Here is a 113,926-nt window from a genome sequence, read left to right on the forward strand (position 1 = left end):
GAATGGCCTCCTGGGCCTCGTGGAGCAGCCGCTCCCGCTCCAACTGGGCGCGGCGCTCCTCCGTGACCTCGACGACCACGGCACCCACGCCCACGAGCCTCCCGCTCGTCGTGCGGACGGGGTAGTAGCTGACGCGCCAGTGACGCAACTGGCCCGGGGTGGCCGGGACCTCGAGTGCCATGTCGAGCCCGATGATGGGCTTGCCGGTGGCCAGGACCTGGCGCATGAGGGGCTCGACGTTGGCCGCGATGTGGGGAGCCAGCTCGCGCAGTGTCCGGCCCAGCTCCTCCTCGCGGGTGTTGCCGTGCAACGTGGCCAGGGCGTCGTTGACGTGGAGGAAGCGCAGGCCGCGGTCGAGGAAGCCCAGTCCGATGGGCGCGTTGTTCAGGAAGGTGTCGAGCACGGCGAGTGACTCCTCCAGCTGCGCGCGCGCGTGCCTTTCGGCCACGAACAGCCGTTCCTGCTCCGCCTTGGCGAGGCGCTCCTCCGTGACATCCCGGTAGCTCCAGACGCGGCCGATGATGGTGTCACCCATCCGTTGGGGCATCGTGGTGCGCTCGAGGATGCGCCCGTCGCGGAGCTCGATGGTGTCCACGACCTCCCTGTCGGAGAGCACGAACATCTCCTGGAGCTGCGAGACGAACCGCTCCGGATCCTTGACCAGGGGGGCCGCGGCGGTGACCGCCTGCAGGGCATCCAGGTTCTCCAGCCGCACGGTATCGGAGAATCGCCAGATCCGTTGGAAGCGCTGGTTGAAGGTGGTGATCTTCCGGTCGCGGCCCACGACGATGACGCCATCGGCGATGGAGTCGAACGTGGCGCGCAGCAGCGACACCGTCTGCTCCAGCTTCTCCTGGGCCTGGCGCTCCTCCGTCACGTCGCGGTAGCTCCAGATGCGGCCGATGATGGTGTTGCCCATCCATTGGGGCCGCGTGGTGCGCTCGAGGGTTCTCCCGTTGGCGAGCTCGACGGTGTCGACGTCCTCCAGGCCGGGGATCGCGTACACCTCGCGGATCCGCGCGGCGAAGCGCTCCGGGTCCTTGACCAGGTGGAGCGCGGCCGCGAGGGGTTTTTCGGTGGCTGTTCCCACCTCCAGAACCTCATCGGGGAGCTGCCAGAGCTGCTGGAAGCGCTTGTTGAAGGCGGTGACGCGCATGTTCCTGTCCACCACGACGACGCCATCGGCGATGGAATCGAACGTGGCGCGCAGTACCGAGGCCGTCTGCTCCAGCTTCTCCCGGGCCAGGCGCTGCTCGGTGACGTCCACCATGATGCCGCGCAGCTTCAGGGGCCGCTCTTCCTCGGGGAGCACGGTGACGATGGTCCGCAGCCACACGACACGTCCATCCGCGGCCAGCATGCGGTACTCGAACTCGTAGGGCCTGTTCTCCCGGCTCGCCTTCATGCAGTAGGCCTGGGCCCACTCGCGGTCCTCGGGATGGACGTGGGTCTTCCAGAAGTCCGGGTCCTGGATCCATTGGCGGGAGGGATGGCCGAGCAGCCGTTCCGATTGCTTGTTGACGAAGGTGAAGCGGAAGTTCACATCCGCTTCCCAGACGATGCCGTCGATGGTGTTGAGCAGATCCTCGTACTGCCGCTGGGTCCGGGTGAGCTTCTGCTCCAGGACCGCCTGGTGCGCCGGCTCGGGCTTCGCGGGTGCTCGTTCGCTCAAGCGGGCGCATGCTCCCAGGCACTGACCCTCGTGTCCGAAGACGGGGAGCACCAGGGCGCGCATCCACCGGTCCCGCTCGCCGCCCTCGCTGACGGTCTCCGTTCCGGTGAGGGCCGTGTGCAGGGCCTCCACGAGCCACGGGAAGGGCTGGAGTACCTCCTCCAGGGGCCGTCCTTCGGGCGGCACGCCATCTCCCCACCCGGCGGCAACGGCCAGGGTGCTGTGGATCCGGCCGATCCGGCCCTGGTCATCGACGACCAACGTGGCGTGGAGGCTCTCGCCTACCTGGAGGAGCAACTCGGGGAAGGAGCGCACGGATGCCTCCAGCCTCGCGTCGCATCCATGCCCGTCGACCGTCGCCATGGGCTCCTCCGCTCCCCGTGCGATGAAGCGCCTCTTCCGCCACATCAAATCTGCAACACCCTGAGTACTTTACAAAGTCGGCTCCTCCCCTGCCTGTACGGCCCGGCGGCCACGGCTCGTGTCAGGTGTGCGCGGCCCGTGGCGTCGCTGGGGACAGTGGACGCTCCGGCGTGCACGGCCGCGGCTGCTGACCCGAGGTCTCGAATCCATTCGCACAGGTCCCCCGTGCCCTTCCGGGCGCGGGCCAGATTCCGAGAAGGTCATGCAGCCGAAATTGAACCGGCTCCTGCGGGCACTCGCCCGTGAGGGGCTCGATGTGACGTACGACGGTCGTGTCTACTCCGTGCGCCTCCAGGGCGATTCCAACGCGCCGCCCGCCGAGGTGCTCCTCCCACCCGAACTGCCCGTGGAGGGCAAGGCCTTCCAGCAACTGGCCGCGCTCGCGGCGCTGAAGCACCCGGGCGGTGGCCGGGTGAAGCGCGTGCGCGCCACGCCGGACTTCCACCCGGGTGACTCCGGCGTGGCCATCGGCTCGGTGGTGCACACGGAGGGACTGGTGGTGCCCGCCGCGGTGGGCACCGACATCAACTGCGGCATGCGCCTGCATGTCGCGGATCTGCCCGTGGAGACCTTCCTCGCCCGCCGGGACGCCTTCGTCGAGCGGATGAAGGGCCACTACTTCTTCGGCACGCGGGACGTGGCGCTGGGCTCGCGCGCGGTGGAGGCGCTGCTGCGCGATGGCCTGCCGGGCTGGCTGCTGGAGACGATGGAGGCGCCGCTGGGCGTGGTGGCCCGGGCGGACCTGGGGCAGCTCGACCGGGAGTCGGCGCGGGTGTACCTGGGCGGGGCGCTGGAGGGAGACCCGGCGTGGGCGCCCACGGGGCTGCGCCGGGAGGGCGTGGTGAGAGACCCGGGCCTGGCCACCATTGGCGGGGGCAACCACTTCGTGGAGGTGCAGCGGGTGGAGGCGGTGATGGACCGGGCGCGGGCGTGGGAGTGGGGTGTGCGCGAGGGACAGCTCGCGTTCATGATCCACTCGGGCTCGCGGGACATGGGCAAGCACGTGGGGAACACGTGGCGGGAGCGGACGCGGGCGGCGTGGCCGGTGGGGGCACCCCTGCCGGAGAGCGGGATTCTTCCGTTGGTGGAGCCGGAGCAGGTGCGCGAGTACCTGCGGGCCGAGGCCACGGCGGCCAACTACGCCTTCCTCAACCGGCTGCTGCTGGCGGAGCTGCTGAGGCAGACGCTGCGGGAGCTGTTCGGGGACGTGGAGGCGCCGCTCGTCTACGACGTGCCGCACAACATCACCCTGCCGTGGGAGGGCGGGTGGCTGGCGCGCAAGGGGGCATGCCCGGCGGAGGCGGAGCAGCCGGTCATCATCCCCGGCTCCATGGGGGCGGCGTCCTACCTGATGGTGGGGCAGGGCAACGCGGAGGCGCTGGCGTCGGCGTCGCATGGAGCGGGGCGGGCGCGCTCGCGCTTCTCCATGGCGCGGGGTGGGGCGGACCGGCGGGAGGAGGCGCTGGGCCTCACGGGGGTGGACTGCATCACCCTCCGGGCCGAGCGCCGCATCGAGGAGGCGCCGGCGGCCTACAAGCCCATTGGCCCGGTGGTGGCCTCGCAGGTGGAGGCGGGCATCGTCCGGGAGGTGGCGCGGATGGCCCCGCTGATGACTTTCAAGGCCTGAGAATCACCCGGGATTCTCGTGGGGGGAGCGTCAATTCCCTGGCGCTCCCCCCCGCCACCGGGTGGAATCGGCGGGCGCGTGGGCCGCCTGGCCCACGGAAGTATGACCCCCGAGATGGGGAGGGGAAACACACACATGGACCACATTCCGGACAACCCGGCGGGAATGCCGGGGCCTGGGCCCGACAAGGCGCTGCGGGACGCCGTGACCCTTCCGGCCTACCTGCTGATGGGGACGGGGGCCCTGACCGTCCTCTTCTGGGTGTTCAACCTGCTGTCGTCGGTCATCGGAGCCGGGGCGGCGGGCCAGGAGGGGCTGCCACCCGAGTTCTACAACGACCCGAACCTGCAGCAGTACCGGGAGCTCGCCGAGCAGGTGCTGGCCCTCCAGTCCGAGGGCCCGAGCGTCATCGGCATCCTCTACAGCGTGGTGGGGGTGGGGCTGGGGGCGCTCATCGCCTTTGGCGGCCTGCAGATGACGAAGTTCAGGATGTACGGCGTGGCGATCGCCGCCTCCATCATCGCGATGGTGCCGTGCTTCTCCTGCTGCTGCTGCGTCATCGGCCTGCCGGTGGGCATCTGGGCCCTGGTGGTGCTGACCCGGCAGGAGGTGAAGGCCGCCTTCCGCTGAGGCGGCCTTCCAGGGGGCCGGGCGGAGGCTCAGGCCACCTTCATGCCCTTGGGGATGACCACCACGCCACCGGAGGTGACGTGGAAGCGGCGGCGGTCCTCGTCCAGGTCGTAGCCGATGGTCATCCCCGGGGGGATTTCCACGTTCTTGTCGATGATGGCGCGGCGGATGCGGCAGCGCCGGCCGATGGTGACGTTCTCGAAGAGGATGGAGTCCTGGACCTCGGAGAACGAGTTGACGCGCACCTTGGGCGAGAGCACCGAGCGGTTCACGTGGCCGCCGGAGATGATGCACCCCTCGCTCACGAGTGAGTCGGTGGAGTGACCCACGCGGTGGTTCTCCCGGTCGGCGAAGACGAACTTGGCCGGGGGGAAGTTGTTGGGCTGGGTGTAGATGGGCCAGCGGTCGTTGTAGAGGTTGAAGACGGGGTTCACCTCCACCAGGTCCATGTTGGACTGGTAGTAGGTGTCGATGTTCCCCACATCCCGCCAGTAGCCGCGCTCCTTCTCCTCCTGGCCGGCGATGACGTTCTGGGCGAAGTCGTACACGTAGACCGGCTCGCGCTTGTACAGCTCGCTGATGATGGACTTGCCGAAGTCATGGGCGCTGCCCTCGTTGGCGGCGTCGCGCACCACCTCCTTCACCAGCTGGTCGGTGGAGAAGAGGTAGTTGCCCATGGAGGCCAGGCAGTACTTGGGGTTGCCGGGCATGGGCGGTGGGTTCTTGGGCTTCTCCACGAAGTCCTTCATCCGCCCGTCCGTGTCCACGTCGATGATGCCGAACTCCTTGCCCTCCTCGATGGGGACGGGGATGGCGGCCACCGTGCAGGCGGCCTTCCGGGAGGTGTGGAAGTCCAGCATCTGCTGGCAGTCCATCCGGTAGACGTGGTCGGCACCGAAGACGAAGATGTAGTCCGGCTCCTCGTCGGTGATGATGTTGAGGTTCTGGTAGATGGCGTCGACGCTGCCCTTGTACCAGTCCATGCCGGTCCGCATCTGGGCGGGTACGGTTTCCACGTAGTGTCCGAGGAAGGCCGACATCCTCCAGGCCCGGGACAGGTGCTTGTTGAGCGAGTCGCTCTTGTACTGGGTGAGCACCTTCATCCGGTAGATGCCGGAGTTGGCGAAGTTGGACAGCACGAAGTCGATGATGCGGTAGCGCCCGCCGAAGGGAACCGCGGGCTTGGCGCGTTCACGGGTGAGGGGTTCCAGCCGGGTTCCGGCGCCCCCTGCGAGGATCATTGCCAGCAGTTTGGCCATATGACCGGGCACGTTACCCAGGGTTTGGGGCCCTTCAAGGCCGCCGGAGGGGCACCGTTGAGTATCCAAACCGGGGGGACAGGCATGGCCCTCGTGGCTTCCACCCGGCCAGCCGTGCTATGTCTTCTAATCGATGGCTGGCGACGAAACCCGAGTAACCAAGATCTCCTCGATCAAGGAACTGGCGACCCCCGTCGAGGCTGAATGCTGCATCGTTCAGATCCACGGGCCGGAGCTGGGGAAGAAGTACGCGCTCCAGGAAACCGAGTTCACCATCGGGCGGGAAGAGGGCAACCACATCGTGGTGGACCTCGACAACGTGTCGCGCAGGCACGCCATGATCATCCGCAAGCAGGGGCGGATGCTCGTGAAGGACCTGGGCTCCACCAACGGCACCTACCTGAACGATCAGGAGGTGACGCAGGAGACGGCGCTGCGCAGCGGCGATCTCATCAAGGTGGGAGGGTCCATCTTCAAGTTCCTCACCGGTGACAACGTGGAGCTGCAGTACCACGAGACCATCTACACGCTGACGATCGTGGATGGGCTCACCGGGGTGAACAACAAGCGTTACTTCCTCGAGTACCTGGAGAGGGAGATGGGGAGGTGCCACCGGTACGGGCGCCCCCTGACGCTGATGATGTTCGACATCGACTTCTTCAAGAAGATCAACGACGTGCACGGGCACCTGGCGGGTGACTACGTGCTGCGCGAGCTGGCGCAGACCATCAAGCGGATGGTGCGCAAGGAGCAGTGCTTCGCGCGCTACGGCGGCGAGGAGTTCTCGCTGGTGGTGCCGGAGGACGGCCTGGAGAAGGCGCGCATCTTCGCGGAGAAGATCCGTCAGACGATCGAGAAGAAGCAGTTCGTCTTCGAGAACCAGGAGATTCCGGTCACCCTGTCGTTGGGGGTGGCGGACATGACGCCGGACATGGTGGAGCCGCTGCAGTTCATCAAGGTGGCGGACGCCAACCTGTACAAGGCGAAGAAGACGGGCCGGAACCGGGTGGTCTGGTAACAACGGAAGGCCGCCGTCAGCAGAAGGCCGTCGTCAGCAGAAGGCCGTCGTCAGCAGAAGGCCGTCGTCAGCACTCCTTGCCCAACATCCCCTCTCCCCTCGGGAGAGGGTCGGGGTGAGGGTGCCTGTGCCTGTTCTTCAACCCGTGAACCGGAGTGGGGACACGGGTTCCAACCCGAGTGCACCCAATACCCTCACCCCGTCCCTCTCCCGGTGGGAGAGGGGAAATTGAGGGCCAGGGGTCCACTGGGGCGCCTCCCGCTCAGGTCCCCTCGCGCAGCTCCTCGAGCCGGCCCTTGCTGCCGGGCAGGTGGCCCGGAGCCATCCGCGTGTACAGGTACTGCACCGTGTCGTGCAGCGTCTCGTGGACGTCCCGGGCCTTGAAGCCCAGCTCGCGCTCGGCCTTCGAGGCGTCCAGCCAGAACCAGTGCTCGCCGATGTCCACTTCCTGCGGGTCCAACGTGGGCTTCGTCCCACGCCACTGCGCCACCCGCTCCAGCACCTTGGCCCCGAGCACGTTCACCTTCGCGGGCAGCCGCAGCCGGGGCGCCGTCACCCCCGACAGGCGCTCCAGGCGCTCGAAGAAGTCCGGCATGGACATGTTCACGCCCATCAGGTGGCGCCCGAACACCTCGCCCCGCGTCAGCGCGTTCGCGAAGGCCTCGGCCGCGTCGCGCACGTCCACGAAGGACATGCCACCGCCCGGCATGGCCGGAATCTCGCCCTGCAGGAACTTCATCACCGTCCACGTGGAGGACAGCCGGTCGTCCCCCGGGCCCATCAAGAGGCTCGGGTTGAGCACCACCAGGGGAATGGCGTGCTGGCGGCAGTACTCCAGCGCGAGCTTCTCCTCGTAGATCTTCGACAGGTAGTACGGCCAGCGCCCCACCACCTCGATGGGGTAGCCGTCGTCCTCCGTGCCGACCCGCTCCTCCTTGGACACGGCGATGGTGCCCGAGGTGGAAGCGAGGATGACGCGCTGGACGCCGGACTCGCGCACGTCACGCAGCAGCTCGCGCGTGGCGTCCACGTGCAGCTCGTACATCCGCCGCGAGTCCTTGTCCTGGAACGAAACGAGCCCCGCCAGGTGGTAGACGGCCTGCACGCCCTCGAGCGCGCGCCGCACCGCCTCGCGGTTCTTCAGGTCTCCCGGGACGTACTCCGCCTTGTCGAAGCCCGGGCCCGCCGGCTTGGAGCGGCCGATGATGCGCACCTCATGGCCCGCGGCGACCAACCGCGGCACCAGGTGCGCGCCCAGGAAACCGGTACCTCCGGTGACGAGCAGCTTCACGACTCACTCCCTCCCGAGGACAGCGCGCGGCGCTGATCCTCGACCGTCGCGGATTCATCGAAGCTCAGCGCGCGGCCGGCGGCCAGCGCCTGGATGGAGTCCTCCGCCAGCCTGGTGGCATAGCGGTAGCTCTCCGAGCGCGCCATGCCCTGCGTCTTGGCGCGCAGCATCTCGTACGTGAGCGCGGGGCCGATGTGGGCCTCCAGCTCGCGGGACTTGGGCACCATGCGGCCCTTGGGCAGCGCCTCGAAGGCGCCCTTCAGGTAGATGGGCAGCACGTCCACCCCGTAGGTGAGCGCCAGGTAGCCCAGGGTGGGCTTGAACTCGAGCAGCTCGCCCGTCACCGAGCGCGTGCCCTCGGGGAAGATGAGCAGGTTGAAGCCCTGGCGGAGCGCACTGCCGGCGAGCCGCAGCGACTCGCGCAGCGAGCCGTGGCGGTCCATGGGGATGAGGTCCGTGAAGTTCTCGAAGTACGCGCGCTTGAGGGGCGTATCGAAGAAGTAGTCCCGGGCCGCGAGCGTGGTGAGCCGCTGTCCCTGGTCGCCGAGCACCACCTTCACGAGTCCCATGTCCAGGTGGCTCGTGTGGTTGGCGATGACGAGGAAGTTGCGGTTCATCGGGATGAAGGGCTTGCCCGTCACCTTCACGTCGAAGAGGCCGCCGAAGATGGCCTGCTGGCCCAGCCGCACCAACTGCCGGCCCACCGTGACGATGGGCTCGGGCACGGGGATCTCCACCTCCTCGGCCTTCTCGGTCTCGCGGGAGATGTCCTTGGCGCGCGTCTCCACGGCGGGGCGGCGGCCGCTGGCCACCACCAGCTTGCGCAGGTCATCCACCGTCTGCACGTGCGTCAGGTCATTCACCGCGGGCAGCGGGACGCCGGCCTGCTCCAGGGCCACGGACAGCTCGGTGAGCATCAGCGAGTCCAGGCCCAGGTCCACGGACAGGCGCGACTCGGGGCGGATGTCGGAGAGGGGCTTGTTCACCACCTCGGCGATGAGCGGGTAGAGCCAGTCGGCGACGCCGCCGGTGCTCTGCACCTTCTCGCGGGCCTTCTCGCCCGAGGAGGCCAGCTTCTCCAGGCGCTTGAGCTCCTCCACCACCACCTTGCGCTTCACCTTGCGCGACGAGGTGCGCGGCAGCTCGCCATCCCAGAAGCGCAGCACCTTCACGCGGCGGTAGAAGGGCATCTCCTGACCCGTCTTGCGGAAGTGCTCCTCCAGCTCGCGGCGCACCTCCTCGCGCGGCCGCTCCTTGTAGTCCGGCACGCACAGGCAGGCGACCTTCTCCCCGCCGGCCTCGTCCGGCAGGCCGACGATGGACAGCTCCTTGATGTGCGAGTGGGGGCCGTAGACCTCCTCGAGCTCGTCCGGGTACACGTTCTTCCCGTTGGCGTCGATGATGACGTCCTTCTTGCGGCCCACCAGGTACAGGCGGCCCTCGGCGTCCAGGCGGCCCAGGTCTCCCGTGTACAGCCAGCCCTCCTTGAGGACGGCGTCGGTGGACTCCTTGTCGCCGAAGTAGCCGGCCATGACGTTGGGGCCGCGGGCGAGCACCTCGCCGATGCCCTCGTTGTCCGGATCGAGAATCTTCAGCTCGACGCCCGGCAGCGCCTTGCCCACCGTGCCCGGCTGGCGCTTGTTGACGTTCGTCTCGGACACCGTGAGCACCGGGGAGGCCTCGGTGAGGCCATAGCCCTCGATGATGTTGAAGCCGAGCTGGTGGAAGGCCTTGTGCACGTCATCCGGCAGCGCCGAGCCGCCGGACACCAGGAACTTGATCTTCCCGCCGAACTTACGGTGCACCGGCCAGAAGAGCAGCTTGCCCAGGTTGAGGCTGCTGCGGTTGCGCAGCTCGCCGTGCGCGGACATGAGCGACTTGATGGTCTGCTCCACCAGGGACGGCTGGCTGGCCATCTCCTGCGTCACCTTGCGGTGCAGCAGCTGCCAGAGCGCGGGCACGCCGATCATCGCCGTCACGCGGCCCGTCTCGAACACCTCGCCCAGCCGGTCCGAGGTGAGCTCGTCGATGTAGGTGATCTCCGTGCCACGGGAGAAGGGCGTGAGGAAGCCGGCGGAGAACTCGAAGGTGTGGTGCAGCGGGAGCACGGAGAGGACGGAGTCGCCCACGCCCACGTTGAAGGCGCCCGCCAGCTTCGCGATGAGGGAGGCGAAGTTGCGGTGGGTGAGCATCACGCCCTTGGGGGTGCCCGTGGTGCCCGAGGTGAAGATGAGGCTGGCTACGTCGTCCGCGGCGGCCGTGCGGCGCACCGGCCCGATGTTGTCGGGGTACGCGGGGTCTCCACTCATGGCCTCGGCCATGCTGGCCACGCGCGTGGTCAGGCCCGCGCCGGTGAGCGCCGCCTCCAGGTCCGGGAGGTCCTTCGCCGTCTCCTCGGTGAGCAGCAGCACCTTCGCCTCGGCGCGGCGGGCGATGTTGACGATCTCCGTCTCGGTGAGGCTCGGATCCACGGGGACGGCGGCGCCGCCCGCGCGCAGGATGCCGAAGTAGGAGACGGGCCACTCGGGCCGGTTCTCGCCCAGCAGCATCACCCGATCGCCGCGCTTGACGCCTTCCTTCATCAGGAAGCTGCCCACGCGGTTGGCGTAGCGGTTCACCTCGCCATAGGTGAGGCGCTCCTCCTTCTCGTCCACCGCGTAGCGGAAGGCCACCCGGTGGCGCCAGGCGTTGACGCTGGCCTCGAGCATCTCCAGCAGGTCGCGGCTGGCGGGGATGACGGTACGCTTCTTCGTCTCCTCCTCGAGGCCGGGGAACACCCACTTCTCCAGGCCGGGCAGGTGGGTGTCGAGGAAGTAGACGCGCCAGTCGATGGCCTCCGGAGCCCAGGGGATGCGGACCCGGTCATGGTGGGCCATGCGCGCGTACACCGAACGGGTGTTGTCGCAGCGGAAGACGTAGCGGTTGTCGTAGAGGAAGGGGAGGAAGAGCTCGATGAGGCCCGCCAGGCTCAGGGCTTGGTTCTCCACCTCGTCCAACGTCTCCTTGGCCCTCTCCAGCGCGGCCTGCACACGGGGCGCGCCCCAGCCCGGCTTCACCTCGTCGATGACCTGCCGCAGGAAGCGCGCGCCCTTGACGAACATGGGGGCGCTGAGGTTCTCGAACACCGCGCGGCTCACCGGCACGGGCTCGATGCGCGAGCGCACCTCGTTCATCAACGAGTTGCCCGTGTCGCGGTTGCGGTAGTAGCGGCGGCGGTACAGGCCCACCAGCTCGATGGAGCGGCTGGCGTAGAACGGGTTGATGTCACCCGAGGCCAGGTTGTAGACGCGCCGCTCCTCCACCTGCATGCAGTGGGCGGTGATGCCGATGGTGGCGCCGGCCACGTGGTCCACCGGGATGATGTCCAGGATGGCCTTGTCCCCGGCGGGGATGTTGCGGTGGCCCTTGATGCCGGCGAAGGCCAGCGGCGCCGAGGTGGTGAAGCCCTCGTTCCACCCGGGGAAGGGGAAGTGCTGGGCGGACTCGACGATGGAAGGCCGGACGATGGCGTAACGCAGGCCCGGCGTGCTCGCCATGACCTGCTCGCCCAGGCTCTTGGTGTACGTGTACGTGTTGGGCCAGCCCCAGTGCTTCGCGCGCTCCATGCCGGCGCGCACCAGCTCGCCGGTGAGCCACAGCTTGCGCTCGCGGCCCATGGCCAGCCGCAGCGTCTTCTCGTCCGTGGCGTCGCGGCCCTCCTGCTCCAGCCGGTCCAACGCCTTCTTGCGGAAGATGGACGCCAGCGCCTTGTCATCCGCCTGCTCGCGCAGCCGGGCGACGATCTTCTCCGCGTCCGCCAGCTCCTGCTCCAGGCTGAAGTCGCGCCCGTCCATGTCCTCGCGGCGCGGGAAGTAGCCCACCACCTCCTCGTCCTCGAAGACGAGCCCGCTGCGGTTGCCCGCCACGAAGGCCGTGGACATGTGGATGAGGGGCACGTTCCACTTGAGCGCCAGCTCCACGGTGTACTTCACGCCGTGGGTGTTGACGTTGAGGCCCACCTCCAGCGACGGATTGAAGGACACCAGGCCCGCGCAGTTGACGATGGCGTGCACCTTGCCGGTGAGCGCCTCCGCCTGCTCCGGGGTGAGGCCCATGAGCGGGTCCGTGATGTCGCCATCGAGCACCTCCACCTTGCGGCGGATGAACTCGATCGCGCCCTCTTCGCCATAGGTGTCGCGCAGCGGCTGGAAGGGCTCGCTGGTGGCCACCTTGTCGTAGAAGCGCCGCTCGGCGGACGGGGCACTGCCCTTGCGCACCAGCACATAGAGCTTGTCCAGCGTCTCGCCGTAGCGCGACAGGAGCATGGACAGGGTGACCTTGCCCACGAAGCCGGTGGAGCCCGCGAACAGCAGGCGCTTGCCGGTGAAGACCTCGGTGACGTTCAGCTCGGAAACACTCATCGTGGGGAGCCCAGGGGGTTACTTCACGTCGACCATGACGGTGGGAGCGATGCGCAGCAGGCTGATGCTGGCCGAGCGGCCCATGAAGCCGCGCGCCTCTTCGATGGCCTCGGTGAGGGTGTCGGTGCGATCCCAGCCGAGCAGCGCCGGGACGTGGTTGTTCTCCCCGCCCGCGACGATGACCTTGCCCGCGTGCTGGCGGCCGTTCTCGCCCCAGTACCACATGTAGAGCGGGTGCACGCCGTGGTAGGCGTTGCCCTTGCGGTACAGGTGCACGTAGCTGGGGTTCTCCGCGAACTCGCGCTCGTACTTCTGCTCGATCTGCACGGCATCCCGTGTCTCGGGCAGCACGCGGTTGAAGAACTCGATGTAGCTGGGGTGCTGGACGGGATCGAACTCGTCGAAGGCCGGGTGGGTGAGGATGATGACGCCGCCCTTCTTCACCAGCGGCACTCCGCGGTTGAGGTTGAAGAAGTAGCCCAGCCCCATCACCTGCACCAGCAGCGGGTTGAGGATGGAGTTGACGCTGTAGGGCGAGATGAACGGGATGGGGAAGATGACGATGTCGCTCTGCCCCTGCACCGGCACCACGTACTGCTGCCAGCTCTTCTCCAGCGTCTTGGCGTGGGTGGGCTCGGTGGCGCCGGCGAACACGCCCGTCACGTCATAGGGCGCGGGGATGGAGTTGAGCACCGTGCGCGCCGCGGCGCGCGGCAGCTTGGAGAGCGCGTAGCGCATGGCCTGGAACTTCAGCCGGTCTCCCTCGGTGTAGTCCTCCTCCTTCTTGTGGAGGAAGTCCACGCCGGGGCCGAACATGCGGTTGTTCAGCGACGTCTCGATGTGGAACACCTTGAGGTGCTTGTCGATGGCCCGGCCGATGCGCTCGTTGCGGCGGTACAGCTCGCTGTGACCCGGCTCCATGTAGCTCTTGGACTCGCGGATCGTCTTCGGGTTGTGGTGCGCCCGGAGGCTGGCGTAGTTGGCCACGCCGGTGCCCATGGACTTGTGCCCGCCGTTCATGGGCACGAAGTTCACGTTCACGTAGACGATGAGATCGCTCTCGGCCACGCGCCGGTTGACGGCCACCACGTGCGAGCCGCACGGCGTGCGCTCCAGCTCCACGATGCCGTCGGGGTCCTCGGCGTCATGGTTGTAGTAGCGGTCCGGGTAGAAGGCGTCGTGGATCTTCTGTCCCACCATGCGCCGCATCTCGCCCTCCGTCATGCGGCGGTGCAGGGCGTTGGCGATGATGAGGTGCACGTCATCCACGCCCGAGTCGGCGCACAACTCCAGCACCACCTCGAGGATGGACTGGCGCACGTCCGGCGTCGCCATGGGAGGCAGCGGCACGGAGATGTCGTCAATGACGCAGGTGAGCTTCATCCCCGGGCGGAGCAGGGCGTGCAGCGGATCCATGCCCTCGGGGTGGTTGATGGCCCAGCGGATGGCGGCCTTCACGTTGGGCACGCCAGCCAGGGGCGGCCGGGGGAAGATGACCCGGGTGCCCACGGGCAGGTCCTCGAGGAGGAAGTTCTCCCCGTAGAAGAGCGCCCGCGGGGGGCTGCCCTTCTCGGTGATGACCACCTGGCTTTCCTCGTCGTAGAGCTTCTGGAGCGTCTTGAGCGGGCGCATGTGTGACGGACTTTCGTTACTTGAGGTCGAGGATGGGCCAGTTGTAGGCCCGGGCGATGGAACGCAGACGCATGTCCGGATTGACGGCCGTGGGGCGGCCCACCACGGACAGCATGGCGTAGTCGGAAGCACTGTCGGAGTAGCCGTGGCACTGGTCCAGCGCCAGGCCCTCCCGGACACAGTAGGAGCGGATGGCGTTGGCCTTGTTCGCTCCCTCGATGATGGGCGGGATGACCTTGCCGGTGGCCTTGCCGCCCACGAACTGCATCTTGTTGGCGATCATGTCGTCGGCGCCGAGGTAGCGGGCCAGCGGGCGCATGCTGAAGTCCAGCGCTCCGGTGACGAGCACGATGCGGCAGCCGACGCGGCGCGCCTGGTCGATGAGGTCGCGCGTCTGCTCGTAGATGGCCGGCTTGAGGACGTCCTCGAACATGTCCTCGGCCACGGAGATGAGGCGGTCCTCGGACAGGCCGGCGTAGTAGCGGTAGAAGAACTCGTTGAACGTCTTCCGGTCCAACGCATCCATGGCCGCGAAGAGGGGCACGCTGGCGGCAGTGGCCAGGGTCCTCCCAGCGATGCCCAGGAGGGAGCCCCGGTTCATGGCGTAGTAGGCGTAGACGTGGACGACGTTGGTCTTAATCAGCGTCCCGTCGACATCGTAGAAGGCGGCTTTCGCTGGCATGGGCAAGGCGGGCTTCCTGACACCGGAGTCAGGCGTGTGTCAACCGCGCGATAACGCTCGGAATTCGCTGAAGGAGCGAGGGGCTGGTGCGAAGGCCGCTATGCGGTGCGGGCGCGTAATCTCCGTGACATGCGGGGCTTCTGAGAGGCATGAGTCCGCAGCGCGCCCGCACGTGCGGACGAGGGGCGAGCAGGCGCGTGTGGGTGAAATGGAGCCCGTGCGCGCGGAAGGGCCTGAGCGCCATGGCGCCGACATCAGGACAGGTGCTCGCGCGGAGGAGATCCGTGCGCGAGGCCTGGGTGAGTGGGTTGCTCGTAGCCGACTACGAGTGAAGTGTGTCTAATATGTGGGATTGATATTGTTTCACTCGTGGTCAACTACGAGTGAGGGGGGAGGCGTCCAACCCATCAGCAGCCCGCCAGGCGGGGTTCCGCGATGGAGGTTCAGACCTCCTCGTCGGGCAGGAGCGTCCGGAGGAACTCGTCGTCGGGACCGAGCGGGCGCCAGCTTGGCGATGGCGGCGAGGCGCGGAGCGCTGCCCTGGCTTGCCTGACACGCTCCTTGTGAGTTTCTGGGGTGAAGCTGGTCCACATGGCGAGTACCTGGGCAACCGTGAAACGGGAGGAGTCGTCCAGCACGGCGGGCCAGCCATCAGGGAGATGCTGAGACAAGAGGCGCACGAGCACATCGCGCACGAAACGTGTGACCTGCTTGCGCCGCTCCGCTTCGGTCAGCAGCCCTCGCAATATCTGCACCCCGGCGACATCGTCCTCTCCCAGTTCGTCGGCGAGCGCGTGCAAAGAGACGGCAGGGCGAGCCTCTGCGAAGGCGGTGAGCGAGTCGAAACCACGCTCGCGGACCCGCTCATACAGCCGGGTCATCCAGTTGCCCTGCCAGGCACGTTCGTCGCTCATCACCTTCTCCAGCGGGTGGAGTTCAGACTTCTTCGTCTGGCAGGAGGATGCGGAGCAACTCGTCGTCGGGGCTGAGCGGGCGCCATCCGGGTGGAGGCGGCGAGGCGAGGAGTGCAGCCATGACCTGCCTGGCGCGATCCTGATGGGCCTCTGGCGTGTAGCCAATCCAGCGGGCCAGTGCCTTGGCGACCTTGAAACGATTGGCGTCGTCCAGCACGGCCGGCCAACCCTCGGGGAGACTCTGGGACAACTGCCGCACGAGCACATCGCGTTCGAAACGTGTGACCTGATGGCTTCGCTCCGCCTCTGCGAGCAATCCGCTCAACACCTGCACCCCGGCGACGTCGTCCTTGCCAAGCTCCTCGGCCAGCAGGTGTAGCGGGACGGCGGGGCGAGCCTCAGCGAAGGCGGTGAGCGAAGCGAAACCGCGTTCACGGACCCGTTCGTACAGCCGGACCTTCCACTGGCCCTGCCAGGCATTCCCATCGCTCATCGCCCTCTCCTGCGTATGAAGTTCATCGGAATGCCGTAGTCCGTCATGAGTTCCGCGACGATGTTCAGGACTTCGTTCCGCGTCAACATCCGGCCAGCGGCCATCTCGGCGTCGCGCAACTCGCTCATGACCAGCCGATTCCACTCGCCCGCCCAATTGCGACCCAGGCGCCAGTCGCCACCACCGTGGATCGCCTGGTGGCTTGCCTGTTCCATCCTGACGCAGAAGTGGTCGATGCTCATCTCGTCGGTGAAGCCGCGTTTCTCGAACCACTCGCGGAACTCTTGCGGCATTACGTGGTGCTCCGGGGGCTCGGCCATGCCGGCTCCCGCCCTGTCCGTCACCCGCATGCCTCGCACTTCGGGCCCATCGCCCAACGCATCGCGCACACCCCTGGGCAGGTCGCCGTACGCCTCGGCCATCATCACCTGGCCAGCGTGAATCCTTACCGCGGCGCTGACGGCGGGCAGCGAGATGACGCCCGCCCGCACCAGTTGGCGCATCATCTCCACCCACTCGGCGGAGACGACCAGCCGCGTGCCCATCATCACGCCGTTGGAGCCCATCACGAGCCCCACGCCCAGCGTGGCTGAAGTGGCGGGTCGCAACATCCGGGGCAGGGCCATCTTCATCGCCGAGACCATGGCCACCGATTCGAGAAGATCCTTCACCAGCAACATCTTCTGGAGGTTTTTCCCCGACTCGAGCACGCGCTCACGGGTCGCGGCGAACTCGCCGGTGAGGTGGCCGATGAGCGCGGGAAGATCGGCTGCCGCGGCCTCGGCCTGTCCTGGTTCCCCGGAGGCGAGGGCCGTCATGGCGGGGCCGAGCATCATGCGCGAGCGCTCCATCTGCACGAACAGATGCTCCACGCTGTAGGACGGGTGCTGCGCGAGCACCACGTCGGCGAGGGTGAGGAAGTCGAGCCAGATGGCGAGCAGTATGGCTCCCATCAGGGTGGACTGGAGCCGGGGGCCGCCGAGGCGCAAGAGCGCCAGCTGCATGTCCGGGTCCTCCATCTCCGAGGCCAGGGTGGACAGCCGGGCGGCGGCGGCGAGCTCGGCGTCCATCCATCGCAGTTGCTGGGCGCCATCGTCCACGAAGGGAACGAACAGCTCGGGGTAGGGGCCAGCGATGCCCCGCTTGCTGGCCGCGAGTCTGGAAAGCTCACCGGAGATGCGGCGGTTGGAGGTGGTCACGTCGCCCAAGGCCCGGACGAACGCCAGGTGGGCCGCCAGGGCACTCCGCCGAGCGGACTCCACGGCCGTCACCGTTTCACGGGCGCCTTGGCGGCGGTACGTCAGGGAAGGTGTCTCCGCCTCGCGAGGTGCGTAGCGCAGGTTCGTCCCCCGGCCAGGGGGTGGCGTCCAGGACGCGCAACTGGTGGACAGCAGGGTCAGGGAGAGCAAAAGGACCACCCACCAGGGACGTGGCCGCATCGGGGTCATCGTGCCTCCGAGAGAGGACTCCGACTCTAGGCCATCGGAACAAAGTCCTTTCAGAGGTGAGTGAGTCCGCCTTCCGGGCGCGCTCTTCACGAACTTGTCCAACTGTTGGACAAGTCTGGCGAGACCGTGCCCGGCGGAGGGGTCCTTCCTGCTTTCGAGCTGAGGACAGACCCCTGAACGGACTTACTTCGGCTGGCTTGGCGGGCGCTCCCGACCCTCCTGGTGGCCTGGACGGCACGGAGCCGGCGCCACTCCGCGTCACGAGGCCACCCGCTCAGCCGAGCGGCACCTGCTCCAGCCGCTCGAAGAGGGCTCGGGCCCGGGCGACTCCCTCCTCGGGATTGAGCGTGAGGTACCAGTAGCGCTCTAGCTCGATGGCACCCTGGCGCAGTTGCATGATGCCCTGCGTCTTGTGCTCGGCGATGGCCCAGTCCACCACGATGTTGTAGTCGAGCCGGTCGCGGAAGCCGAACTTGCGTGTGCGATCGAACTCGAACACCACACCCGGGCGCACGTCCGCGAGCGGATGGCCTGGCACGCCGGTGTACGCGAAGCCCTCGGCCTCGGGGATGGGGAAGCCCTGGCGGTTCTGCTCGGCCACCTCGCGGTCGCGCGTGTGCCCGGTGGCGCCGAGCACCAATGGCCGCTCGTGTGGCGCCAGTCCGGCCACCACCTCCAGCGCGAGCAGCGCCGCGTCGCGGTGGTGGGCATGCGTGTGGGGCAGGGGCAGCATCACGAAGGCGAAGTCGTAGCGGTCCTGGACGAACCGCTCGCGCAGCCGGCGGCGGATGTGGTCCGTGTCCCAGCCCTCGCCCACGGGCGCGTCCGCGGCCAGCGTGTAGCCAGGGTCCGGCTGGTCCAGGAAGACGCACTCGCGCAGCCCGAGGATGCGGGCCGCGGCACGGAGCTCCTGCTCGCGGATGCGGGGCAGGTGGACGCGCGCGACGGCCGGGTCCGTGAGCTTCAATCCATACAGGGGCTCGGCCAGCGTGGAGGTCCGGTAACCCCCCTCGCCGCGCGTGAACACCACCAGGTCCACCTGCGCTCCGAGCGAGCGGGAGAGCTTGTACACGGCGCCGCCGAAGAGCGTCTCGTCGTCCGGATGGGCCGTCACCAGCAGCAGCCGCGGAGGGCGTTCCTCCTGCGCCGGGTCTGAAGGGGGAGGGGCGTGCACGGCGCGAGCAGACCGGAGCCCCCGGGCCCGGTCAAGCCACACGCGCGTGTCACCTCACAGCCAGCCGTGTTCCTTGTACCAATGCGCGCTGCGGCGGAGGGAGTCGGCCACGTCCCGCGTGGCGCGGAAGCCCAGCAGCCGCTCGGCCTTGGCGCTCGAGCACGTCCAGGCGGGGACGAGCAGTTGTCGCGCGAACTTCCGGTTGAGGGGCAGGCGGCGGCCCGTCACCCGCGATACCCCGTCCGCCACCGTGGACAGCGCCGTCAGCACGGCCGGGGAGACCCGAAGTGTTCGCGGTTGGACGCCCAGCGCCTCGGCCACCAGCCCCTGCAATTCTTCCAGGGTGAGGGGCTGGGGGTGACCTATGAAGAAGGCTTCCCCGAGGGCCTCGTCCCGCTCGGCCAGCAGCAGCAGCAGGTCCGCCACGTCCCGCACGTCCACCAGCGTCAGCGGCCGGGGGCCCCCGCCCAGCCGCAGCCTCAGTCCCCGCGCCACCAGCTTGAAGAGGACGAGGTTCTCATGGTCCCCCGGCCCCACGATGCGCGGCGGGCGCAGCACCGTCACCGGCAGCCGGTCCGCGTACGACCAGGCGATGCGCTCGGACTCGGCCTTGCTCTCGCCGTACCACTCGGCGGGTTGGAGCGGATCCTCTTCGATTCTGGGCCTTTGCGGCGTCGAGGGCCCCGAGGCGCCCAGCGAGCTGACCAGCACCAGCCGGGGCCGGGTACCGGTGGCCACCATGGCCTCGCAGACGTTGCGCGTTCCCTCGGCGTTGACGCGCATGAAGTCCTCCCGCGTGGCGGCCCGGCGGATGCCCGCCAGGTGGAAGACCACGTCCCGGCCCTTCACCGCCCGGGCGAGGCTGGCGGCGTCCGTCACGTCTCCGTCCAGCCTCTCGTAGCCCAACCCGATCAGACCCGAGACGTCACTTCCGGGACGCACGAGACATGTTGCTACATGTCCCCGCTCGAGCAGCGCTCGCACCAACGAGGAGCCCAGGAAACCATTCGCGCCAGTGACGAGTGTGTTCAACATGGTGTGCTTTCCCCGAGAAAACACTCTTCCCTTCCGAGGGAGAAACACTATTTTCCCATGGGCCCTCAGAGGGAAAAATGCAGCGGAGGGCTGATTTTCGGCCTCGGGCGTGTTACGACGCGCCCGACGGCTCAGGGTGTGAACCAGCCGTGCAACGCCCCCGGACACTCGAACAGGGGGAGGAGATCCGAACGAAATGGCCGCCAAGAAGACCACCGCCGCGAAGAAGGCTCCTGCCGCCAAGAAGGCTCCCGCCGCCAAGAAGGCCGCTGGCCGTAAGCCCAACGCGGCGTTCATGAAGGAGATGACGCCGTCCCCCGCCCTCGCGGAGATCGTCGGCAACAAGCCCATTCCCCGCACCCAGGTGGTCAGCAAGATCTGGGACTACATCAAGAAGAACAACCTCCAGGACGCGAAGAACAAGCGGCAGATCAACGCCGACGACAAGCTCAAGCCCATCTTCGGTGGCAAGAAGTCCGTCACCATGTTCGAGATGACGGCGCTGGTGAACAAGAACCTCACCTGATCCGCCGCGACGGCCGCCGCCGTCCCCGGAGGGCTCGCCACTCGAGTGGCGGGCCCTCTTCGCTTTCAGAAGCACAACCTCCGAGGGAGCAGGCGCCCGGAGAGCGTTGGATAGCGTGCGGAAGGGCATCTGGGTGGTGGTCAGATGGGCCCGTCAAGCCTACGACTGAGCCATATGCGACTCGAAGGTTCGGCTGTGTCGGGTGGAGACGCGGGGCAGGTGGGCGGCGAGGCGCTGGCTGGGAAGCTGTACGGGCGCGTGCGCGAGGAACTGCTGGCGCGTGCCATGCCGCTGTCCACCTACCGGTTCCAGTTGCACAAGGGCTTCCCCTTCAGCGCGGCCCGCGAGGCGGTCCCCTACCTGGCCCGGCTGGGCGTGACGGACGTGTATTGCTCGCCCTACCTCAAGGCGAGCCCGGGCAGCACCCACGGCTATGACTGCGTGGACCACAAACAGCTCAACCCGGAGGTGGGCTCGCCCGAGGAGCACGCGGCCTTCTGCTCCACCGTGCGCGAGCACCGCATGGGCCAGGTGCTGGACGTGGTGCCCAACCACATGGGCATCGAGACGTTCAACCCGCTCTGGTTCGACGTGCTGGAGAACGGCCCGGCGTCCGTGTACGCGCGCTTTTTCGACATCGACTGGGGCCCGGTGAAGGACGAGCTGGAGGGCAAGGTCCTCCTGCCCGTGTTGGGAGACCAGTACGGCGTGGTGCTCGAGCGCGGGGAGCTCAAGCTGGGCTACCGCGATGGCGCCTTCTTCATCCACTACTACGACCGGTTGCTGCCGTTGGCTCCCCGGCAGTATGGGCGGGTGCTGGGGCGCAACCTGGAGGCGCTGGAGTCCCGGCTGGGGGCCGAGCACGGGCACCTCATCGAGCTGCAGTCCATCCTCACGGCCATCAGCCACCTGCCTCAGCGCACGGATACCGATCGCCCCCGCGTCGTCGAGCGCAACCGGGAGAAGGAGGTCATCAAGCGCCGGCTGGCGGCGCTCGCCGGGTCCAGCCCCGAGGTGGCCGTCCACATCGAGGCCAACGTGAAGTCCTTCAATGGCACTCCGGGCGAGCCACGCTCCTTCGATGCGCTGGACGAGCTGCTGGCGGGCTGCAGCTACCGGCTGGCCCACTGGCGCGTGGCGGGGGAGGAAATCAACTACCGCCGGTTCTTCGACATCAACGGGCTGGCGGCCATCCGGGTGGAGGATCCGGACGTCTTCACCGAGGCCCACCAGCGCATCTTCGATTGGTTGCGCCAGGGCTGCATCACCGGGCTGCGCATCGACCACCCGGATGGGCTCTACGATCCGACGGCCTACTTCCTCAACCTGCAGGAGCAGTTCTTCGTGGAGCGGGCGCGGGCCCTGTTCGACACCGAGCACGGAAAACAGGCGGAGCTCTGGCCGGAGGTGGAGCGGCGGTTGCGCGAGCGCTGGCAGGCGGAGGCGGGGGCCCACGTGGACTCGCCGCTGCGCAAGGCGCTCTACGTGGTGGTGGAGAAGATTCAGGGCGGCCGCGAGCGCATCCCCGAGTCCTGGGCGGTGCACGGCACCACGGGCTACCGCTTCGCCAACGCGGTGAGCGGCGTCTTCGTGCACCCGGACTCCGAGGGGCCGCTGACGGAGGTCTACCACCGCTTCATCGGCGAGGCGCCCCACTTCGAGGAGCTGGTCTACGAGAAGAAGCGCCTCATCCTGCGCGACTTCATGTCGAGCGAGCTGAACATGCTCGCGCACCGGCTCAACCGCATCTCGGAGATGAACCGGCGCTCGCGGGACTTCACGCTCAACAGCCTGCGGCGGGCGCTGTCGGAGTTCATCGCGCTCTTCCCCGTGTACCGCACCTACGTGGATGACTGGCGGCCGGAGCTGGACGAGCGCGACGTGCGCTACATCCGGGACACGCTGCGTCATGCCAAGGCGCGCAACGCCACCCTCAACGCCTCCATCTTCGACTTCCTCGGGGACGTGTTGCTGCGGCGCTACCCGGAGCACCTGGGTCCCCATGAGCGGGCGGAGATGCTCGCCTTCACCATGAAGGTGCAGCAGGTGACGGGCCCGGTGATGGCCAAGGGCCTGGAGGACACCGTCTTCTACGTCTACCACCGGCTCGACTCGCTCAACGAGGTGGGTGGGGAGCCGGAGAACTTCGGCACCTCGGCGGACATCTTCCACGCCCGCAACCAGGAGCGCGCCGCGCACTGGCCGGCGAGCATGCTCACCTCCAGCACGCACGACACCAAGCGCAGCGAGGACGTGCGCGCGCGCATCAACGTCCTCACCGAGCTGCCCGGCGAGTGGCGCCAACGGGTGGAGCGCTGGTCCCAGCTCACGCGTACCCACCGCCTGGAGCGGCCCGAGGGCCCCGCGCCCTCGCTCAACGACGAGTACCTCTTCTACCAGACGGTGGTGGGTGCTTGGCCCATGGGGCCCTCCCTCTCCGCGGAGGGCCTCGCCGAGTTCCGCGGCCGCATCCGCGACTACATGCTCAAGGCCATCAAGGAGGCCAAGGTCCGCACCTCGTGGACCAATCCGGACCCCACCTACGAGGAGGGCATGTCGAGGTTCGTGGAGGCCTGCCTCGACGAGGGGAAGAGCCGCGCCTTCCTCGAGGATCTCCAGGCCTTCAAGCGCCGCATCGAGCGGGCCGGCCAGCACAACGCGCTCGGGCAGTTGCTGCTGAAGCTGGGCTCGCCCGGGGTGGTGGACACCTATCAGGGCTGCGAGCTGTGGGACCTGTCCCTGGTGGATCCGGACAACCGCCGGCCGGTGGACTACGGCGTCCGGCCCCGGCTGTTGGAAGCGCTGGACCAGGAGGCCAGGGCGGACCGGATCGCCCTGTGCTCCCGGCTGGTGGCGGACATGGACGATGGCCGCATCAAGCTCTTCGCCCTGGCCGAGGGCCTGCGCCTGCGTCAGCGCCAGAAGGCCCTCTTCTGCCGGGGTGGGTACCGGGCGCTGCACCTGGTGGGCCCCCGCGCGGACGCGGCGGTGGCCTTCGCCCGCGAGCACGAGCAGTCCGTCGTCATCTGCGCCGCACCGCGCTACACCCTCTCCGCCCTGGAGTCCCCCGGGGGCCTCGCGGGGGCTTATGAAGAAACGTCCCTGGATCTGCCCGAGTCCTATGCGAGCATGACGTTCCGGGACGTTTTCACCGGCCGGGAAGTGCGGCCGGGGCGACGGGAGGGTGGCGCGGTGCTGCCCCTCGCGCCGCTACTGGCGGGCTTCCCGCTGGTGCTGCTGGAGAGGAGCGATGGATGAAACGGGCGGAGGTGCTACCAGGCAAGCCGTACCCCCTGGGCGCCACGTACCTTGGTAACGGAGTCAACTTCGCCGTCTTCAGCGAGCACGCGCGGAAGATCGAGGTGTGTCTCTTCGATCCGGACAACCCCGCGCGCGAGCTGCGCCGCTACGTGCTGCCCGAGCAGACCCAGCACGTGTGGCACGGTTTCATCCCGGGGTTGCAGACGGGCACCCTCTACGGCTTCCGCGCCCACGGGGCCTATGAGCCCCGGCGCGGCATGCGCTTCAACCCGCACAAGCTGCTGGTGGACCCGTACGCGCGCGCCCTGCACGGGCAGGTGGACTTCTCCGCCCCCGTCTACGCCTACGAGTCCGGCGACGACGAGCAGGACCTCGCCTTCGACATCCGCGACAGCGCCGCCGGTGTCCCCAAGGGCGTGGTGCTGACCGACGGCTTCGACTGGGAGGGGGACAGCTCTCCCGCCGTGCCCCTGCACCGCACGCTCATCTACGAGGCCCACGTGAAGGGCCTCACCAAGCTCCACCCCGACATCCCCGAGCACCAGCGCGGCACCTACGCGGCCCTGGGCCACCCCGCCGTCATCGAGCACCTGCGCAAGCTGGGGGTCACCGCGCTGGAGCTGCTCCCCATCCACACCCACGTGGACGAGCCCTTCCTCGTCAACAAGGGCTTCACCAACTACTGGGGCTACAGCTCCCTGGGCTACTTCTCCCCGGACGCGCGCTTCAGCTCCTCCGGCTCGCGCGGCGGCCAGGTCGCCGAGTTCAAGTCCATGGTGAAGGCGCTCCACCGCGCCGGCATCGAGGTCATCCTCGACGTCGTCTACAACCACACCTGCGAGGGCAACCACCTCGGGCCCACCCTGTCCTTCAAGGGCCTGGACAACACCGCCTACTACCGGCTGTCGGAGAAGGAGCCGCGCTACTACCAGGACTTCACCGGCACGGGGAACTCGTGGAACGCCACCCACCCCTACGCGCTCAAGCTCGTCATGGACTCCCTGCGCTACTGGGTGGAGGTGATGCACGTGGACGGGTTCCGCTTCGACCTGGCCACCACCCTGGGCCGCGACCGGCACGGCTACGACACCCGCGCCGCCTTCTTCCAGATGGTGCACCAGGACCCCGTCCTCAGCCGGGTGAAGCTCATCGCCGAGCCCTGGGACGTGGGCGACTTCGGCTACCAGGTGGGCAACTTCCCCGTCCTCTGGAGCGAGTGGAACGGCAAGTACCGCGACACCATCCGCCGCTACTGGAAGGGCGATGACCGGCAGGCCGCGGAGATCGGCTACCGGCTCACCGGCTCGTCGGACCTGTACTCCCTGGGCGGCCGCAAGCCCACCGCGAGCGTCAACTTCATCACCGCCCACGACGGCTTCACCCTGCACGACCTCGTCACCTACAGCCAGAAGCACAACGAGGCCAACCTCGAGGAGAACCGGGACGGGGCCAACGACAACCACTCGTGGAACTGCGGCGTGGAGGGCGAGACCAAGGAAGCGGAGATCAACACCCTGCGCGAGCAGCAGAAGCGCAACTTCCTGGCCACGCTCTTCCTGTCCCAGGGCGTGCCCATGCTCCTGGCCGGCGACGAGATGGGCCGCACCCAGAAGGGCAACAACAACGCCTACTGCCAGGACAACGAGCTGTCCTGGGTGGACTGGAACCTCAACGAGTCCCAGCGCAAGCTGCTCGACTTCACCATCCGGCTCAGCCGCCTGCGCCGCGAGCAGCCCGTGCTCACCAAGCGCAAGTTCTTCCGCGGCTCGCGCCTGTGGGACAGCGAGCTCAAGGACCTGGCCTGGTTCCGCCCGGACGGCCAGGAGATGAAGAAGGAGGACTGGGAGAAGCCCTATGTGCGCTCCGTGTCCTTCCTGCTCGGCGGTGACGCCATCGTCACCCCGGACGACGAGGGCAACCGCATCGTCGGGGACACACTCCTGGTTCTGATGAACGCACACCACGAGCCCATCACCTTCCAGCTCCCGGCCATCGAGTGGGGCGCGGACTGGGAGGAGGTGGTGGACACCGGCGAGTCCCGCGTGACGCTGCACACCCATACCCCCGCGGGAGGCTCGGTGATGGTGGCGGGACGGGCCCTGGTGGTGCTGCGCCGCCCGGCCACGGACGAGGCGCTCCGGCGGGAGTAGAACCCTAGGGGTATCAAGGGAGTCGACGGCAACCCCCCCCTCCCGCTATAGGGGGGGCCGTGAACACTCAAAGCGCGCTCTGGTTGGGCTTCAACCTCTTCGTCGTCGCCATGCTGGCGCTCGACCTGGGAGTCTTCCACCGCAAGGAGCACGCGGTGTCGCCCAAGGAGGCCGGTGCCTGGACGGGCGTGTGGATCACCATCAGCCTGCTCTTCTGCGGCGGCCTGTTCTACTTCGGCTACTGGAACCGCGAGCAGGCCCTGCAGTGGGTGACCGCCTACGTCGTCGAGTACTCGCTCTCCGTCGACAACCTCTTCGTCTTCCTGATGGTGTTCGCCTACTTCCGGGTCGCGTCGGAGGTGCAACACCGGGTGCTCTTCTGGGGCATCGTCGGCGCCTTCATCATGCGCGCGGTGCTCATCATCACCGGCACCGCGCTCGTGCAGCGCTTCCACTGGCTGCTCTACATCTTCGGCGCCTTCCTCGTCATCACCGCGGTGAAGATGGCCTTCTCCAAGGACGATGACGCCGCGGACCCCGAGCAGACGTTCATCGTCCGGGTGGCCCGGCGCATGCTCCCGGTGGCCCGCCAGGGCGAGGGCAGCAACTTCTTCACGGTGGAGGACGGCCGGAAGAAGGTGACGCCGCTCTTCCTGGTGCTGCTGGTGGTGGAGGCCACGGACCTGCTCTTCGCCCTGGACTCCATCCCCGCCGTGCTCGGCATCAGCCAGGACGCCTTCATCGTCTACACGTCCAACGTGTGTGCCATCCTCGGCCTGCGCTCGCTCTTCTTCGTGGTGTCGAGCCTCATGGACAAGTTCCACCTGCTGAAGATGGGCCTGGCCGTCATCCTCGGCTTCGTGGGCACGAAGATGCTCATCACCATCTTCGACATCCACGTCTCCATCGGCGTGTCGCTGGGCGTCATCGGCGGGGTGTTGCTGGCCTCCATCATCGCCTCGCTCATCTGGCCCAAGGCCGCCGCGGAGCCCGGTGTCCCCACCGACGTGACGCAGCCCGGGCGGGACCGGGAAGGGGCCAAGCCCTGAGCGCCTGATTGGCCGGTTCGTTTGGCTTGCGTCCGGGCGGCGAGGCAGCCAATTGTGGGGGCATGTCCTCCGTCACTACCGAAGGCATCCGCGTCACCGTGAAGCCCACGTTCTGGCCGGAGCGCAGCACCCCCGAGTCCCACCAGTACGCCTTCATGTACACGGTGGAGATCGTCAACACGGGCGGAGAGCCCGCCCAGCTGCGCAGCCGCCATTGGATCATCACCGACGCCTCTGGGAAGGTGGAGGAGGTGAGGGGAGACGGCGTCGTCGGCAAGCAGCCCCGCCTCGCCCCCGGCGAGCGCTTCGAGTACACGAGCTGGGCCCAGCTCCGTACGCCGTTCGGCTCCATGCGGGGCTCCTATACGATGGAGCGCCCGGACGGCCGCCAGTTCGAGGCACGGATAGGCGAGTTCGCCCTCACACAGCCCCATTCCCTGCACTGACCAGTCATGGCACGCAAGGGACTCCTTCTCGTCAACCTGGGCACTCCGGATGCCCCCGAAACCGGCCCCGTCCGCCGCTACCTGCGCGAGTTCCTCAGTGATCCGCGCGTGGTGGACATCAACCCCGTGGGGCGCTGGTTCCTGCTCAACTTCATCATCCTGCCGTTCCGCTCGCCCAAGAGCGCGCACGCCTACCGCACCGTCTGGACGGAGCAGGGCTCGCCGCTGATGGTGCACTCCAAGGCCCTGACGGCGGCGGTGACGGAGCGGCTCTCCGGCGAGTACGAGGTGGAGCTCGCCATGCGCTACGGCAACCCGTCCCTGCCGGACGCGGTGGCGCGGCTGCGGGCCCGGGGCGTCACGGACTTCACCGTGTTGCCCCTCTACCCGCAGGAGGCCCCGTCCTCCTCGGGCTCCTCGCTGGCGCGCACCTACGAGGTGCTGTCCGGGCCCTGGGACGTGCCCAACGTGCGGGCGGTGCCGGCCTTCCACTCGCACCCGGCCTTCCTGGATGCCTTCACCGAGGTGGCGCGTCCCGTCATCTCCGGGATGCGGGCGGAGCACGTCCTCTTCAGCTTCCACGGCGTGCCCGAGCGCCACATCCGCAAGAGCGACCCCACGGGGAAGCACTGCCTGGCCTCACAGGGGTGCTGTGACGTGCTCACCGACGCCAACCGCCACTGCTACCGGGCCCAGTGTTTCGCCACGGCGCGGGGGCTGGCCAGCCGGTTGGGGTTGGAGCCCCAGGGCTGGAGCGTGTCCTTCCAGTCCCGCCTGGGGCGCACGCCGTGGGTGAAGCCGTACACGGACGTGGTGCTGCCGGAGCTGGCCGCGCGTGGGGTGAAGCGCCTGGCGGTGATGTGCCCGGCCTTCGTCGCCGACTGCCTGGAGACGGTGGAAGAGGTGGCCATCCGCGGGCGCGAGCAGTTCCTCGCGAGCGGGGGAGAGGACTTGAAGCTCGTCCCCTCGCTCAATTCGCACCCCGCCTGGGTGGACACCGTGGTGCAACTGGTGCGCGAGTCGGAGGCGGCTACTTCTTCGCCTGCGGCTGCAGCAGCTCGGGAGGCACCGGGTCGAGTGGGGTGAGGCGCAGCGTGCGCTCGCCATTGGACGTGCCGGGCACGGTGGTGCCCTCGGTGCGCGTGGTGAGCGTGGCCTCCCAGGAGCGCCAGCGGCCCGCCTTCACGAGGAACTCGCCCCGGCCCTTCACCCGCATCTCGGCGACGACGGACGGCTCGCCCCCGGAGGACTCGTGCTCATCCCCGTCCTCGTGCCCCTCGTGGGGCGCGTGCTGGGGCTTCGAGCCCGCGGTCTTCATCACCGCCCGGATCTGCGCCCGGGTGGCACGCATCTCCCCGGAGAGGCGCTCGGACAGGTCGTACTCGAGCGTCGCCACCTGCTCCCCGTTCTCGCCCGGGGTGAGCGCGGTGAGCTTCACCTGGTTGCGCCGCTCGGCCTTCTTCTCCACGAAGCCCTGCACGGAGCCCATGTCCACCAGGTCCGTCCCCAGCGCCCAGGTGGTCTCCGGGCCCACGGGATCCCTCGGCAGCTCCAGCACCAGCACCGCCACGTTGCGCAGCGGCCCGGCCAGTCCGTCCATCACGAAGCCGCGCTCGCTCATGACGCCCTGGTCCGCCTCGCCGTCCGCTTTCTGCGGGACGATGCGGAAGGCGTAGTCACCCGACTCGGTCTTCTGCAGGACGAAGATGGCGTCCGTCTCGCCGCTCGGGCTCGCCGTGGGCTGGGGCTCCTTGTCCTTCTTGCCCTTCTTGCTCTTGGGCGCGGGGGCCGGGGCGGCGGAGGACGAGGTGGTGGTGAGGCGGAAGGCGGTGGGCGCGTCGAGCTTCCAGCGCAGCGTCACCTTGGACGGGTCGGGCGGCGGCTCGGCGGCGGCGGGCTTCGGAGCCTCGGCTTTCTTCTCCGGGGTGGCGGGCATGTCCGCCGGACGGGGGATGGGGGTCATCGCGCCGACGGGCTCCTCCTTGCAGGCGGAGGTCAGGCAGAGGGCGGCGAGCAGGCCGAGGGTGCGCCGGTTCAAGAAACGACTCCTGGTCATGGAAGCGGGGACTACTTGTCCGTGTCCGGTAGTGTACGGCAGTGCGGCGGACGGTTGAAGCAAGGGGTGAGGGAAGAGGGGGCGAGCAGCCGGGGGCACCGCCTGCCCGTCCGTGGGAGGCGGTGGGAGAAGTAGGGCCGGAGGGGTTACTTCGTGGGTCTGGCATGCTACTTCCCAGGTCATGCCTTCTCGGAACGAGCCATGCTCCTGCGGTAGTGGACGGAAGTTCAAGCGGTGCTGTCTGGGGGACTTCCGGCGCGCCGCGGCGATGCTCCCTCCTGCTCCCCCGCGCCGGGGGCGGCCCACCGGGGTGGATGAGGTCTCCGCCGAGGCCGCCGTGCTGGCCGAGGACGTGATGTGTTCCCCCGACCGCCTGGAGCGGATGTCCGAGGGGATGGTGCTGCTGCGGGAGATGTTCCAGTTGGGCGGGCCCCTGGCGTTCCTGCGCTGGTCCTGGGACGAGTTCGTTCCGGTCGTCGAGCGGCACATCCACCGGGTGTCGGAGGAGGTAGAGGACATGGAGGAGCGCAGGGAGCTGCTGTTCGCCCGCTGCGCTCCGGAGCTGCTCGGGCCCGAGCGCGTGGAGCGCTTCGACCAGGGGTTTCGCCGGGCGCTGATGGCGCCGGGGCGGACCCTGGAGGAGCGGCGCGCACTGGCCATGGCGGTGTTGGAGATGCACGGGGTTCCACGCCATCCGCCGTATACGTACGGGCGGCACCACACGATGGCGTGGTTGATGATGGCCCAGGTCTCCGAGTGGGCGGAGCGCCGCGCGCGCCTGAATGACGCCGTGGCCCGTGCCCATGGGGTGCGGCCCGGCGGGCAGAAGGGGCCCTGGATGAGCCCGGGGGTCCTGCGGCGGGCCCTGGAGCCTTCCGAGGAGCAGATGGCCTCCGTGCAGGCGGTGGCGGATGCCGACCCGGAGCTCATGGAGCTGATGGAGAAGTACGAGACAGCGCTGCTCCTGTCCATCCTCGACGGCCGGACGCCCGAGGTGCTGCACGGCGAGGAGTGGCTGTGGCTGACGGTGGTGTTGCGCGAGCCGCTGCGGGTGGGGCCGGACGGGCAGGCGCCCTGGGTGGATGTCGAGGCCCTGCTGGACAGGCTCGACGAGGAGGTGAAGCAGGCCGTGCTGTCTCGGGTGGACGCGGCCAGCCGGGATCGCTCGTCGCCACCGGAGGCGCAGCAGTGGTTCGAGTGGGCCTACAAGGTGTTGCTGATGCGCCCGCTGGCCTTCTTCGGGGCGTTCGCGAAGGCACGTGCGGCGCCCCTGCGCGAGCGCTTCGAGGGAGAGGCGGTGCTGGTGGAGGAATTACAGCGGCGTGAACGGTGGCGCGCGGAGGATCTGGAGCCGTACCGGCTGAACCTGGCGGCGCGCGGAGCACACGGGGCCGAGCAGCGCGTGCGGCGGCTCCAGGCCCTGTTGCGCGGGGAGGCGCCCGTGCCGGGTTCGCGCATGAGGGGGTGAGCCACGGAGGAGTCGCTTCGGCCCTCCGCCGTCGGAGCAGGCCCGGAGCCTCGACGCCATGTTGCCCTGTGGGGGGCCGGGGTCCGCGGTGTGGGCACGAGGAGCCGGACCGCGCGTCGGCGGCCGGGGGTGGCGGGGGCCCGTATTCCTGGGCGGGTCGGTCCGGGTGGATATGACGGGGAAGACGGTTTGCGCCCGGAGGCCTGTATGCGTCTGTCTTCATCCCCCTGGTTTCCCCTCGCGCGCTGGTACGCCGGTCGCGTGGTGCTGACATGGGCCCTGCTGGTGTTGGGCGGGTGCGCCACGGGCGCGCCTCTGGCCGGATTGCTCGCCAGTTCCCGTGCCCACCGCCTGGTGCCGGCCTTTTCCACCCAGGAGCGCCCGACCGGGTCCGCGGACGACTCCGTCCGGACGGCCGTGCCGCCCGGGGACGCCCCTGTGCTCGACGAGGAGGACGACCCGGAGGACGACGTCGAGGAGGAGGGGCCCGGTGCCCCGGCCATGACGGCGGACGTACCCGGGGACGAGGCCGGCTCGCGGAGGCGTCGCTCGGTGCGAGAAGAGGACGAGCCGCTGGAGGACGAGGGCGGGGGCCTCGTGGGCTGGAGGGATGGCGTGGGGGAGGGGCGACCCTGGCCGGTGCCCTTCAGCCTGGACCATTTCCAGGGCCTGCTGGCGCAGGTGGGCGTGTCCCCCGAGGTGCTGCCGGAAGACGGGAGCACCCTGTCGCCCCAGCAGGCGGTGCAACTGTTGGCGCACCTGCTGGAGACGGAGGCGGGACTGGGGGAGTTTCCCCGGCAGCGCATGGCGGCGCACCTGCTGCTGGAGGTGGCCACGGGCGCGGGGCCGGTGACGCGGGAGGAGTTGCACGCACGCATGGATCGCTTCCACCGGTTGAGGGTGGTGCGGCCGGACGGCTACCTGGTGCGGGCGGTGACGGGAGAAGCGGTGCAGCGGGCTGGCGAGGTGCGGCTGGCGCCGGACGGCGCGCTACGAGCGGGCCTTTACGAGGTGGGCCCCTTCTACGCGGTGGAGGACGGGCAGCTGTGGCCGGTGGACACGGGGCTGGAGGTGCCTTGGGGCGCGAAGCCGCTGGGCCCGTATGTGCCCGATGACGGCGTGGTGCTGCCGGCGCTGGAGGGCGCGGGGCTGGCGCTGGGGGACACGCTCGAGGGCTTGAGCCGACTCGTCTTCCACCCTGGCGAGAGCCTGGAGGGTCTGACGCAGCTACCGGGAGCGGTGCGTGTGCTCTTCCAGAATGCGCCCGAGTACTGGGAAGCGTTCCGCCAGAGGCCTCGGGGGGAGCAGGTGCGCACGGTGTCGCGGCTGCTGGCCAACGCGCTGCTGACGGTGGGGACGTCGGGGGTGGGGGCGGTGAAGGTGGTGGGGTGGGGCGAGAAGCTCGGCCGGTTGTCGGTTCCACTGCTGACGCTGACGAAGAGGGGCGAACTGGTGCTGCGGCTGGTGGCGGTGCCTGGGCGGGCCGTGACGGTGGCGGGTCAGGGGCTGAGCGTCGCCTGGGGCATGCACCTGGCCAAGGTGGGCGCGGGTGGCGGCAGCGGCTGGGTGCCACCGGTGGGCGGGCCGGGGCAGTGGGTGCCCAAGAACGAGCGGATGTCGCCACGCTCACGTGCCTTCCAGCAGAAGGTGACGAATGCACCCGCAGGCTGGGTGTACCGCGTGTGGCACAACGGCGAGAAAGCGGACTTCGACGGTTTCGACCTGGAGCAGTGCCTTATTCAGGAAACCAAGGGCCTGGGCTACGACAAGCACTTCGACGCAGACCTCGAGCCCAAGGAGTATTTCAAGGGAGCGGACAGGCTTGTCAGACAGGCCAAGCGGCAATCGCGGGTGGCCAACGGCATCCCCATCCGCTGGCATGTGGCGGAGCCTCGCATGGTCCCCATCCTCCAGAAGCTGTTCCAGAAGAACGACATCATGGGCATTGAGGTGGTATTCACCCCACCGCCCTGAGGCGAAACACTCATGAGAGAGACCTATTACGCGGGTATCTACTGGGGGGGCCGCAAGGACTCCGCCGAGGAGTGTGCCCGACGGGCGGAGGCGTTCTTCCACCTGCTGTCGCGTTGTGACCCCATCTACACCCGCTGGTTCGAGAAGGCCGACTCGCGCAAGAAGGCGCTCCAACTCCAGTTCGAGCCCACCGCCGACACCTTCGTGCGCTTCTTCAAGAGCAGGAAGTACCAGGAGGGACGGGATGGTTTCTTGCTCGGGTTCTGGACGGGGCACGAGCAGGGACACGGGGGGCAGGTCACCTTGTGCTGTGGTTCAGCGGCCGAGTTGATGCCGAACAACTGCCTCCTCTACCTGCCGAAGGAGGAGCCGGAGAGGGAGCGCGTGCTCCAGGCGGACGTGCTCGCCAGGGTGCTGCGCGCCATGGTGCTGGCCTGGGAACCGGACTGGGGGGTCATCACCTCCGACAATTTGCGGAACAGCTTGTCCCAGACGAGCAGGTCCGGGACCTTCATGGGTTGGTGGACGTACTTTTCTCGCCGCCGGGGGGAGGTGCCGCCTCTGCCGGAGCCGGTGCGGGTGCAGCCGGTGGAGGACCAGGGCACGCTCGTCCTGCTCACACCCGAGCGCCTCACCGCCTCCAATCCCGAGCACCTCGCCCTGGGCCGATATGTCCAGGAGGTGCTGCTCGCGAAGGGCCTGCTGGAGCCTGTCGTTTCCAGGCGGCCGGCCACCTGAGACGGCTCCCACGCTCGTTGCCAGACACCTACAGGGGCACGGCGGGCCTGTTGCTACCGCTTCGAGGGCCGAGACGGGCGGGCACTCAGGGGAAGGTCACGCCGCGCACGGTGAGGGGGCGCGCTCCGCCCGCCTCGCCCAGCTTCAGGAGGAAGGAGCCTTGCGATTGCTCCTCCGTGGCCTCCGCCTCCACGACGAGATACACCAGGGCTTCTGGTCCGAGGGGCTTGGACTGCCATACCCGCACCACCCGCAGCCGGACGCCTTCGGGGCTCACGAGCTCCGCGGCCTCCAGGCCCTCGGCCGTCCAGAGCCGCGCGCCCGTGTTCTTCAGCTCCAGCTCCACTGCCACCCTCCCTCTCTTCCTGGCCCGGTAGCTGTGTGCTTCGGTGATTCGGATCGTCTCGCCGGGACGTTGGGTGATGTCTTTCGTGACTCTCCGCGCCATGACGCCCTCGCCGTTTCCCACCAACCCGGCCTCGAACAGATCCGTGAGGTCCACGGGGCGCGGTCCTTCCGGGCGGGTGCGCTCCTGCTCCAGCGCGGCCTCGCACCGCTCGGACCGTTCACGCTGCTGCCGGGACTCCTGCCAGTGCGACTCGCACGAGCGCGTGTTGCGATACACCCTCACGTGATGCTCGGCCCGGGTGGCGTGCGGTATCAGCCGGAAGGTGACACTCCCGGGGATCCGGGCGTCCGCGAAGTGCACCACGAGCGCCAGCGGCTCGTCCTCTGGCAGTGCTTCCGAGGGGAGCAGTGTCACCATGCCCAACTCCCCGTTCACAGCCACCCCCACCCTTCCTCCCTCCACCATGACACCGCCGGGTCGCAAGGGGGCGTCGGAGAACACCAGCGTGGTGGGCTGGCCGGGACTGATGCGCACCAGGTGCTGCTCCCCGGCGTTTTCCGCCGTCAGCTCCAGGTAGCGCGCGCCCGAGGTGTCCCACCCCTCGGGGCGGGGCGAGGCAGGCGTGGATGTGAGGACCGCGAGCAGCAGCGGGGCGGTGAGCAGGGTGGACACTCTATCGGTCCTCGTACCGCCACGCCGCCCCGAAGCGAGTCACGGGATGGAGACCTCCAGTGCTCAAGATGACGGCGGTGTCCTGGCCACTGCCCTCCCACTTCTCCCAGCCCCACTCCCCATCGGAGAACAGCTCCAGGCACACCGGATAGGACTGGCCCTCGGGCGTGTGGGCCTGGGTGAATCGGCCCTGCACGCGCTCGCCGAAGACCGCCTCACCGGAGAACAGGGTGCCCTCCGGCAACCTGCCCCAATAGCCAGTGGTGTTCGTGATCGCCAGCCGCCACGTCACCGGGCCCGGCCGCACGGTGACGAGCCTGTCGGCGTTTCGAATGAACACCCTCCCCGAGGAGCCCGCGTACAGGAGGCCCAGTTCCTTCATGGCCTGCTGAGCACCGGGGGGGCACTCGGCGGGCGGCGGGAGCGGGGGCGTGGGCAGCACCCGGGCCGTGGTGGCGGGGCTGGGACACCCGCTGGCCAGGGCGCAGCCGAGCACGGCCGCGCCCACCTTGGTGGCCGTGGAGCCCGTCTGCTTCGGGGGAGGGGAGGCTTTGGCTGGAGTCTTCACGCGCGTCTCTTGGGGCAGCGTCGCACGGGCGACGGGCGCGGGGGTTGCCGCCCCGTGGGGCGCCGCGCCACCGTCACCTTCTGGCTGCTTCCACGGGGGGGCCATTTCCTTGCCTTCCCACTTCTGGGCGATAGGAAAGAACTCCGGCAGTAGGCTGGCGCGAGGTGTCCCCAGCGGTGGGGTGGAGTGCACGGAGGCACTTGGCGACGGGCGCACGGCGAGCCACAGACCCAGGCCCAACACGAGCACCGAACTGGTGGCCAGCAGCACCCGGCGCGTGCGTGCGGCGGACAGAGCCACCTCCTGGATGGGCCGGGCCGAGGGGGGCGCTGCCGGAGCCTCGTGCGCCGCTCGCGGCGCTCCGGGAGTGGCGAGCGGCACGGACTGCTGCGCGGCCTCCTGGGACACGGCCATTTCGGGTATCACCTCGGATGGCACCTGCGGCGCGGTGAGCGGCACGGACGGCTCCCAGAACGCCGCGCCTACGGCGGGAGCCTCTGGCGGCGGCGTTGGCGAGAGCAGGGTGGACACCTCGTCGGGCGCACGTGGCCTGCCGCGCACCGGCAACCGGGCGTAGGCGGCCCGCCGCTCGTAGATCGCCATCACGTCCGCCCCCCGCCCCATGCCGCGCTCGAGCAGGGTGGTGGCGTGGTGCGGCCCCCACGCCTCGCACAGCGGCACCTGCCACGCCTCGTCCGCCTGCTTCAGCGCTTGCGAAATGGCCGAGTCCACCGCGAGCGCGTCCGCGTATCCCTCCTCCGGATGTTTGCGCAGCATGCGCCAGCACACCTCGCCCAGCGCCCGCGGCACGCGGGGGTTGTGCTCGTGCGGTACCGGCGGCTCCTCGTGCAGGACGGCGTGCACCAGCTCGCCCTCGCCGCCCTGGAAGGGCAGCCTGCCCGTGAGTGAGAGGTAGAGCTCCACGCCGAGCGCCCACACGTCATCGCCCGGACAGGCACGCGAGCCCTCCAGGCCACGCCAGACGCGCCACACCCGGGGGCTGAGGTAGGGCCAGGTGCCCGGGGGGAAGGCCCCCGTCACCGGAGGGGCGCCCTCGTAGGTGGCCACGCCGAAGTCCACCAGCACCACGCGGCCCTCGCCGTACACCAGCAGGTTGGCGCCCTTGACGTCGCGGTGCACCACGCCGGCCGCGTGCACCACCGACAGCTGGCGTGCCCCCTGGCCGAACAGCTGCGCCACCTCGAGGGCACAGGGGTTGTTGACGCGCGTCCACACGTGCAGCGGCAGCCCGCGCACCAGCGGCATGACGAGGAAGAGGTAGAGGGGAGCGTGCGCGGGCCACACGCCCTCGTCCACCAGGGGCAGGCCTCCGGCGTGGCTGAGCTTCCGCATGACATCGCGCTCGCGCCAGGCCCAGCGCGCCGAGCGCGGCAGGAAGAGGAACTTCACCGCGTACTGGCAGCCCTGGCGCGAGGCACGGAACACGGTGCCCTGGCCGCCGGTGCCCAGCCTCGCTTCCAGCGTGTAGCCGGCCACCTCCAGGCCCGGCTGTGGCCGCCACGACGAGGACTCGTCCTGAAGAGGCTTCACCGCCCCTGGCCGCCGCTGCTCATGCCCACCGCTCCGCGTGCTGGCCTCGCTCATGCGCACCACCTCCGAGGTGGGCCAGCCTACAGGACTGCGGAAGGCGTGTGCGGGTACATACGATGGGGATTTGATCACGGCCGTCCCAATCCCGTCCGCGCGGTGGGCATGCTCCACCGGTGAACGCCGCTGGGGATGGGCTTGACTGGTAGACGTCTATTGGTCGGATGGGTGAATGTGTGTTTGCGTGTTTTGGCGAGTAGACGTCTACCAGTGCCCCGGTGGTAGACGTCTACCAGCGCAAGGCGCACGGACCTGTTTCACCGCGCTGGGGCTACGGAGGCGCCGCCACTCGCTCGCTGTTTGTCGCGGACGGGGGCTCCGCCGAGAAGGTCAGCCTGGGCGCGTACGCCTGGGAGGCGGTTCTTCCTGGGAGGCCTTTCATGCGCCTGCATTCACCCTGCGCTCACCCTGACGGCGGTGGGATGCGCTTCAGCCGCGTGGTGCTGACGTTGGCCTTGCTGGTGCTGGGAGGGTGCGCCAGGGGCGCGCCTTTGGCCGGACTGCTCGTCAGCCCACGCTCGCACCGCCCGGCGTCAGCCATCTCCACCCAGGCGCGCCCGCCCGGGCCCGTGGACGACTCCGTCCGAACGGCCGTAGCGCCTGGAGACCCCTCCTCGACCGATGAGGACGACGACCCGGAGGACGACGTCGAGGAGGGGCCTGATGCCTCGGTTCTGATGGCGGACGCACCCGGGGACGAGTCCGGCTCGCGGGTGCGTCGCTCGGTGCGAGAGGAGGACGAGCCGCTGGAGGACGGAGGCGAGGACTCCGTGGGTTGGAGGGATGGCGTGGGGGAGGGACGCCCCTGGCCGGTGCCTTTCAGTGTGGACCACTTCCAGGGCCTGCTGGTGCAGGTGGGCGTGTCTCCCGAGGTGTTGCCGGAAGACGGGAGCACTCTGTCGCCCGAGCAGGCGGTGCAGCGGATGTCGCCGCGCTCACGTGCCTTTCAGCACCAGGTGACGAAGTCTCCAGCGGGCTGGGTGTACCGCGTGTGGCGCAACGGCGAGAAGGCCGACTTCGATGGCTTCGACCTGGAGCAACGCCTCCTGAAGGAGACCAAGGGTCTGGGCTACGACAAGCACTTCAAAGCGAATCTCGAACCCAAGGATTACTTCAGAGGAGCAAAACGGCTCGTCAAGCAAGCGCAAAGGCAGTACCGGGTTGCTGGCGGAGTTTCCATCCGCTGGCATGTGGCGGAACCCCGTATGGTCGACATCCTCAAGAAGTTGTTCAAGGCGAACGATGTTGTAGGTATTGATGTGGTCTACACACCACCATCGCTCTGAGTCATGTCCACTCCCAGCTCCTACTATGCAGGCGTCTACTGGCCGGCCCGCCGTGAATCTGCTGAAGAGTGTGCCCGGCGTGCGGAACGCTTCTTCTCGCTCCTGTCCCGCTGTGATCCCATCTATACACGCTGGTTCGAACAGGCCGACTCACGCAAAAAGGCGCTCCAACTCCAATTCGAGCCCACCTATGAAGCCTTTGTTCGCTTTTTTGGAATGAGGAAATACAGGGATGGACCGCACGGCTTCAGTTTCTCCGCTTGGACGGGAAGTGAAGAGGGTCGTGGCGGCATGCTCATGGTGTTCTGTGGTTCTGCGTTCGAGGGCCAATCAAACAAATGTCTTCTCTATCTCCCGAGTAGCGAGCCGGAAAGGGAACGCGTACTCCGTGCGCCTGTGCTGAAAGATGTAATACGTGCCATGGTGCTGGCGTGGGAGCCGGATTGGGGCGTCATCACTCCCGATGATCTGCGGGATGCATTGTCTGAGAAAGGTATTGCCGGCACTTTCATGGGGTGGTTGACGTACTTCTCACGCAATCGTGGTGAAATCCCTCTCCTGCCGGACCCGGTGAGCTGCGAGCCGATGGAGGAGCAAGGTTCTCTCGTCGTACTCAGCCCTGAACGCATCACCACGGCCAATTCCGAGCACGTTGATCTGGCTCGTCGTATCCAAGGCATATTGTTGGTGAATGGGCTGCTCAAGCCTGTTGTTCCTGAGCGCCCATCAAGCTGATCCACTGGCCAGCAAATGCCCTATTTGGGTCATCCCCCAGCGGGCCGTGGCGCGGCGGCGCGGGACAGGCGGTCCCTCACGGCGATGCCCAGGCCCTCGGCGCGCGGGAGGCACGCCACCAGGACGTCATGGCCCTGCTCGTCCGCCTCGCGCAGCCGCGTATAGAGGGCACGCGCCGCTCCGGCCGGGTCCTCCGGTACGTCGTAGCGGGGCACCCCCGGGGGCAGCGAGAGGCCCGGAGGTCCCAGCACGCCCACGTTGTGTCCCCGGGCGCGCAAGGACGTCACCCGGGACATCACCTCCGCGGGCTCGGAGAGCACCACCCCCGCCCGGGGCGCGTAGTGCGAGGCGAGGCTCCCCGAGACGCGCACCGTGGCCGAGGTCCTCACCGGCACCTTGCGCCCCAGGACGCGCTCGAGCTCCTCCACCGCCAGGCCTCCGGGGCGCAGCACCGCCGGCTCCTTGCCGCTCAAATCGATGATGGTGGACTCCACCCCCACCGTGCACGGGCCTCCATCGAGGATGAGGTCCACCTCGTCCCCCAGGTCCGCCCGCACGTGCTCCGCCGTGGTGGGGCTCACCCGGCCGAAACGGTTGGCGCTCGGCGCGGCCACCCCTCCGCCCAGGGCGTCCAGCACCGCCAGGGCCACGGGGTGGTTCGGCACACGCAGGGCCACCGTGTCCTGCCCTCCCGTCACCGCGTCCGTGGCGCGCGCCGTGCGCGGCAGCACCAGCGTCAGGGGTCCTGGCCAGAAGGCCTCGGCGAGACGCCAGGCCTCTTCGGGGACGTGGCGAGCCCACGAGGGCAGCTCCGAGGCCCGGGCCACATGGACGATGAGAGGGTGGGTGGCGGGCCGCCCCTTGATGGCGAAGACGCGGCGCACGGCCAGCTCGTCCTCGCAATTGGCCGCCAATCCGTAGACTGTCTCCGTGGGCAGGGCGATGACGCCGCCGCGCCGGAGGGTTTCCACTGCCCGAGTGAGGATGTCCGAGGTAAGCATGCCTGTCGGGCGCAATCTGGCTCCCGGAGGGGACCATGGGCAAGTCACAGGTGTTCGAGGCGCGCAGCCAGATGCCGGCCGGCGCCGGTGAAGTGTTCGCCTGGCATGCCCGCGAGGGGGCATTCCAGCGCCTGACGCCCCCCTGGGAGCCTGTCGAGGTGGTGGAGCGCCAGGGAGACGGCATTCGCGAGGGCACCCGGGTGGTGCTGCGGATGAAGATGGGGCCGGTGGCCCTGCCCTGGGTGGCGAGGCACACCCGTTACATCCCCGGCTCGCTCTTCCAGGACGAGCAGGTGTCGGGGCCCTTCGCGAAGTGGGTGCACACCCACCGCATGTGGGACGAGCCCGCGGGCGGCGGTGTGCTGGAGGACGAGGTGGAGTACGCGCTGCCGGTGGGTGCGCTCGGGCGGGTGGTGGGCGGGGGCTACGCGCGGCAGCGGCTGGAGCGGATATTCGCCTACCGTCACGCGGTGACGCGGGAGGACCTGCGGCGCCATGCGGCCTTCGCCGGACAGCCGCCGCTGACGGTGGCGGTGAGTGGCGCGTCGGGACTGGTGGGCAGTGCGCTGATGCCCTTCCTCACGACGGGGGGCCACCGGGTGCGGCGGCTGGTGCGAGGCCGGCCCGAGGCCGGGGACATCGCCTGGGCGCCAGGCAAGGGCGAGATGGACATGGTGGCGCTGGAGGGCGTGGACGCGGTGGTGCACCTGGCCGGAGCGCCCATCGCCGAGGGCCGCTGGACGGAGGAGCGCAAGGCCCTCATCCGCCGCAGCCGCGTGGAGGGCACCCGGGTGCTGTGCGAGTCGCTCGCGCGGCTGGCGCGTCCGCCCAAGGTGCTGGTGAGCATGTCGGCCATGGGTTTCTACGGCCACCGGGGCGACGAGGTGCTCACCGAGTCCAGCCCGCCCGGAGAGGGTTTCCTCGCGGGAGTGACGCGCGAGTGGGAGGCGGCCACCGCCCCGGCGGAGCAGGCCGGCATCCGCGTGGTGCACCTGCGCCTGGGCGTGGTGTTGGCCTCGGGGGGAGGCGCGCTGGCGAAGATGCTGCCCGCCTTCCAGGCCGGAGCCGGCGGCCGCATCGGGGATGGGCGGCAGTGGATGAGCTGGGTGTCGCTGGAGGACGTGCTGGGCCTCATCCATTTCGCGCTGTTCACCCCGGGCCTGCGCGGGCCCGTCAACGCGGTGGCGCCCCAGGCCGTGCGCCAGGAGGACTTCGCCCGGACCCTGGGCCACGTGCTCTCCCGGCCGGCGGTGATGCCACTGCCCACCGCCGCGGTGCGGGCCGCCTTCGGAGAGATGGGCGAGGAGACGCTCCTGCTCAGCTCCCACGTCCGCCCGGAGGTGGCCGAGCGCCAGGGCTTCACCTTCCTCCATCCCACGCTGGAGCAGGCCCTGCGCTTCACGCTCGGCAAGACGCGCGAGGGGCCGCGCTTCCGCCACGGCTGACGGAGAACGGCCCGATGATCCACGTCGAGGGGCTGACCCGGTACTACGGTGGCCACGCGGCCATCCGCGGCCTCTCCTTCGAAGTCCAACGGGGTGAGGTCATCGGCTTCCTGGGCCTCAATGGCGCGGGGAAGACGACCACCTTGAAGATCCTCGGGTGCGTGCTGCTGCCCACCTCGGGGCGGGCCGTCGTCGATGGCCATGACGTGGTGAGCCACCCGCACGAGGTGCGCCAGCGCATCGGCTTCCTCCCGGACACGCCTCCGCTCTACGACGAGATGGGGGTGGGGGAGTTCCTCGCCTTCGTGGCGAGGCTTCGCGGTGTGCCCTCGCGCGAGGTGTCCGCCCGTGTCACCGAGGCCGAGGAGAAGACGGGCCTGCGCGACGTGGACGACGCGCCCATTTCCTCGCTGAGCCATGGCTACCGGCAGCGCGTGGGGGTGGCACAGGCGCTCGTCCACCGGCCGGCGCTGCTCCTGCTCGACGAGCCGGGCAGTGGGTTGGATCCCCGGCAGATGGTGGAGATGCGCACGCTCATCCAGGGGCTGCGCGGGGCGGAGCACACGGTGCTCGTCTCCAGCCACCTGCTGCCGGAGATCAGCCAGACGTGTGATCGGCTCCTGGTCATCAAGGACGGGGAGCTCGTGGCCCAGGGCACCGAGGCGGAGCTGGGCCAGCGGCTGGGCAGCGGAGGCTTCATCGAGGTGGAGGTGCGGGGAGGGCGGGAGCGGGTGCTGGCGGCGCTCGCGGGGGTGGGGCCGGTGCGCGTGATGGGCGAGGCGGAGGGCGTGGTGACGCTCCGGGTGGAGGCTCCGGCGGACCTGCGGCCGGGCGTGGCGCGGGCGGTGGTGGGCGCGGGCCTGGAGTTGCTCCGGCTGGACCGGGGGACGGAGAAGCTCGAATCGCTCTTCCTGCGGCTCACCCGGGGCGGAGACGAGGCCGCGCCATGATGCGGACGCTGCTCATCGCGCGCCGGGAGCTCGCGGCCTACCTGCGCACCTTCCAGGGCTACATCATCATCGCCATGGTGCTGGCGGTGGATGGCCTGCTCTTCAACGCCTTCGCGCTGGGCGGGGTGAGCAAGCGCTCCTCGGAGGTGCTCTCGCTCTTCTTCCAGTTCTCCAGCGGGACCACGATGGTGGCCTCGGTCTTCATCTCCATGCGGCTGCTGGCCGAGGAGAGGCAGGCGGGGACGTTGCTGCTGCTGTACTCCTCGCCGGTGAAGGACCACGAGATCGTCCTGGGCAAGTTCCTCTCGGCGCTGGCCTTCCTGGCGCTGATGACGCTGGCCACGGTGTTCATGCCGCTGCTGGTGATGGTGCACGGCAAGCTGTCCCTGGGCCACATCGCCGCCGGCTACCTGGGGCTGCTGCTGCTGGGCAGTGCGTCCCTGGCCATCGGCACGTTCGGCTCGGCGCTGGCGCGCAACCAGGTGCTGGCCGCCGTGCTCTCCGGGTGCATGCTGGTGGCGTTGCTGACGTGCTGGTTGCTGGCGCGCATCACCGAGCAGCCGCTCTCGGACGTCTTCAGCGCGCTGGCGCTGTGGAACCAGCACTTCCAGCCCTTCCAGGCGGGCGTGGTGCACGTGCGCGACATCGTCTACTACCTGTCCGTCACCTACGTGGCCCTCTTCGCCGCCACGCGCGTCCTCGAGGCGCGGAGGTGGCGATGACGCTCCGGCCCAACCCCTGGGTGTCCGTGCTGTACGGCCTGGGTCTGCTGACCGTGTTCCTCGGCGAGCGCGTGGTGGGCGCGGGGACGCAGCGGCTCGTGCTGAGTGGGATGGGACTCACGCTGGTGGGGCTCGCGGTGGCGTGGCGCGGGAGGAGGGTGGCGCGGGCCCATGGCGAGTGGCGGGTGCTGGAGCGCTGGCAGCTCGGCCTCTTCCTGCTGGGCGGGCTCGGCCTGGCGCTCTACTTCCTCCGGCCGGGCGAGCGGGGCGCCATGGCGGTGGTATTGGGGGCGCTCTTCCCCGCGCTGCTGACCACCACGCTGTTGCCGCTCGTGCTGGTGGAGCTGGCGGCGGCGGCCATGAGCCGGGCGCCGGTGCTGCAACTGGGGCGGGTGCGTGCCGCGCTCTACTCGGGGCTGGGGCTGGCCTTCGCGCTCGTCTTCGCCTTCTCGGCGACCTATGTGGCCACGCGAGCGGACGTCTCGTGGGACCTGGCGTACTTCCGCACGGCCCGGCCGGGCGCCGCCACGCGCCTGCTGACGCGCCAGATTCCCGAGCCGGTGCGCGTGACGCTCTTCTTCCCACCGGCCAACGATGTGAGGCAGGCCCTGGAGCAGTACTTCCGGGAGCTGGCGCGGGAGTCCGGGTACCTCGAGGTGGAGGTGCTGGACCAGGCGGTGGCGCGGGCCCGGGCGAAGGAGCTGGGCGTGGGGGAGAACGGCACGGTGGTGTTCAGCCGGGGTGCTCGTCACGAGCGGCTGAAGGTGCCGCTGGAGCTGGATCGCGCCCGGGTGCAGTTGCAGCGCCTGGACGAGGACGTGTACCGGCGGTTGCGCGTGGTGTCGCGTCCCCGGCGGGTGCTGTACCTCACGGCGGGGCAGGGCGAGCGGGGTCTGCAACCGCAGCCGGCCACGGCGCTGGAGAAGGCGCGGCCCGGCCTGTCGCAGCTCGAGGAGTGGCTGCGCGTGCTGAACGTGGAGGTGCGCACGTTGGGCATGGCCGAGGGGCTGGGGAAGGAGGTGCCTCGCGGCGCGGCGGTGGTGGCGGTGGTGGGGCCCGAGCGGGACTTCTCCCCGGAAGCGCTCGCCACGCTGCGCCGGTACGTGGAGCGCGGCGGCAGGCTGTGGCTCGCGCTGGAGCCGGACGGGCCCGGCCTCGAGCCGCTGCTGGAGCCGCTGGGGTTGAAGCTGCTGCGCGTCCCGCTTGCCAACGAGCTGCGCTACCTGCGGATGAGCCACCAGCAGAGCGATCGAGGCAACCTGGTGACGGCGAGCTTCTCCTCGCACGCCTCGGTCGGGACCCTGGCCTCGTTGGGCAGCGACGCGGCCATCGTCTTCGCCGGCGCTGCGGCCCTGGAGCCGGTGCCGCCCCTGCCCAAGGGGGTGACGCACGATGTCTCCGTGCGAGCGCCCGCGGAGACGTTCCAGGACACCAACCATGACTTCGCCCCGGACCAGGGAGAGCCACGAGGCTCCTGGCCCCTGGTGGTGGCGGTGCAGAAGGCCGGTGTCTCGGGTGCCTCGCCCGCGCGCGTGGTGGTCATGGGGGACTCGGACGTGATGACCGATTCGGGCCCCCGCTCCTATGGCAACCCCTACCTGTTGATGGACACGGTGCTCTGGCTGCTCGGCGAGGAGGAACTGGCGGGGGTGCTGTCCAACGAGGAGGACGTGCCCCTGCAGCACACGCGGCAGCAGGACGTCGTGTGGTTCTATTCGGCCGTCTTCGTGGCGCCCGCGTTGGTGCTGGGCGCGGGCTTCCTCGTGACGCGGCGCCGGAGACGGAGGGGAGCGCGATGAGGGCGCGGGGCGTGGTGCTCCAGGGCGTGCTGGCGGTGGCGGGACTGGCCGCGGCCTTCTTCGTCTGGCAGCGCGAGCCGGTGGGCGCTCCCGGTGAGGTAGTGGTGCTGGACGCGCCGGAGCGGGCGCTGGAGCGCGTGCGTTACGAGGACGCGTCCGTCCAGGTGGAGTTGTTCCGCGAAGGTCAGGGAGACGGCGCGCTGTGGCTGCGGCTGGGGGCGAAGCGGGAGCTGCGCGCCAACGAGACGGCGGAGCAGCTCTTCGTCCGCTTCGCGCCGTTACGGGCCACGCGGAGCCTGGGCGTACTGGAAGCGGAGAAGCTGGCCGAGGTGGGGTTGAAGGACAGCCCCCGGAAGCTGGTGGTGAAGCTGGCCAGCGGGGAGCACGCCTTCTCCCTGGCCGCCCCGTCGATTGGCTGGGGCAGCCCGTACCTGCGGCGCGAGACGGACGGGCACGTCTTCCTCCTCTCGCCCTCGTTGCTGCCCGACCTGGAGAATGCCGCCCACCGGCTGGTGGACCGGACCCTGCACACCTTTGGCGCCAGCGGCTACGACACCCTCACCGTCACCGTGGGGAGCACCTCACGCACCTTCCTCGTCCGTGCGCGGGCGCAGCGGCCGGCGGAGTTCCTGCCCCGGGATGCGCCGGACACGCCGGACGAGACGGCCCGCAGGTGGCACGAGCGCGTGTGGCTGCTCGCGCCAGCGCAGGCGGACTTCCTCGGACGGGGAGAGGTGCCTCCCGGAGGTGAGCCCCGGGAGGCCTTCCGCGTGGAGTACCGACGGGGAGACCAGCGCGTGGGCCAGCTCATCGTGGGACGCGGCGCGGGCGGCGAGTTCTACGCACGCACCGAGTACACCGCTGGCTGGGCGAAGCTGCCCCCCTGGGCGGACTCCATCGTCCTGGAAGCGGAGAAGGTGGCCCGGGGGCACTGACTACTCGGGCTTCTTCAGCGCGGCCATGGCGCGGCCCACGTACTCCATGAGCCGCGGGTCCATTCCGGCCTTGGCGCTCATGCCGGGCTCCTGCTGGTACATGGTGTTCAGCGACTTCTCGATGCCGGGGTTGCCACCGGTGAAGGCCTGGATGAGCTCCCGCCAGCGCCGGGCGAGCTTCTGGACGGGCTCGCTGGCCGGGTCGGTGCCCTTCTCCATCTCCGCCTGCACCTGGGCGATCAGCCGGGGCCACTCCTCCTGGACCTGGCGGATGGCGTCCTCGCCCAGGGCCTGGCGGCGCGCCTCGAGCTCCTTCAATTGCTCCGGGGTGTAGTACTTCTCGAACATGGTCATGACCTCGATGGTTTGAACGAGTTGATCGACGGAGGGTGTCTCCGCCGAGCGGAGCTGCGTGGCGAGCGACTCCAGACGCCGGCACAGCTCCTGTTGGACGGCGAGCTGCTCGCGAGCCTTCGCGAGGTGCAGCTCGAGCACCCGGACGGGCGAATAGTCGGGCTCGTCGATGCAGCGCTTGATCTCCTCCAGCGCGAAGCCGAGCTGGCGGAGGGACAGGATGCGCTGCAGCCGGGCGACATCCTCCGGGGTGTAGAGCCGGTAGCCGGACGCCGTGCGCAGCGATGGCGAGAGCAGGCCCAGCTCGTCGTAGTGGTGCAGGGTACGGATGGACAGCCCGGTCCGCCGGGCGAGCTCGCCTACCTTCAGGGGTTCGGGCTGCATGGTGCACGCTCCTTTCGGCCACACCGGTGTGTGGCTACGAGGATGGGTACACCCTCACGTCGCGTGAGGCTCAAGAGGGAAGATCAGAGCCTGTCCGCCCAACGGCCGGGTGGGCGCGAGCGGCTACGCGGCGGCCACGGCGGCCAGCACGCGCTGCACCTCGCGCACCAGCGCGTCTGGCAGGCACGGCTTGGTGACGTAGGCATCGCAGCCGGCGTCATGGGCCTCGCGCGAATGCCCGTCCAGGGCGTGGCCGGTGAGGGCCACCACGGGGATGGAGCGCGTGCGGGCGTCACTCTTGAGACGGCGCGTGGCCTCCCAGCCATCCAGCACCGGCAGGGACAGGTCCATGAGGATGACGTCCGGGTGCAACGCGAAGGCCTTCTCCACGGCCTCCAGCCCGTTGCGCGCCTCGGCCACGCGGTAGCCGGAGTACTCGAGGTACTCCGCGTACATCTCGCGGGCATCCTGGTAGTCATCGACGATCAGGACGAGGGGCGCGGTGTCGTTGAGAGCTGGGCTGTTCATGTCCGCCTCGTGCGTCGGGGAAGATGCAGCGTGAACGTCGAGCCCTGGGCCACGGCGCTCTTGAGGGAGATGCGCCCGTCGAGCATGGCCGCCAGCCGCCGGCAGATGGAGAGCCCCAGGCCCGTTCCGCCATAGGCCCGCGTGGGCGAACTGTCCACCTGCTGGAAGTCCTCCCAGATCTTCTCCTGGTGGATGGGATCGATCCCGATGCCCGTGTCCTCCACGGAGATGTGCAGCGTGGCGGTGGCTACCTCGTACGAGGCCAGCACCTTGACCGAGCCCTCGTGGGTGAACTTCAGGGCGTTGGACAGGAGGTTGACGACGATCTGCTTCACCTTCTGACGATCGCTGTACACCGGGGGCAGGTTGGGATCCAACGCCGCGCTCACCGCCAGCTTGGAGCGCGCGATGATCGGATCCAACTCGGCCATGACCTCCTGGATGAGCTCGGGCAGGCGGAACTCGGACAGGTGCAGCGGCATCCGGCCGGCCTCGATGCGGGTGATGTCGAGGATCTCGTTGATGATCTCCAGCAGGTGGCGGCCGTTGGAGTCGATGCGGGTGAGGCTGCGGCGCTGGGGCGCGGCGAGCTCGCCGTTGACGCCCTGGAGCAGCATGTTGGTGTAGCCGAGGATGGCGTTGAGCGGCGTGCGCAGCTCATGGGACATGTTGGCGAGGAACTGCGACTTGGCGGCACTGGCCTGCTCGAGCTGGATGGCCTGGCGGCGCAGCAGCTCGTTCTGCGTGGCCAGCTCCTCGGTGGCGGCGTTCACCCGGGCGGCCAGCTCGGTGGAGGCCTCCTCGAGCCGCGCGAGCTGACGGCCCTTGTAGAGGCGGGTGAGGTGGACGCCCAGGTGGCCGGCGAGCCACGGCGCGTCGGGGGAGAGCACCGGCTCGGGCGCGGCGATCAGTATCAGCCCGGGGGCAGGCGTGCCCGCGATGGCCCGGCCGAGTGACAGGGTGAAGAGGCCCTGGCTCGACAGCGGCAGCTCCGGGGGCAGCTGGCCGGGATGGAACCAGCGGGGCTCGCTCCACTGGAGCGCTTCCACCAGCGGGTGCTTCGCGTCATGCAGGGCGAGCGTGAAGCCCTCGGGCGTGGGCAGGCCGTTCCAGGCGATGGGCACCAGACAATGCGAATCCGACTCGTCGGGTGCGAGGCACAGCACCTGGCTCAGCTGCGCGTGGTGGACGAGCCACGCGACCGCGGCCTCGGCGCAGATCCTGGCATCCTCGCATCCGAGCAGCAGCTCGGCGAAGGCGAGTCGCGCCTCGGGGCCGGGCGCGGACGGCGACGGCAGGGCGGCGGTAGATGGCAAGAGGCGGCGCTCCGGTGTCCTCATGATACGGGTCGAAGAAGTTACTACCCAGTAGAGCAGAGGATCCCCAGAGGTGTGAGTCCGCTGCCCTCAATGGCCAACACCGCCACGACCCGGGTGTTGGTTCTTGCACATCCCAAGGCTTCAGTGGAGGACAGGCAGGCAGGCGTGGGCGCCCGGCTGCTCGCCCTACCGGCCCCCGGGCTCGTTCCTAGCCTAGGGACATGGTGGAAGAGCGCACGCACAAGTCGTTGTGGACGGTGTCGGCCCCGGCGCGGCGCTACCCGTCGATGCAGGGGGACCTCGAGGTGGACGTGGTGGTGATTGGCGGTGGCATCGCCGGTCTCACCACGGCGTACCTGCTCAAGCAGGAGGGCAAGAAGGTGGCCCTCGTGGAGATGCACCGGCTGCTGACGGGACAGACGGGGCAGACGACGGCGCACCTCACCGAGTTGCTGGACACGCCCTACACCACGCTGGCCTCGGACTTCGGGGAGAAGGGCGCGCGGATGGCGGCCGGGTCCACGCGCGCGGCCATCGAGCAGATCGCCGGGCTGGTGGATCGGCTGCGGATTTCCTGTGGCTTCCAGCGGCTGCCCGGGTACCGCTACGCGGAGACGGAGCGGGAAGCGCGCGAGTTGGAGCGCGAGGCGGTCGCGGCGCGGCAGGCGGGGTTGATGTGCGCGCTGACGGAAGAGGTGCCGCTGCCATACCCGGTGAAGCTGGCGCTGCGCGTGGAGGATCAGGCGCAGTTCCACCCGCGCGAGTACCTGCTGGCGCTCGCCGAGGGGATCCAAGGGGACGGCAGCTACATCTTCGAGGAGACGCAGGTAACGGAGCTGTACGAGGGGGTGCCATGCCGGGTGCACACCCCGCGAGGCATCATCACCTGCCGGGACGTGGTGGAGGCGACGACGACACCGCTCAACCGCGTCTTCCTGCACACGAAGCTGTATCCGTACCGGACGTACTCGGTGGCGGGGCGGCTCGAGGGCCCGTTGGAGGCCGGGCTCTATTTCGACAGCCAGAATCCGTACCACTACATCCGCACGCATCGGGTGGAGGGCGTGGACTACGTCATCGTCGGGGGCGAGGACCACAAGGTGGGCTCGGAAGAGGACACGGACCGCCACTACGAGGCGTTGGAGGAGTACACGCGGCGGCGCTTCCCGGTGACGCGGATGGAATACCGTTGGTCGGGCCAGGTCATCGAGCCAGCGGATGGGTTGGCGTACATCGGGCGCAACAGCAACTCGCGGCATGTGTGGGTGGCCACGGGCTTCTCGGGCACGGGCATGACGTTCGGGACGCTGTCGGGGATGATTCTGACGGACCTCATCATGGGGAGGCAGAACCCGTACTCGGCGCTGTATGACGCCACGAGGGTGAAGCCGAAGGCGGGGGCGAAGGACTTCATCCAGGAGAACGCGGAGGTGGCCTTCCGCTTCGTGGCGGACCGGCTGGCGAAGCCGGAAGCCCACGGCCTGTCCGAGGTGGCGCCTGGGGAAGGCCGCATCGTGGAGGTGGAGGGGAAGAAGGTGGCGGTGTTCCGCGAGGAGGGTGGGGCGGTGCACGCGGTGAGCCCGGTATGCACGCACATGGGGTGTCACGTGCACTGGAACAAGGGCGAGCGCTCGTGGGACTGCCCCTGCCATGGGGCTCGCTACAGCCCGACGGGCGAGGTGCTCAACGGCCCGGCCGTGAAGCCGCTGCCGTCGAAGAAGATCCGCTGAGTTCGGGTTGCGGCCCGTAACATGGGCCGCATGAGTTCCCTGGACTTCAGGACGGGATTCGCGCTCCTCTGCTTGTTGCTGAGCGCTTGTGTCACCTCGGCGCCCGCCGAGCGTGAGGACGTCGAGGCGCCCGAGGTCGTTTCCTCCTCATGGGACGAGGCGCGCGCGGACCCGACGTGCGTGGTGCCGCTATGCGAAGAGGATCGCTGCGCCATCTGGCGCTGCCATGACGTAGCGGAGGGAGATGACTCCCCCGTGCTCCTGGCACAGGTGGTGGTGCCGCAGACTGGGACGGGGCTTCCCATGCCCCTGGGGCCGGGCCCCAGCGCAAGCCGCTGGTGGGGACACCCGCTGGCCGTGCCCCACTCCTTTGAGCCTGTTTTCGAAATCCCCTGGCACAACTGGAAGGCCCGGGAGTTGAACTCGCGCAAGCTCTACTTGAGCCGGTGCCTCATCGCGCGGGAGCCCTTCGAGAAGCACCACATCTTTCCTCAACAGAAAGAACTGGCTGAATGGTTTGATAGCAAGGGCATCAACATCCATGCCTTTACCATTCGCTTGCCCAAGAGCTTCCACCATTGGCTGCACAGTGGCGGACCCAAAGGTGGACAATGGAATGAAGCGTGGCGGCAGTTCATGAGAAGGAACCGCAATACTGCCAAGGCGGAGGACATGTGGCGGTTCGCGGGCGAGCTCATGGCACGGTTCGGCGTGAACGGGCCACTCGTGCCCTACTACTGCGATTGAGCATATGGCGAGCAAACGTACGCAATACTTCACCATCGACGAAGACAGGTCCGCGAGTTACACGGGCTTCGTTGACGCCGCACACAAGTGGAAGCTCCCGGGCGTCCACTGCCCAGCCTGTGATGCCACTTGGGGGGCTGGTTTCTCGTACCCCTGCGTGGATCTGAGCCCGGTGTCCGCCCTGGCCGACTTCGAAAAGGCTCGGCCCGAGTCTATCGAGGAGTATGAACGGCTATGTGCGTTGGTACGTCCCTTGTTGCCTGCTGGTGCGTTGTTGGAACCAGGTACGACCTTCGGTCCATCCATCGGCAAGGCGCAGGGCCGCTTCGGGCAGTTCGTCATGAACTACTCCTGGATATTGATGGTGCAGCGCGAGGCGCTGGAGAAGCTCCAGGCGGAAGAACTCCAAGGGCTCAAGGGCTGCCGTGCCGAGTTGCGCTTCCGCCAGCGCAACTCGCCCGAGTTGTTCGAGCTGGAAATCCTCCCCAAGGGCCGTCTGCACCGGGATTGCCATCCTCCCGATTACCAGCCGCCCTGCTCACGCTGTGGCCGGAGTTTTGTTCCACTGCCCGATGACCTCCTGCTGGACGCCGTCACCCTTCCAAAGGACCTGGACTTGTTCCGGCTGGAGGACTTCTCCCAGGTGATCGTCTGCACGAAGCGGTTCGTTGATGTCAGCAAGCGCCTGAGATTGGACGGAGTGGTCTTCCAGCCCCTGCTGGTGAAGTAGGAGATGCCGCAGCCCCTCGCGGGTGGCACGATGGGTCCATGCCCGCCGCGACCGCTCGTGCCGTTCCCACCACTGACGCCCTTCCATCCGCCGACAGTCTCCTGCCCGAGGGTTTCACGCCCGCCGCGCGCAGGATGCTGGTGAAGGCGGACCCTACGCTCGGTGCGCTAATGAAGCAGGTGGGACCCTTCAGTATGAAGGTGAATTCGATCCAGAGCCCCTTCCTGGCGCTGGCGGAGTCCATCGTCTACCAGCAACTCACGGGGAAGGCGGCGGCCACCATCTTCGGGCGCGTCTGCGAGCGCGTGGGCAAGGGGCGGCGCTTCACGCCGGAAGCGGTGCTCGCCCATCCCGTGGAGGGCCTGCGCGAGGCGGGGCTGTCCGGGGCCAAGACGGCGGCACTCCGCGACCTGGCGGCGAAGGCCTTGGAGGGCGAAGTCCCCACGCTGGCGCGGGCGAAGCGCATGAGCGATGCCGAGCTGGTGGAGCACCTCACGAAGGTGCGCGGAATCGGGCAGTGGACGGTGGAGATGCTGCTCATGTTCCGGCTGGGCCGGCCGGACGTGCTGCCGGTGGACGACTACGGCGTGCGCAAGGGCTTCATGCGCACGTATGGCCTCGACGAGATGCCTCGCCCGAAGGAACTGCTGGCCTACGGAGAGCGGTGGCGTCCGTGGCGCTCGGTGGCGAGCTGGTACATGTGGCGCGCGTTGGAGTTGGACAAGCCGGTGGGCTCCGGAGGAGGGCGGGCCTGAGGGTCCCAGGCCCGTGCCAACAACGCGCGCACCTCCGCGTCCGTGACGTCGGGATGACTCGCGTACCCGCTCGCGACGGAGACGAAGGGCTTGGGCCTGTGGCAGCAGACGAGCTCCTCGAACTCACCGTCCAGCAAGCGCAGCGCCTCCTCGGAGGCCACGGGAACGGCGGCCACCAGGGTGCGAGCTCCGGCCCGGCGTAGCAACCCCGCGGCTCGACGCAGGGCCACTCCAGCGGCCGAGCCGTCATCCACCACGACCACGGTCCTTCCCTCGAGCGAGGCCACGGGCGCACCCGGCCGCAGGGCGCGCACTCGCTGACGCAGTTGCCGCCGGGCGCTGGAGATGGCCTGCTCCAGTTCCTCGTCGGACAGATTCAACGCGTTGATCGTGGCGTCATGGAGCTGCGAGGCCGCGGGATACCCGAGCCAGCCGAGTGTCACCTCCCGCCGGGGAGGTCCCATCGCATGGAGCACCGGCTGGACGAGCGCCACATCCAACGGCGCCCCAAGCCTGCGGGCGACCTCGAGGGCCACGGGGACGCCCCCATGGGGTAACGCGAGCACGATGACGTCCTCGCGTCCGGCAAGGTGCATGAGCAGCCGGGCCAGCGTCTCCCCGGCCTCGGTCCGGTGGCAGAAAGGGGCGTTCATCTGCGCACAACGTGCGGTGCTCTCCCAGGTGCCGCAACGCGGAGAAACCGCCCACGAGTCCATGTCACGACGCTCGCCGGGACGCTCTCCGGGGAGGAATGCGCTCGTGCGTTGCCTCGCCGGGTGCACGTCTGTACAGTGCCCGGCCCCATGAAGCGAGAGAAGGATGAAGGCGCTTTCACCGGTTCCCGGCGCAAGCCCTGGACGGGTCCCCGCGGTCTGGACGCCGTGCTCCAAGGCTGGCGCGAGGACAGACAGCTCTCGCCCAGCTTCGTCCTCGACGAGGTGACGCCGGCCCGCGTGGGCTCCTACGCGCCCATCCCCGCCGAGGTGGCTCCCCAGGTGCGCGAGGCCCTCCAGCGCCGCGGCATCGAGCAGCTCTTCTCCCACCAGGCCGAGGCCTACCAACTCGCGCGCTCCGGGCGCAGCCTGGTGATCGCCACGCCCACGGCCTCGGGCAAGAGCCTCTGCTACAACCTGCCGCTGCTGGACCGCTTCGCGCGGGAGCCGGGCGCGCGCGCCCTCTACCTCTTTCCCACCAAGGCGCTCTCCCGGGACCAGGAGGAGTCGCTGCGCGTGTTCATGCGCGAGGCGGGACTGGAGCACGGCGCCATCACCTTCGACGGGGACACCCCGGGGGATGCGCGGCGCGCGGCCCGTGAGCGCAGCGGCGTGGTGCTCACCAACCCGGACATGCTGCACACCGGCATCCTCCCGCACCACGCCAACTGGGCGCGGCTCTTCTCCAACCTGCGCTACGTCGTCATCGACGAGCTGCACACGTACCGGGGCGTCTTCGGCTCGCACCTGGCCAACGTGCTGCGCCGGTTGCAGCGCGTGGCGGCCTTCCACGGCTCCTCGCCGGTGTTCGTGCTGGCCTCGGCCACCATCGGCAACCCGAAGGCCCACGCCGAGCGGATGCTGGGCCGCGAGGTGGCGCTCGTTTCCGAGAGTGGAGCGCCCGCCGGTGAGCGCCGGGTCATGGTCTACAACCCGCCAGTGGTGAACGCCGAGCTCGGCATCCGCGCCAGCTACCTCAAGAGCGCGGTGCGGCTGGTGTCGGACCTGGTGCGCGCCGAGGTGTCCACGCTGCTCTTCGGCCAGTCGCGCAACAACATCGAGGTGATGCTCAAGTACCTCCGGGACCAGTTCATCGCGGACAAGATGGACCCGAACCTCATCCAGGGCTACCGGGGCGGCTACCTGCCGGGGACGCGCCGGGCCACCGAGGCCGCCATGCGCGCCGGTGAGGTGCGCTGCGTGGTGGCCACCAATGCCCTGGAGCTGGGTATCGACATCGGCTCACTGGACGCGGTGGTGTGCGCGGGCTACCCGGGCTCGGTGGCGGCGCTGATGCAGCGCTTCGGCCGGGCGGGACGCCGGGGCGCGGGCAGCCTCGCGCTCCTCGTCACCTCCAGCGCGCCGCTGGACCAGTACCTCGCGGGGGATCCACGCTCGCTCACGGGCGCTCCGGTGGAGCACGCTCGCATCGACCCGGACAACGTGGAAATCCTCGTCCAGCACCTCAAGTGCGCCGCCTTCGAGCTGCCCTTCGAGGAGGGAGACACCTTCGGGGACGTGCCGGCCGAGTCCACGGCGGATGCGCTGGGGTACCTCGCGCAGCACGAGGTGGTGCACCCCACGCCGGGCGCCGAGGGCAAGCGGATGTTCCACTGGTCCGCGGATGCGTACCCGGCCAACCACGTGTCGCTGCGCAGCGTGGGCTGGGACAACGTGGTCATCATCGAGCTGGGCACGGACCGGACGCTGGCGGAGATGGACTTCCGCTCGGCGCACACGATGCTGCACGAGCAGGCCATCTACCAGCACGAGGCCGAGCAGTTCCAGGTGGAGCGCTTCGACTACGAGAACCACAAGGCCTACGTGCGCAAGGTGGCGCCGGACTACTTCACGGACGCGATGACGTACGTGCGCGTCAACGTCATCCAGGAGGACCAGGGCGCGGCGATGGGCCCCACGCTCCAGGCGGGCATGGGCGAGGTGAGCGTCATCGAGAAGGTGGTGGGGTACAAGAAGATCAAGTACCACACGCACGAGAACGTGGGTTACGGCGACGTGAACCTGCCCGAGATGCAGATGCACACCACGTCCCTCTGGCTCACCGTGCCGGAGACGGTGGTGCGCTCGCTGGGCGCGCCGAGGCCCGCCGTCATCGACGCGCTCCGGGGTATCGCCAGCGCGCTGCGGACGGTGGCGTGCGTGGGGTTGATGATCGACCCGAGGGACCTGGGCAAGACGCTCGGGAGCAAGGACGACGCGGACGGGCCGCCGCGCAAGGACGGAGGCGTGGGCTTCGACCCGACCATCTTCCTCTACGACAACATCCCCGGCGGGGTGGGGCTGGCCGCGCGCCTGTTCGACCAGCGCGACGAGCTGCTGCGGCGCGCCCGGCGGCTGCTCGAGTCGTGTGGCTGCGAGGACGGGTGCCCCGCGTGCATCGGTCCGGCCGCGGGCGCCATGCCCGGGAGCGCGCCGGTGGATGCCCACCCGCGCAAGCGGCTCGGTCTGGAAATCCTCTCGGCCCTTGGCGTCGTGGCCCTGCAGTAGGCGAGGTGCGCCGTGGACTTGAAACGCAAGCTGTCCCGGCTTGGCGGTATCGGTCCCGGCGGGAAGCCGGGGGCGAAGCCGTCTCCCGCACCGGAAGCCCCGGCGGCCGAGGCCGCTGCTCCTCCCCCGGTGGAGGCGCCTCCCGCGCCCGTGGAGATGCCCGCCCCGGTGGAGCCCCGGAAGGAGCCGGACCCGCGCGTGGAGGCGCTGAAGCGGATGCTCGGAGACTGGTCCGAGCGTCAGGGCGCGGCGGTGGCTCGCCGGGGTCCCACGGCGGCACCACGTCCGGGTCCTCTGCCCGTCGAGCTTCGGACGACTCCGCACGGCGTCATCCACGTCTCCGAGCGGCTGCTCCCAGCGGAGCACCACCACGGCAGCGCTCCGCTCGCGGAGGCCCTGGACGTGGAGTCCCCGCTGGTGGCGAGCCTCGCGCTGCAGCCAGGGCTGGCGGGCGTGGACTTCCAGCGGATGCTCTTCCTGGACACGGAGACGACAGGGCTCGCGGGAGGAACGGGCACCGTGCCCTTCCTGGTGGGCCTGGCGTGGTTCGAGGGCCGCTCGCTCCGGGTGCATCAGCTCTTCCTGAATCGGCTGGGCGAGGAAGCGCCGATGCTGCGGGCCCTCGCCGAGCGCATGGCCGGGTCCTCCTGCATGGTGACGTTCAACGGCAAGAGCTTCGACTGGCCGCTGCTGCGCACGCGCTTCGTGCTCAACCGCGTGAAGCCGCCCGCGGAGCTGCCGCACCTGGACCTGCTGCACTGCGCGCGCCGCGTCTTCAAGTACCGAGGCTCCGGGACGCGGCTGGTGCACCTGGAGGAGCAGGTGCTCGACTACCACCGTGTGGGGGACGTGGACGGGGCGCTGATTCCGGACCTCTACTTCCGCTTCCTGCGCGGGGCGGATGGCTCGGCGCTGACGCCGGTGCTGGAGCACAACGCGAACGACCTGTTGCTGCTGGCGGCGCTGCTGGGCGTGCTGGGGCGGCGCTTCCGGGCGAGTGGCGCCGAGGGCGAGGACCCGAGGGATCTGCTGGGCTTCGCGGGCGTGGCGCTCCGGGCGCGGGACTACGAGCGGGCCCACGCCTTCGCCCGGGCCGCCGCGGCGGGAGACACGGGCGCGGTGGGTGCCGAGGCGCTCGCGATGGCTTCCCGCCTGTCACGCCGGGTGGGGGATGACCGGACGGCGGTGGCGAACCTTCAGCGGGCGCTCGCATCGGCACGGGCGGACCAGGTGGCGCCGCTGCACCTCTCGCTGACCAAGCTGTACGAGCACGGCCTCAAGGACCTTCCGCGTGCCCTGCACCATGCGCGGCTCGCGGCGCCCGCGGAGAGCTCCGACGCACTGCGCCGCCGCATCGAGCGCCTGGAGCGCAAGCTCTCCCGGGTTTCACGTGAGTACGCGTTGGACTTCAGCAAGTGAGAGGGATTGGACGGATCCATCCTCCCCGTGGGCACTTGAACCGTACCGTGAGACTTTCAAAGTAGGGCCCGCCTGATTCTCCCCATGGGGAGACTTGGAGGGGGGCTTTATGGACAGCAGGAACGCAGGAGGGGTGTTCGTCTGGCTGGTCCTCGTGGGGATGCTGGGGGGCTGTGCTTCGGCCCCGCGCGCTTCCCCACCCATCACTTCCGGCACGGGAGGCAGCGGCCCGGTGGCTGGCCTGTCCCAGCGGGAGCGCGAGGACTTCTACCACCTGGCCCAGGGCAATGAGCATCTGTGGCTCGCCGTGCTCCGCGCGCTGCCGGGCCGGAGCACCCTGGAGGGGAAGACGGACGGGTTCCAGTCCTTCCTGGATGCGCCCGAGCGCTTCGGCCTGCTGGCGGACCCGGACAGTCCCGAGGGCTTGCCAGTAGGCGTGGCGCTCGTGCCCGCCACCGAGCGTCAGCCCGTGGCGCGCGTGGGGCTCAACTGTGCCGCCTGCCACGTGGGTGAGTTCCACTACCGCGGCGGCAAGGTGCGGGTGGATGGTGCACCGAGCCTTCTCAACATGGACGACTTCAACCTGGAGGCGGTGGAGGTGCTGTCCAGGACGCTTCTGGACCGGGCGCAGCTCCTGGCCTTCCTCCAGCGGCTGGCGGTGTCCCTGCCCGATTCAGCACATGGGGGCGCTCCGCGGAGCCTGGAGCAGGTGGGCGATGAGCAATTGCAGCGGGCCTATCCGGATACCGATCTCACGCCGGATGGAAACTCGAGTGCACGCGAGAAGCTCGAGGCCCAGGTGGAGTGGTACTGCGGCTCGCGGGAGCCGAGCCCATGCGCGCCGCCATTGCTCGAGGCGGATCCGGTGGTCCTGCGGGAGTTCGATGCGCAGCTCGACCAATACTTCCGCGAGCTGAGCCGCAAGCAGGTGCGCACCGTTCCCGATGCCATCCGGGTGCTGCGCGGACACCTGGTGTATTTCATGAGGCTCGGGGTGCTGAGGTTCGCCTCCCCGGCGGGCCCGGGCCGGGTGGATGCCTTTGGTGTGGCGCGTGGGGTACTGTTCGGACCCCAGGTGGCTGGCGTGCTGGATGCGCCGGTGAGCTACCCCTGCCTCTGGGAGTTCCAGACGAGCCCGTGGCTGCACTGGGATGGGAACACCAATTCGATCATGGAGCGCAACATCGGCCAGGCGCTCGGCATGGGGGCGGTCGTCGACCGGCGGACCTTCGAGTCCTCCGTGCTTCCGCGCAACCTGGCGGAGATGGAGCGGCTCTCGCGCAAGCTTGTCGCCCCCCGGTGGCCGGAGAACGTCTTCGGAGCGCTGGATGCCACACGCATCGAACGCGGGAGCGGGCTCTTCGCCCGGAACTGCCAGGGCTGCCATGACAAGCCGGGCGTGATTCCCCTGGAGGTGGTGGGCACGGATGGGAACCGGGCCCGGAGCTTCGCGTCGATGGTGGGAGACCTGGAGTTCCCGGCGGCGTTGCATGATCTGCTCTCGCGGGTGAAGCAGCGGGCCTATGCGCGCGAGGCGATGAACCAGGAGGAGCTCCGCCCCTTGGAACCGGGCATCGTCTATTGGCGCGCGCCGATGGGGTACGTGTCCCGGCCGATGACGGGCATCTGGGCGAGCCCGCCGTATCTGCACAACGGCTCGGTGCCCACGCTGTGGGACCTGCTCCAGCCAGTGGCGAGGCGTCCGGCGCGTTTCCCCATGGGGCAGCACGAGTACGACCCGGAGAAGGTCGGCTACGTCACGGAGGTTCCCGGCATGCCCCGTTTCATCTTCGACGTGTCGCTGCCCGGAAACGGCAACAGGGGGCACGAGTACGGGACCGGCCTGTCCGATGAAGAGAAGCGCGACCTCATCGAGTACCTGAAGTCGCGCTGAACCTGTCATCCAATACAGGGGACAATATCCCCTCTCCCCTCGGGAGAGGGTCAGGGTGAGGGTGTCCAGGCCTGTTCTTCAACCCGTGGCCCCCAAGTTGGGACACCGGGTTCAACCCGGGTTCATCCGATACCCTCACCCCGTCCCTCTCCCGGAGGGCGAGGGGAAATGGGCACGGATCAGGTCTCCTGTGGCCGCGGTCTCCCGCGGAACGCGCCCGCGGTCCTGGCTATCAAGCTGAGAGAGAGAACCGCCAGCCGCCTCAGCCCTGCAGGCCGAACAGCTCCGCGGTGACACGGGCCAGCACCACATCTTCCTGCGCGGTGCCTACCGCCCGCAGGCGCGCCGTGGGCTCGTGCAACAGCTTGTTGATGATGGCCCGCGCCATGGCCTCGACGCTCTTGCGTTGCTTCTCGGAGAGCGAATCGCCGAGCGACGACAGGGTCCGTTCCGCCTCGGCGCGGGCGATGGCGTCGGCGTGCTGGCGCAACCGGGAGAGGACGGGCACGCCATCGCGCACGGCCCGCTCGCGCATGAAGCGGGCCACTTCCTCGGAGACCAGCGTCTCCGCCTTCCGTGCCTCCTCGGCCCGGGCCGCCGCGTTCTCCAGGACGAAGCGCTGGATGTCGTCCACGTCCAGCACACGCACGCGCTTCATCGAGCCCACCTCGGGCGCGATGTCGCGCGGCACGGCCAGGTCCACCATGACGAGGGGCCGCTGACGCGTCTCGAGCACTGGCCCCACGTTCTCCCGGGTGAAGAGCGGCACCGGTGAGGACGTACCGCTCACCACCACGTCCGCGGAGGCGAGCAGGGTGAACAACTCCTCGAGGGGACGCGCGGTACCACCCACCTCGGCGGCCAGTGCCTCGGCGCGCGCGAGCGTGCGGTTGACCACCACCAGGCGGCCCACTCCCGCCCGCCGGAGGTGCCGCGCGGCCAGCGCCGACATCTCGCCCGCGCCCACCACCAGCACCGTCCGTTCCCCGAGCCCATCCCAGGCCTTGCTGGCGAGCGCCACGGCCGCGCTGGCCATGGACGTGGCCGCCATGCCGATGGCCGTCTCCGTGCGCACCCGCTTGGCGCACCGGAAGGCCGCCGCGAACATGCGCGACAGCTCGCCGTGCACCGTGCCCGCGGCCTGGCTGTGCTCCAGGGCGTCCTTCACCTGGCCCAGCACCTGCGTCTCGCCCAGCACCATGGAGTCCAGGCTGGAGGCCACCCGGAAGAGGTGCGTGAGCGCGGCCTCGCCCTGGTGCTCGTAGAGATGATCGAGCACCTCCGGGCCTCCCAGCCGGCGCAGCTCCTCCCGGGCCTGCTGGCGGGCCCGGGCCACGTCCGGCGAGGCCAGGTACAGCTCCACCCGGTTGCAGGTGGAGATGAGCAGGGCCTCGGCCGGGACCTGCCCGAGCCGCCGCAGCAGCTCCACCTGCTGGTCCCCGGGCAGTGCCAGCCGCTCGCGGACCGTCAGCGGCGCCGTCCGGTAGGACAGCCCGATGCACAGCAACTCCACCGTCTTCGACGTCCTCGACGAGGAATGGCTTGGCTCGCGTACGTTCATGGTCCGTATTGCTCCGGGTGGATGCTGAAGAAAAAGAGGGGGCCCTCACCTGAATGAGGGCCCCCGTTCAGGGTGTTACGTCGTCGGGGCTGGCGTCGGCGCGGGCGCGGGCGCGGGGGCCGGCACGGGCACCACCGGGAATCCAGCGAACTTCAGCAGGTCCGCAATGAGGAACTTGCCCTCGGAGTTGGCGAGCTCCGGCTTCCAGTTCGGGTTGGCGTTGAGGAACGAGAACCGGTCGCCCCGGAGCACACCGACGAAGACCTCTGCCACGATGCGTGCGCCCACCGCCCCGAGCCGTGCGCCCTTGTTGCCCTCCTCCACCTCCGACTCCTTGAGGATGTAGTACCAGGGCGGAGTGGAGGTCTCGAACCCGACACCGAGATCCTTCAACTCATCGAACCTCCGGGGCTTGATGCCCAGGCGCTTCGCCATGGCCTGACCCGAGGGGAGCCGGAGGGCCAGGCTCCGCAGCAGGTTGCGCTGCGCGAGCGACTGGGGATTGGTGATCGTCGCCAGGTTGGCTCCCCCCACCTGCCCAGGCGCCCCGGAGAGCAGGGTGAAGAGCCGGGTCGACAGCCGGGAGTCGATGAGCTTGCTGATGTTGCGCCTGGCGGGGTCGCCTCCGAGTCCCTCGAAGAATCGCGACCAGTCCACGAACCGCCGGGTGGCACGCTTGCCCCCGCGCAGATCGTTCGGGTCCGCCGCGGTCGGATCCAGGGTATCGTCGAAGATGGGCGCGCCGAAGCCGGCGTTGTTGACCCCGTAGGCGGGACGCACCTGGCTGTGCCCGAAGCGGTAGGCGGCGACCGAGAACTCCACCGGGATGAAGGGCTCGTTCCTCCACCGGAAGATCCGCTCCCGCGGGCGGTCGTCCAGCACGTCATCCAACACCTGCTGCCCGACGATCTTCGGGAGGAAGTCATGGAGGATGATCCACTGGTAGTGCCAGCGCACCATCCGCTGGGCCTTCTCGAAGACCTGCGGGTCGTTGGGGTTCTTCTTGCGCAGGTGATCGACGACGGCGTTGTGGAACTTGAGGATGGCCACGTGGAACTGCGAGACGATGGTGTTCTCGTCGTTGCGCGGATCCGCGATGAGCGCGGTGTTCTGGCTGTTGCGCGGCATGTCATCGTTGGAGTCGGGGCCGCCGAGCTTCTCGATGAGGAACTTCGCCGGATCATTGATGTCGTAGAGGTGGCGTGAGACCCGCGGGCCGGAGCCATACACGTTGTCCAACTCGAACGCCGGCGTGCGGAAGTTCTCGATGGCCTCCGGGTCGTTCTGCCGCTCCAGGATGGAAGTCGGATCGAACGTCAGATCGTGGTCGACGAACTGCCCGAAGAACGTGAAACCCGCGAGGATGGGCGGATTGTCGGGGTTGGTGGTGCTGCCCGGGACGTCTTTCGCGTCCATCAATCCGCCGAGCTCGCCGAGCTTGAAGAGCGCCTTGCGGACCTTGTCGTTGTCGGGGGCGAAGACCGGCAGGCCCGGAAAGAGCCGGCCGAAGCGGCCGCGGTCGTGAAATTGCGACTCGGGAGGGTTGTGGCCGCGAACTTGGGTTTCACCGTGCAACATCGTGGTTGCTCCTGACGACAGGACGCTGTGCACTGCTCAGGAGGCAACGTGAGGGCGTCCCGGTCATTGAGGTTCCGCCTCCTGCTGCGGGGATAGAGAAAATGGGGGGTCGATGTGACGGGCCGTGCGGGAGTTCTTGGCCCGGGGTGCCTCCCTGCGCTTGCCCGCCTGCTCAGCGAGCACTCCAGCAGTGGAGGAGGGAGCCCGCCGGGCACTCGCTTCCCGAACTTGTCCAACTGTTGGACAAGTTCAGCGGAACCGGGCCCGGCGGGTGCCTCGGGGTCTTCAGGGGAGGAACAGGGGCCGCTCAGGCGATGGCGGTCTGGGGCTGGGACTCGAGGCCCTGGAGGACCGAGTCCACCTGTTGGCGGGAGAGGGCCTCGTAGAGTTCCGCGCGGAGCTCTTCCTGGCGGTCATCGAGGCGGCGCTGGGAGTGCAGCCAGTCGAGCCGGGCCAGGAGGGCGGCGGCGCGTCCCAGGGGGCTGCGCGCGGCCTCGTCGCGGATGGCGAGGATGCGGGAGATGTTCTCTGGCTGGAAGGGGCCGTGGAAGCCCGTCTGCGAGTCCATGTACCGCAGGATTTGAGCGCCGCCGATGCCCACGCCGTCCACGCCGGTGTAGACGGCCAGGGGGATGTGGGGGAAGCGGAAGCCCGCGGAGAAGTAGGTGCGCAGCCCGCGTTCGTGGGCGCGGTGGACGAGCTCGAGCGCCTCGGCGTGGGTGAGCTGCTCCATCACCGGGAGGCTGGGGTAGGTGTCAGCGGCGCCGTCCCAGGTGACCTTGTCGAAGCCGCCCGCCTTGACGAGCTCGATGCCCAGCAGGCCGATCTCCTTGCGGTCCACCACGATGCGCGAGCCTCCATCGCGGTCATCCACCAGGGGCGTGTTGAGGTTGATGGCGGCGGACAGGAGCTGGGTGCGCGAGTCACGCAGGATGTTGCTGCGCAGGCAGCGCATGAACTCGATGATCTGCGAGGCCGTCATGCGATCCATGGCGACCTTGCACTCGGCCACGCCCATCTGGAACATGGCGGTGCAGGTGCCGGACATGGTCTGCACGGTCTTCCATAGGTCCAGGTGGAACTTGCCGCTGTCGAACATGGGCCGGCCGATGAAGCTGGTCACCGGCGCGCGGCCCGCCACGTGCAGCCGCACCTTGGCCACGTTGAGGATGCGGGGAATGCGGTAGGACTCCACGGACTCGCGGCCCTGGTGACCGCGCTCCAGGTGCTCCACGTGGACGAGCACGCCGCGCATCCAGTCCTCGCGGGTGGTGGTGCCGGCGAGGTGGCCCTCGCCCGGATCGGTGACGGACATGTACGTCTGCGTGTCGCCGAAGCCGGGGATGGGCAGGGGCTTGTAGGGCAACTGCAGGCGGGCCCCGTTGGCGAGCGCCTCGTGGGCCATGTGGACGGCCAGCTTCTCGCGGCGGGTGGGCTTGCGGCGCTCGCGGCGCAGGTCGTCGATGAGGAGGGAGACTTCCTCGAGCTGGGTGGGGTGCTGCGCGTCGGTGCGGGACCCATCGGCGTCCTCGACCGCCACATCGCCCAGCCACTGCTCCGAGGCATCCATCACCGCGTCGTACATCTCCAGGAGGCTGGCGTCGGGCATCCGCCGGAGCAGGACGCGCATGGACTCGGCGAAGTCGCGGAGCTGGCCGTGGTCGGCGACGAGCTTCTCCAACTCCACTTCCACCTGGGCCATGAGCTCCTGGAGCGTCTGGGGCCGGAAGACGGAGATGGGCTCGCGCTTGCGGAACTTGCCCGTGCTGGTGCGGATGGCCTGCGTCCTCATCCCGTCGATCAACGACACCATCTGTCCAAGGATCAGTCGGCGAGCCTCATCCTCGTTCCACCTCATCATGCTCATACGGATGCTCCAGACATTGGGAGTGATGGGTGGCTGGCGCACGGTGTGTGCACTTCAGTCCACCCATCTTGTATGGAGTTTCCGTGGAGGGATTTGTGAGGGAATCAGCTGCTGGTGTGGCGGAGGACCAGGGCCTCCAGGCGGCTCAGGGCCTTGTCCAGCACCTCCATGGAGGGGCCGAAGGACAGGCGCACGTAGCTGCGGAAGCGCGAGGGGCGGGCGCGCCGCTTGCCGGGGTTCACGTCGAAGAATTCCCCGGGCACGGTGATGATCTTCTCGTCCAACGCGGCGCGGAAGAAGCCCATGCCATCATTGAGAGGCGCGGGCAGTCCGGCCACGTTGCCCCAGACGTAGAAGGTGCCATCCGGCGGGCGGTCCGTACGGATGCCCAGCCGCTCCAGGCGCGAGTGGAAGCGGTCGCGCTTCTCGCGGAAGTGCTGGTGGATGGCGAGCGTCTCCTTCACCACCAACTGCTCGTCCAGCAGGGGAATGGCCGCGCGCTGGAGGGGCCGGCTGCCACCACCGTCGAGGAAGCTGCCCGCGCTGGAGACGGCGTCGATGACCTGGCGCGGACCCAGGGTCCACGTCATGCGCCAGCCCGGGTAGCGCCAGTTCTTGGTGAAGCCGTCGAAGAGGACGACGGGGTCCTTGTTGACGTCCTCCACGTAGCGGGCGGCGCTCTCCAGGGGAAGCTGTCCGGGGCGGCCCGTCCAGAGGTAGTGCGAGTAGAACTCGTCGATGAGCAGGGTGCACTCCTGCTCGCGGGCGACGCCCACCCAGCGCGCCAGCTCCTCGCCCTGCACCAGCTTGCCGGTGGGGTTGCAGGGGTTGGAGAAGAGCAGGGCGGAGAGGCCACGGCCCTGGATCTCCCGGCGCAGATCTTCATGGGTGAAGGCATAGCCGCGCTCGCCCTCGAGGAGGATGGGGATGGAGGTGAAGGCCTTGAAGACGTCCAGCAGCTCCTCGTAGGCGGTGTAGTCCGGGAGGAAGTGGCCGAGGTTGACGGTGCCGAGGCTGGCCGCCGCGCGGGTGAGGGCGGCCCGGCCGCCGCCGGAGAGGGAGACGTTCTCGGCGGAGTACTGGCTGGGGAGGCCGCGCCGGTAGAGCCGGTTGTAGAGGGAGGCGATGGCCTCGCGCACTTCCCAGAGGCCGGCCACGGGGGCGTACTCCAGGTCGTTCACGTCCACGGTGACGCTGCCGATGCGGGGCGGGGCGCCGGGCAGCTCACCCGTCTCGGGCTGACCCTGGCCGAGGTTGCACCAGTCGGGGTCTCCGCCACGGTAGCCGCGGCGCGTGGCCTCGGTGGTGACGTAGATGACGCCCGTGCGCGGCACGGTGCGGAACGCGGGCAGGGAAGTGTCGTCGCTCACGCCCGGGACGCTAGCGGAGAACGCGTCCCGGCTCACGGGAGAAGCGGAGCCGGGGCCCCGCTCCCGTCAGGTCCTCACCAGCGTGGTGAGGATGTCCTTCCAGTTCGAGTAGAGGGAGAAGTGTCCTCCGCCCGGCAGGAAGTGGGGCACGGTGTGGGGGATGCGCGCGTGCAGGTAGCGCCCCATCTGCAGCGGCACGATGGAGTCTCCCTCCCAGTACCAGAGGTGCACCGGGATGCGGATGTCCTCCAGCGGGAAGCCCCACGGCGAGGTGAGCAGCCGGGCCTCTTGAATCATCCCCTGCACGCCCTGGCGCGAGGCCTCGAAGCGGAAGCCCTTCACCTGTTGGGAGATGGCGGGGTCCGACAGCACGGCCCGGTCATCCGCCGAGCACTCCTTCATCAGCGCGACCAGGGCGGAGTCGGGCCTGCGGCGGACGCTCCGGTCGTGCAGGCGCATCACCGGATCCAGCAGCCAGCCCGGCCACATGGCCATGCTGTAGGCCGCGCGGTAGTCCCGGTTGACGCCCGCCATGGCATCGCTGCGGTTGAAGGGCGCCGAGCCGGAGACGATGGCCGCGCCCAACAGCCGCTCGCCCAGGCGGTACGCGCAGGCCGCCACGTAGGGGCCTCCCGCGGACACGCCCATCACCGCGAAGCGGCCCAGCCCCAGCTCGTTGGCCAGTTGCTCGATGTCCGCCGGCATGTCCAGCAGCGTGCGGCCCTTCTTGAAGTCCGAGTGCCCGTAGCCCGGACGGTCCGGGGTGATGAGCCGGATGCCCAGGCTGGCGGTGAGCTCGTCATCCGGGTGCCGCATGAAACGCGAGCCCGGGTTGCCGTGCATGAAGATGACCGGCGTGCCCTCCATGTTCCCGGACTCGACGTAGGCCAGCCTGCGCCCGTCGCGCAGCCGCACCGCGCCCTCTCGCGACCGCACATGGATCTCTCGCACCTGTGCTTCGTTCATTCCCCTCCCTCCATGGGCCGCGAGCGCTGACTCATCCAGCCGTCGATGCGCGGCCACACCTTCACCGGCGACTTGCTGGAGGCCGACAGGCCGATGTGGCCCACCGGGAAGTGCATCGTCTCGCAGTCCTTCGTGCCCACCAGGCCTGGCAGCGGCTCGCTCATGGCCGGCGGGGCGATGTTGTCGTGCTCCGCGATGATGTTGAGCACGGGGCAGTAGATGCGGCTCAGGTCCACCCGCTCGCCGCCCACCTCCATGCGGTTCTGGCAGAAGAGGTTCTGCTGGTAGCAGTCGCGCATGTACTGCCGGTACACCTCGCCCGGGAAGGGCACGGCGTCGGAGCCCCAACGCTCCAGCGCGAGGAAGGTGGTGACGAAGGCCGGGTCGTCGATCTGCCGGCACAGGTCGAGCCACTTGGTGATGCGCTGGACGGGGCCGGCCATGAAGAAGCCGCTCTCCAGCACGTAGGTGGGCACGTTGCCGTAGGCGTCCACCAGCGAGTCCACGTCGAAGTGCTGTGGCTGCGTCCACAGCGAGTAGACGCCGCCCTTGCTGAAGTCCACCGGGGTGGCCTGCACCACCAGGTTGCGCACGCCCTCGGGGTAGAGCGCGGTATAGGCGAGCGCCATGGTGCCGCCCATGCAGTAGCCGTAGAGCGTCACGTCGTCGCTGCCGCTCACTCGCTGCGTCCAGCGCACGGCGGTGCGGATGTGGCCGCCGAGCAGCTCGCTCCAGGAGAGGTGCTGCTCCTCCTGCCCGGCGATACCCCAGTCGATGGCGTAGACGTCATAGCCCTGGCGGGTGAGGTACTCGATGAGGCTGCGGCCGGGCAGGAAGTCGAGGATGTACCAGCGGTTGATGAGCGAGTAGACGAAGAGGATGGGCGTGCGGTAGCGGCGCCGGGTCGAGGCGTAGCGCAACAGGCGCATGCTGCCGCGCGTGTACACCACCGAGTGCGGCGTGGGGCTGATGGGCGGCTCGCGGACCCCGGCGGCCTTCTCGAAAATGGGCTTGAGGTACGGGTACGGATTGATGGAGCGGTCCTGCAGGGCCTGCGCGAGCGAACGCGAGACGTCCACCTGCGACGAGACGAACGAGCGGATCCGCTGGAAGGCTTGGGCGGGCCGATTCACGGGAGGGCTCCAGGGAGAAGAAGGCGGGCGGCCATGGCGGGTGTCCTACCGGGCCTGGCCGGACCGGCGGCGGCGGGGAACGGGCTCGGGCTCGGGCGGCGGGGTGAGGGTGGGGGAGACGGTGTTGGTGGTGGAGGCACTGGCGGCCGGAGGCTGCTCCTGGCGCTCCAGCAGCTCCACGACGTGCTCGAGCTGCGAGCCGAGGGCTTCGACCTGGTCCCCCATGCGGCGCAGTTGATCTCGCAGGGAGTCCACCTCGGAGGAGGTGGGCACACGCAGCGAGTGCAGCGTCTTCTCCATGAGTGAAGTGCGGCGGATCTGCAGGGTGAAGCCGCGGCGCATGAGCCCGCCGCTGACGCGCAGGAAGGTGGGGCTCTCGGCGAGGCGGGCGGCCACCTGGGTGAGACCCCGCTCGGCCTTGGTGAAGACCTTGCCCGAGCGGGTTTCCGGGCTGGTGAGCTGCCCGACCTTCTTGAGGGCGCGGGCGAGCAGGCCAGGGGCGGGGCGGGAATCGGGGGCGGTCATGCCGCCCAGTCTACCTCGGGCGCGGCTCAGCGGACGATGGGGACCGTCACCGGCGCCTTGCCGTCGATCTCCACCTCCACCTTGCCCACCCGCCACAGCACCTCGCTGAAGTCCACCTGTACCCGGTGTCCCCGGGCCGTCTCGATGAGGGCCTGGCCCTTCTTGGGCAGGAACTCGCCCACCTCGTACTCCAGGGCGGTGAAGGTGACGCGGTCCGTGCCCAGCGGCCCGGAGACCTCGCCCGGCCCGTCGAACACGAGCGAGGTACCGCCGAAGAGGGGGGCACCCTCGCGAATGCCCACCCGCCCGTCCACGCGGTAGGTGTTGCCGGGCCGGCCCGGCAGAGCGCCCGCGGCCGTGGTCCAGAAGCGCGTCTCGTCGCCGCAGGTGCCGTAGCCCACCGTGGCCTGGAGCACCTTGCCGTCCACCGTCAGCCCGTTGAGGTCGGCGGTGAGGTCCATCCGGTCCTCTCCACCGTGGTAGACGAAGGCGCTCCGTCCCGACACGGTGTGCCCGTTCACCGAGCAGCCGCCCTCCGCGAAGGAGAGCACCACCGCGTCCGTGGACTCGTCCCGGGCCTCGGCGGAGGCGGTGACACAGGCCACCTTGGCGTGGATGCCATCGGCGGCCTGGCCCACGAAGGTGCGCCGCGGCTCGCCGCAGGTGTAGACGGGGAGGAGTCCGAGCAGCTCGAGCGCGAGGCGGGCCTGGTTGGCCGCGTGGATGGTGAGGTCCACCCGCGTCTTCGCGTCGTCGATCTCCTCCTGGGTCGGCGGCTCCCGGCCGCAAGCGGTGGCGAGGACGAGGAGGGCGAGGCAGGCGCGGATTCTCATGAGGGGGCATTCTCCTCCGAGGGGGGCTCCGTCGCGCAAGCCCCGCTGTACCCGCGGGCCCGGGAGGCGGCATGCTCCCCGCCCATGGCCCGACCCGAGCTCACGCTGTACCAGTTCCCCATCTCGCACTACTGCGAGAAGACCCGCTGGAACCTCGACGCGAAGGGGATTCCCTACGTCATCGAGAACCTGATTCCCGGCCCGCATCGCTTCGTGACGAAGCGCCTGACGAAGGGGGGCCGGGGCACGGTGCCCGTGCTGGTGGACCGGGGCACGGTGGTCACGGACTCCACGGACATCGCCCTGCACCTGGAGCGGGCCCATGCGTCGGCTCCGGCGCTGATTCCTGCCGGTGGGCCCGAGCGCGAGCGGGTGCTCGAGCTGGAGACGTACTTCGACGAGATGGCCGGCAAGCACGTGCGCCGCTGGGTGTACGCGACGCTCTTCGCCAGTGGAGCGGATATCAAGCCGCTCATGTTCGGCGCGTTCCCGTTGCCGCTGCGGCTGGTGGGCACGGTGCTGTTGCCCGTCATCAAGACGGCCATCCGGCGCCAGTACGCGCTGACGCCCGACAAGGTGGAGGAGTCGCGGGTGAAGTTGCTGGAGGGGTTGGACAGGCTGGAGCGGGAGACGCAGGGAGACCCGTCGCGCTACCTGGTGGGCGAGTCGTTGTCGATCGCGGACATCACCGCGGCGTCGCTCTTCAGCCCGCTGGTGGCGGCCGAGGGCTCGCCGTACGCGCTGCGGCCGGCGGAGGAGGTGCCGAAGGCGCTCGCCGAGCTGCGCGCGTCGGTGGTGGCGAGGCCCGCGGGCCAGTGGCTGTTGCGGCGCTACCGGGAGGACAGGACGCGCGTGGCGCGAGGCTTCGGCGCGAGTGCCACGGTGGCGAACGGCTGAGGCCATCCGAGCCGCTGAGGGTACGGGCGGTCGCATGGGGTGGACGCGGGCCCGGCCGATGGGCTGGGGCTTGTCTCCTCGCCGGCGATGGGGGTGGTTCCTCCGTGTCGCCGCTGTATCCACCCTTGCGGCGCGTCCCGTTGCCAGGAGGTGCCCCTGAGGTTTCGGCGTCGAAGGCTTCGTGCGTACGGGCTGGCGCTCGCGTGCCTGTTGGGTCCTTGGTCCCTGGAGGACATCGCGCGGCCTCTGAGCTCGCCCGAGGTCGTGGTGAAGGGTCCTGATCTCTCCGCACCCGAGTCGAAGGCTCGCTTTACCCTGTCCTCTCCGGCGGTCTCCTCCTTGCTCTGGGCGGCGCTGGGCGTGTCGGCCTTCGTGCTGGCCAGCCAGCTGTGCGTGAGGAGCTGGTATCTCGTCCGTCGCTTCTTCGCGTGGCGGAAACGGCCCATGCGTTGCTCCGCTTGTGGCCTGGGGCGCTCGAGGCTGCTTCCCACCTGGGAGCGCCGGGAGGCCGGGCGCTGGCGGCCGTGGGGGAGACGGAGGAGGGGTTACACCGTCTACTGGTGCCTGGGTTGTGGGGCGGCCCGAGCCACACGCCGCCGCCGCTCGTGTGAGCGCTGTGGTGGAGGCATGAGGATCCAACGGACCCGGGTCCGGTGCCGTCCCTCGGCGTATGACACAGGCCAGGTAGAGGTGAGGGAAGTCTGCGTGGGCTGTGGCGGGAGTTACGTCTTCCGGTGCACCACGTCGGGACTGTGTTCCGCGGACTTGCTGTGGAACGACCAGCGCATCAATCGTGCCGCGGATATCCTGGATGATGCCATCGATTGCCCGGGTGATGCCATCGATTGCCCGGGTGATGCCATCGATTGCCCGGGTGATGCCATCGATTGATGGAGACCCAGGCCCGATAGCCAGGAGGGGATCGGCGGCGAGGCTTGCTGCCCTAGAACTCGTAACGCAGGTGCCGGACCAGGTTCCGATAGAACGGCAGTCGGCCCAGGGCCCCAGCCATTGCTCCGGAGAACCTGTTCCTGGTCAGCCGGCTGACCAAGTCGGGCATTGTCAGGAACCTGATGTCCTCGGCGAGGTGAAGTTTCGGGACCTGCTTCTCGAGGTCGTGCGGATCATCGATTCCCCAGACGAGCTCGACCTTCGCGCCACGCACCGTCGCGAGGCGGGAAACCATGCGCACCATGGCCCCGCTGTAGCCGTCGAAGGCGATCTGCCCGCTCGGGAACTGCTCGGTGATCCGCCGGAACAACGACGTCCCGTCCTTCTCGTGCAGGTACATCATCAGGCCCTCGGCGATGACGATCACCGGCGTGTCTCCTGGGATGGCGTCGAGCCAGGAGAGCTCCGTCACCGATGAGCCAATCCGGTGATAGCCGTCGCGCTCGGGATAGAGCTGCTCGCGCAGGGCGATGACGTCGGGGAAGTCGACGTCGAACCAACGGACCTGGGGCCCCGGGTTGATTCGATACACGCGGGTGTCGAGGCCGCAGCCGAGGTGCAGGACCGTCGACTCGGGGTTGGCGGCGAGGAACGCTCGCGTCCACTGGTCGAAGTGCCGGGCCCGTATCGGCAGGGAGATCTCGCCCCCTTTCGGCAGCTTCAACTCCTTGAAGTCGTAGTCGATGCGTGCGACCGCATCCGCGGCGAATCGGTCGCCGAGGATGGGATTCTCGACCGCGGCGTCCAGGGCCTTGCCGTACAGCGTGGCGAGGTACGTCTCCTTCTCCTTGGTCAGACGAACCTTTTTCGTTTCCATGGCCCGAGGAGTGAAACAACCCCTCTCTCCCTGGTCAAGCAACCCGGCTTTTCACGGACCATGGCCGCTCACGCGCGCGGTTGGTCCCACTCCAGGCGGTACGAGTACATCTTCGACTGGCCGGAGGCACCGAGCCGCAGGAAGAAGGGCAGCATCCGATCCCGGAACCACTCCGACAGCGCGCTATTCACTGCCTTGCCGCTCCCATTCCTGCGCGCGGCGCGGAAGATGGCATCCACCCGGGGACGACGGGCCTTCTCGAAGGCGGCGAAGGCCTTCGACGGGGCGTCGATGTCTCGCAGGCATCGGGCCAGCACCAGCGCATCCTCCATGGCGAGGGCCGCGCCCTGTCCCGCACTCGGGGACATCGCATGCGCGGCGTCTCCCAGCAGGCAGACCCGGCCCGAGTGCCAACGCGGCATCGCGTGAAGATCGTAAATGGGCCAGGGCCCCAGAAGCCGTGGCGTGGCGCGAATCACATCACTGACCCACGGAGGATCCTCCCGATGCAGCTCCAGGAGCCGCTCGCGCTCCCGGGTGGGGTCCGGGCTCTTTCGGAGTGCCTCCGGGTCCGAGCTCCCGGGTGCTCCGTTGTGGAACCACCAGATCTCCCCCGACGGCGTGACGAAGGTGCCGAAGAACGCCCGCCGCCCGAAGAGCATGAGATTGATGCCCGGCGGCACGGGCACCTGGATGCCCTGGGCGAAGCCTCCGTAATCGAGGAGCCCCGTGAAGCTCGGGGCCGGGGCCTCTGGGAGGATCAGCGATCGCACCCGGGAGCGCAGTCCATCACAGCCGATGAGGATGTCCGCTGACGACTCGGAGCCATCCTCGAAGCGGGCAATGACGTGGCTCGGGTGGGACTCGTCCACCCCCATGAGCCGCTGACCCCACCGGATCTCCACGCCCTGCCGGGCGGCCTCCTCCGCGAGGATGGCGTTCAGCTGCCCACGACGGATCATCGTCAGGGGTCTGCCGAACGCGCTCGCATCCCCGCTGCGATCGATGACTCCGATGGAATCCCCCTTCCGGTTGATGAATTGGAACGCTTCACACGGCGTTCCCGCAGTGGCCACGGCGCCGGCAACTCCCAGTGGCTCCAGGGCATTCATCCCGTTTGGGGCGACACCCAGGAAGGCGCCTTCTCCCACTGCGGCCGTCGGCCGGGCCTCGGCGATGGAGACCTCCATCCCCAGCCGTTTGAGCCACATTCCCAGAACGGGTCCCGCGATGCCTCCCCCCACGATCAGCACTTTGCGCATGTCTCTCGGCCTCCGTTTCCAGCTTCCTATACGGAGACCTTGATTCAGTTGCAGTGATGATTCGTGATCATATCGTACACCGATATGAACCTATCCTCCCTCGACCTGAACCTGCTCCTCGTGCTGCACACGGTGCTCGAGGAGAAGAGCGTGGCGAAGGCCGCGGCGTCGCTGCACGTGACGTCCTCGGCCGTGAGCAATGCGCTCGGACGGCTGCGCGGGTTGCTGGGAGATCCCCTGCTGGTCCGCCATGGGCGCGGCCTGGTGCCCACACGCAAGGCCATCGAGCTGGCTCCGCGCCTTCGCGCCGCGCTCGAGGAATTGCAGGGGGCGCTGGAAGGAGCCGCCGCCCCCTTCGTGCCCGCCCAGACCGACCGGATGTTCGCGCTGGCGTGCTCGGACAATGACCAGCTCGCGAGGGTCCCCCGGATCGCCGCGGCCTTCTCGGCGCGGATGCCGCGTGCGACGCTGCGGATCGTCAGCATCGACCAGCTCGAGGCCACGGACGGACTCGCCAGCGGGCAGGTGGATGCCGTCATTGCTCCAATCGAGGCCGCCGGGCCGGGATTGCATGCGGCGGAGCTGTATCGCGACGAAGCGGTGATGGTGGTCCGCCGGGATCACCCCAAGGTGGGCAAGCGGCTGTCGAAGCAGGCCTTCAATGAACTGGGGCACGTGGACATCTGGCTCTCCATCGAGGGGCCAGGAGTGGGGCACCGCTTCATCGAGGGGTTCCTCCAGCGGAACGGCCTGCGGCGATCCGTCTCGCTGATCGTGCCTGGCTTCGCCGCCGCGGCGATGGCCGCCGCGACCACCGACCTGATCGCGGGCCTACCGCGCCTCGTGGCGGAGGCGCTCGCTCAACACCTGCCCCTGCGGATTGTCGAGCTGCCCGTGGCCCCACCGCCTTTTCAGATGCACCTCCTCTGGCATGAGCGCACGCATGCCGATGAGGGAGCGCGCTTCTTCCGGGAGCTCGTCCTCGGAGCCATGCGCACCAACCAGCCCTTCAAGCCGAGATGAGCAGGATGGTCCTAAGCCAGCCGAAGTAAGTCCGTTCAGGGGTCTGTCCTCAGCTCGAAAGCAGGAGGGACCCCTCCGGGCACGGTCTCGCCAGACTTGTCCAACAGTTGGACAAGTTCGTGAAGAGCGCGCCCGGAAGGCGGACTCACTCACCCCTGAACGGACTTTGTTCCGATGGCTTGGAAGCCCACCAGCAGCCCCACCAGCGCGCCACCCAGTACGAGCCACGCGGAGTTGACGCGGTAACGAATCAGCAGCACGGCACTGACAATCGCGAGGCCCACCGTCCACACGTCCACCAGGGTCGCGCGCCCGAGCTGCCAGGTAACGGTGGCCATCAGTGACAGGGAGGCCATGTTGACGCCATCGAGGAAGGCGCCCGCCACCCACGAGCGGCGCATGCGGGGAACCAGCGGTCCACTCACCGCGACGAAGAAGAACGCCGGCAGGAAGATGCCCACCGTGGCCACCACCGCGCCCGAGGTGCCTCCCAGCACGTAGCCGATGAAGGTCGCCGTGGTGAAGACGGGCCCTGGCGTCACCTGGCCCACCGCCACCGCGTCCAGCAATTGCGCCTCGGTGAGCCAGCCCCAGCGCTCCACCAGGTCCGCGCGCAGGAAGGCCAGAAGCACGTAGCCGCTGCCGTAGAGGATGGAGCCCACCTTCAGGAAGAAGAGGAAGAGGCCACCAAGGCTGAAGCCCGGAGCCGTTGTCGCCGCCACCACTCCGCCCAGTGGCAGGCCCGGGAGGAGCGCCCTCACCGCCGGGGGCGCAGTGCCTCCGCCCTCGCGCCGCCGGGCCACCCACCGCCACAGCGTCACGAAGCCGCCCGCGAGCAGCAGCAGGAGCAGCTCGTTCACTCCCAGGAAGGCCAGGGCCACGCAAGCCACGCCCACCGCCGCCAGCAGCCTCGTCTTCGCCGCCCCGCGCGTCAGTCCCCAGATGGCCTGCAGCACCACGGCGATGATGACGGGCTTCACGCCATACAGGACATGCCCCACTCGTGGGAGCTGTCCGTAGCGCGTGTAAACCCAGCCGATGGCCAACACGATGAGGAACGCCGGCAGGATGAAGCACGTGCCCGCCACCACCAGCCCGCTCCAGCCCGCCCGCCGGTGCCCGATGTGGATGGCCAGCTCGGTCGAGTTCGGCCCGGGAATGAGGTTGGCGGCTCCGAGCAGATCCAGGAACTCCTCGCGCGTGAGCCACTTCCGGCGCCGGACGACCTCGTCCTCCATCAGTGCGATGTGGGCCGCCGGGCCGCCGAAGGCCGTCGTTCCCAGCCGCAGGAAGAGCAGCGCCAGCTCCCGCAGCGCCCCCGGCTCGCTCACTTGCGCCGCTCCGCTTCCGCCGACAGCCGCGCGTCCACCGACCACGGCCCCGCTCCGACGAGCAGCAGGAAGATCGAGCCGAGCAGCATGGAGAAGTCCGTCCGGGACTCGTGTGCCATGCTCCAGAAGCCGCGGCTCATCAGGATGGGCACCTTCGTGCTGGCGATGGCCACCAGCATGTTGATGATCAGCGGCACCGCCGCCAGCCGCGTCAACAAGCCGAGCAGCAGCAGCGTGCCCCCGATGATCTCCACCACCCCGACGAAGGGCGCCAGCACCTCGGGCGCGGGCAGGCCGATCTTCGTGAAGCGGCCCACTCCCAATTCCCCCGGGTAGAGAAACTTCTGGATGCCTTCGGACAGGAAGACAGCCCCCACCATCACCCGGATGAGCAACGTCGCGGGCGGAGCCTCGCTGGACAGAAGTCGATCGAAGCGCATCGCGTCACACCCTCCCTGCCGGCCGCTCTTCGCACGGATTGTGTGCGCTGTCGCGGCTCATTCTCGTCACGACGCCCTGTGTCGAAGGCGTTGCACCAGGGGCGGGTGGACGACTCACGCGCGGCTCGGGCAGCATGCGCCCCCCGAAGGGGGCAACCGGGCAGCCATGGGAATTCCCAGCCGCTCCCGGGGTTACCTGCCTTCGTCTCACCCGACACAGCACAGCGAGAACGCATGAACAGCAAGAAGCCCCTCCGCCTTTCCTGGGCTCCCACGCTCGGGGCCTGCCTCCTCCTGGGATGCACGGCCACCTCGCGCAACACCCAGCCGGAAACGGCCGTCCAGGCCTCCACGCCCCGGACCCTCGGCGTCGACACCAAGAACTTCGACCCCAGTGTGCGCCCGCAGGATGACTTCTTCCGCTACGTCAACGGCACGTGGCTGAAGACGGCGGTAATGCCCGCCGACAAGGCCCGTTACGGCTCCTTCATCGAGCTGCGCGACAAGAGCGAGGCCGCCCTGCGCGTCATCATCGAGGAGGCCGCCGCCACCCAGGGCAAGAAGCCCGGGACGGATCCACAGAAGGTCGGTGACCTGTACCAGAGCTTCATGGACACCGATCGCATCGAGGCGCTCGGCATCCAGCCGGTGCGCGGGGACCTCGAGCGCATCGCCGCGCTCCAGGACAAGCAGGGGCTGGCCGAGCTGTTCGCCGCCTTCGCGCACATGGGCGTGCAGACGCCGATCTCCGTGTTCGTGGGCCAGGACGCGAAGCAGACCACGCGCTACATCACCTATGCGAACCAGAGCGGCCTGGGCCTGCCGGATCGCGACTACTACTTCAAGCAGGAGCCGCGCTTCGCCGAGACGCGCGCCGCGTACCTCACGTACATCGAGACGCTCCTGGGTCTGGCGGGGGAGAAGGACCCGGCCGGCGCGGCCAAGGCCATCCTGGCGCTCGAGACGTCGCTCGCGGAGAAGCACTGGGACCGCGTGCGCAACCGTGATCGCGAGGCCACCTACAACCTCAAGAGCGTGGCCGAGCTGGAGCAGCTCACCCCTGGCTTCTCCTGGTCGCGCTATCTCAAGGCCCTGGGGGCGGAGAAGACGCCGGGTGTCATCATCCGCCAGCCGGACTACTTCCAGGCCATGGCCGCGGTGCTCGCCCAGACGCCGCTGCCCACGCTCAAGCAGTACCTCACCTTCAAGCTGCTCGACGACATGGCGCCCCTGCTCAGCTCCCAGTTCGAGCAGGCCGAGTTCGTCTTCCGCGGCAAGACGCTCCAGGGCCTCCAGGAGAACCGCCCCCGCTGGAAGCGCGGCGTGGAAACGGTGGACGGCGCGCTGGGCGAGGTGCTCGGCAAGCTCTACGTGGATCGCCACTTCAGCCCCGCCAGCAAGGCCCGCATGCAGGAGCTGGTGAAGAACCTGCGGGTGGCCTTCGAGCAGGGCATCGACCAGCTCGAGTGGATGGGCCCGGACACGAAGACCCAGGCCAAGGCCAAGCTGACCAAATTCAACGTGAAGATCGGCTACCCGGAGAAGTGGCGGGACTACTCCGCGATCTCCGTCAGCAAGGACGACCTGGTGGGCAACGTGAAGCGCGCCACCGGGTTCGAGATCCGCCGCAACCTCGACAAGCTGGGCAAGCCCATCGACCGGCTCGAGTGGGGCATGACGCCGCAGACGGTGAACGCCTACTACAGCTCGACGATGAACGAGATCGTCTTCCCGGCCGCCATCCTCCAGCCTCCCTTCTTCAATCCCGAGGCGGATGACGCCGTCAACTACGGCGCCATCGGAGCCGTCATTGGCCATGAGATCAGCCACGGCTTCGACGACCAGGGCAGCCGCTCCGACGGTGACGGCAACCTGCGTGACTGGTGGACCGCGCAGGACAAGGCTGCCTTCCAGCAGCGCACCGGCATGCTGGCGGACCAGTACTCCGCCTTCACCCCGCTGCAGGGCATGAACGTCAACGGCAAGCTGACGCTGGGCGAGAACATCGGTGACCTGAGCGGCCTCACCGTGGCCTTCAAGGCCTACAAGCTGTCGCTGGGCGGCCAGGAGGCTCCGGCCATCGAGGGCTTCACCGGGGACCAGCGCTTCTTCCTCGGCTGGGGCCAGGTGTGGCGCACGCTGCACCGCGACGATGCCCTGCGGCAGCAGCTCCTCACGGATACGCACTCGCCCGGCGAGTACCGGGTGAACGGCGTGGTGCGCAACATGCCCGAGTTCTACTCCGCCTTCGGTGTGAAGGAGGGTGACGGCGCGTACCTGCCTCCCGAGAAGCGCGTGAAGGTCTGGTAGTTTTTCAGTGACGGCGTGCACCCGGGGGCGCTTCCGACGCGGCGAGTCATGTCACTCCGCGTCCGTTTCGGAAATACGCCCCCGGGCTGATAGGTTCGCGCGCCACCATGAAACTCCGCGCATTCTCCGCCGCCGCGTGCGCCCTCTGGCTCACGCACTGCAGCCATGCCCCGACGCAGCTGGAGGCCCAGGCCCCCAGCGCGTCTCAGCCCTCCACCACGCCCGCCGCTTCCAGCACGGCGAGCGCTCCCTCCCAGGCCTCCTCGCGCCCGAGCTATCCCTCCGCGCGCAAGGACGACGTGGTCGACGACTACCACGGCACCAAGGTGGCCGATCCGTACCGCTGGCTGGAGAACCCCGACTCGCCCGAGTCCCGCCAGTGGATCGAGGCCCAGAACCAGCTCGCCTTCGGCTATCTGGAGAAGATCCCCCTCCGCGCGCAGCTCAAGCAGCGGATGACGGAGCTGTGGGACTACGAGAAGTACAGCGTTCCCTGGCGTGAGGGCAGCCGCTACTTCTTCTTCCGCAACAACGGCCTGCAGGCCCAGGCCGTGCTCCACACGGCGGACTCGCTCGCGGCCGATCCCCGCGTCCTGCTCGATCCGAACACGCTGTCCGCGGATGGCACGGTGGCCCTCTCGGGCCTCGACATCACCGACGATGGCAACCTGATGGCGTACGGCGTGGCCGCCGCCGGCAGCGACTGGAAGGAGATCCGCGTGCGGGACGTGCGCACGGGCAAGGATCTGCCGGACATCATCAAGTGGGTGAAGTTCTCCGGCTCGTCCTGGACGAAGGACGGCAAGGGCTTCTTCTACAGCCGCTATGACGAGCCCAAGGCCGCCGAGGCCATGAGCGGCGCCAACTATTTCCAGAAGCTCTATTTCCACAAGCTGGGCACGCCGCAGGCCGAGGACGTCCTCGTCTACGACCGCAAGGACCAGAAGGAGTGGGGCTTCGGCGGCTCCGTTTCCGACGATGGCCGCTACCTGCTCATCAACGTGTGGCGCGGCTCCGAGCCGAAGAACCTCATCCTCTACAAGGACCTGAAGGATCCCAAGGCCCAGGTCGTCGAGCTGCTCAAGGACTGGGATGCGGAGTACGACTACGTCGGCAACGACGGCACGCTCTTCTGGTTCAAGACGGACCTGGAGGCGCCGCGCGGCCGCATCATCGCCATCGACCTGCGCAAGCCGGAGCGCAAGAACTGGAAGGAGATCATCCCCCAGGGCGAGGAGACGCTGTCGGGCGTCAACATCGTCAACAACCAGTTCATCGTCAGCGTGATGAAGGACGCGCACTCGCAGGTGCGGCTGTACTCGCTCGATGGCAAGGCCAAGGGCGAGCTGGCGCTGCCCGGTCTGGGCTCCTCCTTCGGCTTCGGTGGCAAGCGCCAGGACACGGAGACCTTCTACGCCTACTCCAGCTACACCACGCCCACGACCATCTACCGCTATGACCTGAAGGCCGGTCAGAGCCAGGTGTTCAAGGCGCCGAAGGTGAAGTTCGATCCGTCGCAGTACGAGACGACGCAGATCTTCTACACGAGCAAGGATGGCACCCGCGTCCCCATGTTCCTCAGCCACAAGAAGGGGCTGAAGCTGGATGGGACGAACCCGACGCTGCTCTACGGCTACGGCGGCTTCAACGCCCCGATGACGCCGGGCTTCAGCGTGGCCAACCTGGTGTGGATGGAGCAGGGCGGCGTCTTCGCCGTGGCCAACCTGCGCGGCGGTGGCGAGTACGGCCGTGAGTGGCACCTGGCCGGCACGAAGCTGAAGAAGCAGAACGTCTTCGACGACTTCATCGCCGCGGCCGAGTGGCTCATCGCCAACAAGTACACGGCCACCCAGCGCCTGGCCATCACCGGCCGCTCCAACGGTGGCCTGCTGGTGGGTGCGGCGGTGACGCAGCGTCCGGAGCTGTTCGGCGTGGCCCTGCCGGGCGTGGGCGTGATGGACATGCTGCGCTTCCACAAGTTCACCATCGGCTGGGGGTGGACGAGCGACTACGGCTCCGCGGAGAACCCGGAGGAGTTCAAGGCGCTCTACGCGTACTCGCCGCTGCACAACCTGAAGCCGGGCACGCGCTACCCGCCCATGCTCGTCCACACCGCGGACCACGATGACCGCGTGGTGCCGGGCCACAGCTTCAAGTTCACCGCGGCCGCCCAGGCGGCGCAGGCCGGTGAGGCCCCGGTGCTCATCCGCATCGAGACCAAGGCCGGTCACGGCGCGGGCAAGCCCACCGGGAAGATCATCGAGGAGTACACGGACCTGTGGGCCTTCACGCTGCAGCAGATGGGGCTGGGCGGGGGTCAGGCCGTCGCGGGTGAGACGCGCTGAGCTCCAGGTGAGGTGAAGCGGGCGGCCGTCCGGGCGCATTCCCGGGTGACTGCCCGCTTCCTTGTCTCCCACTGAAGGGCATCCACCTTGTCCGGAACAACTCGGACAAGGAGATGCACCGTGAAGAAGCTTTCCATCCTGGCCGCCGCCACCTTCGCGCTCGCCCTCGGGGGTTGTGCCAATACGTCGAAGGCGCACGAGGCCGATGAGTCCTCCAACGAAGAAGCGGTGTGGCGGCCCTACGACGAGCGGGCGCGCGAGGACCGTGAGGGCGCTCCCACCGTCTACGACGGCGAGGTCTCCGGAGACAGCGGCCAGCACTCCAAGGTGACGACGCCCGACGGGCAGACGTGGGACACCACGGAGGAGCCCGGCGGGGACGAGCCGAAGACCCCGGCCACCAAGGACAGTGAGGAGGCCACCGGCGGCTCCGGCGATGTGAAGCAGGACGAGGTGAAGGAGGACGTCGAGATCATCGACGAGGGCCCGACGGACCAGGCGCCCCAGGAGTAATCCCGGAGCTCATGGCGCGGCGTCAGGCGGGCTCGCGGAGCTTCGCCACGGCCGCGACGAGCACGGAGGTGTAGTCGGTGAAGCCCTCGGGGGCCTTCCCCTCGGGGCGCAGCACCGCGCCCTTGCCACCCACCGCGCCGAAGCGCACGCCGGGGACCTCGAAGTACCCGCCATGGAAGGCGTCCTGGATGAGTTGGGCCTGCTGCTCGGGATTCATCTTCGTCCAGGGCTTCCCCGCGCGCAGCGCCTTCACGTAGTCGTAGCCGTCGCCGAAGCCCTGTGCCCACAGCGACTCGGCCACGTAGCCGATTCCGTGGTGCTGGTACTGCCAGACGTGGACGCACTCGTGGACGAGCAGCCACGTCTTGTCCTTGTCCCCGCGCCACATGGCGTCGTAGTCGGGGGAGGGCACGTTGAGCGTGTTGCCCAGCACGAAGGCCCGGCTGCCGTTGATGCTCGCGATGAAGGGGGCCATCCGCACCAGGCGCACGGGCTTGTAGTCGAGCCCGTCACCGAACACCTCGCGCAGCAGCCACACCTCCGCGTCGCTCAGGGAGCGCTTGTCGCCGCCCGGAGCGCCCTTGTTCGAGGCGGCCGCTCCCACCGCGTGGAGGCCTGGTGCCTCCCGTCCCTCGGGGGGCACTGCCTGGGAACGGGGTGAATCCCGGCCTGACATGTCGAGGCTCCTCGCGTGGACCGCGACGCGAAGGTTAGCCCGGCACGGCCAGGCCGGTCACGCCCCGGCCCTCCAGGATCAGCCCTCCAGTGAGGCGCGCAGGAACCAGGCGTGCTTCTCGAACTCGGTGATGATGCCGGTGAGCAGGTCCACCGTGTCCGTGTCCTGGTGCTGCTCGGCCACCTTGCGGCTGTCGCGCGCGCCCGCCAGGTAGGCCTCGATGCGGTCGGCCAGCAGCCGCACGTGCTCCAGGTCCCTCGAGGTGTCCTGCGGGTAGTCCGGCAGGCGGCTCGTCTTCGCCACGTGCCGGCTGGTGCCGTACGCCTTGCCGCCCAGCGTCACCGCGCGCTCGGCCACCGAATCGTTGTGGGCCGCCAGGCTCACCGCGAACGTCTCGAAGAGCGGGTGGAGCGCCGCGAACTGCGGGCCCTTGATGTTCCAGTGGGCGACCTTGATTTGACTGTGGAGATCCAGACCATCCGCCAGCCGCTCGTTGAGGGTGGCGGAGACGGCGGAGCGGGTCTGTTCGGAGAGGGGGCTCGGGCTGCGGTACATGCGTTCGTTCCTTTCGTGTGTGTTTGAGATTGAGATGCGTGGGCCCGCAAAGTGACGCGCCCCCCGGTGTTGCCACCGGAGGGCGTGTCTGATGTCAGCGTGAAGCGGAACGTCTACGACTCGAGGCCCACCGCCGCCGCGTGGATGACCGAGGCGATGCGGACCGCGTCGTGCACCTGGTCCTCCGAGAGGCCGCCCTCGATGACGACCTTCTCGTGGGACTGGACGCACGTCTCGCAGCCGTTGATGGCGCTCACCGCCAGGCAGACGAGCTCGAAGTCCACCTTGTTGGTGAGGACCTGCACCAGCCGGTTCATCCGCAGACCGGCCCGCTTGGTGGAGTAGGACTCCTTCCCCACCATGTGGCGGAACCGGTAGTAGACGTTGTTCATCCCCATCAGCGAGGCCGCGGCGCGCGCGTCCTCGATGACAGGCTCGGCCTTCTCGCCCAGCGCCTGACGGGCCTCGTGCAGCACGGCCTCCTTCAGCCGCTCGTTCCGAGCCGCGAAGGCGCTGCCCACCGCCACTCCCCAACGCTGCTCGGGGGTGAGGCTGTTGTTCTCCAGCACCGACTGGAGGTTCAGCCGGGTGTCCCGGTGGGCATCCGTCAACTCACCACGAACGACTTCGAGCGACGCCATGACGTATTACCCCGCCTTCGCCAGCTTCTTGGTGAGGGTCTCCTCGCCCTTCTGCCAGTTGCAGGGGCACAGCTCGTCCGTCTGGAACGCGTCCAGCGTGCGGAGCGTCTCGGACACGTTACGGCCCACCGACAGGTCGTTCACCGACACGTGCCGGATGATGCCCTGCGGGTCGATGATGAAGGTCGCGCGCAGCGCCACGCCCGCGTCCTTGTGCAGGATGCCCAGGCCCGCGCTCAGCTCGCGCTTGATGTCCGCCAGCATCGGGAAGGGCAGACCCTTGAGGTCCGGGTGGTGCGTACGCCACGCGTGGTGCACGTACTCGCTGTCGGTGCTCAGGCCCAGCACCTGCGCGTTGCGGTCCTGGAAGTCCTTGTCGCGCTTGCCGAACTCGGCGATCTCGGTCGGGCAGATGAAGGTGAAGTCCTTCGGCCAGGAGAAGAGCACCAGCCACTTGCCCTTGTAGCTGTCCTGGTTGATCTCCTTGAACTCCTTGCCCTTCTCCAGGCTCACCACCGAGGTGAGGTTGAACGCGGGGATCTTGTCGCCAACGGTCAGCATGTGATTCGACTCCTTGGGGGTTGAGGCCTGCCTGCTGGCAGACCGGACAGGGTTTCTTCGCGTACTACTCTGAGCAGCGTCCGTGCCAGGGAAACTCCACCTGTGATTCCAAAGGGTTGACTCCTACCCACTCCCCGGACGACGCCGCCGGACCGGTGCATACCGAAATTTCGGTGCCCGGCGCCACTGACATTTCGGTGGCGCCCCGGTTATCTACAAGGACGCATGGCGGATGACATCGTTTCTGTGACGCGAAATGGATTTCGGCAGGAAGCCCGGGACCTGGTCGAGCTGGCGGCCTCGGAAGAGGCCGTGGCGGAGCTGCTGCGCCGGGGCCTGGACTGGCTCACGCGGGTGGTGCGCTTCGACCTGGCCACGCTCTTCTTGCTGCGAGAAGGAAAGCTGGTGGCGGTGGCGGCGCGAGGGCCGCTGGCCTCGGACAAGGTGCGGCGCCACGAGCTGAAGCTGACGGACTTCCCCACGCTGCGCCAGGCGTTGGAGACGCGCCGGGCCCGCGCCTTCACCGACGAGGACCACTCGCACGGAGATGGAGATCCCTTCGACGGGGTGTTGGACCTGCCGCCCGGGCACTCGTGCATGGTGGTGCCGCTGTGCGCGGGGGAGAGCTGCTTCGGCCTGCTGACGTTGGACCGGACGGAGTGCGAGACGTACCCGCAGGCGCTGGTGGAGCTGGTGGAGGTGTACGGGCAGATGCTGGCCACCACGCTGCAGGAGACGCAGCAGAAGAGCACCCTGGAGCGGCTGCACCGGCGGGAGCACGAGCACGCGCGCTTGCTGGAGGCGCAGCTGGGCGGGGACGAGGTGGGGGTGCTGGAGACGTCGCGCAGCGCGGCGGTGCGGGAGCTGGCGCGGCGGGCGCGGCAGGTGGCGGAGACGGAGACGCCGGTGCTGCTGCTGGGCGAGACGGGCACGGGCAAGGAGCGGCTGGCGCGGGCGGTGCACCGCTGGAGCGCCCGGGCCGAGGCGCCCTTCGTGACGCTCAACTGCGCGGCCATTCCCGCCGGCCTGCTGGAGAGCGAGCTGTTCGGCCACGTGAAGGGGGCCTTCACTGGCGCCACGCGGGACAGGGCCGGGCGCTTCCAGATGGCGCACGGGGGCACGCTCTTCCTGGACGAGGTGGGCGAGCTGCCCGTGGAGCTGCAGGCCAAGCTGTTGCGTGCCCTGCAGGAGAAGACCTTCGAGCCCGTGGGGAGCGACAAGACGGTGCGCGCGGACGTGCGGATTCTCGCGGCCACGCACGTGGACCTGCAGCAGGCCATCTCCCAGCGGCGCTTCCGGGAGGACCTGTACTACCGGTTGAGCGTCTTCCCGCTGCGGCTGCCTCCGCTGCGCGAGCGGCTGGAGGATCTGCCCCAGTTGTGCGCCTCCCTCCTGGAGGAGCAGGCCCGGCGCACCGGACGGCGCGGGGTGAAGGTGACGGCGGATGGGATTGCCCGCCTGGCGGCGTACGACTGGCCGGGCAACATCCGCGAGCTGGCCAATGCGCTGGAGCGTGCCACCATCCTGTCGCGCAAGCTGGAGCTGGGGGCCGAGGCCTTTGACTTGCCCCTCCGCGTGCCGGGGGCGAAGGCGGCCGTGGAGGCGCCGCCGCTGATGGAAGGCGCGGTGCCCACGCTGGAGGAGGTGCAGCGCCAGCACATCCTGCGTGTGCTGACGCTGACGCAGGGCCGCATCTACGGCCCGGGCGGCGCGGCGGCGTTGTTGGGTCTCAAACCCTCCACCCTGCAGAGCCGGATGAAGAAGCTGGGCATCGCCCGGTTGGAGCAGTACGTCGCGGTGACACCCAGCCTGGAGGAATCATGAGCGAACCGCAGCAGCCCCAGGGGGCACCCACCGGCGCACCGGCGCCCGGTCCCTCGCGCAAACCCATCGTGTTGGCCATGGCCGCCCTCGCCGTGGTGGGCGCGGGCCTCCTCTGGTTCGCCCTGCGCGACAAGCCGGAGCTTCCGGAGCCCGCCTCTTCGCCGGCGACTCCGCCCGTGGCCGCGGCCCCCACGCCCGACGCTCAGCCGGCGGCTCCCGCCACCCCCACGGTGCCTCTGCCTCCGCTGGGCCAGAGCGATGCCCGCGTGCGTGAGCTCGTGGGCCCGTTGTCTCCCCTCCCCGAGCTGGCGAAGTGGCTCGCCTCCACCGAGGACCTCGTCCGGCGCTTCACCACCGCCGCCGGCAACATCGCCGAGGGCGAGAGCCCCCGCGCCGCGCTCTCCTTCATGGCTCCCACCGGGACCTTCCAGGTCGTCGAGCGCGAGGGCCGCACCTTCATCGCCCCCGAGAGCTACGCCCGCTATGACGGGGTGTCGCGGGTCTTCGGCTCGCTCGACACGCGGGCCAGTGTGCGGACGTACCAGACGCTCAAGCCGCTCATCGACACGGCCTACCAGGAGATCAGCCGCCCCGGTCAGCGCTTCGACCAGACGCTCTCCAACGCCATCCAGAAGATGCTCGATACACCGGTGCCCGAGGGCGAGCTGGAGGTGGTGGACACGCCGGGGGTGAACTACGCCTACGCGGCCCCGGAGTTGGAGCAGCTCAGCGCCGCGCAGAAGCACCTGCTGCGCATGGGGCCGGGCAACGCCCGCATCATCCAATCGAAGCTGCGGGAATTGCAGGGCGCGCTCTCGCTGCCCCGCGCCAGCCGCTGACGCTCCGGCTCACCGGCTCCGCGCGGGCTCCGCCATGTAGAAGTGGAAGCGCGTCACGGGCCGGTAGCCCATGCGGCGGTACACGGGCAGGCCCGCCGGGGTGGCGTGCAGCACCGTGCGTTGAATCCCCCACTCGCGCTCCGCCTCGGCGAGCGCGTGGCGCATGACGGCCTCGGCACAGCCGAGCTGCCGGTGCGAGGGCAGGGTGGCCACCATCGAGATGTAGGCCACGCCGTCCACCCGGATGACGGCCGCGCCGGTGGCGGCCTCTCCGTGGCGGTAGCCGACGAAGCCCTTGCCGTCGCCCTCGAAGAGGCGCGGTACGTCGAAGGTCTCTCGCCCCGAGGGAAGCGGCAGGTCGTAGCTGCGCGAGTTGACGTCGGCGAGGTCGCACCGCCCCCGGGAGTCCCTGGCCTGGCGGATCTCCATCACCGGCCGCGGCCGCATGTCGGGGGCGAGGCGCTCGGCCACCATGCCGGTGGCCACCATGGACAGCTTCAACCCATGGGGGGCGAGCCGCTCCCCGGCCCGCTCTCGCAGCCGGAGAGGCACCCGGTCCTCGCAGAGGGCGAGCATCCATCCCCGTCCCTTGGGCGCCAGGTGACGGGCGGCGGTGGCGGCCGCCCGCTCCAGGGCCTCCTCCGTCTCCACCGGGGCGGGGAGGAAGGCCGCGTTCATCATCGACCAGGAGACGTTGCTCGACGCGATGCTCACCTCGGGCAGGTCGAGCACTTCTCCGGCGATGCTGTTCCTGGCGAAGAAACACCAGGAACGGTGCAACTGGGTGTTGGACTCGTGGATCTCGTCGTGGGACATGCGGGGCTCAGCGAGAGCCCGCATTATTGGAGCCGCGCTCCCCAAAGGCCAGCGTGGTCATCTTGTCCGACGCGTAGAGCAACTGGTAGGCCGAGGCGCTGCCCAGCACGCGCTTCACGTAGTGGCGCGTCTCCTCCACGGGAATCTGCTCCACCCACTCGTCCAGCTCGGCGTCGGGGAAGCGCGACAGCCAGCGGTCCACCGCGCCGGGGCCGGCGTTGTAGCTGGCCACCGCGTAGGCCGGGTTGCCCGCGAAGCGGCGCTGCAGGCCGCCCAGGTACGCCGAGCCCAGGCGGATGTTCTGCCGGGGATCGAGCAGCGCGGAGGGCGTGGCCAGCGGCACGTTGAGCTGGCGCGCCACCGCGAAGGCCGTGGCCGGCATGAGCTGGGCCAGTCCCAGCGCGCCCGTGGGCGAGCGCGCGTTCGGGTTGAAGGCGCTCTCCTCGCGGATGAGGGCCTGCATCAGGTCCGGATTCACCCGCGCCGCCCGGCTGTGCTGCACCACCAGGTTGCGGAAGGCGTGCGGATAGGCCGCCGCGTAGATGAGGCGCGTCTCGGCCTCGGTGGGCGCGGCCAGTCCCTCGCGGCGCAGCGACCAGGCGATGGAGCGCGCGTAGCGCTCGTAGCCGGAGGCGTGGAGGATGTGGAAGAGCAGCCGGATGGACTCCTCGCTGCGGCCCTTGCGATCCACCGCCAGCAGCTCCGAGGCCGCCTCGCGGTGCTCCAGCTTCAGCAGCTCGATGCCGGTGACGAAGTGCGGATCCGCCGCGAGGTTGCCCGCGTCCAGGGGCCACACGGTCATGGCGCTGGCGGGGCTGCGCAGCCGCTCGCTGACGGCACGGGCCCGCTCCGGAGCCTCCACCGCCAGGCGCGAGCGCGCCATCAGCCCGTACCACGTGGCCGCTCCCTCGGCCGCCACGCGCTCCATCAGCGCGTTCGCCTCCTCGGCACGGCCCAGCGTCCGCAGCGTGCGCGAGCGCCAGTAGCGGGCCCGCTGCACCGACTCGTGCGTGGAGCCCTTGCCCTTGAGCTCTTCAATCCGGGAGAGGGACTCGAGCGCCGCGTCCTGCTGGCCCTCGGCGCGGTACACCCAGAAGCGCTGGAAGAGGGCCTCGGCCGCGAAGTTGCCGTCCGGGTGGTGGGAGATGAGCTGGTCCAGCGCGGCCATGGCCGCCGCCTTGTTGCCCCGGTCCAGCGCCTTGTGCGCCGCGTAGAAGAGCGCGTCATCCGCGTACGCGTGCTTCGGGTAGTCCTGCGCGAGCTTCAGGTACGTGGAGATGGAGGTGTCCGGCTCCACCACCGACTCCGAGTAGCCCAGCACGTAGAGGGCGCGCGGGCGCAGCGCCTCGTCCTGGCAATTCTCGACCACGGGCCGCAGCGCGCGGATGGCCAGCGAGTGCTTGCGCTCCTTGCGCAGCGCCGTGCCGTAGGCGAAGTGCGCGCGGCAGGCGAGCGGATCCGGCAGCTCCATCTTCGGGAGCATCCGCTCCAGCATGTCCAGCGCCTCGCGGTTGTGGTGCAGGGAGAGCAGCGTCTCCGCGCGCGCCACCTTCCACTTGGGCACGTAGGGCAAGTCCCGCAGGCCCTTGATGGCCGCGGGCACCTGCCTGGAGAAGGGGTGGAGCGCCCAGACGGCGAGGTGCGCCCGGTGCTCACCATTATAGTCGGCCTGGTAGCGCGCCAGCCGGGCGATGGTCAGCCACGCCTCGGCCTGCCGGGGATTGTTCGGCTTGGGCGAGTCCGACTGGACGATGGGCGTGAGCGCCGCCACGGCCCCGGCGTAGTCCCGCTTCTTCTTCTCGAGGATGGACGCCATGCCGAAGCGCGCGTCCTCGAAGCGCCGAGCGCCGGGAGACACGGCCCCATAGTGGGTGGCGGCCTCCGTCCACTTGCGCATCCGCTCGTAGGCCCTCGCGGCCTCGAAGTGACAGTAGTCGCGCAGGGGCGGGTGGCTCTCCGCCAGCGCCGAGAGCTCCTCGGCCGCCGTGGCCCACTGGCCCATGCGCAGCGCGCTCATCGCCCGGAGGTAGCGCACCGGCGGCGTGGCCTCCTCCGTCTCCAGCAACTGGCGCGCGGTGCGGTAGCGGCCCCCGTCATAGGCGTCCTTCGCCTTCGCCAGCACGCCCTCGGCGAAGTAGGACTTGAGGTCCACCAGCTCGAACTTGCGCACCCAGCGGCGCTCTCCGGGCGCCACCGGCTCGGTGGGCCCGATGGTGAACTCGGGCTCGGCCTCCTCGTTCTCGCTGTCCAGCGAGGAGGGCAGCTGATGCTTGGAGGAAGCGCTCTCGGCGAGATTGGAGATGTCTCCCGCCGGAGGTTGCTGCTGCTGCTGGGGTTGCTGCTGCTGGGCCTCGGCCCGGGCAGCGGGCGCCACCCAGAGGGCCGCCACGAGCGGCCAGCTCAGCAGCCGGTTCGTGTACCGCAGGAGGCCTCGGAGCGTCGCGTGTTCCAGTCCCACACCCATTCCCCTTGTTCGAGGCACGCACCGCGCGTGAGGACCACGAAATAGGAATGGCTGAATGGGACCGGGAGTGTGGGAGCACGGCGCCTTGCTCGCCTGCGTTGTCTCGTGCACGGCACACATGCACGCCAGGGAGCAGGCGGGCGAGCTACGCGACACCGCGTGTGTGTGGCTCGCCCGCTCTCGGAATCTGGGAGCGGTACTTCTCAGGGCGCGTGAGTCTTCACGGCCGGTGGAGTGTTACCTCGGAGGCGTTGGCGCTCTCGGGCCAGCGGGAAAGCCGCGGCGTGCGCCCCGGTGCGTCGCACAGCTCCAGCCTGCGGCCTCCCGGGTGGAGGAAGTAGAGCGAGCGCGGCGCGCGGAAGGACTCGGGCATGGCCGGGTCCTCCGTGGGCTTCAGCAGGCGGCCCACGCGCCACGTGCGCACGACCGGCTTCTCGCGCAAGTGGTGGTGCACGGATACCACCACCTGCTCAACTCCCTCCATCGTCCAGTCCAGCGCCAGTTGGGTCCCCGCGAGCCGCTTCTCGTCGAGCAGCGGGAAGGAGCGGCCCCCCGCGTACGCCACGGCGTCCACCTTCGCGCCGCGCAGGTCCCCGAGGAAGCCGAGCTCCAGCCGGCGTCCGTCGCGAGGCACCCGGAAGGAGTAGGCCATGCGGCCCGGGCGCTCCGAGTCCGCGCCGGTGTACGCGGAGGCGTCCTGCTCGAAGAGGAGCGCGGGCTCGCCGGAGCGGAACCAGTCCACGTCCGCCGGGGCGGCGAGCGCCGGGGCCTGCTCGGGCAGCACCACGCGCTTCCACCCCGCCGTCTGGTCCGAGGGGACGAAGCAGCGGCCTCCGGGTGTGCCCGCGGCGAGCATCATCACGAGTGCGGCGAGGGGGTGCATGTTCACGCGCTCCGGGCCGTGCGGGGGGAGGACAGCCACGCGCCGCCGAGCATCAGCGCGCCCGCGCCGGCGAAGCAGGCGACGCGCAGCGTGCCGCTCAGGTGCGTGGTGTCGTAGGCGAGCGCCTTGCCGAGGGCCACGGCGATGAAGGCGAAGCCCGCGTCGCGGATGACGCTCTCGCCGCGCAGGCGGCCGTACACCACGAGGCCCACGCCCGCGGCGAGCCAGCCGAGGGTGAGCACCAGCCGGCGGGCGAGGTCATCCGCGGCGAAGCCCAGGGTGAAGAAGTGGAAGTAGAAGGCCCACGAGGCGGCGATCACCGCGGCCGTCAGCCCGTACCAGAGGAGGCAGGCCTGCACCTTGTCCTCGCGCGCCTCGGTGCGGCGCCAGGTGCGCGCCACGGTGACGGCCGAGGCGAGGACGGTGAGGCCCAGGCCCGCGAGCAGCAGTCCGGACTTCGTGGCCGCGTACCAGAGGCCACCGCAGAGGCCGGTGAGGAGCAGGGCGATGGGACCGGCGAGCGGACGATGGCGGGGCACCTCGGCGAGGGCCAGCGAGGCGGCGAGCACCGCGGCCACCGCGAGCAGCAGCTCGTGGGCTACCTGCAAGTCGCGCCAGAGGAACACGCCCGCGAGCCCCATCATCCCCGCGCCCGCCACGGCCAGTACCCGCACATCCCACTTCGTCGACATCGTTGCGTTCATGAGTTCGGACCCTCCGGGGTGAGGGTCCAATGCACCGTGCGCGCCAACCGTGGCGCCATGCGTCATCCAGAGGGAAGGGCAGGGCGCGGTGTGTAACGGCTGTGCAACGGTGCACACAGGCCCGGGGCGACAGTGTGCAGCGGGCCGTCGTAGGTTACGCCGCCATGCCCATCACTCAGCTCGAGGTCTCCGGGTACCGCTCGGTGCGCCAGCTCGTGCTCCCCGTGGGGCCGCTCACCGTCATCGTGGGGCCCAACGGCAGCGGGAAGACCAACCTCTACCGCTCGCTCTACCTGCTGGCCGCCGCGGCCGATGGACGGCTCGCCCAGACGCTCGCGGAGGAGGGCGGTGTGCCCAGCGTGCTGTGGGCCGGCTCGCGCGACAAGAAGCCCGTGCGCATGACCGTGGGTGTCACCCTGGATGATCTCGCCTACGAGCTCAGCCTCGGCCCCGTGCCGCCCGCCGCGGGCAAGGACCGCGAATCCCCGAGCCTCTTCAACCTGGACCCCGAGGTGAAGGAAGAGCACCTGTGGACCGTGGAGGCGAAACGCCGCGCCGTGTTGATGGAGCGCAAGGATCGCACCGCCTTCCTGCGCGACTCGGAGGGCAACCGCACCACCTTCCCCATGCAGTTGTGGGCCGGCGAATCGGTGATGGCGCAGCTCTCCGAACCGCACCGCTTCCCGCGCCTCGCCGAGTTGCAGCGCGCGCTGCGCATGTGGCGCTTCTATCACCACTTCCGCACCGACCCGGAGGCACCCCAGCGCTCGCCCCAGGTGGGCGTGCGTACGCCCGTGCTGGCGCATGACGGCAGGGACCTGGCCGCCGCGCTGCAGACCATCATCGAGATTGGTGACGCGGAAGGCCTGGAGCGCGCCCTCGAGGATGCCTTCCCGGGCTCGCGGTTGGAGATCCAGGCACCCCAGGGCCGTTTCAGCCTCTTCCTCCACCAGCCCGGGCTGCTGCGCCCGCTGGCGGCGCGCGAGCTGTCGGACGGGACGCTGCGCTACCTGTGCCTGCTGGCCGCGCTGCTGAGCCCGAGGCCTCCCGCTTTCCTCGCTCTCAACGAGCCAGAGACAAGTCTGCACCCGGACCTGCTCGAGCCCCTGGGCCGGCTCATCGTGGACGCCTCCATGCACAGCCAGGTCTGGGTGACGACACACGCGGAGCCCCTGGCTCAGGCCATTGCCAGGCGCTCGCGCGCGGAGCCGGTGCGCCTGACGAAGGAGGCCGGCGCCACGGTGGTGGAGGGGGGCGCGGCGGTCGAGGACGTATAGGGTCGATGGAGTACGGGCGAAGCCGCGCCGAGGTGCACTCACGTGCCCTGGATGTCCGGGGTGTCCGGCATGTTCGTCGTCCGGGCCTCGGAGCTCTCCACGCCCGTGTCCTCCCCGGCGTGCTCCACCTCCATGCGCAGGCCGTTCAGGAAGCCCTCCCGGTCCCTCGCGTCCATCGCGCCGAGCACCCGGGACGCGATCATCCGCATCACGCTGAGCTGGGCGTGGAAGGGAAGCTCGAAGACCTGATCGATGATCTTCGTCACCGACTCACCGGCGCTCGCCTGGGACGTGTCCATGGCCGTCCCCACGTTCATCGCCATGCCCGTGTCCACGCCCATGCCGGTATGGCGCTTCACCGTCTCCGTTCCATTGCCGAAACCGTGAACCGGGACCCCCCGGATGCCCGTTTCCATGTGCGTGTGCTGCTGCTGGGGCATCTCCATCGCGGCGGCTTCGCGGATGCTCATCTGGCCCTTGCGCTTGTCGGGGTGGTTCTCGGTCGTGGGGGTGATGATGTCCTTGTCGTCCTGGGTCATGGGCTCGCTCCTCGGGGGACGGGGCTGGGGACGGGTATGGCCTCCAGTCATGCCCCTGGTCCTGAGCTATGCAGGCTTCGGGTGCGTACCCAGTCACGAGAGTGCGGCGGGGCCCCTGAATGCTCGCTAGCATCGGGTGCTCCGTTGCCCCCCGGCCGCGAGACCACGTGCAACCCGACTCGGAAGGATTCACCTTTAGACACGTTATGAGCCCACGCGACGCCATTGCCGCTCCCGATGACGACTTCCAGCTCCTCATGGGTGTGCTGCCCGAGCCGCTGAAGGCCGCGGTCCGGGACCTGTCTCCTGGGGAGGTGCTCGAGGTGGTGATGGACCTCGGCCGCCCGCCCGAGGCCCGGCTCACCGGCCGGGTGGTGCGTCTGTCCGAGTCCCCCATCACCCGCGAGGATCTGGCGCATGTGCTCTCGCAGGTGGGCACGGTCAGCGAGGACAACCGCGCCGGAATCGAGCGCACCCTCCACCGTGTCTCCGCCATCCGCAACCGGCAGGGCAAGGTGGTGGGCCTCACCCTGCGCGTGGGCCGCGCCATCTTCGGCACCATCGACATGCTCAAGGATCTCATCGCCTCGGGCCTGAACATCCTGCTGCTCGGCCGGCCCGGCGTGGGCAAGACGACCAAGCTGCGCGAGGTGGCCCGCGTGCTCGCCGATGACCTGGGCAAGCGCGTCATGGTGGTGGACACCTCCAACGAGATTGGTGGCGACGGAGACATCCCCCACCCGGGCATCGGTGGCGCGCGCCGCATGCAGGTATCTCGGCCGGACCGCCAGCACGACGTGATGATCGAGGCGGTGGAGAACCACATGCCAGAGGCCATCATCGTCGATGAAATCGGCACCTCGGCCGAGGCCTCCGCGGCACGCACCATCGCCGAGCGCGGTGTGCAGCTCGTGGCCACCGCCCACGGCAATACGCTGGAGAACCTGGTGCTCAACCCCACGCTGTCGGACCTCGTGGGCGGCGTGCACACCGTCACGCTCAGCGACGAGGAGGCGCGGCGGCGCCACACGCAGAAGACGATCAACGAGCGCCGCGCGCCGCCTACTTTCGATGTGGTGGTGGAGATGGTGAGCCGCGACGAGGTGCTGGTGCACCGCGACACCGCCCAGTCGGTGGACCGGCTGCTGGCGGGGGAGGACGTGGGGGGCGAGCGGCGTCAGCTCGTCGAGGGGCAGGTGGAGGTGAAGGAAGAGCCCCAGGCGGTGGCTCCCTTGCCGGTCCGTTCCTCGGAGCCTCTCGTTCCCGCGGCATCACGGGCGGCTCCGCGCCGCGGCGCTGGCGCCCAGCCCGGCCTGCGCCAGGGCACCACGCGTATCTATGCCCACGCGGCCAGCCGCGACTTGCTCGAGCGGGTGCTCCGGGACCTGGGCCCGGACGCGCGGGTGGTGGGACGCCTGGAGAACGCGGACGTCATCCTCACGCTGCGCTCGCGCGCCAATGATCCGAAGCTGCGGAAGATCGCGGAGAAGACGGGCGCGCGCGTGTTGGCCATCAAGCGCAACAGCTCGTCGGAAATGAGGCGGGTGCTGCGCGACGTCTTCCTCATCGCCGAGGGCGTGGACGAGGACCAGGTGCGCGAGGCGGTGATGGAGGCCGAGCATGCCATCCAGCGCGTACTGAGCGAGGCGGTGGTGGTCCCCCTGGCCCCGAGGCCGCCCCGGCTGCGCAAGTTGCAGCACCGGCTCGTCTCGCGCTACCACCTGGAGACGGTGAGCCACGGCAGCGAGCCCCAGCGCCACCTCATCATCTACCCGCTCGGCGCGCTGGTGGACATCCCCCGGGACCAGCAGGACATGGAAGGCGAGGAGGGCGTGGAGGGCCTGGCCTGAGGCCGCGGTCCCCACACACCCTCCCGGGTGCTACGCGTTCTCAGCTGCCCATGTACGGCTGATCGTCCCGGTTCCCTTGCGGCTGCTCATCACGCGGCCGCGAGGCGTCCTGGGACATGGGCCTGTCCTGCATGGGCTTCACGCGCACCCGGTTGTGGACGTCGTGCACCCCTCGCACGTTGCAGGCGATGTCCTCGATGGCGCGCTTCTGCCAGCGCTCCTCCACCGTGCCCATCAGCGTCACCTCGCCATTGCTGACGGTGACCTCCACGTCGCCCACGTCCACGGGGCCTTCCATGAGCCGCTCGCAGACGTCCTCGCGGATGCGATCATCCGCGCGCTGGTAGCCTCGCGGCGGCCGGACCGGGCTCCGCTGCCGGCCTTCCATCCGGTCCAGCTTCGCGTCGTAGCTGCCCGGGCGGTAGCCGCGCTCGTAGGCGCCCATGCCCCCGAGGCCTCCCTGGTTGTAGCCGCGCTCGGCGCCGGACGAGCCGTAGCCCGGGCGGCCTGGCTCTCCGCGCTGCGTTCCGCCATCCTGCACCGGGCGCTCCATCCGCCGCGCGCGCACGGGGAAGCGTTGCTCCTGGCCTTGGCTGTCGTTGTCTCGCTGTGCCATATGGAATCCTCTCCTGTCGGATGTGTGGGGCACCGCCCTCACGAGTGCAGCGTCCGGTCCTGCCTCGTCCCCGAGTCCCGCCTCGAGTCGTCCTCGCGCTGCTGCTCGCGGGCGACGCGGATCTCGTTGTTGACCTCCTTCACCCCGAGCACGTCCTCGGCCAGGTCCTCGATGGCGCGCTTCTCGTCGCGGCTCTTCACGGTGCCAGTGAGGGTGACCTCACCCTTCTCCACCCGGACGGTGACGTCGTCCGCGTCCATCCAGGCCTGCATCAGCCGGTCGCAGATGTCCTCGCGGATGCGGTCATCCGAGCGCTGGTAGCCGCGCGGTCCCCGGCCCTGGCGGCGCGGCAGCTCGTCGTCGTACGGGTAGGCGCCCTGCATGCCGCCGCGGCCCGCGCCGTGGCCCATCTCGCGGTCCATGTCGCGCGTGGGGCTGGTGGCGTAGCCGGTGCGCGGGCGCTGCTCGATATAGGAGGACTGCACGCGCGGCGGCTGGTAGTCCTCGTTGCCGAAGCCCCGGGTGCCGAAGCCCCGGTCGCGGCCCTGGTCCTGGCTCCAGCCCCGGCCCCAGCCGTAACGGTCCTGGTCCTCGCGCTCACTGCCCGCCCCCATCCCGTATTGGCCCCGGTCCCAGCGGTCCGTGTCGTAGGGTTGCGTGCGCTGGCCGCCAGGCGCGCCGTAGCGGTCGAAGTCTCCCCGCACCCGCTCGCGCGGCATCTCGCTCCAGAAGCCCTCGCCGAACTCCTGTCCGGGGCCGCCCGCGCGGCGCACGCCCGGCGCGCCCCGCATCAGCCCTCCGCGGTGGTACTCCTCGCGGCTGTCCTGGTCGAAGCGGCCCCGATCCTCGTCACCGCCGTATTCGTAGCCCCGGCCGTAGCGGCCCACCTCTTCGCCGGCGAAGCCGCTTCCCCTCATGTCTCCGCCGCCGCCTCTTCCGGAGCGGCTCCGGCCCCGGTGCTCGTCCCGGCCCCGGCCCGGACCCCGGTCCTCGCCGCTGTAACCGCGCACGCGGCCCATGTCCCGCCCGCGCTCCATGTGGTCACGCCGGTTGCCGCGCTCCGGGTCCTGACCCCGGCCCTGCCACTCCACGTCCGACCGCCGCCTGTCCGCCATCGCCGCCTCCTCGGGGATTGGATTGCCCAGAGGGTCGTACCGGCTCGCACCTCCGGCAAGGGGGCGTCCGAGGCAGACCGCCCGCCTATCCCTCCCCGCGGGACGAGGCGTCCGCCCACCGCTCGACCCAGGTGCGCCGCGCCCGCCATGCCACCGCGAGGGACACCGCTCCGAGCAGCCCCAATTCCAGGCCCTCGGGGTGACGCACCGCGCAGGCGCCGACGAGCAGTCCGGCCAGCAACACCAGGAACGTGGCCAGTCCCAGGTGGAAGGGCGCGGCGCGGCTCTTCCGTCTCGTGGCCACCAGTCCCCAGGCCACGGCCAGGAGGAAGAGCGCGTAGCCGCAGGCCCACAGCACCTCCGCGTGGACGTTTCCGCTCATCACCGCGTCCATTCGTGCCCCCTCATGTGCCTCGGCTCCAGAGTGCCGTGCTCCCGGATCGACGCGGCGCGGGCAAGCACGGACGCGCGAAACGTTCGCGGTGAATCCACCAGGGAACGGACGCTTGCGGGCCGTGCCGACTCGCGAACATCATCGGCCATGTCCTCTCCTTCCTACGTCCACGGAACCAGCACCACCCCGCTGCTCGGGGAGACCATCGGCCACAACCTGCGCCGGACCGTCGAGCAGTACGGCGGCCGGGAAGCGCTCGTCGTCGTCTCCCAGGGCTACCGCGCCACGTGGCGTCAGCTCTGGGACGAGACGACGAAGGTGGCCCTTGGCCTGTTGGCCTTTGGCGTGGAGAAGGGGGACCGCGTGGGCCTCTGGTCCCCCAACCGCTTCGAGTGGGTGGTGACGCAGTTCGCCGCGGCCCGCATCGGCGCCATCCTCGTGAACCTCAACCCCGCCTACAAGACGGCGGAATTGGAGTACGCGCTCAACCAGTCCGGCACCAGCGTGCTGCTGCTCTCGCGCGGCTTCCGCCAGACGGACTACCGCAAGATGCTCGAGGAGGTGCGCCCGCGCTGCCCCCAGCTGCGCGTCTCGCTCGTGCTGGACGACGACTGGAAGCTGCTGCTGGAGAACGGGGCCCGCGTGAGCGAGCGCATGCTCACGGCTCGCGAGGCCACGCTCCAGTTCGATGACCCCATCAACATCCAGTACACGTCCGGCACCACGGGCTTCCCCAAGGGCGCCACGCTCAGCCACCACAACGTCCTCAACAACGGCTTCTTCGTGGGCGAGGCGCTGCGGCTCGGGGTGGAGGACCGTGTCTGCATCCCCGTGCCCTTCTACCACTGCTTCGGCATGGTGATGGGCAACCTGGCCTGTGCCTCCCACGGCTCCACCATGGTGATTCCGGGCGAGGCGTTCGAGCCGCTCGCGGTGTTGCAGGCGGTGGGCGCCGAGCGCTGTACCGCGCTCTACGGCGTGCCCACCATGTTCATCGCCGAGCTGGACCACCCGCGCTTCGGCGAGTTCGACCTGTCCACGTTGCGCACCGGCATCATGGCCGGCTCGCCGTGTCCCATCGAGGTGATGAAGAACGTGCAGTCGCGCATGAACATGCGCGAGGTCACCATCTGCTACGGCATGACGGAGACCTCGCCCGTGTCCACGCAGAGCGGGCTGGATGATCCGCTGGACAAGCGAGTGGGCACCGTGGGCCGCGTGCACCCGCACGTGGAGGTGAAGATCATCGACGCGGCCACTGGCGCGGTGGTGCCCCAGGGCTCGCCCGGCGAGCTGTGCACGCGCGGCTACAGCGTGATGCTCGGCTACTGGAACAACCCCGAGGCCACCCGCACCTCCGTCGACGCGGCCGGCTGGATGCACACCGGTGATCTCGCCACCATGGACGGGGACGGCTACGTGAAGATCGTCGGCCGCATCAAGGACATGATCATTCGTGGCGGCGAGAACGTGTACCCGCGGGAGATCGAGGAGTTCCTCCACACGCACCCCTCGGTCAGCGAGGCCCAGGTCATCGGCGTGCCCAGCGAGAAGTACGGCGAGGAGGTGATGGCCTGGGTGAAACCCAAGCCCGGCGCCACCGTCACGCAGGAGGAGCTGATCCGCTACTGCACCGGCCGCATCTCCACCTTCAAGATTCCCCGCTACTGGAAGTTCGTGGATGAGTTCCCAATGACGGTTACTGGAAAAATCCAGAAATTCCGGATGCGGGAGGTGGCGGTGGTGGAATTGGGGCTGCAGTCAGCGGCGGCGATCCGTACGGCCTGACAGGTTTTGCGTTCTAATAGAGGGCCCGCCCCCCGGAGCCCCCCATCGTGTCCTCCCCCACCGCCCCCGGACTGGAGCAGTTGTTGACCCTGGCCACGCCCATGGATACGTGCCGTGGCCTGTTCTTCAACGGGGTGTTCGAGGCGGCACGCGCGCTCGGGGGCGCGGAGGTCCGGGCGAAGTGCCTCGCGGTGGCCGGGGCGAAGACGTACGTCGACTTCTTCAGCTACCCGGTGGCGGACTTCCTCAAGACCATCTTCACCGCCGCGGAGCTGCTCGGAGACTCCGAGCCGGAAGGGCGGGCCATGGTGCTGCGCCAGCTCGGGCGCCGGGCCACGGCGGACTTCCTCCACTCCACCGTGGGCAAGACGATGATGGCGCTGGCCGGGACGGATCCGCAGCGGTTGCTCGCGAGCTTCCCCAGCGCCTACCGGGCCTCGCTGAGCTACGGCGATCGCTCCGTGGAGCGGCTCGGGGAGAAGCAGGCGCGGCTGATGGCGCGCCGGGACTTCCTGCCGCTGGCGTACAACGAAGGCGTCCTCCACGCCGCGATGGAGCAGTCCACGGCCCGGGATCTGGTGGTGCGGGGACGCCAGCTGGCACCTCTCGAGGCCGACTACGACATCAGCTGGTCGTGAAGGCGAGGAGCGGGTGAAGGAACGCACCGCCCAGAGCGCCTGAGAGAAGGGGCGCACGTCCGGCTCCCCGCCCTGATACACCCGGGCCGCGCGACATAATCCCAACCCTCCACCCGTTGCGTGGAGAGGGGCCCGGGCTCGAGGGATACGAGAGGACGACATGGGTGTGAAGCTGCTGCTGGCGGGCTGGTACGGAGGCGATGGACTCTTCTCGGCGCCGGAAGCCCCCTGGCCCTGGCTGCGGCGGGTGGAGCGTTGGGTGCGGGCGGCGGCGGAGGAGATGCTGGAGAGCTCGCGCACGGTGGAGGGTCCCCGGGGTCCCATCCTGTTCCTGAGCCTGCACCCGGCCGCCGAGGAGGTGGCCATCGTCGCCGCCGGGCAGGGGCGGGTGGTCGTCCTCGCCAATACCTCCATGGTGGGGCCGGGCTATCACCGCTACCTGTGCGATCTCCTCCATGCCCTGGGGGATGCGCTTCGCATCGACTGGGCGGACCCGGCCCTCACCGTCGCGGGAGTGGGAGACCCCACGGGGTATTTCCACACGGGGGATCCGAATGACATCGCCCCGCGCATGCTCGCCTGGCTGGGGACCATGGCCGGCCGGGTGTTGGACTTCCGGAAACATGGTCATTCGGGGGCGACGCTCTCGCTGCGGCCCGGACATGGCTTCGAGCACCCCGGTGCGCTGCTGACGCCCATGGGCCCGCGCGATGAGGCGTGGCTGCGCGCCGTGCACGAGGATCCGATGCGTGGCCGGGACATCTTCCCGTGGTGGGAGCCGGGCCAGAGCGCCTCGACGAAGCTGGGCCGGGCGTTGAGCCTCATCTGGACGGAGATGGTGTGGCGGCCGCCGTTGCTTGAGGAGGAGCGCCACCGCTTCCGCGAGGTGGCCCGGTTGCTGGTGTCCGCGTGGCGGGAGGCGCCGGAGCTGTCCTATCCGTGGCGCGAGTGGCAGCAGGTGTTGGGGTATCTCGGCGTGGGGGGCACGCTGGCGGAGGAGGTCTCGCGCCGCGCGGTCGAGGCTCCCGTGGGGCCGCTCATCGGCTACCGGCGGGGTGCGGTGCAGGTGACGTTGCCAGAGGGGTGGGAGATTCGCATTCCCGGTTCACTCGCCGAGCAGCGCCTGGCCGATGGGAGTTGGGTGGCGCGCGACCACCGCCGCAGCGTGCGCTTCGTGCCATTGCAGGATGATGTGCAAGGCATTGCGCCCGGCCCCGAGGAAACCTTGCCGTACGAGTTCCAGCATCAGGGTGAGCGGGTGAGTGGACGGGCCACGCTGCACGTGGAGCCGGGGGAGTGCCGGCTCACCGCGCTGTGCGAGGCCGGTACGCACCGCGCTTTGTGCGTGGTCAGCTTCGACGATCCGGAGGAGCAGGACTGGGCACTGGGCACCTGGCGCTCGCTGGACCACGCCGCGGCGGCGTGATCGTTTCATGTCCATTCCATGGAAATGACCGCGTCTCCGACAACGCGGAGCGCTCCGGGTTCTGCCCATCCGAGCCGATGTCATGCCCTCGTTGCAATGGAGTCCGGGATTCGTTTCGGGCCCGGTGACAGCCGCTGGCCGCCACGGTGTTTCAGTCACCAGCGGCCGGCGTCACCGGCCAGGACTTCCGGGGGTCAGCGGATGAAGCGTGTTTCTCGTGGGCTGTGGGTAGGCATGTCGTTGCTGGTGGTGGCCGTCATGGGTTGTCGTCTCGGGCCCCCGGTGCGGGGCAGCGGCCAGCTGGTTCAGGAGGAGCGGCAGCTGTCCGGGTTCACGTCGATCGAGGTGCATGACGGCATCGCCCTCACGGTGGTGGTGGACCCGAGCCAGCCATGGAAGGTCGCCGTAGTGGGGGACGACAACCTGGTGCGGCTGATGCAGACGGAGATCTCGGAGTCGGTCGGCCTTCACGTCTTCTTCCACCCGGAAGAAGTGGGGAGCTGGAGCTCGCGCAACCCCCTGCGTGTGGAGGTGACGATGCCGAAGCTTCAAGTCCTCTCGCGTTCGGGCGGGGGCTCGGTGGACGTGAGCGGGAGTGTCACCGGTGTCAACGATGACAGGTCCGTCGCCGTGACCGCGCACGGCGGCGGCACGGTGAAGGTGCGGGGCCTCGACGCCTCATCCCTGTCCCTGGACGTGAGCGGAGGAGGGGACGTGACGATGGAGGGGCGCTCCCTCCAGGTGAAGAGCACGATGTCCGGGGGCACCGTGCTGCGGGCACGCGAGCTCTCTGTGCAGGAGGCCACGCTCGCCTCCAGCGGCGGCGGCTCCACGGAACTCGAGGTCTCCAACGCGCTGCGCGTGACGGCCTCCGGTGGAGGCGAGGTGCGCATCATCGGCCGGCCCACGGTGCTCCAGGAGGACCTCAGCGGCGGCTCGACGCTCAGCTTCGAGTAGCCGCCGGGGCCGGCTTCAAGGCTCCAGGGGGGCGCCGACCAGGTCCGGATATTTGGCCGAGGTCGCGATGGGCCCCTCGTGCTGGAGCAGTTCCCGGGCCGCTTCCTGGAAGGCGCGCTCGTTGGGCGCCTGGGGCCGCCGCTTCATGAGCGGCATGGGCGGAACGGGCCGTGGCGACAGGGTGGGGACGGACCGTTGGGCCGGTGCATCCGCGAGCGCCTCGGACAGGCTGCGGATGCCCTGGGCCCTGCGGTGGGTGACCGAGGCCGAGTAGTCCTCCGGGCCCGAGCCGAACTTCTCGGCGAGCAGTTGCAGGATGGAGGTGTGGTCGAGGTTGCCGTGGAAGGCCCTTCCCGGTTGGACCCAGGGCGACACGAGCAGCCCGGGCACCCGGGGGCCCGTCGTCCTGAAGGGCTCCGTGAAGCGCGCTCCCGGTGCGGGGGGCTGGCCGACGGGCAGCGGCGGCACATGGTCGAAGAAGCCGCCGTGCTCGTCATAGGTGTGGATGAACAGCGTCCGGGCCCACTTCGCCGGGTTGCTCGTGAGCGTCGTGTACACCCGGTGCAGCAGCGCCTCGCCATGATCGACGCGGGCGAGCGGATGGTTGCAGTTGGGCGGCGCGTCCGACCAGAAGAAGTCGAAGTAGCGCGGCTCCAGGAAGATGACCTGCGGCGCCTGATCCGGAGGCTCGTGCAGGATGTCGTGCACGAGCTCGCCCATGGGGCGGTATTTCATCCCCACCAGCTCGTGGAACCGCCCGAACAACAGGAAGAAGGGCGGCCCGTCATGGTAGACGCGCCACCGGACTCCGTGCTGGTTCAGCCAGTCGAAGACGTGCTCGCGGTGCGGAATGAGCCGGGAGCCCGTGTCCTCGATGAGCGTGGTCCCCGTGAAGGCCATGCAGCGGTTGGGTTGCGTGTCCGTGGGCAGGGGCGTGAACCAGCGATCGCACACGCAGTACTCCCGGGCCAGGAAGGACGTCATCCAGGCGCCGTTCGAATCGAAGTACCCCATCGGGGGCGGGTGCTCGGCCTGGTGTTGGGTGTACTGGAAATAGGCATCCACGAAGCCCGACATGCGGAACTTCTTGCCGCTGGAGCTCCGCGCCATCTGCACGTTCACCAGGTGGCGGCTGTGGGGGGGATCCCGGATGACCGACGCCTCGTCGCCGATGAGGAACGGCCGGTAGACGCGGTTCTGGAAGACGTTGGCGTAGCGCGGGTTGGTGCCGGGGTTGCGCAACCCGTCCACGTCCGACTGGGGATTCTCCAGCGACAGGTGCCCGAGCATGTGATCGAAGGACCTGTTCTCCAGCATCAGGATGACGATCGTCCGGAGTTCGTCGAGCGCGGCCATGGTGTCACCTCGGGCACGAGAGCTGGAGTTTGATGATCAACCGGCCATCCACCGACTCGAGCGCGTCCTCGCAGCTCTCGCCCTCGTCGAGCGGGACGCGCAGCCGCCAGAGCCCCTGGGCCGGCTGTCCTTCGAAGCCCGGCGCGGTCGCGCCCTCGGCTACCGATTCGGACGCCTCGCCCTTGCTGATGACCAGGGTGCGCACGTTCATGTTCATCATCTGCCCGATGCGCACGTTGGGCGAGATGTGGCTGCCATCCAGCTGGAAGGAGGACTCCAGCCCCGTCTGCGCCGAGCACGTGAAGCGGCCCTGGCCCTCGGCGTCGACGATGCCGTACTCGAGGTCCTTCGGCGGGGAGAGCACCTCGCTCTCCGTCATCTCCTTCTTCAGCCCGAAGACGCGGGAGACCTCCAGGCGGAAGGTGGTGGGCCCGCTGATGGTGACCGTCTGCTGTCCGGAGTCGTCCTTCCTGCCGAGCTTCGCCACCTCGGGGGAGGACTCGAGGCGGACGGGCCCGTTCGTCTCCCAGCGCAGGGTGACCTCGTCGCCGGGGCAGGCCACCGGAGGCGAGGTGGTGAAGTGGTGGATGTGTGGCTTGGGGCAACCGCCCAGCAGCGCCGCGAACAGGACGCTCACCAGGAATCCGGCCGGGCGGCCTCGTGGCCCGCTCCGGGGGCCCTGGCTCGATGTCTCGCTCATACCTCCCCCGTGCCCACCCGCGTGGGTGGGTGGTAGTCGCGCCGTGAAGCGGAGGCGCCCCAGGAGGATGAAGGATGGCGCCTCCGTTGTGACGGGGAACCGGCCGCGACTCTCCTGTACCGGACAGGAGAGGGGGCGGGCACCCCGGGCGCGGTCCGTGAGAACTTGTCCAACTGTTGGACAAGTTCGCGGAGAACGCGCCCGGACCGGAGGCCCTGCCCTACTGAACGGTATAGACCACCGTGCCGCCGCAACTGCGCTCGCCGGCGCAGCCCGCGCGGAGCTGGTACGTGCCGCCCGCGCCCGCGGGGACGGTGTAGCGCAGGTGCGAGAGCGAGCCGCACGCGTTGTCGTTGGCGGCCACCAGTGAGCCGCTGGAGGTGTAGAGCCGCAGGAACGTGTCGCCGCTACCGGACGCGCCCGCGAGGGTGCAGGTGCCGAGGGTGATCGTCTGGCCCGCGGCCGCCGTCACGTCGCGGTGGGTGGTGTTTCGGGTGGCGTTGGTGGTGCTGCTGGCGGTGTAGGTGAACGACGCGGTGACGGGGCCGGGCGGCGGGGGAGCGGCGGTGAGCTTCCACACCACGGTGCCGCCGCAGCTGCCGCTGGAGTAGCAACCGGCGCGGATCTCATAGGTGCCGCCCTTGCCCGCGGGCACCGTGTACTTGAAGTACGACGAGCGGCCGCCGCAGGCGTCGTCGTTCGAGGCCGCCAGGACGCCCGCGCCATCGTACAGGCGCAGCCAGGTGTCCCCCGTGGCGGTGGCGCCCGTGAGGTTGCAGGTGCCCACCTCCACCACGTCTCCTGCGTTGAAGGTGAGGCGCTTGTTCACCGTGTTCTGCAGGGCGCTGTTGGTGTTGGTGGCGCTGTAGGTGAAGGACTGGACCGGAGGCGGGGGCGGCGGTGGGGGAGGGGGCTCGCCACTGGGGCCCCACGGATCCGGGCACGTGGTGCTGCGGAGGGCGCACGCCGGCAGGCTGCTGCCCAGGTGGGTGATGATCTCCTGGATGGGCACGCCGCGGTTGGGGCAGTGGGCGCAGTGATGCAGCGACACCACCTGGTGGTCCGCGTAGCCCATCACCGGCGAGCCCGAGGAGCCGCCCTGGGTGTCCGCGTGGTACCCCACGTCGTTGGGGCCCCCGCTCTGGCAGGCCAGCTCGTCGAGGCTGTACACCTCGGCGTAGCCGGAGGCATCCGCCGTGTCGCTGGAGGTGACGGCGATCTTCTTGCCGTACGCCGCCGGGTGCTGGGGAACGTAGATGCGCTCGTTCACCACGGCCCCGGTGGGGCGCAGTTGGAGGAAACCGTAGGTGCTGGTGGGGTTGGTGGGCAGCCGCACCAGTGTGTAGTCGCGCGGGGCGTCCGTCTTCACCAGCGTGGCACTGGTGGCCACCACCGTGCCCGGGCACGCGCCCCAAGAGCCGCAGTTGGTGGCGCAGGTGGCGCCCTCGGCCATGAACTCGTAGCTGGTGTTGCGCGCGTCCGTGTCCGTGGCGATGCAGTGGTTGTTCGTCAGCAGGTGGCCCTGGTTGCCCACGAGCCAGCCGGTGCAGGCGCTGGAGCCGTTGATGAGCAGGCGCGCCACTGCCCGGCTGTGCTGGTAGATCCGCGGCTCGCTGCTCTCGTAGCACCGCGCCTGGCCGGAATCGTCCGCGCCGCACAGGGCCTCGGCCTGGGCGCCGTTCGTGCCCAACTCCTGCGCGGTGTAGCCGCGCGCGTACTTGTCGATGCGGTAGCCGTACTGGTTGAGCACTCCCCGGCGCTCCACCACCGGGCTGTGCAGCTCGATGATGGCGGTGTCTCCGGGAATGGGAATGCCCCAGAAGCCATCCCGTGCTCCCGGGTGCGTGTTGTCGTAGCGCCAGGAGCGCGTGCCGTCCGGCGAACGGACGAGGACGTAGTCCCCCTCCTCGAGCGCCAGCGTGGCGAAGTGCGGGGCGATGTACGAGGCCCCGGGATGGGTGAGCGTACCGGTGTGGAGCGCCCCGGTGATGGCGTGCCGCTCCACCGCCGCGTACGGGTGCGGTGACTCGAGGCGGCGCACCACCTCCTCGCCCACCTTCTGGAGGCTCTGCGACGCGGGGGATGCCTCGCACACCGGTCCGCTCCCGGACGGCTCGGCCCCCGCGGTGGCGCCGAGCGCGAGGCTCAGGGCGAGACATGCCAGTCGGATGTTCTTCATCTCGGCTCCGGAGCTGTGGGGGGGTGGGCCGGAAGGTAGAAATGGGCAGGAGGGCCTCCACCCCTCCCGGCGGTCCGGGGGATGCGTGGTTGCACGGACTCCGCCTGTCCGCCCGGGACGTCCTAAAGTGGGCGCCACGATGCCGGACGCGTCCACGCTGGCCGACTGGGGATTGCCGGGGCTCTTCCTCGTGGCGATGGTGGCCGGCTCGGTGCTGCCCGCGCCCTCCGAGGCGGTGCTGGCCGCGCTCGTCTATGGCGGTGTGCCCCCGGCGCCCGCCGTGGCCGTGGCCACCGTGGGCAATGTGCTTGGGGCCCTCACCCTCTATGTCCTGGGCCGCTGGGTGGCGCGCGGAGGGGGCGGCCCGGTGGGACGCTGGGTGCAGCGCCGCCGGGAACGCGAGGGCCCCCGGTTGGCTCGGGCCCAGGCGCGGTTGGCCACCTGGGGCGCCCCGGTCCTCGCCCTCGCCTGGGTGCCCGTGGTGGGGGACGTGTTCGTGCTCGCCGCCGGCCTCGTGGGCGTGCGCTGGGCGCCCTTCGTCGGCTTCGTCACGGTGGGCAAGGGCCTGCGCTACCTCTTTGTCGCGCTTTCCGCCCTTGCGGCGGCTCCCGCTGGAATTTCACCGTGAGACTGCGATGATGGGGACGTTGTCTCCTCCCAGCGCCCGCGTCTGGCGGGCAGGAAGTGTTTGCAATGCGACAGTCCCCCTCCTCCTCGAAGCGCTCGGGCCTGGGCCCCTGGCTTCTGGTTCCACTGCTCACCCTGGTCCTCGCCGCATGCGGTGAGGGCGCCGCCGTGGACCCACGGGAGGAGTCCGCGAACGAGGAGCTGTCCACCGGCGGAGCCTCGCTCGCGGAGTTCCGGCTGCGCGTGATGGCCGCCAACATCACCAGCGGCAACGCCCAGAGCTACGACCCGGGTCACGGCACCCGCATCTTCCAGGGCACGAGGCCGGACGTGGTGGCCATCCAGGAGTTCAACTACGGCAACAACTCGGCCACCGCCATCCGGAGCTTCGTCGACACCGCGTTCGGCTCGAACTTCTACTACTACCGGGAGACGGGGGCGCAGATCCCCAACGGCATCATCAGCCGCTACCCCATCATCGCCTCGGGTGAGTGGACGGACACGCAGGTCTCCAACCGCGATTTCGCCTGGGCACGCATCGACATCCCCGGCCCGAAGGATCTCTGGGTGGTGAGCGTGCACCTGCTCACCTCGGGCAGCGGCGTGCGCAACACCGAGGCGGGCAACCTGGTCAACTACATCAAGGCCAACGTTCCCGCCGGGGACTATCTGGTCATCGCCGGTGACTTCAACACCGACAGCCGCTCCGAGTCCTGCTTCGGCACCTTCAGCCAGGTGGTGACCACCAGTGGCCCGCACCCGGTGGACAGGAACGGCCGCGAGGGCACCAACGCGAGCCGCTCCAAGCCGTACGACAACGTGCTGGTGGACTCGGATCTGGTCGCCTACCAGACGGCCACGGTCATCGGCTCCAGCACCTTCGCCGCCGGCACGGTGATCGACACCCGCGTGTACTCGCCCCTCTCCGAGATCTCCCCGGCGCAGCAGGGTGACAGCGGCTCCACCAACATGCAGCACATGGCCGTCATCAAGGACTTCCTCCTGCCGGGGGATGATGGGACGCCCGTGGCGAGCGTGAGGGTGGGCTCTCCCAACGGCGGGGAGAGCTGGGCGGGGGGCAGCAGCCAGACCATCACCTGGACGTCGAGCGCGGTGAGCAACGTGAAGCTCGAGTACACGACGAACGGGAGCACGTGGAACCTCATCTCCGCGAGCACGCCGGCCGCGGCGGGCAGCTACTCCTGGGTGGTGCCGAACACGGCGACCACGGCGGCGAGGGTGCGGGTGAGCGACGCGGCCAACGCCACCCTCACCGACTCCAGCGACGCGGCCTTCACCATCACGGTCTCGTCCGGCCCGGGGCCCACGGGGCCCATCACCGTGGAGACCGAGTCCAATGACACCGCGGCGGCCGCCAGCGGCCGGGTGGGGGCGGGCACCGCCGTGAGCGGGAGCCTCTCCAGCGGTACGGACGTGGACTGGTTCAAGTTCACGGTGACCGCGCCGGGCACCGTCACGGTGAAGCTGACCATGCCGGGCAGCGTGGACCTGGACTGGTACCTGTACACCGAGACCGACCTGAACTTCTTCGAGGCGCGCGGCTACACCACGAGCAACCCGGAAGTGGGCACCTACAACGCGCCCGCCGCGGGCACGTACTACGTGAAGGTGGTGGGGTACGCGGGCGCGATGAGCAACTACTCGCTGCTGGTGACGGGGGCCGGCGTCCAGCCGTAGCCCTCCGCGGTTCCCCAACGGCTCCCGGGGGCGCAGCGGCTCCCGGGAGTCCCGTCAGTGACGGTGGCTGTCCAGCACGTGCTCGTCCGAGTGGACTCCGGCGGGCTCGAACTCCTCGCCCTCGGCCACCGTGGGCTGGTTGCGCGGAGGCGTGGCGGGAGCCCCGGGACGGGGGGAGGGCCGGCCGTAGTCGCGCTCGTAGATGCGCAGCACGGCGAGGAACAGGGCCACGATGAGGGGCCCCAGCAGCAGTCCGATGGCGCCGAAGACGGCCAGGCCGCCGAGCAGCGAGAAGAAGACGATGGCGCCGTGCATGTGCATGCCGCGCTTGGCCAGCAGCGGCTTGACGACGTTGTCGGAGAGGCCCACGACGATGACGCCCCAGGCGGCCAGGACGATGGCGGCGATGGGGTGGCCGGTGGCGAGCAGCAGCAGGGCGGCGGCCACGCACACCACGGCGGCGCCGATGGCCGGGATGAGGGCGAAGAAGAACGTCACCGCCGCGAAGAAGACGGGGACCGGCACGCCGGTGATGAGGTAGCCCACCAGGGCCGCCACCGCCTGCACGCCCGCGGTGAGGATGGTGGACACCAGCACGGACTTGGTGACGTTGCGGAACTCCATCAGCAGCTCCGTCGTCTGCCCTCGCTTGAGCGGGGACACGCTCTCCAGCCACGCCACGAGCTGCTTGCCCTGCACCAACAGGAAGTAGAAGGCGATGAGCATCATCGCCGTCTGGAAGAGCACCGTGCCGGTGGTGGCCACCACTCCGCCCACCGTCTGGGCCGCGGTGGCGCCCCGGGTGGAGAGCTGCTCCTGCAGCGTCTGCCACATCCCGGCGCTCCGCGACTGGAAGCTGTCCAGGAGACTCGATGCGTGCTGCTTGAACGGGCCGGGGACATAGGCCACCAGCCCCTCCAGTCCCCGCTTCTCCACGATGCCGGTGATGAACGTCACCCCCTTGGCGATCTCGGAGACCATGAAGGCCGTGAGGCTGGCCAGGGGCGCGAGCAGCGCCAGGATGACGCCCAGGCAGATGAGGCCGGCGGACAGCCCGCCCCTCCCGCGGACGCGCCGTGTCAACCACCGGTGCACGCCGTAGAGGGCTCCGGCGAGCACCGCGGCCAGGAAGAAGGCCTCGAAGAAGGGAGAGAAGACCCACAACACCAGGGCGATGGACAGCAGGATGAGCCCGATGAGGACCCTCCGGGCGCCTTGTTCAGTGGCCATGGCCGGACGATGGGTGTGCTCCCCGGTGGGCGGTAGGGGTGGGGGACGGCTGGTTGTCCGCTAGCGGAGGCCGCTCGGCCCTTGGGTAAGCAGGCAGGCCGGGTAGAGTGCGCGCCCATGCCGGCTTTCGACTCGAACCTCTTCCCCCTCTGGCTCGTCCAGGTGCTGTGCGCCCTCTTCCTGGCCATCACCTTCCTCCAGTCCGGACTGGACAAGGTCATCGACTGGAAGGGCAACCTCGGGTGGCTCACCGGACACTTCGCCAAGAGCCCCCTGCGCGGGGTGGTGCCGCCCATGCTGGCCACCATCACCCTGATGGAGCTGGCCGCGGGCGCCGTGAGCGCCGCCGGGCTGGTGGTCCTGGTGCTCTCCGGGGGCACCCGGGTGGCCATGTGGGGCGCGGCCCTCTCCGGGCTGTCCTTCGTGGCCCTCTTCTTCGGCCAGCGCATGGCCAAGGACTACGCGGGCGCCGGGGGCCTGGTGCCGTACTTCCTCGTCACCCTGGTGGCCCTGCTGGTCCTTCGCTGAACCCCCTGGCGCCCGGCCGGAATCGGCCGGGTTCCCGCGGGCGCGAGCCGTAGTAGTCTGGCCCCCCGGCCCTTCCTCCGAAGGGACCGGAGGAGGCCCATGGAACGCCTGCGCTTCTTCCTGAATGACAAGCCCGTCGAGGAGACGGGGCTCTCTCCCACCACCACGCTGCTGCGCTACCTGCGCGACCGGGTGCACCTCACCGGCACCAAGGAAGGTTGCGCCGAGGGCGACTGCGGGGCCTGCACCGTGGCCGTGCTGGAGCACGACAGCCAGGGGGCACCCGCCCTGCGCGCGGTGAACTCGTGCCTGGTGCTGCTGCCCATGGTGCAGGGCAAGCGGGTGTACACGGTGGAGGCCCTCAAGGAGGGCGGCAAGTACCACGTCGTGCAGGAGACGCTGGCGCGCGAGCTGGGCTCCCAGTGCGGCTACTGCACCCCGGGCATCGCCATGGCCATGCTGGAGGCCTGCCACCGCCGGGACATGGACGAGCCCTGGAAGCTGGACGCGCAGATGTGCGGCAACCTCTGCCGCTGTACCGGCTACCGGCCCATCCGCGAGGCGGCGAACCAGGTGGCCGGCCTGCGTCCCAAGGACCGTTTCGCCCGGGCGCTCGCGGAGACGCGGCCCGAGCCCATGGCGCTGGCCTACGAGGCCGGGGCCCAGCGCTACTTCACCCCCGGCTCGATGGACGCCCTCTGGGACGTGCTGGACAAGCACCCCGACGCGCGCTTCGTGATGGGCGGGACGGACCTGTCGCTGGAGGTGACGAAGCGCTACGCGGAGCCTCCGCTGCTGGTGTCGCTGGAGGCCCTGCCCGAGCTGCACGTGCTGGAGCCCCGTGGCGGCGGACACCGCCTGGGCGCCACCGTGTGGCTGACGGACCTGGAGGACTACGCGCGCGTCGCCTGCCCGCCCCTGGAGCGGATGCTGCGCTACTTCGGCTCGCGGCAGATCAAGAACCGCGCGACGGTGGGCGGCAACCTGTGCACGGCCTCGCCCATTGGTGACATGGCGCCGGTGCTGCTCTCGCTGGGGGCCGAGGCGGTGCTGCGCTCGCGGGCCGGCGAACGGAGGGTGCCGCTGGAGGACTTCTTCCAGGGCTACCGGCGCACGGCGCTCGGACGCGGCGAGGTGCTGGCGTACGTGGACGTGCCGGCGCAGCCGGAGGGCTCGCGGGCGCTGGCGTACAAGGTGTCCAAGCGGCGCGAGCTGGACATCAGCGCCGTGTCCGCGGGCTTCCGGGTGGTGGTGGACGGGGAGGGGAAGGTGACGGAGGCGCGGCTGGCCTACGGAGGCATGGCGGCCACGCCCGCCCGGGCCCGGCGCACCGAGGCCGCGCTGGTGGGCCAGCCCTGGACGGAGGCCACCGTGGAGGCGGCCCTGGCCCGGCTGGACGAGGACTTCAAGCCACTGTCCGACCATCGCGGCTCGGCCTGGTACCGCGCGCAGGTGGCGAAGAACCTGCTGCGCGGCTTCTTCCACGAGACGCTCTCCTCGCCGGTGCCCCGGCTCGCGGAGGGCCACTCGGCCACGGTACAGGTGAGGTGACCCGGATGAGCACGCTTCCTTCTTCTCCCGATACCGCCCACGCCCAGCAGCCCGGGCCGTCCCACTCGCCCCTGCACGCCCCGGCCCCGCACGAGAGCGGCCTGAAGCACACCAGCGGCGAGGCCCTCTACGTGGACGACCTGCCCTCGCCCCCGGGGATGCTGGTGGGACACCTCGTGACGTCGACGCATGCACACGCGCGCATCCTGCGCCGGGACGCCTCGCGCGCCCGGGAGCTTCCCGGGGTGCACGCCGTGCTCCTCGCCGAGGACATCCCCGGGGAGAACCAGGTGGGCCCCGTCATCCACGACGAGCCCCTGCTGGCCGTGGACGAGGTGCACTTCCTGGGGCAGTCGGTGGCGGTGGTGCTGGCGGAGAACGCCGCCGTGGCCCGCCGCGCCGCCGCGCTGGTGGAGGTGGAGTACGAGTCCCTGCCCGCCCTCCTGTCCATCAAGGCCGCCGTGGACGCGGGCTCCTTCCTCACCACGCCGCACGTCATCGGCCGGGGCGAGTCGGACGCCGCGCTCGCCGCCGCTCCGGTGCGCATCTCCGGCGAGTGCGCGACGGGCGCGCAGGACCACTTCTACCTGGAGACGCAGGCGTCTCTGGCGGTGCCCGGCGAAGACGGCACGGTGCACCTGTGGAGCTCCACCCAGCACCCCTCGGAGGTGCAGGCCATCGTGGCCGGCGTGCTGGGCGTGGGACGGCACCACGTGGTGGTGGAGGTGCCGCGCATGGGAGGCGGCTTCGGCGGCAAGGAGACGCAGGCCGCGCCCTTCGCGGCCCTGGCTGCCCTGGGCGCACGTGCCACCGGCCGGCCGGTGAAGGTGTGGCTCAACCGCGACCAGGACATGGCCTTCACCGGCAAGCGCCATCCCTTCTGGGGCCACTACGAGGCCGGGCTCGATTCCGAGGGGCGGCTGCTCGCGCTGAACGTCGAGCTGGTGTCCGACGGCGGGTGGAGCACGGACCTGTCGCACGCCATCCTGGACCGGGCGCTCTTCCACCTGGACAACGCGTACTTCGTCCCGGCCCTGCGCTTCACCGGCCGGGTGGCGCGCACGAATCTGCCCTCCAACACGGCCTTCCGCGGCTTCGGTGGACCCCAGGGCATGTTCGTGATGGAGGAGGTGCTCAACCGCGCCGCCGAGCTGCTCGGGTTGGATCCGGCCGTGGTGCGCGAGCGCAACTACTACCGCGAGGCTCCCGCCCAACTCACCCCCTACGGCCAGGCCGTGGAGGGCAACCGGCTGCCGCGCATCCACGCGGAGCTGATGGCCTCCAGCGACTATGCCCGGCGCCGCGCGGAGATCGAGGCCTTCAACAAGAGCTCGCGGTGGACGAAGCGGGGTATCGGCTTCCAGCCGGTGAAGTTCGGCATCTCCTTCACCACGAGCTTCCTCAACCAGGCCGGCGCCCTGGTGGTGGTGTACACGGACGGCAGCGTGCAGCTCAATCACGGTGGCACCGAGATGGGGCAGGGCCTGCACACCAAGATGCGGGCCGTGTGCGCGCACGAGCTGGGCGTGCCTCCCGAGCGCGTCCGGGTGATGAACACCGCGACGGACAAGGTGCCCAACACGTCCGCCACGGCGGCCTCGAGCGGCTCGGACCTCAACGGCATGGCGGTGAAGCAGGCGTGCGAGGTGATTCGCGAGCGGCTGCGCCCGGTGGCCGCGCGCCTGCTCCAGGCAGAACGGGGAGGAGAGGTGGACGCGCTCGCCTTCACGGGCGGCCGGGTCTTCCTGCCCGCGCGCCCCGAGCGCTCGGTGTCCTTCGCCGAGGTGGTGCACGCCGCCTACCTGGCGCAGGTGTCGCTGTCGTCCACGGGTTACTACCGCACCCCGGATATCTCGTACGACCGGGTGGCGGGGCGCGGAAAGCCCTTCCACTACTACGCCTTCGGAGCGGCCGTGGTGGAGGTGGAGGTGAGTGGCCTCACGGGTGAGCACCGGGTGCGCCGGGTGGACATCCTCCACGACGTGGGCACCTCGCTGGTGCCGAGCATCGACCGGGGCCAGGTGGAGGGCGCCTTCATCCAGGGCGTGGGCTGGCTCACGTGCGAGGAGGTGCTGTTCGACGCGAAGGGACGGCTCGTCACGCACTCGCCAGACACGTACAAGATTCCGGCGGTAGGGGACGCGCCCGAGGACTTCCGCGTGGCCCTGCTGGAGCGCGCGCCTCAGGACAGCACCATCCACGGCAGCAAGGCGGTGGGCGAGCCCCCGTTCATGCTGGCCATCGGGGCGGTGACGGCGCTGCGGCACGCGGTGGCCGCTTTCGGCCCTGCTCGCACCCCGGTGGAGCTGGCCTCGCCCGCGACGCCCGAGGCCATCCTCCGCGCGGTGGAGGTGGCACGGGCCGCGGGAGCGCTTCCGGACGGGAAGGCCTGAAGCGCGGAGTGGGAGCGCCCGGCCCTCCACTCCGGGCGCTCAGGAGGTTTCCCGCGCGAACGCCAGCGGCCGCAGCCACCAGCCGCCTGCCCTGACGCGCTCGTGCTGTTCGCGGACCACGGGGAGATTCCGGCCCAGGGCCTCGAAGAGCGAGCGCACCGTGCGCACGGCGAGCCGGGCTTCTTCCACGAGGGCCTCGCGGGAGCGCTCGTCCAGGCTCAGCTGATCGAGCGTGTCGAGCAGGTGCGCCCGGTAGGACTCTCCATCGAGGTGGGTGGCGTGGCGGAGGAATGCCGTCCCCTCCTTGCCGCGCAGCCCGAGCGCGCGGGCGATTCCGGCGCCGCCTTGGCTGCCTCCGGGCAGGTCCGTGGCATAGAGCACCCAGGCGTGCGCGGCGAGCAACCCGGGGGCTTCATCGCAGAGCAGGCCGAGCCGCTCCACGTGGGCCACCGCGTCCTGGCGCGGCACGCTCGAATACCAACCCGGGCCGAGCAGGGCGCGGAGATCGTCCTGCAGCAGCTCGTTGCGCCACAGCTCGGGCAGACAGAGCGGGCCCACCGCCGGGTGCTGGCGGTTCCACATGAGCGCCCACTCCAGCTCCGCGTAGAGGGCCTGGAGGTTGGCCAGCAGCCGCACGTAATGCGTCCGTTCCAGCTCCCCCCGCGCGAGCCGCCAGGCGAAGGGAGTGCTCGTCGCGGCGCGGACCTCATGGGCGGTGGCCTGCCGCAGCAGCTCCGTCAATGTGCTCACTGCTTCCACCCCCCCGTGGCCGTCGTCTCGGGCGCGGTCTCGGGGGCCGCGCCGAGCGCCCGCAGCGCGTCTCCCAGCGTGAGCCAGATGGCATGCAGCGTTCCCTCGTCCA

94 protein-coding genes (2 of these 94 only partly in view) are annotated in these 113,926 nt (G+C 69.4%); 45 read left to right on the forward strand and 49 right to left on the reverse strand.

Annotation, left to right across the window (positions count from 1 at the left end):
- Positions 1–2,035 carry the 5' portion of a PAS domain-containing protein gene (locus BO221_RS41555; RefSeq protein ID WP_233166494.1) on the reverse strand. Its footprint begins 704 nt before the window's first position, so only the first 2,035 of its 2,739 coding nucleotides appear in the window; the start codon lies at positions 2,033–2,035; its stop codon lies beyond the left edge, outside the window.
- Between the two features lie 262 nt (positions 2,036–2,297).
- Between BO221_RS41555 and BO221_RS41560 the strand changes: the two genes are divergently transcribed.
- Complete coding sequence (locus BO221_RS41560; protein ID WP_073566459.1) at positions 2,298–3,722, forward strand: RtcB family protein; 1,425 nt, start codon at positions 2,298–2,300, stop codon at positions 3,720–3,722.
- Positions 3,723–3,857: 135 nt separating this feature from the next.
- Positions 3,858–4,352, forward strand: coding sequence for a hypothetical protein (locus BO221_RS41565; protein ID WP_073566460.1), 495 nt, complete (start codon positions 3,858–3,860; stop codon positions 4,350–4,352).
- A gap of 29 nt (positions 4,353–4,381) precedes the next feature.
- Here the strand turns inward: BO221_RS41565 and glgC are convergent, their stop codons facing one another.
- Positions 4,382–5,611, reverse strand: coding sequence for a glucose-1-phosphate adenylyltransferase (glgC, locus tag BO221_RS41570; protein ID WP_073566461.1), 1,230 nt, complete (start codon positions 5,609–5,611; stop codon positions 4,382–4,384).
- Between the two features lie 133 nt (positions 5,612–5,744).
- Here glgC and BO221_RS41575 point away from each other — a divergent pair, with 133 nt between their 5' ends.
- Positions 5,745–6,629: a GGDEF domain-containing protein gene (locus BO221_RS41575; RefSeq protein WP_073566462.1), complete on the forward strand. Its 885-nt coding sequence runs from the start codon at positions 5,745–5,747 to the stop codon at positions 6,627–6,629.
- 262 nt (positions 6,630–6,891) lie between these two features.
- Here the strand turns inward: BO221_RS41575 and BO221_RS41580 are convergent, their stop codons facing one another.
- The 9 genes from BO221_RS41580 to BO221_RS41620 form a co-directional block, all read right to left on the reverse strand.
- On the reverse strand, positions 6,892–7,920 hold the full coding sequence (locus BO221_RS41580; protein ID WP_073566463.1) for an NAD-dependent epimerase/dehydratase family protein: 1,029 nt from the start codon (positions 7,918–7,920) through the stop codon (positions 6,892–6,894).
- A complete protein-coding gene (locus BO221_RS41585) occupies positions 7,917–12,320 on the reverse strand; it encodes an AMP-binding protein (RefSeq protein ID WP_073566464.1) in 4,404 nt (1,467 codons plus the stop codon). Before BO221_RS41585 ends, BO221_RS41580 begins: the two co-directional genes overlap by 4 nt.
- An 18-nt stretch (positions 12,321–12,338) precedes the next feature.
- Positions 12,339–13,952, reverse strand: coding sequence for a lactate racemase domain-containing protein (locus BO221_RS41590; protein ID WP_073566465.1), 1,614 nt, complete (start codon positions 13,950–13,952; stop codon positions 12,339–12,341).
- A gap of 16 nt (positions 13,953–13,968) precedes the next feature.
- Positions 13,969–14,634, reverse strand: coding sequence for an HAD family phosphatase (locus tag BO221_RS41595; RefSeq protein WP_043394327.1), 666 nt, complete (start codon positions 14,632–14,634; stop codon positions 13,969–13,971).
- A gap of 443 nt (positions 14,635–15,077) precedes the next feature.
- Positions 15,078–15,548 carry an NUDIX hydrolase gene (locus tag BO221_RS41600; RefSeq protein WP_073566466.1) on the reverse strand — a complete coding sequence of 157 codons (471 nt, stop codon included), beginning with the start codon at positions 15,546–15,548 and terminating at the stop codon, positions 15,078–15,080.
- Positions 15,549–15,570: 22 nt separating this feature from the next.
- On the reverse strand, positions 15,571–16,041 hold the full coding sequence (locus BO221_RS41605) for an NUDIX hydrolase (protein WP_073566467.1): 471 nt from the start codon (positions 16,039–16,041) through the stop codon (positions 15,571–15,573).
- On the reverse strand, positions 16,038–17,459 hold the full coding sequence (locus tag BO221_RS41610; protein ID WP_233166505.1) for a DUF2380 domain-containing protein: 1,422 nt from the start codon (positions 17,457–17,459) through the stop codon (positions 16,038–16,040). Before BO221_RS41610 ends, BO221_RS41605 begins: the two co-directional genes overlap by 4 nt.
- A gap of 304 nt (positions 17,460–17,763) precedes the next feature.
- Positions 17,764–18,663: a PIG-L family deacetylase gene (locus tag BO221_RS41615; protein WP_073566469.1), complete on the reverse strand. Its 900-nt coding sequence runs from the start codon at positions 18,661–18,663 to the stop codon at positions 17,764–17,766.
- Between the two features lie 54 nt (positions 18,664–18,717).
- Positions 18,718–19,695 carry an NAD(P)-dependent oxidoreductase gene (locus tag BO221_RS41620; protein ID WP_143196007.1) on the reverse strand — a complete coding sequence of 326 codons (978 nt, stop codon included), beginning with the start codon at positions 19,693–19,695 and terminating at the stop codon, positions 18,718–18,720.
- 199 nt (positions 19,696–19,894) lie between these two features.
- Between BO221_RS41620 and BO221_RS41625 the strand changes: the two genes are divergently transcribed.
- The 6 genes from BO221_RS41625 (at position 19,895) to hemH (ending at position 28,216) form a co-directional block, all read left to right on the forward strand.
- A complete protein-coding gene (locus tag BO221_RS41625; RefSeq protein ID WP_047856007.1) occupies positions 19,895–20,224 on the forward strand; it encodes an SWIB/MDM2 domain-containing protein in 330 nt (109 codons plus the stop codon).
- Between the two features lie 174 nt (positions 20,225–20,398).
- The gene (gene treY / locus BO221_RS41630; protein ID WP_198956296.1) at positions 20,399–23,482 is read left to right on the forward strand and encodes a malto-oligosyltrehalose synthase; all 3,084 of its coding nucleotides are present in this window, start codon (positions 20,399–20,401) and stop codon (positions 23,480–23,482) included.
- Positions 23,479–25,635 (forward strand): glycogen debranching protein GlgX, encoded by a 2,157-nt coding sequence (glgX, locus tag BO221_RS41635; RefSeq protein WP_073566471.1) that lies wholly within the window; start codon positions 23,479–23,481, stop codon positions 25,633–25,635. The genes treY and glgX overlap by 4 nt, the downstream gene beginning before the upstream one ends.
- Positions 25,636–25,694: 59 nt before the next feature.
- Positions 25,695–26,684 carry a TerC family protein gene (locus BO221_RS41640; protein ID WP_073566472.1) on the forward strand — a complete coding sequence of 330 codons (990 nt, stop codon included), beginning with the start codon at positions 25,695–25,697 and terminating at the stop codon, positions 26,682–26,684.
- Between the two features lie 62 nt (positions 26,685–26,746).
- Positions 26,747–27,130 carry a Co2+/Mg2+ efflux protein ApaG gene (gene apaG, locus BO221_RS41645; protein ID WP_073566473.1) on the forward strand — a complete coding sequence of 128 codons (384 nt, stop codon included), beginning with the start codon at positions 26,747–26,749 and terminating at the stop codon, positions 27,128–27,130.
- Positions 27,131–27,136: 6 nt separating this feature from the next.
- A complete protein-coding gene (gene hemH / locus BO221_RS41650; RefSeq protein ID WP_073566474.1) occupies positions 27,137–28,216 on the forward strand; it encodes a ferrochelatase in 1,080 nt (359 codons plus the stop codon).
- On the opposite strand, the gene BO221_RS41655 is transcribed toward hemH, so the two are convergent.
- Positions 28,161–29,168 carry a hypothetical protein gene (locus BO221_RS41655; RefSeq protein WP_083682261.1) on the reverse strand — a complete coding sequence of 336 codons (1,008 nt, stop codon included), beginning with the start codon at positions 29,166–29,168 and terminating at the stop codon, positions 28,161–28,163. The two genes, hemH and BO221_RS41655, sit on opposite strands and share 56 nt — an antisense overlap.
- Positions 29,169–29,367: 199 nt before the next feature.
- Here BO221_RS41655 and BO221_RS41660 point away from each other — a divergent pair, with 199 nt between their 5' ends.
- The 3 genes from BO221_RS41660 (at position 29,368) to BO221_RS41670 (ending at position 33,366) form a co-directional block, all read left to right on the forward strand.
- Positions 29,368–30,654, forward strand: coding sequence for an SEC-C metal-binding domain-containing protein (locus BO221_RS41660; protein ID WP_073566476.1), 1,287 nt, complete (start codon positions 29,368–29,370; stop codon positions 30,652–30,654).
- A 207-nt stretch (positions 30,655–30,861) separates the two neighbouring features.
- Positions 30,862–32,628 carry a Tox-REase-5 domain-containing protein gene (locus BO221_RS41665; protein WP_143195993.1) on the forward strand — a complete coding sequence of 589 codons (1,767 nt, stop codon included), beginning with the start codon at positions 30,862–30,864 and terminating at the stop codon, positions 32,626–32,628.
- Positions 32,629–32,640: 12 nt separating this feature from the next.
- The gene (locus BO221_RS41670) at positions 32,641–33,366 is read left to right on the forward strand and encodes an immunity 52 family protein (RefSeq protein WP_073566478.1); all 726 of its coding nucleotides are present in this window, start codon (positions 32,641–32,643) and stop codon (positions 33,364–33,366) included.
- 85 nt (positions 33,367–33,451) lie between these two features.
- Here the strand turns inward: BO221_RS41670 and BO221_RS41675 are convergent, their stop codons facing one another.
- Complete coding sequence (locus BO221_RS41675; RefSeq protein WP_083682263.1) at positions 33,452–34,387, reverse strand: DUF2381 family protein; 936 nt, start codon at positions 34,385–34,387, stop codon at positions 33,452–33,454.
- 1 nt (position 34,388) lies between these two features.
- Positions 34,389–36,560: a serine/threonine-protein kinase gene (locus tag BO221_RS41680; RefSeq protein ID WP_073566479.1), complete on the reverse strand. Its 2,172-nt coding sequence runs from the start codon at positions 36,558–36,560 to the stop codon at positions 34,389–34,391.
- Between the two features lie 383 nt (positions 36,561–36,943).
- Here BO221_RS41680 and BO221_RS41685 point away from each other — a divergent pair, with 383 nt between their 5' ends.
- Positions 36,944–37,849 carry a Tox-REase-5 domain-containing protein gene (locus tag BO221_RS41685; protein WP_143195994.1) on the forward strand — a complete coding sequence of 302 codons (906 nt, stop codon included), beginning with the start codon at positions 36,944–36,946 and terminating at the stop codon, positions 37,847–37,849.
- A 3-nt stretch (positions 37,850–37,852) separates the two neighbouring features.
- The gene (locus BO221_RS41690) at positions 37,853–38,584 is read left to right on the forward strand and encodes an Imm52 family immunity protein (RefSeq protein ID WP_073566481.1); all 732 of its coding nucleotides are present in this window, start codon (positions 37,853–37,855) and stop codon (positions 38,582–38,584) included.
- A 29-nt stretch (positions 38,585–38,613) separates the two neighbouring features.
- On the opposite strand, the gene BO221_RS41695 is transcribed toward BO221_RS41690, so the two are convergent.
- Entirely contained in the window at positions 38,614–39,555 is a 942-nt protein-coding gene (locus BO221_RS41695) for an L-threonylcarbamoyladenylate synthase (protein ID WP_369865989.1), read from the reverse strand.
- A gap of 65 nt (positions 39,556–39,620) precedes the next feature.
- Here BO221_RS41695 and BO221_RS41700 point away from each other — a divergent pair, with 65 nt between their 5' ends.
- From BO221_RS41700 to BO221_RS41720, 5 genes are read left to right on the forward strand one after another with little or no spacing between them, the layout of a single operon-like run.
- Positions 39,621–41,030, forward strand: coding sequence for a TIGR01777 family oxidoreductase (locus tag BO221_RS41700; RefSeq protein WP_073566483.1), 1,410 nt, complete (start codon positions 39,621–39,623; stop codon positions 41,028–41,030).
- Positions 41,031–41,044: 14 nt separating this feature from the next.
- Positions 41,045–41,980, forward strand: coding sequence for an ABC transporter ATP-binding protein (locus BO221_RS57485; RefSeq protein WP_073566484.1), 936 nt, complete (start codon positions 41,045–41,047; stop codon positions 41,978–41,980).
- Positions 41,977–42,702 (forward strand): ABC transporter permease, encoded by a 726-nt coding sequence (locus tag BO221_RS41710; RefSeq protein WP_233166495.1) that lies wholly within the window; start codon positions 41,977–41,979, stop codon positions 42,700–42,702. The genes BO221_RS57485 and BO221_RS41710 overlap by 4 nt, the downstream gene beginning before the upstream one ends.
- A complete protein-coding gene (locus BO221_RS41715) occupies positions 42,699–44,501 on the forward strand; it encodes a Gldg family protein (protein ID WP_073566485.1) in 1,803 nt (600 codons plus the stop codon). The genes BO221_RS41710 and BO221_RS41715 overlap by 4 nt, the downstream gene beginning before the upstream one ends.
- Positions 44,498–45,436 (forward strand): hypothetical protein, encoded by a 939-nt coding sequence (locus BO221_RS41720; protein ID WP_073566486.1) that lies wholly within the window; start codon positions 44,498–44,500, stop codon positions 45,434–45,436. Before BO221_RS41715 ends, BO221_RS41720 begins: the two co-directional genes overlap by 4 nt.
- On the opposite strand, the gene BO221_RS41725 is transcribed toward BO221_RS41720, so the two are convergent.
- From BO221_RS41725 to BO221_RS41735, 3 genes are all read right to left on the reverse strand, one after another.
- Positions 45,437–46,174, reverse strand: coding sequence for a MerR family transcriptional regulator (locus BO221_RS41725; RefSeq protein ID WP_073566487.1), 738 nt, complete (start codon positions 46,172–46,174; stop codon positions 45,437–45,439).
- 123 nt (positions 46,175–46,297) lie between these two features.
- Positions 46,298–46,702, reverse strand: coding sequence for a response regulator (locus BO221_RS41730; protein ID WP_073566488.1), 405 nt, complete (start codon positions 46,700–46,702; stop codon positions 46,298–46,300).
- The gene (locus BO221_RS41735) at positions 46,699–48,018 is read right to left on the reverse strand and encodes a HAMP domain-containing sensor histidine kinase (RefSeq protein ID WP_233166496.1); all 1,320 of its coding nucleotides are present in this window, start codon (positions 48,016–48,018) and stop codon (positions 46,699–46,701) included. Before BO221_RS41735 ends, BO221_RS41730 begins: the two co-directional genes overlap by 4 nt.
- A gap of 224 nt (positions 48,019–48,242) precedes the next feature.
- On the opposite strand from BO221_RS41735, the gene BO221_RS41740 reads away from it, so the two are divergent.
- The 4 genes from BO221_RS41740 to BO221_RS41755 are packed head-to-tail and all read left to right on the forward strand — an operon-like array spanning position 48,243 to position 51,983.
- Positions 48,243–49,751 carry an FAD-dependent oxidoreductase gene (locus tag BO221_RS41740; protein WP_073566489.1) on the forward strand — a complete coding sequence of 503 codons (1,509 nt, stop codon included), beginning with the start codon at positions 48,243–48,245 and terminating at the stop codon, positions 49,749–49,751.
- Between the two features lie 30 nt (positions 49,752–49,781).
- Positions 49,782–50,498 carry a TIGR02269 family lipoprotein gene (locus tag BO221_RS41745; RefSeq protein ID WP_233166497.1) on the forward strand — a complete coding sequence of 239 codons (717 nt, stop codon included), beginning with the start codon at positions 49,782–49,784 and terminating at the stop codon, positions 50,496–50,498.
- 4 nt (positions 50,499–50,502) lie between these two features.
- Positions 50,503–51,228 (forward strand): double-CXXCG motif protein, encoded by a 726-nt coding sequence (locus BO221_RS41750; protein ID WP_073566490.1) that lies wholly within the window; start codon positions 50,503–50,505, stop codon positions 51,226–51,228.
- A gap of 38 nt (positions 51,229–51,266) precedes the next feature.
- Positions 51,267–51,983, forward strand: coding sequence for a DNA-3-methyladenine glycosylase (locus BO221_RS41755; protein WP_083682267.1), 717 nt, complete (start codon positions 51,267–51,269; stop codon positions 51,981–51,983).
- Here BO221_RS41755 and BO221_RS41760 read toward each other — a convergent pair.
- Positions 51,881–52,636 (reverse strand): phosphoribosyltransferase, encoded by a 756-nt coding sequence (locus BO221_RS41760; RefSeq protein ID WP_073566491.1) that lies wholly within the window; start codon positions 52,634–52,636, stop codon positions 51,881–51,883. The two genes, BO221_RS41755 and BO221_RS41760, sit on opposite strands and share 103 nt — an antisense overlap.
- Positions 52,637–52,786: 150 nt before the next feature.
- Between BO221_RS41760 and BO221_RS41765 the strand changes: the two genes are divergently transcribed.
- The 3 genes from BO221_RS41765 (at position 52,787) to BO221_RS41775 (ending at position 58,517) form a co-directional block, all read left to right on the forward strand.
- Positions 52,787–55,204: a DEAD/DEAH box helicase gene (locus tag BO221_RS41765; protein WP_233166498.1), complete on the forward strand. Its 2,418-nt coding sequence runs from the start codon at positions 52,787–52,789 to the stop codon at positions 55,202–55,204.
- Positions 55,205–55,216: 12 nt separating this feature from the next.
- Entirely contained in the window at positions 55,217–56,623 is a 1,407-nt protein-coding gene (locus BO221_RS41770; RefSeq protein ID WP_073566492.1) for a ribonuclease H-like domain-containing protein, read from the forward strand.
- Positions 56,624–56,732: 109 nt separating this feature from the next.
- Entirely contained in the window at positions 56,733–58,517 is a 1,785-nt protein-coding gene (locus tag BO221_RS41775) for a di-heme-cytochrome C peroxidase (protein WP_073566493.1), read from the forward strand.
- Between the two features lie 262 nt (positions 58,518–58,779).
- Here the strand turns inward: BO221_RS41775 and hemA are convergent, their stop codons facing one another.
- The 8 genes from hemA to BO221_RS41815 all read right to left on the reverse strand — a co-directional run bounded on the left by hemA (position 58,780) and on the right by BO221_RS41815 (position 68,350).
- On the reverse strand, positions 58,780–60,030 hold the full coding sequence (hemA, locus tag BO221_RS41780) for a glutamyl-tRNA reductase (RefSeq protein WP_073566494.1): 1,251 nt from the start codon (positions 60,028–60,030) through the stop codon (positions 58,780–58,782).
- Positions 60,031–60,153: 123 nt separating this feature from the next.
- A complete protein-coding gene (locus tag BO221_RS41785) occupies positions 60,154–61,656 on the reverse strand; it encodes a heme peroxidase family protein (protein WP_073566495.1) in 1,503 nt (500 codons plus the stop codon).
- Between the two features lie 307 nt (positions 61,657–61,963).
- Positions 61,964–63,523 (reverse strand): hypothetical protein, encoded by a 1,560-nt coding sequence (locus BO221_RS41790; RefSeq protein ID WP_073566496.1) that lies wholly within the window; start codon positions 63,521–63,523, stop codon positions 61,964–61,966.
- 104 nt (positions 63,524–63,627) lie between these two features.
- Positions 63,628–64,893, reverse strand: a complete 1,266-nt coding sequence (locus BO221_RS41795) for a pyridoxal phosphate-dependent aminotransferase (RefSeq protein WP_073566497.1) — start codon at positions 64,891–64,893, stop codon at positions 63,628–63,630.
- Positions 64,894–64,959: 66 nt separating this feature from the next.
- The gene (locus BO221_RS41800; RefSeq protein WP_073566498.1) at positions 64,960–65,859 is read right to left on the reverse strand and encodes an alpha/beta fold hydrolase; all 900 of its coding nucleotides are present in this window, start codon (positions 65,857–65,859) and stop codon (positions 64,960–64,962) included.
- A complete protein-coding gene (locus tag BO221_RS41805) occupies positions 65,856–66,992 on the reverse strand; it encodes an alpha/beta fold hydrolase (protein ID WP_073566499.1) in 1,137 nt (378 codons plus the stop codon). The genes BO221_RS41800 and BO221_RS41805 overlap by 4 nt, the downstream gene beginning before the upstream one ends.
- Before the next feature lie 45 nt (positions 66,993–67,037).
- A complete protein-coding gene (locus tag BO221_RS41810) occupies positions 67,038–67,517 on the reverse strand; it encodes a hypothetical protein (protein WP_073566500.1) in 480 nt (159 codons plus the stop codon).
- A gap of 26 nt (positions 67,518–67,543) precedes the next feature.
- The gene (locus BO221_RS41815; RefSeq protein WP_073566501.1) at positions 67,544–68,350 is read right to left on the reverse strand and encodes a hypothetical protein; all 807 of its coding nucleotides are present in this window, start codon (positions 68,348–68,350) and stop codon (positions 67,544–67,546) included.
- An 84-nt stretch (positions 68,351–68,434) separates the two neighbouring features.
- Between BO221_RS41815 and BO221_RS41820 the strand changes: the two genes are divergently transcribed.
- Positions 68,435–69,247 (forward strand): glutathione S-transferase family protein, encoded by an 813-nt coding sequence (locus BO221_RS41820; RefSeq protein ID WP_073566502.1) that lies wholly within the window; start codon positions 68,435–68,437, stop codon positions 69,245–69,247.
- A 627-nt stretch (positions 69,248–69,874) separates the two neighbouring features.
- Complete coding sequence (locus tag BO221_RS41825) at positions 69,875–70,138, forward strand: hypothetical protein (RefSeq protein WP_143195995.1); 264 nt, start codon at positions 69,875–69,877, stop codon at positions 70,136–70,138.
- 52 nt (positions 70,139–70,190) lie between these two features.
- On the opposite strand, the gene BO221_RS41830 is transcribed toward BO221_RS41825, so the two are convergent.
- Entirely contained in the window at positions 70,191–71,015 is an 825-nt protein-coding gene (locus tag BO221_RS41830; RefSeq protein WP_073566504.1) for a class I SAM-dependent methyltransferase, read from the reverse strand.
- Positions 71,016–71,083: 68 nt separating this feature from the next.
- A complete protein-coding gene (locus BO221_RS41835; protein WP_073566505.1) occupies positions 71,084–72,277 on the reverse strand; it encodes an NAD(P)/FAD-dependent oxidoreductase in 1,194 nt (397 codons plus the stop codon).
- A gap of 84 nt (positions 72,278–72,361) precedes the next feature.
- Here BO221_RS41835 and BO221_RS41840 point away from each other — a divergent pair, with 84 nt between their 5' ends.
- The gene (locus tag BO221_RS41840; RefSeq protein ID WP_073566506.1) at positions 72,362–73,300 is read left to right on the forward strand and encodes a LysR family transcriptional regulator; all 939 of its coding nucleotides are present in this window, start codon (positions 72,362–72,364) and stop codon (positions 73,298–73,300) included.
- 149 nt (positions 73,301–73,449) lie between these two features.
- On the opposite strand, the gene chrA is transcribed toward BO221_RS41840, so the two are convergent.
- Entirely contained in the window at positions 73,450–74,631 is a 1,182-nt protein-coding gene (gene chrA / locus BO221_RS41845) for a chromate efflux transporter (protein ID WP_083682273.1), read from the reverse strand.
- Positions 74,628–75,071 (reverse strand): DoxX family protein, encoded by a 444-nt coding sequence (locus tag BO221_RS41850; protein WP_073566508.1) that lies wholly within the window; start codon positions 75,069–75,071, stop codon positions 74,628–74,630. The genes chrA and BO221_RS41850 overlap by 4 nt, the downstream gene beginning before the upstream one ends.
- Before the next feature lie 234 nt (positions 75,072–75,305).
- Between BO221_RS41850 and BO221_RS41855 the strand changes: the two genes are divergently transcribed.
- From BO221_RS41855 to BO221_RS41865, 3 genes are all read left to right on the forward strand, one after another.
- Positions 75,306–77,381, forward strand: a complete 2,076-nt coding sequence (locus tag BO221_RS41855; protein ID WP_073566509.1) for a M13 family metallopeptidase — start codon at positions 75,306–75,308, stop codon at positions 77,379–77,381.
- A gap of 107 nt (positions 77,382–77,488) precedes the next feature.
- A complete protein-coding gene (locus BO221_RS41860; RefSeq protein ID WP_073566510.1) occupies positions 77,489–79,726 on the forward strand; it encodes a prolyl oligopeptidase family protein in 2,238 nt (745 codons plus the stop codon).
- A 120-nt stretch (positions 79,727–79,846) separates the two neighbouring features.
- Positions 79,847–80,239, forward strand: coding sequence for a hypothetical protein (locus BO221_RS41865; RefSeq protein WP_073566511.1), 393 nt, complete (start codon positions 79,847–79,849; stop codon positions 80,237–80,239).
- A gap of 22 nt (positions 80,240–80,261) precedes the next feature.
- On the opposite strand, the gene BO221_RS41870 is transcribed toward BO221_RS41865, so the two are convergent.
- The 4 genes from BO221_RS41870 to BO221_RS41885 all read right to left on the reverse strand — a co-directional run bounded on the left by BO221_RS41870 (position 80,262) and on the right by BO221_RS41885 (position 82,672).
- Positions 80,262–80,915 (reverse strand): hypothetical protein, encoded by a 654-nt coding sequence (locus tag BO221_RS41870; RefSeq protein ID WP_143195996.1) that lies wholly within the window; start codon positions 80,913–80,915, stop codon positions 80,262–80,264.
- Positions 80,916–80,993: 78 nt separating this feature from the next.
- On the reverse strand, positions 80,994–81,500 hold the full coding sequence (gene dps, locus BO221_RS41875; RefSeq protein ID WP_255408526.1) for a DNA starvation/stationary phase protection protein Dps: 507 nt from the start codon (positions 81,498–81,500) through the stop codon (positions 80,994–80,996).
- A gap of 83 nt (positions 81,501–81,583) precedes the next feature.
- Complete coding sequence (locus BO221_RS41880; RefSeq protein WP_073566514.1) at positions 81,584–82,111, reverse strand: carboxymuconolactone decarboxylase family protein; 528 nt, start codon at positions 82,109–82,111, stop codon at positions 81,584–81,586.
- A 6-nt stretch (positions 82,112–82,117) separates the two neighbouring features.
- On the reverse strand, positions 82,118–82,672 hold the full coding sequence (locus BO221_RS41885) for a peroxiredoxin (RefSeq protein WP_073566515.1): 555 nt from the start codon (positions 82,670–82,672) through the stop codon (positions 82,118–82,120).
- Positions 82,673–82,897: 225 nt separating this feature from the next.
- On the opposite strand from BO221_RS41885, the gene BO221_RS41890 reads away from it, so the two are divergent.
- Together BO221_RS41890 and BO221_RS41895 are read left to right on the forward strand one after the other, a co-directional pair.
- Positions 82,898–84,496: a sigma 54-interacting transcriptional regulator gene (locus BO221_RS41890; RefSeq protein WP_073566516.1), complete on the forward strand. Its 1,599-nt coding sequence runs from the start codon at positions 82,898–82,900 to the stop codon at positions 84,494–84,496.
- On the forward strand, positions 84,493–85,335 hold the full coding sequence (locus BO221_RS41895; RefSeq protein ID WP_073566517.1) for a DUF3014 domain-containing protein: 843 nt from the start codon (positions 84,493–84,495) through the stop codon (positions 85,333–85,335). The genes BO221_RS41890 and BO221_RS41895 overlap by 4 nt, the downstream gene beginning before the upstream one ends.
- A 9-nt stretch (positions 85,336–85,344) precedes the next feature.
- On the opposite strand, the gene BO221_RS41900 is transcribed toward BO221_RS41895, so the two are convergent.
- From BO221_RS41900 to BO221_RS41915, 4 genes are all read right to left on the reverse strand, one after another.
- Positions 85,345–86,151: a GNAT family N-acetyltransferase gene (locus tag BO221_RS41900; RefSeq protein ID WP_073566518.1), complete on the reverse strand. Its 807-nt coding sequence runs from the start codon at positions 86,149–86,151 to the stop codon at positions 85,345–85,347.
- 7 nt (positions 86,152–86,158) lie between these two features.
- Positions 86,159–88,609: a transglycosylase SLT domain-containing protein gene (locus BO221_RS41905; RefSeq protein WP_158080006.1), complete on the reverse strand. Its 2,451-nt coding sequence runs from the start codon at positions 88,607–88,609 to the stop codon at positions 86,159–86,161.
- 226 nt (positions 88,610–88,835) lie between these two features.
- A complete protein-coding gene (locus BO221_RS41910; protein WP_073566520.1) occupies positions 88,836–89,498 on the reverse strand; it encodes a hypothetical protein in 663 nt (220 codons plus the stop codon).
- 2 nt (positions 89,499–89,500) lie between these two features.
- Complete coding sequence (locus BO221_RS41915) at positions 89,501–90,202, reverse strand: DUF2339 domain-containing protein (RefSeq protein WP_158080007.1); 702 nt, start codon at positions 90,200–90,202, stop codon at positions 89,501–89,503.
- A 164-nt stretch (positions 90,203–90,366) separates the two neighbouring features.
- Between BO221_RS41915 and BO221_RS41920 the strand changes: the two genes are divergently transcribed.
- Complete coding sequence (locus tag BO221_RS41920) at positions 90,367–91,479, forward strand: AAA family ATPase (RefSeq protein ID WP_073566522.1); 1,113 nt, start codon at positions 90,367–90,369, stop codon at positions 91,477–91,479.
- Positions 91,480–91,517: 38 nt separating this feature from the next.
- On the opposite strand, the gene BO221_RS41925 is transcribed toward BO221_RS41920, so the two are convergent.
- Complete coding sequence (locus BO221_RS41925) at positions 91,518–92,018, reverse strand: hypothetical protein (RefSeq protein WP_073566523.1); 501 nt, start codon at positions 92,016–92,018, stop codon at positions 91,518–91,520.
- 206 nt (positions 92,019–92,224) lie between these two features.
- On the opposite strand from BO221_RS41925, the gene BO221_RS41930 reads away from it, so the two are divergent.
- Positions 92,225–93,868 (forward strand): R3H domain-containing nucleic acid-binding protein, encoded by a 1,644-nt coding sequence (locus BO221_RS41930; RefSeq protein ID WP_073566524.1) that lies wholly within the window; start codon positions 92,225–92,227, stop codon positions 93,866–93,868.
- 40 nt (positions 93,869–93,908) lie between these two features.
- Here BO221_RS41930 and BO221_RS41935 read toward each other — a convergent pair whose 3' ends face one another.
- The 3 genes from BO221_RS41935 to BO221_RS41945 all read right to left on the reverse strand — a co-directional run bounded on the left by BO221_RS41935 (position 93,909) and on the right by BO221_RS41945 (position 95,993).
- A complete protein-coding gene (locus tag BO221_RS41935) occupies positions 93,909–94,484 on the reverse strand; it encodes a BON domain-containing protein (RefSeq protein ID WP_073566525.1) in 576 nt (191 codons plus the stop codon).
- 38 nt (positions 94,485–94,522) lie between these two features.
- Entirely contained in the window at positions 94,523–95,599 is a 1,077-nt protein-coding gene (locus tag BO221_RS41940; protein ID WP_073566526.1) for a BON domain-containing protein, read from the reverse strand.
- 85 nt (positions 95,600–95,684) lie between these two features.
- The gene (locus BO221_RS41945; protein WP_073566527.1) at positions 95,685–95,993 is read right to left on the reverse strand and encodes a hypothetical protein; all 309 of its coding nucleotides are present in this window, start codon (positions 95,991–95,993) and stop codon (positions 95,685–95,687) included.
- Between the two features lie 147 nt (positions 95,994–96,140).
- Between BO221_RS41945 and BO221_RS41950 the strand changes: the two genes are divergently transcribed.
- From BO221_RS41950 to BO221_RS41965, 4 genes are all read left to right on the forward strand, one after another.
- On the forward strand, positions 96,141–97,781 hold the full coding sequence (locus BO221_RS41950; protein ID WP_073566528.1) for an AMP-binding protein: 1,641 nt from the start codon (positions 96,141–96,143) through the stop codon (positions 97,779–97,781).
- Positions 97,782–97,828: 47 nt separating this feature from the next.
- Positions 97,829–98,419: a DUF2378 family protein gene (locus BO221_RS41955; protein WP_083682277.1), complete on the forward strand. Its 591-nt coding sequence runs from the start codon at positions 97,829–97,831 to the stop codon at positions 98,417–98,419.
- Between the two features lie 160 nt (positions 98,420–98,579).
- On the forward strand, positions 98,580–99,845 hold the full coding sequence (locus BO221_RS41960; protein WP_073566530.1) for a hypothetical protein: 1,266 nt from the start codon (positions 98,580–98,582) through the stop codon (positions 99,843–99,845).
- A 201-nt stretch (positions 99,846–100,046) separates the two neighbouring features.
- Entirely contained in the window at positions 100,047–100,802 is a 756-nt protein-coding gene (locus BO221_RS41965; RefSeq protein ID WP_073566531.1) for a head GIN domain-containing protein, read from the forward strand.
- A 15-nt stretch (positions 100,803–100,817) separates the two neighbouring features.
- Here the strand turns inward: BO221_RS41965 and BO221_RS41970 are convergent, their stop codons facing one another.
- From BO221_RS41970 to BO221_RS41980, 3 genes are all read right to left on the reverse strand, one after another.
- A complete protein-coding gene (locus BO221_RS41970; RefSeq protein ID WP_073566532.1) occupies positions 100,818–102,158 on the reverse strand; it encodes an alkaline phosphatase family protein in 1,341 nt (446 codons plus the stop codon).
- 4 nt (positions 102,159–102,162) lie between these two features.
- Entirely contained in the window at positions 102,163–102,858 is a 696-nt protein-coding gene (locus tag BO221_RS41975) for a hypothetical protein (protein ID WP_143195999.1), read from the reverse strand.
- Between the two features lie 220 nt (positions 102,859–103,078).
- Positions 103,079–105,037: a serine protease gene (locus BO221_RS41980; protein ID WP_073566534.1), complete on the reverse strand. Its 1,959-nt coding sequence runs from the start codon at positions 105,035–105,037 to the stop codon at positions 103,079–103,081.
- Between the two features lie 139 nt (positions 105,038–105,176).
- On the opposite strand from BO221_RS41980, the gene BO221_RS41985 reads away from it, so the two are divergent.
- Positions 105,177–105,665: a YqaA family protein gene (locus tag BO221_RS41985; RefSeq protein ID WP_073566596.1), complete on the forward strand. Its 489-nt coding sequence runs from the start codon at positions 105,177–105,179 to the stop codon at positions 105,663–105,665.
- A 65-nt stretch (positions 105,666–105,730) separates the two neighbouring features.
- Positions 105,731–107,362, forward strand: a complete 1,632-nt coding sequence (locus BO221_RS53115) for a pre-peptidase C-terminal domain-containing protein (RefSeq protein ID WP_083682281.1) — start codon at positions 105,731–105,733, stop codon at positions 107,360–107,362.
- A gap of 54 nt (positions 107,363–107,416) precedes the next feature.
- Here the strand turns inward: BO221_RS53115 and BO221_RS42000 are convergent, their stop codons facing one another.
- Positions 107,417–108,592: an AI-2E family transporter gene (locus BO221_RS42000; protein WP_073566535.1), complete on the reverse strand. Its 1,176-nt coding sequence runs from the start codon at positions 108,590–108,592 to the stop codon at positions 107,417–107,419.
- Between the two features lie 117 nt (positions 108,593–108,709).
- On the opposite strand from BO221_RS42000, the gene BO221_RS42005 reads away from it, so the two are divergent.
- The 3 genes from BO221_RS42005 (at position 108,710) to xdhB (ending at position 113,064) form a co-directional block, all read left to right on the forward strand.
- Positions 108,710–109,120, forward strand: a complete 411-nt coding sequence (locus BO221_RS42005; protein WP_073566536.1) for a DoxX family protein — start codon at positions 108,710–108,712, stop codon at positions 109,118–109,120.
- A 99-nt stretch (positions 109,121–109,219) separates the two neighbouring features.
- Positions 109,220–110,671, forward strand: coding sequence for a xanthine dehydrogenase small subunit (gene xdhA / locus BO221_RS55650; RefSeq protein ID WP_083682283.1), 1,452 nt, complete (start codon positions 109,220–109,222; stop codon positions 110,669–110,671).
- A 5-nt stretch (positions 110,672–110,676) separates the two neighbouring features.
- On the forward strand, positions 110,677–113,064 hold the full coding sequence (gene xdhB / locus BO221_RS55655) for a xanthine dehydrogenase molybdopterin binding subunit (protein ID WP_083682285.1): 2,388 nt from the start codon (positions 110,677–110,679) through the stop codon (positions 113,062–113,064).
- Positions 113,065–113,103: 39 nt separating this feature from the next.
- Here the strand turns inward: xdhB and BO221_RS42015 are convergent, their stop codons facing one another.
- Positions 113,104–113,814 carry a heme oxygenase (biliverdin-producing) gene (locus tag BO221_RS42015; protein WP_158080008.1) on the reverse strand — a complete coding sequence of 237 codons (711 nt, stop codon included), beginning with the start codon at positions 113,812–113,814 and terminating at the stop codon, positions 113,104–113,106.
- Positions 113,811–113,926, reverse strand: partial view of a hypothetical protein gene (locus BO221_RS55155; protein WP_073566538.1) — the 3' portion only. 112 nt of this gene lie beyond the right edge of the window; only the last 116 of its 228 coding nucleotides appear in the window; its start codon lies off the right edge, out of view; it ends in the stop codon at positions 113,811–113,813. Before BO221_RS55155 ends, BO221_RS42015 begins: the two co-directional genes overlap by 4 nt.

The sequence above is a fragment of the Archangium sp. Cb G35 genome (genome assembly GCF_001896145.1).
GTDB lineage: Bacteria > Myxococcota > Myxococcia > Myxococcales > Myxococcaceae > Archangium > Archangium violaceum.

What these genes read in the sequence shown, in the direction of transcription:
- BO221_RS41605 (WP_073566467.1), bottom strand. Translation starts at nt 16,041, where the DNA reads ATGAGCGATGGGAATGCCTGGCAGGGCCAGTGGAAGGTCCGGCTGTAC.
- BO221_RS41870 (WP_143195996.1), bottom strand. Translation starts at nt 80,915, where the DNA reads ATGTCAGGCCGGGATTCACCCCGTTCCCAGGCAGTGCCCCCCGAGGGA.
- BO221_RS41585 (WP_073566464.1), bottom strand. Translation starts at nt 12,320, where the DNA reads ATGAGTGTTTCCGAGCTGAACGTCACCGAGGTCTTCACCGGCAAGCGC.
- BO221_RS41835 (WP_073566505.1), bottom strand. Translation starts at nt 72,277, where the DNA reads ATGCGCAAAGTGCTGATCGTGGGGGGAGGCATCGCGGGACCCGTTCTG.
- BO221_RS41765 (WP_233166498.1), top strand. Translation starts at nt 52,787, where the DNA reads ATGAAGCGAGAGAAGGATGAAGGCGCTTTCACCGGTTCCCGGCGCAAG.
- hemH (WP_073566474.1), top strand. Translation starts at nt 27,137, where the DNA reads ATGGCACGCAAGGGACTCCTTCTCGTCAACCTGGGCACTCCGGATGCC.
- glgC (WP_073566461.1), bottom strand. Translation starts at nt 5,611, where the DNA reads ATGGCCAAACTGCTGGCAATGATCCTCGCAGGGGGCGCCGGAACCCGG.
- BO221_RS41715 (WP_073566485.1), top strand. Translation starts at nt 42,699, where the DNA reads ATGACGCTCCGGCCCAACCCCTGGGTGTCCGTGCTGTACGGCCTGGGT.
- BO221_RS41595 (WP_043394327.1), bottom strand. Translation starts at nt 14,634, where the DNA reads ATGCCAGCGAAAGCCGCCTTCTACGATGTCGACGGGACGCTGATTAAG.
- BO221_RS41930 (WP_073566524.1), top strand. Translation starts at nt 92,225, where the DNA reads ATGAGCCCACGCGACGCCATTGCCGCTCCCGATGACGACTTCCAGCTC.
- BO221_RS41855 (WP_073566509.1), top strand. Translation starts at nt 75,306, where the DNA reads ATGAACAGCAAGAAGCCCCTCCGCCTTTCCTGGGCTCCCACGCTCGGG.
- BO221_RS41625 (WP_047856007.1), top strand. Translation starts at nt 19,895, where the DNA reads ATGGCCGCCAAGAAGACCACCGCCGCGAAGAAGGCTCCTGCCGCCAAG.
- BO221_RS41960 (WP_073566530.1), top strand. Translation starts at nt 98,580, where the DNA reads ATGGGTGTGAAGCTGCTGCTGGCGGGCTGGTACGGAGGCGATGGACTC.
- BO221_RS41975 (WP_143195999.1), bottom strand. Translation starts at nt 102,858, where the DNA reads ATGAGCGAGACATCGAGCCAGGGCCCCCGGAGCGGGCCACGAGGCCGC.
- BO221_RS41945 (WP_073566527.1), bottom strand. Translation starts at nt 95,993, where the DNA reads ATGGACGCGGTGATGAGCGGAAACGTCCACGCGGAGGTGCTGTGGGCC.
- BO221_RS41590 (WP_073566465.1), bottom strand. Translation starts at nt 13,952, where the DNA reads ATGCGCCCGCTCAAGACGCTCCAGAAGCTCTACGACGAGGAAAGCCAG.
- BO221_RS41935 (WP_073566525.1), bottom strand. Translation starts at nt 94,484, where the DNA reads ATGGCACAGCGAGACAACGACAGCCAAGGCCAGGAGCAACGCTTCCCC.
- BO221_RS57485 (WP_073566484.1), top strand. Translation starts at nt 41,045, where the DNA reads ATGATCCACGTCGAGGGGCTGACCCGGTACTACGGTGGCCACGCGGCC.
- BO221_RS41785 (WP_073566495.1), bottom strand. Translation starts at nt 61,656, where the DNA reads ATGTTGCACGGTGAAACCCAAGTTCGCGGCCACAACCCTCCCGAGTCG.
- BO221_RS41760 (WP_073566491.1), bottom strand. Translation starts at nt 52,636, where the DNA reads ATGAACGCCCCTTTCTGCCACCGGACCGAGGCCGGGGAGACGCTGGCC.
- treY (WP_198956296.1), top strand. Translation starts at nt 20,399, where the DNA reads ATGCGACTCGAAGGTTCGGCTGTGTCGGGTGGAGACGCGGGGCAGGTG.
- BO221_RS41800 (WP_073566498.1), bottom strand. Translation starts at nt 65,859, where the DNA reads ATGAACGAAGCACAGGTGCGAGAGATCCATGTGCGGTCGCGAGAGGGC.
- BO221_RS41700 (WP_073566483.1), top strand. Translation starts at nt 39,621, where the DNA reads ATGGGCAAGTCACAGGTGTTCGAGGCGCGCAGCCAGATGCCGGCCGGC.
- BO221_RS41680 (WP_073566479.1), bottom strand. Translation starts at nt 36,560, where the DNA reads ATGAGCGAGGCCAGCACGCGGAGCGGTGGGCATGAGCAGCGGCGGCCA.
- BO221_RS41825 (WP_143195995.1), top strand. Translation starts at nt 69,875, where the DNA reads ATGAGGATCCAACGGACCCGGGTCCGGTGCCGTCCCTCGGCGTATGAC.
- BO221_RS41670 (WP_073566478.1), top strand. Translation starts at nt 32,641, where the DNA reads ATGAGAGAGACCTATTACGCGGGTATCTACTGGGGGGGCCGCAAGGAC.
- BO221_RS41840 (WP_073566506.1), top strand. Translation starts at nt 72,362, where the DNA reads ATGAACCTATCCTCCCTCGACCTGAACCTGCTCCTCGTGCTGCACACG.
- BO221_RS41725 (WP_073566487.1), bottom strand. Translation starts at nt 46,174, where the DNA reads ATGCAGCCCGAACCCCTGAAGGTAGGCGAGCTCGCCCGGCGGACCGGG.
- BO221_RS41665 (WP_143195993.1), top strand. Translation starts at nt 30,862, where the DNA reads ATGCGTCTGTCTTCATCCCCCTGGTTTCCCCTCGCGCGCTGGTACGCC.
- BO221_RS42000 (WP_073566535.1), bottom strand. Translation starts at nt 108,592, where the DNA reads ATGGCCACTGAACAAGGCGCCCGGAGGGTCCTCATCGGGCTCATCCTG.
- apaG (WP_073566473.1), top strand. Translation starts at nt 26,747, where the DNA reads ATGTCCTCCGTCACTACCGAAGGCATCCGCGTCACCGTGAAGCCCACG.
- BO221_RS41880 (WP_073566514.1), bottom strand. Translation starts at nt 82,111, where the DNA reads ATGGCGTCGCTCGAAGTCGTTCGTGGTGAGTTGACGGATGCCCACCGG.
- BO221_RS41710 (WP_233166495.1), top strand. Translation starts at nt 41,977, where the DNA reads ATGATGCGGACGCTGCTCATCGCGCGCCGGGAGCTCGCGGCCTACCTG.
- BO221_RS41750 (WP_073566490.1), top strand. Translation starts at nt 50,503, where the DNA reads ATGGCGAGCAAACGTACGCAATACTTCACCATCGACGAAGACAGGTCC.
- BO221_RS41895 (WP_073566517.1), top strand. Translation starts at nt 84,493, where the DNA reads ATGAGCGAACCGCAGCAGCCCCAGGGGGCACCCACCGGCGCACCGGCG.
- BO221_RS41860 (WP_073566510.1), top strand. Translation starts at nt 77,489, where the DNA reads ATGAAACTCCGCGCATTCTCCGCCGCCGCGTGCGCCCTCTGGCTCACG.
- BO221_RS41730 (WP_073566488.1), bottom strand. Translation starts at nt 46,702, where the DNA reads ATGAACAGCCCAGCTCTCAACGACACCGCGCCCCTCGTCCTGATCGTC.
- BO221_RS41810 (WP_073566500.1), bottom strand. Translation starts at nt 67,517, where the DNA reads ATGACCGCCCCCGATTCCCGCCCCGCCCCTGGCCTGCTCGCCCGCGCC.
- BO221_RS41740 (WP_073566489.1), top strand. Translation starts at nt 48,243, where the DNA reads ATGGTGGAAGAGCGCACGCACAAGTCGTTGTGGACGGTGTCGGCCCCG.
- BO221_RS41720 (WP_073566486.1), top strand. Translation starts at nt 44,498, where the DNA reads ATGAGGGCGCGGGGCGTGGTGCTCCAGGGCGTGCTGGCGGTGGCGGGA.
- BO221_RS41660 (WP_073566476.1), top strand. Translation starts at nt 29,368, where the DNA reads ATGCCTTCTCGGAACGAGCCATGCTCCTGCGGTAGTGGACGGAAGTTC.
- BO221_RS41830 (WP_073566504.1), bottom strand. Translation starts at nt 71,015, where the DNA reads ATGGAAACGAAAAAGGTTCGTCTGACCAAGGAGAAGGAGACGTACCTC.
- BO221_RS41565 (WP_073566460.1), top strand. Translation starts at nt 3,858, where the DNA reads ATGGACCACATTCCGGACAACCCGGCGGGAATGCCGGGGCCTGGGCCC.
- xdhA (WP_083682283.1), top strand. Translation starts at nt 109,220, where the DNA reads ATGGAACGCCTGCGCTTCTTCCTGAATGACAAGCCCGTCGAGGAGACG.
- BO221_RS41575 (WP_073566462.1), top strand. Translation starts at nt 5,745, where the DNA reads ATGGCTGGCGACGAAACCCGAGTAACCAAGATCTCCTCGATCAAGGAA.
- BO221_RS41965 (WP_073566531.1), top strand. Translation starts at nt 100,047, where the DNA reads ATGAAGCGTGTTTCTCGTGGGCTGTGGGTAGGCATGTCGTTGCTGGTG.
- BO221_RS41890 (WP_073566516.1), top strand. Translation starts at nt 82,898, where the DNA reads ATGGCGGATGACATCGTTTCTGTGACGCGAAATGGATTTCGGCAGGAA.
- BO221_RS41915 (WP_158080007.1), bottom strand. Translation starts at nt 90,202, where the DNA reads ATGAACGCAACGATGTCGACGAAGTGGGATGTGCGGGTACTGGCCGTG.
- BO221_RS41790 (WP_073566496.1), bottom strand. Translation starts at nt 63,523, where the DNA reads ATGAGCATGATGAGGTGGAACGAGGATGAGGCTCGCCGACTGATCCTT.
- BO221_RS41940 (WP_073566526.1), bottom strand. Translation starts at nt 95,599, where the DNA reads ATGGCGGACAGGCGGCGGTCGGACGTGGAGTGGCAGGGCCGGGGTCAG.
- BO221_RS41925 (WP_073566523.1), bottom strand. Translation starts at nt 92,018, where the DNA reads ATGACCCAGGACGACAAGGACATCATCACCCCCACGACCGAGAACCAC.
- BO221_RS41745 (WP_233166497.1), top strand. Translation starts at nt 49,782, where the DNA reads ATGAGTTCCCTGGACTTCAGGACGGGATTCGCGCTCCTCTGCTTGTTG.
- BO221_RS41560 (WP_073566459.1), top strand. Translation starts at nt 2,298, where the DNA reads ATGCAGCCGAAATTGAACCGGCTCCTGCGGGCACTCGCCCGTGAGGGG.
- BO221_RS41980 (WP_073566534.1), bottom strand. Translation starts at nt 105,037, where the DNA reads ATGAAGAACATCCGACTGGCATGTCTCGCCCTGAGCCTCGCGCTCGGC.
- BO221_RS41950 (WP_073566528.1), top strand. Translation starts at nt 96,141, where the DNA reads ATGTCCTCTCCTTCCTACGTCCACGGAACCAGCACCACCCCGCTGCTC.
- BO221_RS41910 (WP_073566520.1), bottom strand. Translation starts at nt 89,498, where the DNA reads ATGCACCCCCTCGCCGCACTCGTGATGATGCTCGCCGCGGGCACACCC.
- BO221_RS42005 (WP_073566536.1), top strand. Translation starts at nt 108,710, where the DNA reads ATGCCGGCTTTCGACTCGAACCTCTTCCCCCTCTGGCTCGTCCAGGTG.
- BO221_RS41885 (WP_073566515.1), bottom strand. Translation starts at nt 82,672, where the DNA reads ATGCTGACCGTTGGCGACAAGATCCCCGCGTTCAACCTCACCTCGGTG.
- BO221_RS41920 (WP_073566522.1), top strand. Translation starts at nt 90,367, where the DNA reads ATGCCCATCACTCAGCTCGAGGTCTCCGGGTACCGCTCGGTGCGCCAG.
- BO221_RS41775 (WP_073566493.1), top strand. Translation starts at nt 56,733, where the DNA reads ATGGACAGCAGGAACGCAGGAGGGGTGTTCGTCTGGCTGGTCCTCGTG.
- BO221_RS53115 (WP_083682281.1), top strand. Translation starts at nt 105,731, where the DNA reads ATGCGACAGTCCCCCTCCTCCTCGAAGCGCTCGGGCCTGGGCCCCTGG.
- BO221_RS41985 (WP_073566596.1), top strand. Translation starts at nt 105,177, where the DNA reads ATGCCGGACGCGTCCACGCTGGCCGACTGGGGATTGCCGGGGCTCTTC.
- BO221_RS41600 (WP_073566466.1), bottom strand. Translation starts at nt 15,548, where the DNA reads ATGAGCGACGAACGTGCCTGGCAGGGCAACTGGATGACCCGGCTGTAT.
- BO221_RS41850 (WP_073566508.1), bottom strand. Translation starts at nt 75,071, where the DNA reads ATGCGCTTCGATCGACTTCTGTCCAGCGAGGCTCCGCCCGCGACGTTG.
- BO221_RS41900 (WP_073566518.1), bottom strand. Translation starts at nt 86,151, where the DNA reads ATGTCCCACGACGAGATCCACGAGTCCAACACCCAGTTGCACCGTTCC.
- BO221_RS41815 (WP_073566501.1), bottom strand. Translation starts at nt 68,350, where the DNA reads ATGAGAATCCGCGCCTGCCTCGCCCTCCTCGTCCTCGCCACCGCTTGC.
- BO221_RS41970 (WP_073566532.1), bottom strand. Translation starts at nt 102,158, where the DNA reads ATGGCCGCGCTCGACGAACTCCGGACGATCGTCATCCTGATGCTGGAG.
- glgX (WP_073566471.1), top strand. Translation starts at nt 23,479, where the DNA reads ATGAAACGGGCGGAGGTGCTACCAGGCAAGCCGTACCCCCTGGGCGCC.
- BO221_RS41755 (WP_083682267.1), top strand. Translation starts at nt 51,267, where the DNA reads ATGCCCGCCGCGACCGCTCGTGCCGTTCCCACCACTGACGCCCTTCCA.
- xdhB (WP_083682285.1), top strand. Translation starts at nt 110,677, where the DNA reads ATGAGCACGCTTCCTTCTTCTCCCGATACCGCCCACGCCCAGCAGCCC.
- BO221_RS41820 (WP_073566502.1), top strand. Translation starts at nt 68,435, where the DNA reads ATGGCCCGACCCGAGCTCACGCTGTACCAGTTCCCCATCTCGCACTAC.
- BO221_RS41690 (WP_073566481.1), top strand. Translation starts at nt 37,853, where the DNA reads ATGTCCACTCCCAGCTCCTACTATGCAGGCGTCTACTGGCCGGCCCGC.
- BO221_RS41685 (WP_143195994.1), top strand. Translation starts at nt 36,944, where the DNA reads ATGCGCCTGCATTCACCCTGCGCTCACCCTGACGGCGGTGGGATGCGC.